The 115,343-nt window shown below is 35.7% G+C and carries 115 protein-coding genes, 2 pseudogenes and 4 riboswitches (2 of these 121 running past the window's edge); of the genes and pseudogenes, 37 read left to right on the top strand and 80 right to left on the bottom strand.

Translation table 11 applies throughout. The features are described from left to right. The 17 genes from FGL89_RS01060 to FGL89_RS00980 form a co-directional block, all read left to right on the top strand. On the top strand, nucleotides 1–981 hold the 3' portion of the coding sequence (locus FGL89_RS01060; RefSeq protein ID WP_014974260.1) for an isochorismate synthase. 207 nt of this gene lie to the left of the window's left edge; the window shows 981 of its 1,188 coding nt (coding positions 208–1,188); its start codon lies beyond the left edge, outside the window; the stop codon is at nucleotides 979–981. Further along, on the top strand, nucleotides 978–2,603 hold the full coding sequence (gene menD, locus FGL89_RS01055; RefSeq protein WP_147000266.1) for a 2-succinyl-5-enolpyruvyl-6-hydroxy-3-cyclohexene-1-carboxylic-acid synthase: 1,626 nt from the start codon (nucleotides 978–980) through the stop codon (nucleotides 2,601–2,603). Before FGL89_RS01060 ends, menD begins: the two co-directional genes overlap by 4 nt. After that, nucleotides 2,596–3,411, top strand: a complete 816-nt coding sequence (menH, locus tag FGL89_RS01050) for a 2-succinyl-6-hydroxy-2,4-cyclohexadiene-1-carboxylate synthase (RefSeq protein WP_014974262.1) — start codon at nucleotides 2,596–2,598, stop codon at nucleotides 3,409–3,411. The genes menD and menH overlap by 8 nt, the downstream gene beginning before the upstream one ends. Then, nucleotides 3,398–4,489 (top strand): o-succinylbenzoate synthase, encoded by a 1,092-nt coding sequence (gene menC / locus FGL89_RS01045; protein WP_014974263.1) that lies wholly within the window; start codon nucleotides 3,398–3,400, stop codon nucleotides 4,487–4,489. The genes menH and menC overlap by 14 nt, the downstream gene beginning before the upstream one ends. A 37-nt stretch (nucleotides 4,490–4,526) precedes the next feature. Further along, nucleotides 4,527–5,216 (top strand): tRNA (adenine(22)-N(1))-methyltransferase, encoded by a 690-nt coding sequence (locus FGL89_RS01040; RefSeq protein WP_014974264.1) that lies wholly within the window; start codon nucleotides 4,527–4,529, stop codon nucleotides 5,214–5,216. Then, nucleotides 5,213–6,001, top strand: a complete 789-nt coding sequence (locus FGL89_RS01035) for a Nif3-like dinuclear metal center hexameric protein (protein ID WP_014974265.1) — start codon at nucleotides 5,213–5,215, stop codon at nucleotides 5,999–6,001. The genes FGL89_RS01040 and FGL89_RS01035 overlap by 4 nt, the downstream gene beginning before the upstream one ends. A gap of 84 nt (nucleotides 6,002–6,085) precedes the next feature. Continuing rightward, nucleotides 6,086–7,330, top strand: a complete 1,245-nt coding sequence (gene pepT / locus FGL89_RS01030; RefSeq protein WP_014974266.1) for a peptidase T — start codon at nucleotides 6,086–6,088, stop codon at nucleotides 7,328–7,330. A gap of 120 nt (nucleotides 7,331–7,450) precedes the next feature. Continuing rightward, the gene (locus FGL89_RS01025) at nucleotides 7,451–8,362 is read left to right on the top strand and encodes a GDSL-type esterase/lipase family protein (RefSeq protein WP_014974267.1); all 912 of its coding nucleotides are present in this window, start codon (nucleotides 7,451–7,453) and stop codon (nucleotides 8,360–8,362) included. Next, nucleotides 8,344–8,955 carry a YpmS family protein gene (locus FGL89_RS01020; RefSeq protein WP_014974268.1) on the top strand — a complete coding sequence of 204 codons (612 nt, stop codon included), beginning with the start codon at nucleotides 8,344–8,346 and terminating at the stop codon, nucleotides 8,953–8,955. The genes FGL89_RS01025 and FGL89_RS01020 overlap by 19 nt, the downstream gene beginning before the upstream one ends. Next, on the top strand, nucleotides 8,942–9,169 hold the full coding sequence (locus FGL89_RS01015; protein ID WP_014974269.1) for a YozE family protein: 228 nt from the start codon (nucleotides 8,942–8,944) through the stop codon (nucleotides 9,167–9,169). The genes FGL89_RS01020 and FGL89_RS01015 overlap by 14 nt, the downstream gene beginning before the upstream one ends. Before the next feature lie 41 nt (nucleotides 9,170–9,210). Beyond that, nucleotides 9,211–10,065 carry a ribosome biogenesis GTPase YlqF gene (ylqF, locus tag FGL89_RS01010; protein WP_014974270.1) on the top strand — a complete coding sequence of 285 codons (855 nt, stop codon included), beginning with the start codon at nucleotides 9,211–9,213 and terminating at the stop codon, nucleotides 10,063–10,065. After that, a complete protein-coding gene (locus FGL89_RS01005; protein ID WP_014974271.1) occupies nucleotides 10,058–10,828 on the top strand; it encodes a ribonuclease HII in 771 nt (256 codons plus the stop codon). Before ylqF ends, FGL89_RS01005 begins: the two co-directional genes overlap by 8 nt. 254 nt (nucleotides 10,829–11,082) lie before the next feature. After that, nucleotides 11,083–13,776 (top strand): HAD-IC family P-type ATPase, encoded by a 2,694-nt coding sequence (locus FGL89_RS01000; RefSeq protein WP_147000265.1) that lies wholly within the window; start codon nucleotides 11,083–11,085, stop codon nucleotides 13,774–13,776. Nucleotides 13,777–13,951: 175 nt separating this feature from the next. Beyond that, complete coding sequence (gene dnaG, locus FGL89_RS00995; protein ID WP_014974277.1) at nucleotides 13,952–15,802, top strand: DNA primase; 1,851 nt, start codon at nucleotides 13,952–13,954, stop codon at nucleotides 15,800–15,802. Between the two features lie 62 nt (nucleotides 15,803–15,864). Beyond that, nucleotides 15,865–17,163 carry an RNA polymerase sigma factor RpoD gene (rpoD, locus tag FGL89_RS00990; protein ID WP_014974278.1) on the top strand — a complete coding sequence of 433 codons (1,299 nt, stop codon included), beginning with the start codon at nucleotides 15,865–15,867 and terminating at the stop codon, nucleotides 17,161–17,163. A 154-nt stretch (nucleotides 17,164–17,317) separates the two neighbouring features. Then, nucleotides 17,318–17,824 (top strand): QueT transporter family protein, encoded by a 507-nt coding sequence (locus FGL89_RS00985; RefSeq protein ID WP_221429594.1) that lies wholly within the window; start codon nucleotides 17,318–17,320, stop codon nucleotides 17,822–17,824. Next, nucleotides 17,824–18,561 carry a 3-oxoacyl-ACP reductase gene (locus FGL89_RS00980; protein ID WP_014974280.1) on the top strand — a complete coding sequence of 246 codons (738 nt, stop codon included), beginning with the start codon at nucleotides 17,824–17,826 and terminating at the stop codon, nucleotides 18,559–18,561. Before FGL89_RS00985 ends, FGL89_RS00980 begins: the two co-directional genes overlap by 1 nt. A gap of 109 nt (nucleotides 18,562–18,670) precedes the next feature. Here the strand turns inward: FGL89_RS00980 and FGL89_RS00975 are convergent, their stop codons facing one another. Continuing rightward, a complete protein-coding gene (locus FGL89_RS00975; protein ID WP_223824441.1) occupies nucleotides 18,671–19,345 on the bottom strand; it encodes an Rgg family transcriptional regulator in 675 nt (224 codons plus the stop codon). After that, complete coding sequence (locus FGL89_RS08705) at nucleotides 19,269–19,532, bottom strand: helix-turn-helix domain-containing protein (RefSeq protein WP_014974282.1); 264 nt, start codon at nucleotides 19,530–19,532, stop codon at nucleotides 19,269–19,271. The genes FGL89_RS00975 and FGL89_RS08705 overlap by 77 nt, the downstream gene beginning before the upstream one ends. A 144-nt stretch (nucleotides 19,533–19,676) precedes the next feature. Between FGL89_RS08705 and FGL89_RS00970 the strand changes: the two genes are divergently transcribed. From FGL89_RS00970 to FGL89_RS08805, 6 genes are all read left to right on the top strand, one after another. Next, on the top strand, nucleotides 19,677–24,485 hold the full coding sequence (locus FGL89_RS00970; RefSeq protein WP_014974283.1) for a glycoside hydrolase family 70 protein: 4,809 nt from the start codon (nucleotides 19,677–19,679) through the stop codon (nucleotides 24,483–24,485). Nucleotides 24,486–24,651: 166 nt separating this feature from the next. Further along, nucleotides 24,652–25,704 (top strand): 2,3-butanediol dehydrogenase, encoded by a 1,053-nt coding sequence (locus tag FGL89_RS00965; RefSeq protein WP_014974284.1) that lies wholly within the window; start codon nucleotides 24,652–24,654, stop codon nucleotides 25,702–25,704. Between the two features lie 203 nt (nucleotides 25,705–25,907). Beyond that, the gene (locus FGL89_RS00960) at nucleotides 25,908–26,390 is read left to right on the top strand and encodes a glutathione peroxidase (RefSeq protein ID WP_014974285.1); all 483 of its coding nucleotides are present in this window, start codon (nucleotides 25,908–25,910) and stop codon (nucleotides 26,388–26,390) included. A 154-nt stretch (nucleotides 26,391–26,544) separates the two neighbouring features. Continuing rightward, nucleotides 26,545–27,972, top strand: a complete 1,428-nt coding sequence (gene gndA, locus FGL89_RS00955) for an NADP-dependent phosphogluconate dehydrogenase (protein ID WP_014974286.1) — start codon at nucleotides 26,545–26,547, stop codon at nucleotides 27,970–27,972. Nucleotides 27,973–28,097: 125 nt separating this feature from the next. Next, entirely contained in the window at nucleotides 28,098–28,586 is a 489-nt protein-coding gene (locus tag FGL89_RS00950) for an MscL family protein (RefSeq protein WP_014974287.1), read from the top strand. 16 nt (nucleotides 28,587–28,602) lie between these two features. Further along, entirely contained in the window at nucleotides 28,603–28,764 is a 162-nt protein-coding gene (locus tag FGL89_RS08805) for a GNAT family N-acetyltransferase (protein ID WP_148273016.1), read from the top strand. 147 nt (nucleotides 28,765–28,911) lie between these two features. On the opposite strand, the gene FGL89_RS00940 is transcribed toward FGL89_RS08805, so the two are convergent. After that, nucleotides 28,912–29,298 (bottom strand): MmcQ/YjbR family DNA-binding protein, encoded by a 387-nt coding sequence (locus FGL89_RS00940; RefSeq protein ID WP_014974289.1) that lies wholly within the window; start codon nucleotides 29,296–29,298, stop codon nucleotides 28,912–28,914. A 379-nt stretch (nucleotides 29,299–29,677) separates the two neighbouring features. Between FGL89_RS00940 and FGL89_RS00935 the strand changes: the two genes are divergently transcribed. Both FGL89_RS00935 and FGL89_RS00930 read left to right on the top strand, forming a co-directional pair. Next, nucleotides 29,678–30,595: an IS30 family transposase gene (locus tag FGL89_RS00935; RefSeq protein WP_050895541.1), complete on the top strand. Its 918-nt coding sequence runs from the start codon at nucleotides 29,678–29,680 to the stop codon at nucleotides 30,593–30,595. Between the two features lie 76 nt (nucleotides 30,596–30,671). Next, entirely contained in the window at nucleotides 30,672–31,040 is a 369-nt protein-coding gene (locus FGL89_RS00930; RefSeq protein WP_014974290.1) for a GNAT family N-acetyltransferase, read from the top strand. Nucleotides 31,041–31,566: 526 nt separating this feature from the next. On the opposite strand, the gene FGL89_RS00925 is transcribed toward FGL89_RS00930, so the two are convergent. Further along, entirely contained in the window at nucleotides 31,567–32,367 is an 801-nt protein-coding gene (locus FGL89_RS00925) for a hypothetical protein (protein ID WP_243129506.1), read from the bottom strand. A gap of 319 nt (nucleotides 32,368–32,686) precedes the next feature. On the opposite strand from FGL89_RS00925, the gene FGL89_RS00920 reads away from it, so the two are divergent. After that, a protein-coding gene (locus tag FGL89_RS00920) for an IS3-like element IS1163 family transposase (protein ID WP_105451717.1) occupies nucleotides 32,687–33,756 on the top strand; the annotation gives its coding sequence in 2 pieces (ribosomal slippage) (nucleotides 32,687–32,915 and nucleotides 32,915–33,756; 1,071 coding nt in all). A 290-nt stretch (nucleotides 33,757–34,046) separates the two neighbouring features. Here the strand turns inward: FGL89_RS00920 and FGL89_RS00915 are convergent. Continuing rightward, nucleotides 34,047–35,168 carry an alpha/beta fold hydrolase gene (locus FGL89_RS00915; RefSeq protein ID WP_014974323.1) on the bottom strand — a complete coding sequence of 374 codons (1,122 nt, stop codon included), beginning with the start codon at nucleotides 35,166–35,168 and terminating at the stop codon, nucleotides 34,047–34,049. 115 nt (nucleotides 35,169–35,283) lie between these two features. Here FGL89_RS00915 and FGL89_RS00910 point away from each other — a divergent pair, with 115 nt between their 5' ends. From FGL89_RS00910 to FGL89_RS00900, 3 genes are all read left to right on the top strand, one after another. After that, a complete protein-coding gene (locus FGL89_RS00910) occupies nucleotides 35,284–35,847 on the top strand; it encodes a TetR/AcrR family transcriptional regulator (RefSeq protein WP_041773208.1) in 564 nt (187 codons plus the stop codon). A 325-nt stretch (nucleotides 35,848–36,172) separates the two neighbouring features. Continuing rightward, nucleotides 36,173–36,907: an AzlC family ABC transporter permease gene (locus FGL89_RS00905; protein WP_014974326.1), complete on the top strand. Its 735-nt coding sequence runs from the start codon at nucleotides 36,173–36,175 to the stop codon at nucleotides 36,905–36,907. Further along, complete coding sequence (locus FGL89_RS00900) at nucleotides 36,897–37,226, top strand: AzlD domain-containing protein (RefSeq protein ID WP_019040175.1); 330 nt, start codon at nucleotides 36,897–36,899, stop codon at nucleotides 37,224–37,226. Before FGL89_RS00905 ends, FGL89_RS00900 begins: the two co-directional genes overlap by 11 nt. Nucleotides 37,227–37,398: 172 nt before the next feature. Here FGL89_RS00900 and spxB read toward each other — a convergent pair whose 3' ends face one another. The 6 genes from spxB to FGL89_RS00870 form a co-directional block, all read right to left on the bottom strand. Then, on the bottom strand, nucleotides 37,399–39,219 hold the full coding sequence (gene spxB / locus FGL89_RS00895; protein ID WP_014974328.1) for a pyruvate oxidase: 1,821 nt from the start codon (nucleotides 39,217–39,219) through the stop codon (nucleotides 37,399–37,401). 130 nt (nucleotides 39,220–39,349) lie between these two features. Next, nucleotides 39,350–40,096, bottom strand: a complete 747-nt coding sequence (locus tag FGL89_RS00890) for an LrgB family protein (protein ID WP_014974329.1) — start codon at nucleotides 40,094–40,096, stop codon at nucleotides 39,350–39,352. A gap of 18 nt (nucleotides 40,097–40,114) precedes the next feature. Continuing rightward, the gene (locus tag FGL89_RS00885; protein WP_014974330.1) at nucleotides 40,115–40,522 is read right to left on the bottom strand and encodes a CidA/LrgA family protein; all 408 of its coding nucleotides are present in this window, start codon (nucleotides 40,520–40,522) and stop codon (nucleotides 40,115–40,117) included. Between the two features lie 380 nt (nucleotides 40,523–40,902). Continuing rightward, complete coding sequence (locus tag FGL89_RS00880; RefSeq protein ID WP_223824453.1) at nucleotides 40,903–41,325, bottom strand: DUF3278 domain-containing protein; 423 nt, start codon at nucleotides 41,323–41,325, stop codon at nucleotides 40,903–40,905. Further along, nucleotides 41,315–41,515 carry a helix-turn-helix transcriptional regulator gene (locus FGL89_RS00875; protein ID WP_014974332.1) on the bottom strand — a complete coding sequence of 67 codons (201 nt, stop codon included), beginning with the start codon at nucleotides 41,513–41,515 and terminating at the stop codon, nucleotides 41,315–41,317. Before FGL89_RS00875 ends, FGL89_RS00880 begins: the two co-directional genes overlap by 11 nt. A gap of 224 nt (nucleotides 41,516–41,739) precedes the next feature. After that, nucleotides 41,740–42,723: a LacI family DNA-binding transcriptional regulator gene (locus tag FGL89_RS00870; protein ID WP_014974333.1), complete on the bottom strand. Its 984-nt coding sequence runs from the start codon at nucleotides 42,721–42,723 to the stop codon at nucleotides 41,740–41,742. Nucleotides 42,724–42,933: 210 nt separating this feature from the next. Here FGL89_RS00870 and FGL89_RS00865 point away from each other — a divergent pair, with 210 nt between their 5' ends. Then, the gene (locus FGL89_RS00865) at nucleotides 42,934–44,604 is read left to right on the top strand and encodes a glycoside hydrolase family 13 protein (protein ID WP_014974334.1); all 1,671 of its coding nucleotides are present in this window, start codon (nucleotides 42,934–42,936) and stop codon (nucleotides 44,602–44,604) included. Nucleotides 44,605–44,659: 55 nt separating this feature from the next. Further along, nucleotides 44,660–45,856 carry an MFS transporter gene (locus tag FGL89_RS00860; protein ID WP_014974335.1) on the top strand — a complete coding sequence of 399 codons (1,197 nt, stop codon included), beginning with the start codon at nucleotides 44,660–44,662 and terminating at the stop codon, nucleotides 45,854–45,856. A gap of 159 nt (nucleotides 45,857–46,015) precedes the next feature. Here FGL89_RS00860 and FGL89_RS00855 read toward each other — a convergent pair whose 3' ends face one another. Further along, nucleotides 46,016–46,615, bottom strand: a complete 600-nt coding sequence (locus FGL89_RS00855) for a TetR/AcrR family transcriptional regulator (protein WP_014974336.1) — start codon at nucleotides 46,613–46,615, stop codon at nucleotides 46,016–46,018. A 109-nt stretch (nucleotides 46,616–46,724) separates the two neighbouring features. Here FGL89_RS00855 and FGL89_RS00850 point away from each other — a divergent pair, with 109 nt between their 5' ends. Further along, nucleotides 46,725–47,240 carry an ECF transporter S component gene (locus FGL89_RS00850; RefSeq protein WP_014974337.1) on the top strand — a complete coding sequence of 172 codons (516 nt, stop codon included), beginning with the start codon at nucleotides 46,725–46,727 and terminating at the stop codon, nucleotides 47,238–47,240. 119 nt (nucleotides 47,241–47,359) lie between these two features. Here the strand turns inward: FGL89_RS00850 and FGL89_RS00845 are convergent, their stop codons facing one another. Together FGL89_RS00845 and FGL89_RS00840 are read right to left on the bottom strand one after the other, a co-directional pair. Next, entirely contained in the window at nucleotides 47,360–47,983 is a 624-nt protein-coding gene (locus FGL89_RS00845) for a GNAT family N-acetyltransferase (protein WP_014974338.1), read from the bottom strand. A 141-nt stretch (nucleotides 47,984–48,124) separates the two neighbouring features. After that, on the bottom strand, nucleotides 48,125–49,474 hold the full coding sequence (locus tag FGL89_RS00840) for an FAD-dependent oxidoreductase (protein ID WP_014974339.1): 1,350 nt from the start codon (nucleotides 49,472–49,474) through the stop codon (nucleotides 48,125–48,127). A 95-nt stretch (nucleotides 49,475–49,569) separates the two neighbouring features. Here FGL89_RS00840 and FGL89_RS00835 point away from each other — a divergent pair, with 95 nt between their 5' ends. After that, a complete protein-coding gene (locus FGL89_RS00835; RefSeq protein ID WP_014974340.1) occupies nucleotides 49,570–50,214 on the top strand; it encodes a Crp/Fnr family transcriptional regulator in 645 nt (214 codons plus the stop codon). A 323-nt stretch (nucleotides 50,215–50,537) separates the two neighbouring features. Here FGL89_RS00835 and FGL89_RS00830 read toward each other — a convergent pair whose 3' ends face one another. The 6 genes from FGL89_RS00830 to FGL89_RS00810 all read right to left on the bottom strand — a co-directional run bounded on the left by FGL89_RS00830 (nucleotide 50,538) and on the right by FGL89_RS00810 (nucleotide 55,133). Next, complete coding sequence (locus FGL89_RS00830; protein WP_014974341.1) at nucleotides 50,538–51,152, bottom strand: Type 1 glutamine amidotransferase-like domain-containing protein; 615 nt, start codon at nucleotides 51,150–51,152, stop codon at nucleotides 50,538–50,540. A gap of 181 nt (nucleotides 51,153–51,333) precedes the next feature. After that, nucleotides 51,334–52,332, bottom strand: coding sequence for a phosphatase PAP2 family protein (locus FGL89_RS00825; protein WP_147000264.1), 999 nt, complete (start codon nucleotides 52,330–52,332; stop codon nucleotides 51,334–51,336). A 286-nt stretch (nucleotides 52,333–52,618) separates the two neighbouring features. Beyond that, nucleotides 52,619–52,993: an alpha/beta hydrolase gene (locus tag FGL89_RS08785; RefSeq protein ID WP_050995375.1), complete on the bottom strand. Its 375-nt coding sequence runs from the start codon at nucleotides 52,991–52,993 to the stop codon at nucleotides 52,619–52,621. Continuing rightward, nucleotides 52,981–53,445: an alpha/beta hydrolase gene (locus FGL89_RS08780; protein ID WP_014974344.1), complete on the bottom strand. Its 465-nt coding sequence runs from the start codon at nucleotides 53,443–53,445 to the stop codon at nucleotides 52,981–52,983. Before FGL89_RS08780 ends, FGL89_RS08785 begins: the two co-directional genes overlap by 13 nt. A 116-nt stretch (nucleotides 53,446–53,561) precedes the next feature. Further along, nucleotides 53,562–53,957: a YjdF family protein gene (locus FGL89_RS00815; RefSeq protein WP_014974345.1), complete on the bottom strand. Its 396-nt coding sequence runs from the start codon at nucleotides 53,955–53,957 to the stop codon at nucleotides 53,562–53,564. Nucleotides 53,958–54,371: 414 nt separating this feature from the next. Next, on the bottom strand, nucleotides 54,372–55,133 hold the full coding sequence (locus FGL89_RS00810; RefSeq protein WP_014974346.1) for an acetoin reductase: 762 nt from the start codon (nucleotides 55,131–55,133) through the stop codon (nucleotides 54,372–54,374). A gap of 335 nt (nucleotides 55,134–55,468) precedes the next feature. Between FGL89_RS00810 and FGL89_RS00805 the strand changes: the two genes are divergently transcribed. After that, on the top strand, nucleotides 55,469–56,266 hold the full coding sequence (locus FGL89_RS00805; RefSeq protein WP_014974347.1) for a CPBP family intramembrane glutamic endopeptidase: 798 nt from the start codon (nucleotides 55,469–55,471) through the stop codon (nucleotides 56,264–56,266). Between the two features lie 458 nt (nucleotides 56,267–56,724). On the opposite strand, the gene tenA is transcribed toward FGL89_RS00805, so the two are convergent. From tenA to FGL89_RS00780, 5 genes are all read right to left on the bottom strand, one after another. Next, nucleotides 56,725–57,390 carry a thiaminase II gene (gene tenA, locus FGL89_RS00800; RefSeq protein ID WP_147000263.1) on the bottom strand — a complete coding sequence of 222 codons (666 nt, stop codon included), beginning with the start codon at nucleotides 57,388–57,390 and terminating at the stop codon, nucleotides 56,725–56,727. Nucleotides 57,391–57,392: 2 nt separating this feature from the next. Beyond that, entirely contained in the window at nucleotides 57,393–58,658 is a 1,266-nt protein-coding gene (locus tag FGL89_RS00795; protein ID WP_014974349.1) for an acetylornithine deacetylase, read from the bottom strand. 87 nt (nucleotides 58,659–58,745) lie between these two features. After that, nucleotides 58,746–58,834: riboswitch (TPP riboswitch) on the bottom strand. A gap of 156 nt (nucleotides 58,835–58,990) precedes the next feature. After that, nucleotides 58,991–59,749, bottom strand: coding sequence for an NADP-dependent (R)-specific alcohol dehydrogenase (locus FGL89_RS00790; RefSeq protein ID WP_014974350.1), 759 nt, complete (start codon nucleotides 59,747–59,749; stop codon nucleotides 58,991–58,993). A 439-nt stretch (nucleotides 59,750–60,188) separates the two neighbouring features. Beyond that, nucleotides 60,189–61,016, bottom strand: a complete 828-nt coding sequence (gene msrA, locus FGL89_RS00785; protein WP_014974351.1) for a peptide-methionine (S)-S-oxide reductase MsrA — start codon at nucleotides 61,014–61,016, stop codon at nucleotides 60,189–60,191. 68 nt (nucleotides 61,017–61,084) lie between these two features. Then, complete coding sequence (locus FGL89_RS00780; protein WP_147000262.1) at nucleotides 61,085–61,642, bottom strand: TetR/AcrR family transcriptional regulator; 558 nt, start codon at nucleotides 61,640–61,642, stop codon at nucleotides 61,085–61,087. Nucleotides 61,643–61,783: 141 nt separating this feature from the next. Between FGL89_RS00780 and FGL89_RS00775 the strand changes: the two genes are divergently transcribed. Continuing rightward, nucleotides 61,784–62,917 (top strand): alpha/beta fold hydrolase, encoded by a 1,134-nt coding sequence (locus tag FGL89_RS00775; protein ID WP_014974353.1) that lies wholly within the window; start codon nucleotides 61,784–61,786, stop codon nucleotides 62,915–62,917. A gap of 20 nt (nucleotides 62,918–62,937) precedes the next feature. Here FGL89_RS00775 and FGL89_RS00770 read toward each other — a convergent pair whose 3' ends face one another. Further along, the gene (locus FGL89_RS00770; RefSeq protein WP_014974354.1) at nucleotides 62,938–63,939 is read right to left on the bottom strand and encodes a S66 family peptidase; all 1,002 of its coding nucleotides are present in this window, start codon (nucleotides 63,937–63,939) and stop codon (nucleotides 62,938–62,940) included. A gap of 178 nt (nucleotides 63,940–64,117) precedes the next feature. Between FGL89_RS00770 and FGL89_RS00765 the strand changes: the two genes are divergently transcribed. After that, a complete protein-coding gene (locus tag FGL89_RS00765) occupies nucleotides 64,118–64,618 on the top strand; it encodes a GNAT family N-acetyltransferase (RefSeq protein ID WP_147000261.1) in 501 nt (166 codons plus the stop codon). Nucleotides 64,619–64,732: 114 nt separating this feature from the next. Here FGL89_RS00765 and FGL89_RS00760 read toward each other — a convergent pair whose 3' ends face one another. The 42 genes and pseudogenes from FGL89_RS00760 to FGL89_RS00565 form a co-directional block, all read right to left on the bottom strand. Beyond that, nucleotides 64,733–65,368, bottom strand: a complete 636-nt coding sequence (locus FGL89_RS00760; RefSeq protein WP_014974356.1) for an NADPH-dependent F420 reductase — start codon at nucleotides 65,366–65,368, stop codon at nucleotides 64,733–64,735. A 230-nt stretch (nucleotides 65,369–65,598) separates the two neighbouring features. Continuing rightward, on the bottom strand, nucleotides 65,599–65,760 hold the full coding sequence (locus tag FGL89_RS08585; RefSeq protein WP_014974357.1) for a hypothetical protein: 162 nt from the start codon (nucleotides 65,758–65,760) through the stop codon (nucleotides 65,599–65,601). A 135-nt stretch (nucleotides 65,761–65,895) separates the two neighbouring features. Further along, nucleotides 65,896–66,258: a DUF1304 domain-containing protein gene (locus FGL89_RS00755; protein WP_014974358.1), complete on the bottom strand. Its 363-nt coding sequence runs from the start codon at nucleotides 66,256–66,258 to the stop codon at nucleotides 65,896–65,898. Then, the gene (locus FGL89_RS00750) at nucleotides 66,259–66,726 is read right to left on the bottom strand and encodes a MarR family transcriptional regulator (RefSeq protein ID WP_014974359.1); all 468 of its coding nucleotides are present in this window, start codon (nucleotides 66,724–66,726) and stop codon (nucleotides 66,259–66,261) included. It lies immediately after the preceding gene. Nucleotides 66,727–66,958: 232 nt separating this feature from the next. Next, nucleotides 66,959–67,390, bottom strand: coding sequence for an Rrf2 family transcriptional regulator (locus tag FGL89_RS00745; RefSeq protein WP_014974360.1), 432 nt, complete (start codon nucleotides 67,388–67,390; stop codon nucleotides 66,959–66,961). A 132-nt stretch (nucleotides 67,391–67,522) separates the two neighbouring features. After that, nucleotides 67,523–68,374, bottom strand: a complete 852-nt coding sequence (locus FGL89_RS00740; RefSeq protein WP_014974361.1) for an NAD(P)H-binding protein — start codon at nucleotides 68,372–68,374, stop codon at nucleotides 67,523–67,525. 194 nt (nucleotides 68,375–68,568) lie between these two features. Continuing rightward, a complete protein-coding gene (locus FGL89_RS00735; RefSeq protein WP_014974362.1) occupies nucleotides 68,569–69,024 on the bottom strand; it encodes a free L-methionine (R)-S-oxide reductase MsrC in 456 nt (151 codons plus the stop codon). Between the two features lie 212 nt (nucleotides 69,025–69,236). After that, nucleotides 69,237–70,691, bottom strand: a complete 1,455-nt coding sequence (locus FGL89_RS00730; protein WP_014974363.1) for an MFS transporter — start codon at nucleotides 70,689–70,691, stop codon at nucleotides 69,237–69,239. Between the two features lie 64 nt (nucleotides 70,692–70,755). Next, the gene (locus FGL89_RS00725) at nucleotides 70,756–71,040 is read right to left on the bottom strand and encodes an ArsR/SmtB family transcription factor (protein WP_041773210.1); all 285 of its coding nucleotides are present in this window, start codon (nucleotides 71,038–71,040) and stop codon (nucleotides 70,756–70,758) included. A gap of 137 nt (nucleotides 71,041–71,177) precedes the next feature. Then, on the bottom strand, nucleotides 71,178–71,660 hold the full coding sequence (locus tag FGL89_RS00720) for a MepB family protein (protein WP_014974365.1): 483 nt from the start codon (nucleotides 71,658–71,660) through the stop codon (nucleotides 71,178–71,180). A 561-nt stretch (nucleotides 71,661–72,221) separates the two neighbouring features. Then, complete coding sequence (locus FGL89_RS00715) at nucleotides 72,222–73,064, bottom strand: aldo/keto reductase (RefSeq protein WP_014974366.1); 843 nt, start codon at nucleotides 73,062–73,064, stop codon at nucleotides 72,222–72,224. Nucleotides 73,065–73,164: 100 nt separating this feature from the next. Continuing rightward, a complete protein-coding gene (locus FGL89_RS08775) occupies nucleotides 73,165–73,293 on the bottom strand; it encodes a hypothetical protein (RefSeq protein ID WP_019040312.1) in 129 nt (42 codons plus the stop codon). A gap of 540 nt (nucleotides 73,294–73,833) precedes the next feature. After that, nucleotides 73,834–76,473: a cation-translocating P-type ATPase gene (locus FGL89_RS00705; RefSeq protein WP_014974368.1), complete on the bottom strand. Its 2,640-nt coding sequence runs from the start codon at nucleotides 76,471–76,473 to the stop codon at nucleotides 73,834–73,836. Between the two features lie 62 nt (nucleotides 76,474–76,535). Then, nucleotides 76,536–77,177: a YcjF family protein gene (locus tag FGL89_RS00700; protein WP_014974369.1), complete on the bottom strand. Its 642-nt coding sequence runs from the start codon at nucleotides 77,175–77,177 to the stop codon at nucleotides 76,536–76,538. A gap of 190 nt (nucleotides 77,178–77,367) precedes the next feature. Then, entirely contained in the window at nucleotides 77,368–78,183 is an 816-nt protein-coding gene (thiM, locus tag FGL89_RS00695; protein WP_014974370.1) for a hydroxyethylthiazole kinase, read from the bottom strand. Next, complete coding sequence (thiW, locus tag FGL89_RS00690) at nucleotides 78,183–78,695, bottom strand: energy coupling factor transporter S component ThiW (protein ID WP_014974371.1); 513 nt, start codon at nucleotides 78,693–78,695, stop codon at nucleotides 78,183–78,185. The genes thiM and thiW overlap by 1 nt, the downstream gene beginning before the upstream one ends. A gap of 265 nt (nucleotides 78,696–78,960) precedes the next feature. Then, a riboswitch (TPP riboswitch) is annotated at nucleotides 78,961–79,054 on the bottom strand. A gap of 89 nt (nucleotides 79,055–79,143) precedes the next feature. Then, nucleotides 79,144–80,835, bottom strand: a complete 1,692-nt coding sequence (locus tag FGL89_RS00685) for a putative glycosyltransferase family protein (RefSeq protein ID WP_243129501.1) — start codon at nucleotides 80,833–80,835, stop codon at nucleotides 79,144–79,146. Nucleotides 80,836–81,167: 332 nt separating this feature from the next. Beyond that, nucleotides 81,168–81,935, bottom strand: a complete 768-nt coding sequence (locus FGL89_RS00680) for an SDR family oxidoreductase (RefSeq protein ID WP_014974373.1) — start codon at nucleotides 81,933–81,935, stop codon at nucleotides 81,168–81,170. A 9-nt stretch (nucleotides 81,936–81,944) separates the two neighbouring features. After that, complete coding sequence (locus tag FGL89_RS00675) at nucleotides 81,945–83,408, bottom strand: acyl-CoA reductase (protein ID WP_147000259.1); 1,464 nt, start codon at nucleotides 83,406–83,408, stop codon at nucleotides 81,945–81,947. A gap of 12 nt (nucleotides 83,409–83,420) precedes the next feature. After that, nucleotides 83,421–84,533: a LuxE/PaaK family acyltransferase gene (locus FGL89_RS00670; RefSeq protein ID WP_014974375.1), complete on the bottom strand. Its 1,113-nt coding sequence runs from the start codon at nucleotides 84,531–84,533 to the stop codon at nucleotides 83,421–83,423. Nucleotide 84,534: 1 nt separating this feature from the next. Then, nucleotides 84,535–85,830 (bottom strand): solute carrier family 23 protein, encoded by a 1,296-nt coding sequence (locus FGL89_RS00665; protein WP_186727196.1) that lies wholly within the window; start codon nucleotides 85,828–85,830, stop codon nucleotides 84,535–84,537. A 64-nt stretch (nucleotides 85,831–85,894) separates the two neighbouring features. Then, nucleotides 85,895–85,992, bottom strand: a riboswitch (TPP riboswitch). A gap of 85 nt (nucleotides 85,993–86,077) precedes the next feature. Beyond that, a riboswitch (TPP riboswitch) is annotated at nucleotides 86,078–86,169 on the bottom strand. A 20-nt stretch (nucleotides 86,170–86,189) separates the two neighbouring features. Further along, nucleotides 86,190–86,771, bottom strand: a complete 582-nt coding sequence (locus FGL89_RS00660; protein ID WP_014974377.1) for an RBBP9/YdeN family alpha/beta hydrolase — start codon at nucleotides 86,769–86,771, stop codon at nucleotides 86,190–86,192. Nucleotides 86,772–86,923: 152 nt separating this feature from the next. Next, a complete protein-coding gene (locus tag FGL89_RS00655; protein WP_014974378.1) occupies nucleotides 86,924–87,445 on the bottom strand; it encodes an Asp23/Gls24 family envelope stress response protein in 522 nt (173 codons plus the stop codon). A 21-nt stretch (nucleotides 87,446–87,466) separates the two neighbouring features. Then, nucleotides 87,467–87,676 carry a DUF2273 domain-containing protein gene (locus FGL89_RS00650; RefSeq protein WP_050995376.1) on the bottom strand — a complete coding sequence of 70 codons (210 nt, stop codon included), beginning with the start codon at nucleotides 87,674–87,676 and terminating at the stop codon, nucleotides 87,467–87,469. A gap of 15 nt (nucleotides 87,677–87,691) precedes the next feature. Beyond that, a complete protein-coding gene (gene amaP, locus FGL89_RS00645) occupies nucleotides 87,692–88,246 on the bottom strand; it encodes an alkaline shock response membrane anchor protein AmaP (RefSeq protein ID WP_014974380.1) in 555 nt (184 codons plus the stop codon). Nucleotides 88,247–88,270: 24 nt separating this feature from the next. Beyond that, complete coding sequence (locus tag FGL89_RS00640; protein WP_014974381.1) at nucleotides 88,271–88,516, bottom strand: GlsB/YeaQ/YmgE family stress response membrane protein; 246 nt, start codon at nucleotides 88,514–88,516, stop codon at nucleotides 88,271–88,273. A gap of 101 nt (nucleotides 88,517–88,617) precedes the next feature. After that, complete coding sequence (locus tag FGL89_RS00635; RefSeq protein ID WP_041773212.1) at nucleotides 88,618–89,487, bottom strand: fructosamine kinase family protein; 870 nt, start codon at nucleotides 89,485–89,487, stop codon at nucleotides 88,618–88,620. Between the two features lie 464 nt (nucleotides 89,488–89,951). Then, nucleotides 89,952–90,491: a serine O-acetyltransferase EpsC gene (gene epsC, locus FGL89_RS00630; protein WP_041773213.1), complete on the bottom strand. Its 540-nt coding sequence runs from the start codon at nucleotides 90,489–90,491 to the stop codon at nucleotides 89,952–89,954. Between the two features lie 11 nt (nucleotides 90,492–90,502). Beyond that, the gene (locus FGL89_RS00625) at nucleotides 90,503–91,645 is read right to left on the bottom strand and encodes a trans-sulfuration enzyme family protein (RefSeq protein WP_014974384.1); all 1,143 of its coding nucleotides are present in this window, start codon (nucleotides 91,643–91,645) and stop codon (nucleotides 90,503–90,505) included. A 10-nt stretch (nucleotides 91,646–91,655) separates the two neighbouring features. Further along, a complete protein-coding gene (locus FGL89_RS00620; RefSeq protein WP_014974385.1) occupies nucleotides 91,656–92,570 on the bottom strand; it encodes a PLP-dependent cysteine synthase family protein in 915 nt (304 codons plus the stop codon). A gap of 286 nt (nucleotides 92,571–92,856) precedes the next feature. Then, nucleotides 92,857–93,531, bottom strand: a complete 675-nt coding sequence (gene pgmB, locus FGL89_RS00615; protein ID WP_014974386.1) for a beta-phosphoglucomutase — start codon at nucleotides 93,529–93,531, stop codon at nucleotides 92,857–92,859. Next, nucleotides 93,524–95,896 carry a glycosyl hydrolase family 65 domain-containing protein gene (locus tag FGL89_RS00610; RefSeq protein ID WP_147000257.1) on the bottom strand — a complete coding sequence of 791 codons (2,373 nt, stop codon included), beginning with the start codon at nucleotides 95,894–95,896 and terminating at the stop codon, nucleotides 93,524–93,526. The genes pgmB and FGL89_RS00610 overlap by 8 nt, the downstream gene beginning before the upstream one ends. Nucleotides 95,897–95,924: 28 nt before the next feature. Beyond that, nucleotides 95,925–97,961: a PTS sugar transporter subunit IIABC gene (locus tag FGL89_RS00605; protein WP_147000256.1), complete on the bottom strand. Its 2,037-nt coding sequence runs from the start codon at nucleotides 97,959–97,961 to the stop codon at nucleotides 95,925–95,927. Between the two features lie 61 nt (nucleotides 97,962–98,022). Beyond that, nucleotides 98,023–98,166 (bottom strand): annotated as a pseudogene (locus FGL89_RS00600) (UTRA domain-containing protein); the annotation flags it as partial. 47 nt (nucleotides 98,167–98,213) lie between these two features. Further along, nucleotides 98,214–99,035, bottom strand: a pseudogene (locus FGL89_RS00595) (IS3 family transposase); the annotation flags it as partial. 5 nt (nucleotides 99,036–99,040) lie between these two features. Further along, a complete protein-coding gene (locus FGL89_RS00590; RefSeq protein WP_068226413.1) occupies nucleotides 99,041–99,316 on the bottom strand; it encodes a transposase in 276 nt (91 codons plus the stop codon). A gap of 25 nt (nucleotides 99,317–99,341) precedes the next feature. Further along, entirely contained in the window at nucleotides 99,342–99,959 is a 618-nt protein-coding gene (locus FGL89_RS00585; protein ID WP_147000255.1) for a UTRA domain-containing protein, read from the bottom strand. A 263-nt stretch (nucleotides 99,960–100,222) separates the two neighbouring features. Further along, nucleotides 100,223–101,629: an NAD-dependent succinate-semialdehyde dehydrogenase gene (locus FGL89_RS00580; RefSeq protein ID WP_014974390.1), complete on the bottom strand. Its 1,407-nt coding sequence runs from the start codon at nucleotides 101,627–101,629 to the stop codon at nucleotides 100,223–100,225. A gap of 196 nt (nucleotides 101,630–101,825) precedes the next feature. Further along, on the bottom strand, nucleotides 101,826–101,960 hold the full coding sequence (locus tag FGL89_RS08770; protein ID WP_014974391.1) for a hypothetical protein: 135 nt from the start codon (nucleotides 101,958–101,960) through the stop codon (nucleotides 101,826–101,828). Nucleotides 101,961–102,008: 48 nt separating this feature from the next. Beyond that, nucleotides 102,009–102,134, bottom strand: coding sequence for a hypothetical protein (locus FGL89_RS08765; RefSeq protein WP_014974392.1), 126 nt, complete (start codon nucleotides 102,132–102,134; stop codon nucleotides 102,009–102,011). An 84-nt stretch (nucleotides 102,135–102,218) separates the two neighbouring features. Continuing rightward, complete coding sequence (locus FGL89_RS00570) at nucleotides 102,219–103,901, bottom strand: glycerophosphodiester phosphodiesterase family protein (RefSeq protein ID WP_014974393.1); 1,683 nt, start codon at nucleotides 103,899–103,901, stop codon at nucleotides 102,219–102,221. A gap of 37 nt (nucleotides 103,902–103,938) precedes the next feature. Further along, nucleotides 103,939–104,412 (bottom strand): YagU family protein, encoded by a 474-nt coding sequence (locus FGL89_RS00565; RefSeq protein WP_014974394.1) that lies wholly within the window; start codon nucleotides 104,410–104,412, stop codon nucleotides 103,939–103,941. 123 nt (nucleotides 104,413–104,535) lie between these two features. Between FGL89_RS00565 and FGL89_RS00560 the strand changes: the two genes are divergently transcribed. Next, entirely contained in the window at nucleotides 104,536–105,078 is a 543-nt protein-coding gene (locus tag FGL89_RS00560; RefSeq protein ID WP_014974395.1) for a GNAT family N-acetyltransferase, read from the top strand. A 103-nt stretch (nucleotides 105,079–105,181) separates the two neighbouring features. Here the strand turns inward: FGL89_RS00560 and FGL89_RS00555 are convergent, their stop codons facing one another. The 12 genes from FGL89_RS00555 to FGL89_RS00500 all read right to left on the bottom strand — a co-directional run. Beyond that, nucleotides 105,182–106,378: an SAM-dependent methyltransferase gene (locus tag FGL89_RS00555; protein WP_014974396.1), complete on the bottom strand. Its 1,197-nt coding sequence runs from the start codon at nucleotides 106,376–106,378 to the stop codon at nucleotides 105,182–105,184. Nucleotides 106,379–106,503: 125 nt separating this feature from the next. Beyond that, nucleotides 106,504–107,055, bottom strand: a complete 552-nt coding sequence (locus FGL89_RS00550) for a histidine phosphatase family protein (RefSeq protein ID WP_014974397.1) — start codon at nucleotides 107,053–107,055, stop codon at nucleotides 106,504–106,506. A gap of 59 nt (nucleotides 107,056–107,114) precedes the next feature. Beyond that, on the bottom strand, nucleotides 107,115–107,789 hold the full coding sequence (locus FGL89_RS00545; protein WP_014974398.1) for an ABC transporter ATP-binding protein: 675 nt from the start codon (nucleotides 107,787–107,789) through the stop codon (nucleotides 107,115–107,117). A gap of 2 nt (nucleotides 107,790–107,791) precedes the next feature. Beyond that, nucleotides 107,792–108,832 (bottom strand): ABC transporter permease, encoded by a 1,041-nt coding sequence (locus FGL89_RS00540; RefSeq protein WP_014974399.1) that lies wholly within the window; start codon nucleotides 108,830–108,832, stop codon nucleotides 107,792–107,794. A 127-nt stretch (nucleotides 108,833–108,959) separates the two neighbouring features. Beyond that, nucleotides 108,960–109,253: a hypothetical protein gene (locus tag FGL89_RS00535; RefSeq protein WP_014974400.1), complete on the bottom strand. Its 294-nt coding sequence runs from the start codon at nucleotides 109,251–109,253 to the stop codon at nucleotides 108,960–108,962. Nucleotides 109,254–109,274: 21 nt separating this feature from the next. Then, nucleotides 109,275–110,117 (bottom strand): PTS system mannose/fructose/sorbose family transporter subunit IID, encoded by an 843-nt coding sequence (locus FGL89_RS00530; RefSeq protein ID WP_014974401.1) that lies wholly within the window; start codon nucleotides 110,115–110,117, stop codon nucleotides 109,275–109,277. A 1-nt stretch (nucleotide 110,118) separates the two neighbouring features. Continuing rightward, nucleotides 110,119–110,979 (bottom strand): PTS mannose/fructose/sorbose/N-acetylgalactosamine transporter subunit IIC, encoded by an 861-nt coding sequence (locus tag FGL89_RS00525; protein ID WP_014974402.1) that lies wholly within the window; start codon nucleotides 110,977–110,979, stop codon nucleotides 110,119–110,121. Between the two features lie 24 nt (nucleotides 110,980–111,003). After that, nucleotides 111,004–111,498 carry a PTS sugar transporter subunit IIB gene (locus FGL89_RS00520; RefSeq protein ID WP_014974403.1) on the bottom strand — a complete coding sequence of 165 codons (495 nt, stop codon included), beginning with the start codon at nucleotides 111,496–111,498 and terminating at the stop codon, nucleotides 111,004–111,006. Between the two features lie 14 nt (nucleotides 111,499–111,512). Next, a complete protein-coding gene (locus FGL89_RS00515) occupies nucleotides 111,513–111,944 on the bottom strand; it encodes a PTS sugar transporter subunit IIA (protein ID WP_014974404.1) in 432 nt (143 codons plus the stop codon). A gap of 226 nt (nucleotides 111,945–112,170) precedes the next feature. Further along, nucleotides 112,171–114,282, bottom strand: a complete 2,112-nt coding sequence (gene topA, locus FGL89_RS00510) for a type I DNA topoisomerase (protein ID WP_014974405.1) — start codon at nucleotides 114,280–114,282, stop codon at nucleotides 112,171–112,173. A gap of 44 nt (nucleotides 114,283–114,326) precedes the next feature. Then, complete coding sequence (gene dprA / locus FGL89_RS00505) at nucleotides 114,327–115,193, bottom strand: DNA-processing protein DprA (protein ID WP_014974406.1); 867 nt, start codon at nucleotides 115,191–115,193, stop codon at nucleotides 114,327–114,329. Between the two features lie 120 nt (nucleotides 115,194–115,313). Next, on the bottom strand, nucleotides 115,314–115,343 hold the 3' end of the coding sequence (locus tag FGL89_RS00500; RefSeq protein WP_014974407.1) for an ABC-F family ATP-binding cassette domain-containing protein. Its footprint extends 1,857 nt past the window's final position; 30 of the gene's 1,887 nt are visible here — the last part of the coding sequence; its start codon lies off the right edge, out of view — the gene reads right to left on this strand; its stop codon occupies nucleotides 115,314–115,316.

The following is a 115,343-nucleotide window of genomic DNA, read 5'->3' as shown; positions in this document are numbered from 1 at the left end:
ATCAAAAATTCTACTTTGATGAATGGTTTTTGGTTTGTACCACGTATTGCTGTTACAATGACGCAGACTACGATTACATTTTCATCAGATGAAAGTCTTGATTTTGATACATGGTTGGCACAGATTCCTAACATGAAAGCAGAGATGGTGCACGTAATCAGCGTTGATGATGAAACTGATTGGGCTGACCGAACAGAAAAACTGATTTCGACTTTGAAGTCTAAGCAAACGTTGAAAAAAGTAGTTTTTGGTCGTCAACAAATATTAAAATTATCCAATAAACTGTATTTATCACGATTGATCCGAGGACTATCGTCACAAAATAACACCTACCATTTTATATTAAAGCATCAAGATGAATTTTATATTTCAGCGACACCAGAACGTTTAATAAAAGTAGCAGATGGTCATTTGACAACAGGGGCGGTTGCTGGTACGATTCAGCGTGGCGATAATGAGCAAGATGATATGGCATTAGGTAAATTATTATTAGCCAGCCATAAAAATCGGCAGGAGCACCAGTACGTGGTAGAGAATATTCAACAGAAACTGCAAGCTATGACTGAAAAATTGACTGTTCCGGCTGACCCTATTTTATTAAAAACTCAGCAGGTTCAGCATTTGTATACGCCTATTATTGGGGAAATTGATTCGCAATATACCTTAGTTCATTTGATGAACCAGTTACACCCAACGCCAGCACTTGGGGGTGTACCACAAAAAGAAGCACTAGCATATATTCAGGATTATGAACGCACACCACGAGGACTTTTTGCTTCTCCTATGGGTTATTTAGATGCTGAACAAGGTGGTGAGCTGGTCGTTGGTATTCGTGCAATGCACGTGAATCAAAGGTCACATCAAGCAACATTATTTGCTGGTGCAGGTATAGTTTCTGATTCAACTGCTGCTCAGGAATTCAAGGAAACGGCACTCAAACTAAAAGCCATGCGTCAACTATTAAAGGATTATTCAATATGACGGTAAATGCACTGACAAAAAATACAAAACATTTATTAAAATCATTATATATGAGTGGTGTTCATCACTTTGTCGTATCACCAGGATCACGTAGTACCCCAGTGGCATTGCTCTTAGGTGAACTAGCACGTAATAACAAAGATGTTGAGCTATACGTGGATGTTGACGAGCGATCGGCAGGTTTTTTTGCCCTAGGTATTGCTAAAACACTGCGAGAGCCAGTCGTATTATTAGGAACATCTGGTACAGCAATTACTGAATATGCACCAGCTGCGGCAGAAGCCAGTATATCGCATGTACCTTTGATTATTTTGTCCACGGATCGACCGGCTGAATTGCAAAGCAATGGTGCACCGCAAACACTACCTCAGCAAAATATTTTTGGCTCACTAACAAAAAAATCAGTGACGTTTAGTTTACAAGATGAGCATCCAGATATGACAGAATATATCGATTTTATGATACAAAAGATGGTACGCGAGATTATGATAGTACCAAGGGGGACAATGCAGGTTAATTTACCATTACGAAAACCATTGATGCCGCAATTAGATAACCAGGTACCGATTAATGTAACACCATTAGTATTTGATAATTATAGTAGTGATTTTCCAGTGATGCGTTTAGATCAATCACGTGTATTGATCTTAGCTGGTCCAAATGAGGGCGAAGATTATCAAGATATATTGTCTCAGTTTGCTCGTATCAATCATATACCAGTTATTGCTGATGTACTGAGTCGGGCACGCTCTAAAACAACGATTTATGGTATAGATGCACTTCTTAATGCAGGATTGGTGACGGAAGCCTATCAGCCAGATTTGGTCATTCGTTTTGGTGCAACCCCAGTTTCGGAACGTGTACTTCAATGGTTGAAAATAAAAAATATTCCGGTCTGGCATGTTGATAGCCATGCGGGTACCGACCACTCACGCCATGTGTCGCGTGCAATCGCGGTAACGCCGGCTATTTTTCTGAAACAAGTAGTGGTGACCAACGACTTTGAATTTTATCAGTTATGGCAAAACTTAAATCGTGTACCACGTCGAATAACTGGTGAAATGTCAGTCCCATATGTATTAGATCAAGTTGTGGCATCCGATCAGCAGATTTTTGTTGCTAATAGTATGGCTATTCGAGATATGGATGATGTATTCACTGGACTCAAGACACAAAAAATTTATGCTAATCGTGGCGCTAATGGCATTGATGGTGTTATTTCTACGGCACTGGGGATGAGTGCAACAACAACTCAGCGTAGTGTTTTATTAGTCGGTGATTTGACGCTTTTTCACGATATGAACGGACTGATGATGGCCAAACAGTATAGTTTACCATTGGATATTATTGTCATTAATAATAATGGTGGCGGTATCTTTTCTTTTTTGCCACAGTCTCATGCTGATGAGTATTTCGAAACGTTATTTGGCACGCCGCTCACATTAGATATATCAAAAATTGCGGATTTATATGACATCCCTTATGTTCAATTAGAAGATCGAAACGATTTATTGACGGTATTATCAACTGAAGTAGTTGGTGCACGATTGATTGAATTTAAAGCAGATCGTGTTAAAAATGTAGTGGATCATCAACAATTTATGGGTGTAACACATGAATGAACAAGTTTTAAATATTAATGGTTACAACTACCACATTTTTTGTCATGTTAATAGTCAAGTGTCAGAGCACTGGGTGTTGCTTCATGGTTTTATGGGATCGCATCACGATTTTAATGCAATTGTTGAACACTTGCCGGGAACAGTTTTAACGCTTGATTTGTTAGGGTTTGGTTCGCGCGCACCATATGTTGAGGAACCGAAGCGCTTTGATATGTTTGCGCAAATAACAGATTTACAGTTGATTCTTAAAAAATTAAATTGGACACATATTAATTTGTTAGGATACTCAATGGGCGGTCGTTTAGCGCTGGGTTTTGCTGTCAAATATCCTAATTTAGTTAAAAATTTATATTTAGAAAGTTCAACAGCGGGCTTGCAATACGCTGTTGAACGGCAACAACGTATTGTGAATGATGAAAAAAAAGCACAAGAAATCGAATGCGATTTTCCAGAATTTGTTAAACAATGGGAACAAATGCCGTTGTTTAACACACAAAAATATCTGCCTGTGACACAACAACTAGCAATAAGACAACAGCGCTTATCGCAACATCCAAAAAATGTTGCCAATTCATTAAGATATATGGGAACTGGTAGTCAACCTAATTTTTGGCCGAATTTAGTTATGTTACAATGCCCTACATTATTACTTGTTGGCTCATTAGATACTAAATTTCGTCGTATTGCAAGTGACATGAATCAATTATTACCACATGCTAAAGTTGTTACAGTGGCTCAGGCAGGTCATAATGTTCATTTTGAAGCACCTAAACAAGTCATTGAGGTATTAAATCATGTATCATGTTGAGCAATTTAGCATGCAACCAGTCACTCTCAAATTAAAACATCCTTTTAAAACTGCCCATAGTACGACATTCGAACGTCCATTGACGCTTATTAAGTTAGAAGTATTTGATGAGAAAACCCATCAAGTTGCTAGTGGTTTTGGTGAAGTACAATCATTTGCTGATTTATCATATGCCCCTGAAAATCAGCAAATGAGTCGAACTGTCATCGAAACGATGATTTTACCGTACCTCAAATCCTATAGTTTTAACTCAGCACCAGATTTTGCCAGTTACTTACAGCAGCTCACACCATTTGCTTCATTTGCCAAAGCAGGTATTGAAATGGCGGTGTGGGATGCAGTTGGGAAGTTAACCAACCAATCATTGGCTCAGATGATTGGTGGTAGCATGACTAAAGTACCAGTGGGTATTGCTTTTGGATTAGATGTTTCAGCGAGTGATATCCGGTCAGCTATTTCGGAAGGGTATCAGCGCATTAAACTAAAAATTCAGGCGGATAATTTACATATTGAGCAACTGACCCGCTTGTTAGAGCAATTTCCACAGCAACATTTTTCTTTAGATGCTAATAGTAGTTTCACACCAACCAATATTGAACTACTCAAACAATTACCGGACAATGTATTATTTATTGAGCAACCTTTTGCGGCAACTGATTTTGTAGATCATGCTCATTTTCAATTACAGACAAAACAGTTATTAAGTTTGGATGAAAGTATTAATAATATTAATGATATTCGAACTTTAGTTGCTTTGAAGGCAGCTCGAGCTGTAACGATTAAGCAAGGTAAAATTGGTGGCATATCAGCTGCCATAGCAGCTATTGAATTGGCACAAATTTCTGGCATTCGACCATGGATCGGCGGTATGTTGAGTAGCAATCTCGGTCGTGGTGTTGATTTAGCGCTAGCTAGTCTAGAAGGCATAGCTTTTGCAGGCGATATAGCAGATAGTCAGCACTACTTTCAGACAGATATCACTGAGGAAGCATTGACAGTTCATAAAGGCTTTATGGATGTGCCACAACGTCCAGGTATTGGATTAACAGTTAATGACATGTTTAGCACATTTTTATAATGTTGACATGATATACTAATATTAAAGGATTTTGATTATGAATAGTATACATCTTTCGCCACGCTTGCAAGCTGTGGCTGACTTCGTACCGAGTGATGCACGATTAGCAGATATTGGTTCTGACCATGCGTATCTGCCAGCTTATCTATTAATGAAGCACCATATTACATATGCAGTGGCCGGCGAGGTTGCTCAAGGGCCATTTGATAACGCAACTCATGAGCTAAAACGTCGTGATTTATTAGGACAAGCAGAAGCACGCCTAGCTGATGGGCTCTCCGCTGTTTATGAGGATGATCATATTGACACAGTTACAATTGCTGGTATGGGCGGTATTTTAATCAGTGATATATTGACAGCGTCGTTTGATCGACACCAGGTATTTGAAACATTAATCTTACAAGCTAATACTGATGAAGTTGTTGTCCGAAATTGGTTAAATGAACATGGTTATCAAATTAAGGCTGAAAGTGTGACACAAGAAGACAATCATTTTTATGAGGTTATTTTGGCCACGTTGGGTTCACAACAATTATCACATATGGATTTGAATTTTGGTCCATATCTTCGTGTTGAACAGTCAGCAACATTCATCGCGAAATGGCAAAAAGAATCTGATCGTATTCAAGTTATTTTTGCACAGTTGGAAGCTGCCAATAAAATGGACACAAAAGCCTATCGCGATTGGCAGGTACGCTACAATGAAATTCAACAGGTATTATCATGATTAAAGCACAAGATTTAATAACAAAAATTGAACAATTCGCTCCCAAACAGCTTGCGGAAGCAGGAGATCCAACTGGTCTGCAAATTGGTGATCCAAACCAAGTGATTAAGCGGGTGATGACGGTGTTAGACGTGCGCCCGGAAGTTGTTCAAGAAGCGATTAATCACCAGGTCGATTTTATTTGGGCACATCATGAAGTGATGTTTTTTCCAGCCAAAAATCTTGACTTGACTAACCCACAAAATAAAATGTATGCAGATTTACTGCAACACCATATTGTTGTTTATGCATCACATACGAATTTGGATAGTGCAAAAGGTGGTATGAATGATTGGCTTGCTCAAGCAATTGGTTTGCAAAAGACTCAACCACTTGAACCTAATGCCGATGGTGAAACTGGATTGGGCCGTATTGGTGAGTTGCCCAAAACTGTTAGTGTGAAAGATTATGCAGCACGGTTGCGTGACTTATTTCATGTAAAAGCTGTTCGTGTGATCGCTAAAGATCTTAATCGACCAATAAAAAAAATTGCAGTGCTTGGTGGTGATGGTGGCAAATGGTGGGCAGTCGCCCAAGCTGCAGGTGCTGATGCCTATGTGACCGCTGATATTTATTATCATATTGGGCACGACATTTTAGCGGCAGATTTTGTTGTCATAGATCCAGATCATCATATGGAAGCCATAGCAAATGCGCAAATGGCTGTAAAGGTGCATGATTGGTTTGGGGATGCTTTATTAGTTTCTCCAACTAATACAAATACTGACCCCTATACTTATATTTAAGATTTGAAATGGCATTATGTTTGATCGATTAAATATTGAAAGGAATTGTGATTGGCCTAATTGAGCGCAATCATACACAATAACATGACAGAAAAATATCCGGAACTTGTCAAACGATTTTTGAAATATGTTGCCGTGGATACACAGTCTGATGAAAATTCAACTAGCGTACCATCATCTCCTAAAGAAATTGCTTTTTTAGCTAACTTAACAGAAGAATTAAAAAGTATTGGTTTAGAAAACGTACGTACTATGCCGGATGGTTATGTATTTGCCGAATTATCAAAAAATAGTGATGACGATAATGTACCAACCATTGGATTTATTTCACATGTGGACACAGCAGATTTTAATGGGGCAGGCATTAAGCCTCAAATGATTGACAATTATGATGGTCAATCAACCATTCAGTTAGGTCATAGTGGGTATACGTTAAATCCTGCTGAATTTCCAAGTTTAAAAAAATATCAGGGTCATACATTGATTACAACTGATGGTACAACATTGCTTGGCGCAGATGACAAAGCTGGTGTGGCTGAAATTATTACAGCTGCCCAATATTTGGTTCAACATCCAGAGGTTAAGCATGGTGATATCAGATTTGCTTTTGGTCCTGATGAAGAAATAGGTATTGGTGCTGATAACTTTGACACAAAAGCTTTTGGAGCTGATTTTGCATACACAATTGATGGTGGCCCAGCTGGAGAACTTGAATGGGAAACATTTTCAGCAGCTAGTGCTACGATTAATATTCAAGGTCGTAATGTTCATCCTGGTACTGCTAAGGACACAATGGTTAACGCAATTCAAGTTGCATTTGATTTCCATGCACAATTACCGGAAAATGACCGTCCAGAACATACTTCAGGTCGCGAAGGTTTTTGGCACTTGATGGATATCAAAGGGACACCTGAGGAAGCACAGCTGCGGTACATTGTACGAGATCATGATCGTGCTAAATTTGAGGTGCGCAAACAAAAACTACTTGATATTGCTGACAGTTTAAACCAGTATTTTGGGGAACAACGTGTTTTAGTAACATTGAAGGATCAGTATTACAATATGGGTGAAATTTTAAAGGATGATATGCGTTCTGTTGAATTAGCAGAACAGGCCATGTTAGAATTAAATATCAAGCCGATAATTGAGCCAGTGCGTGGCGGTACAGATGGTTCAAAAATTACATTTCTTGGGCTACCAACACCTAATATTTTTGCTGGTGGTGAAAATATGCACGGGCGTTTCGAATATGTATCAACACAAGTGATGTCGCAAGCAACTGACACAATTTTGAAAATTATCGAACTCGGGCAAAAGAAATCAATTTAGGAGCAGGTAATCCAATGTGGTTACCTTTTTCTTTTGAAACCGGAATTAAGGTTAGGGACATCCAGCGGTAGATGATATTTTTTGTTATAATAGAATAAGTCTATTTTTTGGAGTATTCGGATGAAAAAAGTTATCGTCAGTTTTATAGCAATGATAATCGCTCTTGGTGCGGTTGTTTTTGGCGTGCACACTTTACAAACGCAAACTCAAAATACGCGTAGCAATCACAAAACGAAACAACAAGTTAAACACATTAATTTGGTCGCATTAGGAGATTCACTGACTGAAGGTGTTGGCGATAATAATAATCTTCACGGTTATTCAGGCAGAATTTCAAAAAAAATCAATGAGCAGTACAAAATACCGGTAAGCATGTCTAACTTTGGGAAGGCAGGCGATCGTTCTGATCAAATTCAACAACGTTTAAAAAATCAGTCGGATTTTCAAGAAAAAATTAAGCAAGCCAATGTCATTGTACTAACATCAGGGGGCAATGATTTACAACAATTGTTATTGGAAAATGCCTTTGTTAAAACCCGTGGGCAATTGACACAAGCTGTCAAAGCTGGTCAGACTAAATATGAGAAACAATTGACTGCGTTATTTCAAAATATTCGACAGTATAATCGTAATGTGCCGATTTTTATTTTTGGCAACTATAATCCGCTTTTTGTTCATTTTCCTAACCGAACTGATTTGAATTCAGATGTTAAATTATTCAATGCTGTTAATTATAAATTGTCTCAAAAAGATAAGAATAGTTACTATGTCAGCACATTTGATTTGACATTTGGGCAGTATAAAACAAAATCAGCACAGACAAAGCTTAGTAATCAAGCACAAAAACAGACAAGTGCTAAAAGTCAGCAACAGGCGACAACTTCTGCATTGACAGGTGAAATGGTAACTAACAATCAGTGGATTAGTTCAACTGATAATTATCATCCTAATAATACGGGTTATAATTATATGACCAATGCGTTGTTCAAAGTCATGAGAAGGGAGCAAAATCAATGGCTGATGAAACAATAAAGAAACGCACAGCACCAAAAAAGCATGTATCTCCATGGTTTTGGGCCTTCTGGACATTAGTGATTGTGCTTGTAATAGGTACTGTATTACTATTTAAATCAGCTTCACAACCAGTCAATGAAACTGACACAGTATCCAAAATTGCTAAATCTGAAGCAACGTTTGACGTTTCATTAAATAAACGACAAATTAATGCGTTAGTAGCTTATTATTTGAGTGAATCTAATGATAATGGCTATTCTTTTCGAGTAGAAGATAATATTATGATGTATGGGACTACGAAGTTTCTTGGCGATAAATTTACTTTTGGTATGTCATTAACGCCTGAAGTTACCAAAAACGGGAATATTATTTTAACAGCGAAAAAATTAGCTATTGGTGATTTACCTTTACCAATTACAACAGTGATGCAATATGTTAAATCAAGTTATGATGCGCCAAAATTTGTTTCAATTAACCCAAAGAAAAAGCAAATTTATATTAATATGAGTGAGCTGCCAGTTACTCAAGGTATGCGCTTTCGGGCGCAGCAAATTGATATGGCAGCTGATAAATTCGTATTTCAAGGAGGATTGGCTAATGATAAAAAGTGACCGTTCATTTTATAATTGGTTAATGACCAATCGCAACACCGTTTCAGCTAATGAAATACAGCAATTTGCAAATAATGCGTTTTTGGATTCTGCTTTTCCAAAACAAAGTACTAATTTTGATGACATTTCCAATTATTTGGAAGAAAATACAACATATTTAATTTCCATGACAACATTTGATAAGGCTTGGGATATATACCAAGCTGATAGATAGGAGAATGCTAGCACTATTGCTAGTGTTAAAGGGTGATAACTATGGCACAAATTATTCAGTGGTTTCCAGGTCACATGGCAAAAGCTTTCCGTTTGATGCGAGAAAACCTCAGACTGGTTGACGTAGTCTTTGAGCTGGTGGATGCTCGTATACCATCCAGTTCTCGTAATCCAGAGGTTGATAAACTTATTGGATCAAAACCACGGCTGCTCATTATGACGAAAGCAGATTTAGCTGATCCAGATCAAACACGACTATGGAAAGCTTATTTTGAGTCAGAAGGTCATACAGTTTTAGTATTAGATACAAGAGATCCTAAAACACCGCAGTTGGTTACCAAGGCCGCGCGACGAGCAGTGTCATCAAAGAAAGAAGCACAATTAGCACGTGGCATCCATGACCAGCCAATTCGTGCCATGATTAGTGGTATACCAAACGTTGGAAAGTCCACTCTGCTTAATCATCTCGTGATGAAAAACGTGGCACCAACGGCGGACAGACCTGGTGTGACTAAGAAAGTGGCTTGGTTAAAGACACCAACAAAGTTAGAATTACTTGATTCTCCAGGTGTTTTATGGCCCAAGTTCGAGGATCAGAGCATTGGAATGAAACTGGCATTGACTGGTGCGGTGAAAGACGCCATTTTTGCGAAAGACGATGCCGCATTATTTTTAATTGCTTTTTTTCGTAATTATCGTCCAAAGGCCATTATTGATCGTTATCATTTAACAACTGAAATTTTTGATGAAGATAATGTGCAAATTTTGTTGGCTATCACTGAAAAACTTGGTTTTAAAGATGATTATGATAAAGCTAGTGAACGAATCCTCATTGATTTGAGAAAAGGAAAACTAGGTTCATTTACATTGGATATACTTGAGGATAAAGATGTCTGAGACAGTTGCTGATATTAAGTCAATGTTAAAAAAAATAACTGACGTGAATGACAGTCGGCTAATCGCGTGGCAAAATGACCCACGCGCTGGGGTGCAAGCTGCTTTAAAAATCTGGCATAATAATCGGTTGAAGCGTGATAAAGAACGTGCAGATTTTCAACATAGATTTGACATTGAACGAACCTATTGGGATCAAGGCTTTTCACATATTGCTGGTATTGATGAGGTTGGCCGTGGACCGTTAGCAGGGCCAGTAATCGCTGCTGCAGTTATTTTACCACATGATTTTCAAGCATATGAGGTGATTGATTCAAAGCAATTATCGGCGAAAAAACGTCATTCACTTTATGATATTATTATTTCACAGGCCATTTCAATTGGTATCGGTGTAGTTGATGCCAAAACAATTGATAAAATTAATATTTATGAGGCTGCTCGGCAGGCTATGACACTCGCTGTAGAAGAATTAGCACCAGAACCTGAATATCTATTGGTTGATGCGATGCAACTAAAGTTAGATCTACCACAAACCTCACTGATTAAAGGTGATGCTATTAGTAATTCAATTGGTGCTGCTAGTATTATTGCTAAAGTGACTCGAGATCGGTTGATGGCTGAATATGATGTACAATATCCAGGATATGGCTTTTCTAGAAATGCTGGTTATGGTACGCGGGAGCACTTGGATGGTCTTAAGAAGTTAGGTATTACACCGATTCATCGCCGAACTTTTGCGCCAATTAAAGATTTATATTTGTCATGAGCTAAATGTTTGTCAGTTTTATTATTGTTATCACATCAAGGTATGTCGTTCAAAATTGAATAGAAATTGAGAACATGATATAATTATAATTAGAAGTTTAAGACTAAGTCACATTTTATTCGACTAATTAATATCTTGCGGGAGTAGCGGCGCATCTGCGTGGGAAACTGACTAACTACATTGAATTAATGTAGCGGCCAACCTTAAATAGCAAGACGCAAAGAAATGATTTCTCTTAAGGAGTTTATTGATTAATGGATACAAAAGTAAATGAATCGGATGACGTACCGTTATCGACTGTACCACCTTTTCATAACCAAGATACAGAGCAAGTGATTGAGGATCTTCAGGTAAATTATCCTGAAGGACTTGATGAGGAGCAAGTAGCAAAGCGTGTACAAACATATGGGTATAACGAAGTTACGTTGAAATCAGTACCTAAATGGGTTGTCTTTTTACGTCAATTTAATAATATTATCGTTTACATTTTGTTGGCAGCAGCTTTATTAACACTTTTAATGCAACATTACTCTGATTCTATTGTTATTGGTTTGGTTGTCATAATTAACGCGTTGATTGGGTATTTTCAAGAAGTGAATGCCAGTAATGCTTTGGACAAAATTAAAAATATGTTGTCTGTCGATGCGACTGTGATTCGACAAGGGACACGATTTGATATACCTGCACGTGAGTTAGTTCCCGGGGACCTTGTTTATTTGGAAGCAGGTGACCACGTCCCTGCCGATTTACGTATTATTGATGCAGATAATCTTCGCATTCAAGAATCATCATTAACAGGAGAAGCAGATTCAGTTTTAAAAGATGATCTTGTATTAGAAGGTAGAATTCCATTAGCTGAACGTAGTAACATGGCATATTCTTCAACTGCAGTGACTAATGGTAGTGCAACAGGTATTGTTGTGATGACAGGTTTGCAAACACAAATTGGTCAAATTTCTCAAAGTGTGGCTGATGTTTCAGGGAATAAATCACCTTTGACTAAAGAGCTGGATGGCCTTGGTCGTGGCATTTCTTGGTTAATTGTTGTTGTTGCGGTAGTTATGTTTGGACTAGGTTGGTTTTTGCAAATATATGAGCTACCTACGTTAATTATGGCAATCATTGCCATGATTGTAGGTTCTATGCCGGAAGGGTTACCTGCTGCAACGTCAATCATTCTAGCAACTGGTGTTCAAAAATTAACACAGAAAAATGCCATTGTTAAAACTTTGCCTGCGGCTGAAACTTTGGGAGCTGTAGATATCATAGCTTCCGATAAGACAGGTACTCTGACTAAAAACGAGATGACGATTCAAGATATTGTCATCGATAATAATCACTATACTGTAACTGGAATAGGATATGAACCAGAAGGTAATATTTTACTGAATGGACAGGCTGTTTCACCAACTGAAGATGAAAAGTTGGAAATGTTTTTAACTATGGGGCATCAAGCCAATGACACTTTTTTGGTGCAAGAAGATGGTACTTGGGAAATCAATGGAGAACCAACTGATGCCGCTTTCTTATCAACTTACTACAAAGCATTTGGAATAAAAACGCCTGAATTAACCAATATTGATTTAATGCCATTTGATTCTGATTATCGTTATATTGCACGTCTTGTTGAAAACAAACAGCACAACAGATTTATTGCTATTAAGGGTGCTCCAGATAAAATATTTGAACTAGCTGAAGGTCACAATGATTTTGACCGTAGCTATTGGTCAGATTTGACAGCTCAGTTTGCTAAAACTGGTAAACGAGTGATTGCTGTTGGTTATATTGACGTTCCTTCAACAGAGGATACTGTAACACATGATATTTTAACCAAGTATCATGTAGAATTATTGGGACTAGCCGCAATTATTGATCCCCCTAGGCCAGAAGTTGTTGATGCGATTACAGATATGCGTCAAGCTGGTATTCGAGTTAAAATGATTACAGGTGATAGTGTTGACACTGCTAAAGCAATCGGGCAACAGTTGAATTTAGCTGATGAACTTCATGCTTTAACAGGTGCAGAAATTGAACAGATGTCAAATTCTGAATTAGCTGCAATTGTTACACAATATGATGTTTTTGCTCGAACAACTCCGCAAGATAAACTAAGAATTATTGAAGCGTATCAAGCTAACGGTTTAGTTACTGCAATGACAGGTGATGGCGTAAATGATGCACCTGCTTTAAAGCGTGCCGATATTGGTGTTGCCATGGGTATTAAAGGGACTGATGTAGCTAAAGATTCTGCAGATATGGTCTTAGCCAATGATGACTTTTCAACAATTCAGGTGGCCATTTCGCAAGGACGTCGTCTTTACGATAACATACGTAAAACAATCTTGTATTTATTACCAACTAGTTTTGCTGAAGGGTTAATTGTTGTCTTTAGTATCTTATTGCAACAGCCAATGCCATTAACCGCAACACAGTTATTATGGATTAATATGGTGTCGGCACTAACTCTCCAATTAGCTTTTATTTTCGAACCTGCAGAGGATGATATTATGTCTCGTCCACCTCGAAAAACCTCTGCAAAGCTAATGAGCCGTTATGATGTTTTTCAAATGGTTTATGTCAGTGCCATAATTGCAGCAGTTTCATTAGTTGTTTTTGAAACTGTTAACTCTGTTACGGGCTTTGCCGTTGCTAGTACGATGGCAGTTAATGTAATTATTTTTGGTAAGATATTTTATCTTTTCAATATAAGAACATCAAAATTAGCTATTAGTCGCGCTTTTTGGACAAATCCGATGGCTTTTGTGGCTATTGGTGCAATGATCATTCTGCAGCTCATTTTCACGTATGTGCCATTTATGCAAAGTGTGTTCACAACTGCTGGACTATCATTCAATCACTGGGCGATAGTTTTAATTAGTGGCTTGATAGTATTAATTGTGACAGAGTTGGATAAATATCGACGCTTACGGCAAACAAGAACCAGGTGATGATTTGTTCTTGGTTAACATAATCTCGAATACGAAAAATAGAAAAGCTGTTATAACAGTTTTTTATCCACTTTTGGGCTCTTGACAAAACCGTATGTTCGATATATACTGTGTATAGTTAAATAATATGTCGCAGACTGTAGTTTGCGACTTTTGTTGTCTTGAAAGGTGGTCTATGGCAAGTCGTATTCCTGAAAATTTCATTGCTGAAGTCCGTCAAAAAGTAAATATTGTTGATGTTATCGGTGAGTATACTAACCTTGTTAAACGCGGTCGACAGTGGACTGGATCCTGCCCATTTCATGATGATAAGCACCCGTCATTGTTTGTTGAAGAGAATAAACAAGTATTCAATTGCTTTTCTTGTGGCCGATCAGGTTCGGTCTTCTCCTTTATCATGGAAAAAGAGGGATTGACATACCCTGAAGCCATTCTGTCTTTAGCTGAAAGTATTGATTTACCAATTGACAGTAGTATTTCGGCAAGTGTGGTTCATCCAGTTGATAACACGACACAAGGTATTTATCAATTGTATACGGCAGCACAGAGGTTATATCAGCATATTTTACTCAACACAACGTCTGGCGAACAAGCACTAAGTTATTTGCATGACACCAGACAATTAGATGATGAAATAATCAAAAAATTTGGTATTGGTTTTGTACCAGAAGACAACGCACTATTAGGCTATGCTAAAGACCAAAATCTTGCCCATGAATTAATGCATGCATCTGAATTGTTTATTACTAACGATCAAGGTGAGATGCGCGATCGATTTGCTGGTAGAATTGTGTGGCCAATTAAATCAGATCGTGGACAAGTTGTTGGTTTTTCCGGTCGAGCATTGGATAATAATAACAAAATCAAATATATGAACAGCCCCGAAAGTCCATTTTTTACAAAAAGTAAGTTGTTATATAATTTTGATCTTGCAAAAAATGTGATTCGCCAAACAAACACAGTCATGATTTTTGAAGGATTTATGGATGTTATTTCGGCTAGCATGGCTGCAGAAGACAATGCTGTGGCAACAATGGGAACTGCTCTTACGAATGAACATGTGCAGCATTTAGTGCGCATAGCTAATCGTGTTTTATTGGTTTATGATGGCGATGAAGCTGGACAACGAGCGGCTCAACGTTCAATTACGCTGATTCAGGAGAATACTAAAGATATTGAGATTGGTGTTGTTCACTTACCTGATAAGTTAGATCCTGATGAAGTGAGATTGCAGCAAGGGCTGTCAACGTTGAAACAAGCGCTTCATCAAAACATTCAAACACCAGTTGAATTTTTAATTAGTGTTTCACGTGTTGGAAAAAATTTAAGTAATCAAGCACAATACTTAGCTTTTTTACAAGAAGTCATGCAGCTTTTAAAGCAGGCAACGCCTGTCGAGCAAGATATTCAACTTACGCGTATTGCTAATGAGTTTGGTACAGCGAAATCTGCTTTGCAGGCGCAATTAGAACAGACCAACAAATCTGAAGCTAATAATAGCCCGCAACACTTTCTTAAGTCACAACCTGTATATGATAACGTGTCAATTGATCAATCTAGTAATGGCATAGCGATACAAAATAATATTAATCGCAATATTACACAGGTAGAACAGGCTGAACGCGCGTTAATTATGGCAATGATCAAATCACCACAAGTAATGGCTCAGGTGATAGAGACCCAAGGGTTTGCGTTTGTGCATCCAGACTATCAATTATTAATGATGTTGACTAACATATATCAAAACCAATACTCTGGAGAGTTTAATTTAGCGCAGTATATGGATTTCATTCAAAAACCAGATTTAAATCAAAAAATTATGGCGATCGACCGTGTATATGGTGATCTGTCTATTGAAAAAGAAGCAATTAATGATTATTTACATATTATCATGCAAGAAGCACCAGTAGATGCTAAAATTCGTGAGCTAAAACAATTAATTAGTTTAGCTACGCAGCAGCAAGATAATCAAAAATTGTTACAACTCACAACAGAATTAATTAATATTAAGAAGCAACAATTATGAGCACGCGGTGTTTTCATTATTCGGTTTTTGAAACATACGCTTAACATGGGAGAAAACAATACATGGCAACTATTTCGATTTCAAGCAGAATTGCAGACATAAAAGATTATTTAGATGCAAACCATATTTCATACAATAGTCGTGCTAAGAAAGCTGAACTTTTGGCATTGGCTCAAGGTAAGACACCTGAAGAAGCAGCAGCGGCAGGAAAAGCTTCAAAGCCAAAAGTTGCTAAAAAATCAGGGATTATTAAAAATCCTGAGTATGATAAGGCTGTTAAAAGTCTTATTACTGAATACAAGCCAGCTAAATCAATTACGTATGCAGATTTATCTAAGCGCTTAGCAGAACCGTTTAACCTAGATGGTGAAAATATTGAGCGTTTGATGGAAAAAGTTGAAGATTCTGGTATTGCAATTGTTGATGAAAAGGGTGAGCCAGCGCCTGAAGTTTTGAAAGCTAAGCAAAACAAACCTTCAAAAGAAGAATTGGATCAAGCCGGGGAAACGCCAGCTGGGATTAAAATTAATGACCCAGTTCGTATGTACCTTAAAGAAATTGGTCGTGTTAACCTGTTAAAGGGTGATGAAGAAATTAATATTGCCAAACGTATTGAAGATGGTGATGCTGAAGCCAAACAAGAATTAGCAGAGGCTAACCTACGGTTAGTTGTCTCAATTGCTAAGCGCTATGTTGGCCGTGGCATGCAGTTTTTGGATTTAATTCAAGAAGGTAATATGGGGCTAATGAAGGCCGTAGATAAGTTTGACTACACCAAAGGATTTAAGTTCTCAACCTATGCTACATGGTGGATACGTCAAGCTATTACTCGTGCAATTGCTGATCAGGCGCGTACAATTCGAATTCCAGTTCATATGGTCGAAACAATTAATAAATTAATTCGTATCCAACGTCAATTGTTGCAAGATTTGGGTCGTGAACCATTGCCTGAAGAAATTGGGGCAGAAATGGATTTGACCCCTGATAAAGTGCGAGAAATTCTTAAAATTGCTCAAGAGCCTGTTTCTCTGGAAACGCCTATTGGAGAAGAGGATGACTCACATTTAGGTGATTTTATTGAAGACAATGAAGCTATTTCACCAGCGGATTCAGCAGCCTATGAAATGTTACGTGAGCAGTTGGAATCAGTATTAGAAACTTTGACTGATCGAGAAGAGAATGTTTTGCGTTTGCGCTTTGGTTTGGAAGATGGGCGTACACGTACACTTGAAGAAGTTGGTCGAGTATTTGGTGTGACACGTGAACGTATTCGTCAAATTGAGGCAAAAGCACTTCGTAAATTACGTCATCCAAGTCGTTCAAAGCAATTAAAGGATTTTATGGATGATGGGAACAATTAATGTAATGGCTAATATTTAATATATTTTCTACTGTTTCATTTTTTACTAACATATCTGGCGGTTCATCAACCATCCCGCTTAAAAAAACTAGGAGATTTTTACTGTGGAAGAAACTTTATCAACTAAAAATAGCACGAAAACGCGTAATATTACTATGGTAGCCGTGGTGGCTGCTATTTATGCAGTGATTACTTTTGCAATTCAACCTGTCGCTTTTGGTCCCGTACAATTACGTGTTTCAGAAGGACTAAATCATTTAGCTGCTTGGAATAAGCGTTACATATTAGCTGTTGGGCTCGGTGTCTTTATTGCTAATTTAGTGTCGCCACTAGGTTGGATTGATTGGGTATTTGGCACATTGGGTACGCTTATTATGACTGGAATAACTTACCTATTAACTCGTCGTGTTAATAGTGCTGTCTTGAAAATCATAATTAGTTCGGTGGTAGTCGCTACAATAGGGATGGCAATATTAGCAGCTGAATTTACTTTTGCGTTTAGCATTGGAGCTAGCGGTGCATTTCCGTCCGGATCCAAAGGTGGTATCCTTGCGCAATGGGTAGCGTACTATATTACCCTTGTACCGGGTGAGATTGTCTCATTAATTGTTGGTGGTGTGGTTATTTATGCTTTAAGTAAAGTGGTAGATTTGTCAAAATAATGATTGAACAAACTTATACAAATAAAAATATTTTGATAACCGGAGCTGCATCTGGTATTGGTCTTTGCCAGTTACATACTTATCTGGATGCTGGTGCAGTTATCTATGCTTTAGATAATCAGAAAATACCCTTTCAACATCCACATTTACATTCATATCGAATTGATTTAAGTCATCATGCTGATTTGACGAAACTTGTGCAAACGATAAGTGAAATGTGTGATGTAGATATTTTATTGAATACCGCGGGAATGTTGGATGGTTATAAAACTTCACTTGAGACAAAACTATCTGATTGGCAACAAGTATTAGATACTAATTTAACACCTATGTTTATATTAAGTAATATAATATTGCCAAAAATGCTTAAAAGGCGGCAGGGCCACATTATTAATATGGCTTCTATTGCTGGTTTCACTGCTGGTGGTGGCGGTGTTGCTTACACTGCTAGTAAGCATGCAATTATTGGATATACTAAGCAGTTAGCTTTTGACTATGCCAAATATGGGTTACATGTTAATGCAATTGCACCAGGTGCAATTGATACACCAATGAATGCTGCTGATTTTATGGGTGAAGGTCTAATGGCTAAAAAAGTGGCTGAACAAACACCGGCAAAACGTTGGGCCACTGCACAAGAAGTAGCTGATTTAACATTATTTTTAACAAGTCCACAAGCAGATTATATCAATGGTGTTGTGATTCCCATTGACGGTGGATGGACCTTAGGACATTAATAAGAGCAGCCAAGCAGACATAAAAATGCCGTTGTTAATAATTAATTATATAAAAAGTCACCCGGAGTAGTTTAAAACTACTCCGGGTGACTTTTTATATAGTAGTATATTAGTCTAAGTTACAATAAATCATTTTTTTAATATGATAATACTCTAATATATGATTGAAAATATTGAGTGTATGGGTGATATGAAGACACTTTGTAATATGGTAGGCATCATGAATTTTTTTCATGTTTTTTTCAGAGATACCTTGCCAAAATAATAAATATGTTTGAAACTCAAAGTCTTGGTCGTGAAATTTAACCAAATCAATCTTTTCTAACAATTTGTTAGTCATAGCAGATTTATTTTGCATAATAGCTGCTTCTAAAATAGCAATTATCACTGGTGCTACCATATGAGAAGTAGTGTCAGACATGTCCTGTTGCAGATATTGATTAATAATATCGTTAATATAAGGCTTCATATTCTCAACGTTTATCATATTAGCGACGAAAAAAAGTAAGCAAAGGTCATAATATTGCCAATGATCAATACAAAAAAAATAATCTATGAGTTCAGTCTGGACCGACACCGTGGCTAATTTGAAGTCCAAATGATAAAGTGTTGATTGTGCCATTAAAAAACAATGACGCAATGAAATATTATCTAAATGGTTAGCGGATGTGGCTTGAGTTGAATCAGAGATCTGTTGTAAAGTTGTTTTATCTTGCTTGTAGTATGCTTGTTCTAATTTTGATTTGATTATTGATAAGTTGTTTTTTTTTACCAAATACCGCATTAAAATAGTCATCGATGGGTATATTTAATATATTGCATATTTTTTGTAAATTATAATCTGTGGGAGATGTTTGGTTATTCTCTATCCGAGAAATCATAGATTGTGATCCAATTAAATCACCTAATTTTTTCTGCGATATTCCTCTAGCATTTCTAGTTATTCTAATTATAGAATTGTCCATTATCATTTTTATTTTTTCCTAAATCCAATATTCATTTTTGCATATTTTTAGAATATACATTTCATTAGTGTATATTGAAATTGTTAGTTCTGTCAACAAGAGGTGAGATACGCTTGCCAGAATGAATAACAATTTTTGGAGGAAAAAAGAATGAGAAATAAAGAAACGACTTGTCGTAAAAAATTATATAAGTCCGGCAAATTATGGGTTACTGCGGGATTGTTATCATCATTAGGACTTGGTTTATCCGTACCACAAGTTTACGCTGATACAACACAGAGTGGACAAATTGCTCAAGTAAAAGTGATACCTGACAATCCGAAAAGTGTTCAGAATAGCGATGATGATCATATTGTTACAACTGACGTACCGAAAGATAAAAAAGTAACGCACAATCATCATGCGGTTGTGGTGGATCAAGCGATTGCAAATCAAGGTCAACCAAAATTAAGTAGTGACGATAATTCTGCTAATAAACTTGATAAAAGTAGTCAAGTAGCTGATGCTAACAAAACTGAACAAAAAGATACAGTTAACAATGTAGTAGTAGACCCAAATAACGATGATGATTCTGTTAACAAAGCAGATAAAAATGGTCAAGTTGCTGCCAACGATATAAAGAAGGCAAACCAAGATAATAACCCGACGCCGTTACGAGATAAGAATAGTGCTGATGATAGAGTAGAGAAAGCTGATCAGGTAGATGTTGGTGTTAAACCAGATGAGAATCAAGCCCCTGCAACTAATCCAGTAATAGATTCAAACAGTGATCAAGACAATAAAAAAGAAACAAGTTCCAATAAATCTATCTCAACGCCACAAGATGAGAAACAAACGGCATCACTCACTGCACCAACTCAATATAATTCTAAAAATATTCAAACGATTGATGGTAAGACATATTATATTGACGATAATGGTCAAAAAAAGAAGAATTTTACAACAATAGTCGATGGACATGTATTGTATTTCGACAAAGATAATGGTTTTCTTGTACCAACCAATGATTATCAATTTAAAGAAGGATTGACAAGTCAAAATAATAATTTTACCAAACATAATGCTGTACATGGTGATACTGCAGATAATTTTACTGAAATTGATGGCTATTTAACAGCGGATAGTTGGTATCGACCTAAGGATATATTAGTTAATGGTAAAGATTGGACATCCTCGTCCAATAATGATTTTCGTCCACTTTTGATGACTTGGTGGCCTGATAAAGTGACTCAAATTAACTATCTTAATTATATGAAAAGCATCGGCTTAAGTAATAGTCAAGTTGAATATTCTAATCAAGATAGTCAAAGTGTCTTAAATCAAGCCGCACAGGATGTACAAATTAAAATAGAACAAAAGATTAGCCACGATGGGCAAACTGAGTGGCTAAAAAATAATGTTTCTGATTTTGTTAAACGTCAACCTAATTGGAATATTGCCAGTGAATATGCAACAACTGGAAATGATAAAGATCATCTACAAGGTGGTGCATTATTATATGTTAATAGTGATAAAACACCTGATGCAAATTCAGATTACCGACTTTTGAATCGTACACCAACAAATCAAAAAGGTTATTATTCTTATTCTACTGACCTAACTCAAGGTGGTTATGATTTCTTATTAGCTAATGATGTTGATAATTCAAACCCTGCTGTTCAAGCCGAACAATTAAATTGGATGTATTATCTATTAAATTTGGGGTCAATTACCAATCAAGATGCTGACGCAAATTTTGATAGTATACGTGTTGATGCTGTTGATAATGTCGATGCTGATTTATTACAAATTGCAGCAGATTATATGAAAGCAGCATATGGTGTTGATAAAAGTGACAGTGTTGCTAATCAGCATTTGTCAATTTTAGAAGATTGGAGTGATAACGATGCAGAATATGTCAAAGATAATCATGATAACCAATTATCAATGGATAACAAATTACGCTTGTCGCTAAAGTATTCTTTGACCATGCCCACGGCTGATCAAAACGGCAATAGTGTTCGTAGCGGTTTGGAACCACTAATTACTAATAGCTTAGTTGACCGTACAATAGACACAACTAACAATGTAGCACGTCCAAATTATTCATTTGTTCGTGCACATGATAGTGAAGTACAAACCGTAATTGCTGAAATTATCAAGCAACGAATTGATCCTAATTCAGATGGGTTAACGCCAACCTTGGATCAGTTAACACAGGCATTTAAAATCTACAATGCCGATCAATTAAAAACAAATAAAGAGTTTACACAATATAATATTCCTAGCACATATGCGCTGTTGCTAACCAATAAAGACACAGTACCGCGAGCATATTATGGCGATCTCTTTACCGATGATGGCCAATATATGGCAAACAAATCACCGTACTATGATGCAATTAACACATTGTTGCAGTCTCGTTTAAAGTATGTTGCTGGTGGTCAACAAATGGCGATGCATTATATGGCTGGTGATAGCAATATGCCTGCAAATGGGAACCGTGGCGTACTGACTTCTGTACGTTATGGTAAAGGCGCTATGACAGCAGACGAGCAGGGGACTAATGACACAAGAACACAGGGGATAGCTGTTATCGAGGCTAATAATCCTGACCTGAAGTTAAATCAACACGATCAAGTAGTTGTAAAAATGGGAGCTGCCCATAAAAATCAAGCTTATCGACCAGTATTACTCACTACAAACAATGGCATTGCCACATATATATCTGATTCGGATGTTAGTGATGCATTAATAAAATATACGAATAATAATGGTGAACTAACTTTTGATGCTTCTGAAATAAAAGGGTTTGCGAATTCGCAAGTTTCTGGCTATTTAGCTGTTTGGGTACCAGTTGGGGCTGATAATAAACAAACAGCAGTTACAGAAAGTTATTCTGTAGATGAAGTTAAAAATGGACAAACATTTCATTCAAATGCTGCACTAGATTCTCAGGTAATTTACGAAGGATTCTCAAATTTTCAATCTTTTCCAACTAATGAAGATGAATATGCTAATGTGATTATCGCCAAAAATTCAGATTTATATAAGAGCTGGGGGATTACTAGTTTTGAGTTTCCACCACAATATCGATCAAGTACTGAAGGAGGATTCTTGGATTCTATTATCCAAAATGGTTATGCTTTTACAGATCGCTATGATCTAGGATTCGATACACCAACAAAATATGGGACAATTGACCAACTACGTGATGCAATTAAATCACTGCACCAAGCAGGAATTCAAGCGATGGCTGATTGGGTACCTGATCAAATATATAATTTGACTGGACAACAAATTGTAACTGCGCAACGTGTTAATAATTCGGGCATTTATAATGAAAACTCTGTGATTAATAAAACGCTTTATGCAGCCCAAACTGTAGGTGGCGGAGAATATCAAAAATTATATGGTGGCGAATTCTTAGACACAATTAAAAAATTATATCCATCATTATTTACAACTAAGCAAATTTCTACTGGGGTACCCATGGATCCAAGTGAAAAGATTAAAGAATGGTCAGCAAAGTATTTTAATGGTAGTAATATACAGGGACGTGGTGCTTATTATGTCTTAAAAGATTGGGCTACCAATGATTATTTCAAGGTGAGTTCACCAAATCAAAATCAAGCATTTTTACCTAAACAGTTACTTAATCAAACAGCTAGTACAGGTTTTGTTAATGATAATAAAGGCATGACCTATTTTTCAACTAGTGGATACCAAGCAAAAGATACGTTTATCCAAGATGAACAATCAAATTGGTACTACTTTAATAAAAATGGGTATATGACTTATGGATTTCAAAAAATTAATGGTTTTGGTTACTATTTTTTGCCAAATGGTATTGAATTGCAAGATGCTTATATGGAAAATAGTAACGGAAATGTCTATTATTTCAATAAGCAAGGTAAGCAATTGACTAATGTCTATTTTATGGATGATAATAAGCAATGGCACTATTTTGATAAGAATGGTACTATGGCAAACAAAGGCATGACAACAATACACATTAATGGTGAAGAAATAGTACAGTATTTTAACCAAGATGGTGTACAAGCAAAAGATCAGTTTATAACTACTAGTGATGGTAAGATGTATTATTTCTCTGATGATTCTGGGGATATGATTAGTAATCAATTTAAAAAATTAGCTGACGGTTCATGGGCTTACTTTGGTTCAGATGGTAGTGCAATTAAAGGTTCTCAGCAAATTAAAGGACAAGCACTTTATTTTGATGATGATTATCGTCAAATTAAAGGACGCGAAAAAGTTGATACACAAGGCTTAATACGTTATTATAATGCTGATTCCGGCGAAATTATAGTTAATCGATTTGAAAAACTGTCTGACGGTTCATGGGCCTACTTCGGGGTCGATGGTGTGGCTGTCAAGGGTAACCGAATCATTGAAGGGCAAAATCTTTTCTTTGAAGATAATTATAGTCAAGTCAAGGGAAAAACGGTGACTGATACGCAAGGCAGAATTCGTTACTATGATGCCGATTCAGGTGAAATGATAGTAAACCGTTTCGAAAAACTGTCTAACGGTTCATGGGCTTATTTTGGTGCAGATGGTGTAGCGGTTAAAGGGTATCAAACGATTGATGGTCAGCAGCTTTACTTTGATGATAATTATGCTCAAATAAAAGGTCAAGAAGTTGTTGATGTACAAGGTCGCTTACGATTCTTTGATGCTGATTCCGGTGAGATGGTTGTTAATCAATTTAGACAACTGTCAGATGGTTCATGGGCTTATTTTGGTGCAGATGGTGTAGCGGTTAAAGGGCATCAAACGATTAATGGTAAAAAGATGTATTTTGATAATAATTGTCATCAAGTAAAAGGTCAAGAAGTTATTGATAGCCAAGGATCAGTACATTATTATGATGCTGATTCCGGTGAGATGGTTGTTAATCAGTCAAGGCAATTATCGGACGGCACATGGCGTTATTTTGATAATGATGGTAAAGCATGACAGATTAGTTAAATGTGAACAATTATTCATTTTATGTTAAGAATGACCTTTTATTCATGGCATTCGTTAATCATTTTGGTGAATTTACACAAAAAACCCAAACTTAGTTGTATAATAAAGTCTGGGTTTTCTAACCTAAAATTTATTATTCTAGAGGAGAGATTTAATGAAAGCAGCTGTATGGCATGGTGTTAAAGATGTTCGTGTGGAAGATGTTGAATTAAAACCATCAAAGTCAAATGAAGTTGTGGTGCGTGTAGCATATGCAGGCATCTGCGGTAGTGACTTACATGAATATCTTGAAGGACCAGTTTTTATTCCTGTTGATCAGCCTGATGAACTAACCGGTGGAGAAGCACCACTCACAATGGGACACGAGTTTTCAGGTATTATTGAAAAAATCGGTACAGATGTTACCAATTTTAAAGTTGGCGATCATGTAGCTATTAACCCAACGGTGACTAAGGGAAATTTGGCCAGTGATCTTGATGTGTATGATGGTTATAGCTTCATTGGTTTGAGTACCGATGGTGGGTTTACATCATATGTTAATGTTCCCGAAGAAAATTTGTACCATTTACCAACAGAATTTTCTCTGGAGCTAGCTGCAACTATTGAACCAACAGCTGTTGCCGTTCAAGCGGTTAAAGAAGGTGGTTTACGTTTTGGTGAAAAGGTGGTTATTTTTGGTGCTGGTCCAATTGGTGTATTAGTTGCCGCTGCTGCCAAAGCAGCTGGTGCTACTAAGATTGTAGCAGTTGATCTGTCTGACGTACGCTTAAAGAAAGCACTTGAAATGGGCGCAACTGATGTTGTGAACCCTGCGGAAGTGTCGGATACTATTGCTGCAATTAGTGATATTATTCCTGGTGGTGCAGATGTATCATTTGAAGTAGCTGGCGTACAACCAACTTTTGAGCAAGCCATAGATGCCACAAGACCTCGTGGTACTGTTGTCATTGTGTCAATATTTGCACGTCCGATTACTTTTGATCCAATGAAACTGATGAATGCTGGTGTTAAATTAACAACGACTATCGCCTATTCGAAGGAAACTTTCCAACAAACAGTTGATCTTGTAAGTAGCGAACAGATTAATGTCAAGCCAGTTATTACTGACATGATTGCTCTTGAAAACATTGTTTCAAATGGATTTGAAGCACTAACACAGGATAAATCACAAGCAAAAATCTTAATAGATTTAAGTAAAGAACAATAATATTCATGCTAGGTAGTAATTTTCTAATAGAAAGTTGCTACTTTTTATATTCAGAATTTCTGAAATTAATGTTAGTAGAAACCATAACATGTAAATCAAATAAATACTTGTTTCTCATAGTTAGCGCTATAATGAAACTAGGTGTTATTAACTGTGTATGGTATTTAAGCATACATTTAGGATAATGATTAGAAAGGGAATTTATGGCAACCAGTGTATATGAATTTGAAGTTTTAAAAGAGGATGGTACAGCATATTCACTTGAAAGTTTTCGTGGGCAGCCTCTTATTATTGTCAATACAGCGACAAAGTGTGGCTATGCACCGCAATTTGAAGAACTAGAAGCTATTTATCAGGAATATAAGGACCAAGGGCTTGTCGTTTTAGGTTTCCCATCAAATCAATTTAAACAAGAGTTAGGTTCCAGTCATGAAGCCGCTGAATCTTGCCGATTAACCTATGGTGTCACATTTCCAATGCACCATTTAATTTCGGTAAATGGTAAGAATACTGATCCACTTTTTAAATACTTGAAAGATATGAGTAAGGGAAGCCTAGGCAGTACAATCAAATGGAATTTTACAAAATTTTTAGTTGATAAAGACGGCCAAGTTGTAGAACGTTTTGCACCAATGACGAGTCCAAAGGAAATGATTCCAGCAATCAAAAAAATAATGAATAAATAGGGTGAATGTAACACACCTTTGTGATTTGTAGAACATTTTTTTGACAACAAGGTATTGACGAGATATAATGTAAGCGATTACATTATATCTCGTTTAATTTCGTTGATGAGGTAATTTTTAGTACAACACAATTGAAAGGAAAGTAGGTATTAAAATGAATCAAGCAGATTTTGGTGTTATCGGATTGGCAGTAATGGGCAGAAATTTAGCCTTAAATATTGAATCACGTGGTTTTCATGTTGCGGTCTACAATCGTTCACGTGAGCGGACAGATGACTTAGTTAATAAGCATGCTGATAAGAATTTTGTTCCAAATTACACAATCCAATCATTTGTGCAGTCGATTAAAGCACCTCGCCGTATTTTAATGATGGTCAAGGCTGGTCGTGGTACGGATGCTGTTATCGATGAATTGCTACCTCATCTGGAAAAAGGTGATATGCTCATTGATGGTGGTAATACATTTTTTGAGGATACGATTCGTCGCTCAGAAAAGTTAGCAAAATCAGGTATTAACTTTATTGGTATGGGTGTATCTGGTGGTGAATTAGGCGCTTTACAGGGGCCATCGCTTATGCCGGGAGGCCAGCGTGCGGCTTATGATTTAGTAGAACCAGTATTGAAGCAAATTGCCGCAAAAGCGCCAGAAGATGGTAAACCAACAGTGACTTATGTTGGTCCAAATGGCGCTGGACACTACGTTAAAATGGTTCATAATGGGATTGAGTATGGTGATATGCAATTAATCTCGGAATCATATGATATTTTGAAGCGTGTGCTGAAGTTAAGTTCGAATGATTTGGCAGATACACTGGCCGATTGGAATAAAGGTGAACTCAACTCTTACTTAATTGAAATTACTGCTAATATTTTAACCAGAAAAGATGATTTGGGTTCAGACAAACCAATTGTTGACGTTATCTTAGATCGCGCTGGAAATAAAGGTACTGGAAAATGGTCTTCACAGTCTGCTCTAGAAGTGGGCGCACCACAATCGCTCATTACTGAATCAGTGTATGCTCGCTATATATCTGCAATGAAAGAAGATCGTGTTGCAGCATCGAAAGTATTAGCAGGTCCAGATTTTACTTTTGCGGGTGATACTGATACAACAAAAGAAGATTTGCGAAAGGCACTCTATTTTGGTAAAATTATGTCTTATGCGCAAGGCTTTGATCAATTACGTATGGCATCTAACGTTTATAAATGGGATTTGCCATTTGGTGAACTAGCACAACTATGGCGAGCAGGTGCTATTATTCGCGCGCAATTCTTGCAACGAATAACTGATGCCTTTACTAAAAATGCTAGTTTGCATAATTTATTGCTGGATCCTTACTTTAAATCTATCGCTGAAAACTATCAGAATGCCACTCGACGTGTGATAGCATTAGCTGTTAGTGCTGGTGTACCAACACCTTCACTGTCTGCAGCAATTGCATATTATGATTCATATCGTTCAGCGGTATTACCAGCAAACTTAGTGCAAGCACAGCGAGATTATTTTGGTGCTCACACGTATGAACGTACAGACAAGCCAGTCGGCGAGATGTATCACTACTCGTGGTATGATGAAGCTTAATTTAATTATTTTATCTCAAAGTCATCATTTATATTTGATGGCTTTTTTAATGCAGTTGGAGTTGAAAAAGAGCCATAATCATGGAATAATAATAGTTATTATAATGATGAATAATTGGGAGCAAAATGAAAAGATATATATTTAATAAATATAAATTTACTTTAGATACTGATTTAGCTTCAACGCAAGCTAACCAATTTAGAAAATTTGTGACTTCACCTGCAATTATTCAATTATCAATTGGTGTGATTGTGGGTGGCAGTCTGACGAAACTGATTCAAAGTGTCATTGAATTGGCTACGGGAATCTTTTACTTTTTATCGTTAATTATATTTTCGCAGAATCATAGTCCTGAATGGCTACATATTCTGACACCTCTTGTAGAAGTTTTTAAAAATGTATTGACACTAGGTGCTATTGCTGCCTGTGTTTTCTTTTTTGTTAAGTTTATTAATAAGTTTTTTGTGAAAGAAAAATCCGAAACACTGGGCTATAATGCTCAGTTAGAAGAAACCAAAAAATTATTACAATCACAAAATGAGACTAATATGTTATTGAAAGAATCTGTTATGTTACAGAAAAAACTATTAGGTGAAGTGCCATCTGAAAAGTGATGTAAAAAATGGTGTGATGTTTGACAATCAGCTAATTGCTACTATTTCGAGTTATAAAGATACAGAATTAACTGCTAGACTAGTTTCATTTGCTGTCAGTCAGAATTTCCAAAAAAGAGGTTTAGATTCATATTTATTACAGAAGCTGCTCGTTGCACAGCTCATGATTTTTATCTAAAAAATCAATTTCAAGATGTGTCAGGACCAATAAAAAACGTTTTTTTAGGTATTGATGATTATGAAATGAAGCTCGTTCTATGATTTAATTGTAGACAGGAACGGCAGTATCAGTTCAAAATGAGGATTTTTTTTGAACAACGTAATTCTAATCCGATTCAGTGAGTGATTTATGAACAGAAAGTAGTATGTTTTTATAAACTAACTTATAGGAATTTTCAATCATTTTTTCAATTTCTTGATCCGAAAGCGCCATGGTTATAAGTTTAATAGAGTTCCAATGCGTTTTGTTTGCGTAATAGCCTTCAGTAACATCAGAATACATCTCACGTAGCTCAATATTGGATTCCAGATCAACTTTTAATGTAATAATTGATTTGTCAGAAACAGTCGGTGTCATCAACCCAAACATCTTTCCGAATAGGTCAAAATAGATTGTTTGCCAATCATCACGAAAATAGACTTTAGCATGAGGCAAACTATTGCCAAAGTCTTGAAAGTGCTTTATCCGTGAACTTACTATTTGATCAATCATAAGTGTGGGCATCCTTTGACCTGTATTTTAAGTCTATTATAACAAATTTGCACAAGGAGAAGACAAGTTAGAATAGCGTATCAAAGGCAAGTAGACGAGAGATGAATAATCATTTTGATAATCAGTACACGTGTTATTAGTGGTTAATTTTTTTATGGTGATGCTTGAATGGATTTTCAGAATAATTAATGCGTAAACCACTAAAAGAGGTATATATCACTAATTTGAAACGTTTTTTATTTTATAATTAAGAACAATTTGGAGGCATATGAAATGTTACTATACGGTAGATTGTAAAATTAAACCGAACACTTGAATAAAAAAGCCGCAGCGCTTTTAATGGTAATTGTCCAAAACAACCATAAAGGAACTGCGACTCATGACTAGTTTATCATCTCAAGAACGTACTGTCATTCAAACTTTGCTGGAATTGAATTATTCGATTCGTGCCATCGCGCGTTTTATTAACCGATCACCTGCGACGGTCTCTGTTGAAATTCATCAAGTCACGCCCTATAAAGCTGATATTGCTCATGCATTGGCATTGAAAAAACGTCATCTACGTGGCCGTCATCACACACTAACACCAGCTATCGCTGTCTTTTTGAATGAGCACATTGGCATTTTAAAGTGGTCACCAGAAACTGCTGCTCATGTTTTAGGGTTACCTTTCAAAACGATTTATAATTGGCTCAATGCTGGCCGACTCAAACTGTCATTAGCTGATTTACCTGACAAAGGTATTCGTCAAAAACGTCAGTCTGATGGCAGACGTCAAGTATTTGTTCACGGCCGTTCAATTGAATCAAGACCCAAAAGTGTTCAAGCACGGCAGGATTTTGGTCACTTTGAAGTTGATACGATGCAATCGGGTAAGAAACGTGGTGAAGTGCTTGTCACAATCACAGAAAGATTAAGCCGGCAACATATTGTGAGGCAAGTTAGTGGTCGCAATAGTCAGGCAGTGACACCGGTATTAATTCATTTTTTTCAAGGGATCGAGAATGCTAAGTCAATCACTGTTGATCGAGGACGAGAGTTTGCAAAATATGATGAAATCGAGCAAAAACTAGGCATTCCAGTTTACTTTGCACACCCATACTCACCAGAAGAACGTGGGAGTAATGAGATATTAAACCGATACGTTCGGCGATTCATACCAAAGGAGCGAAAAATTGAGACGGTTAGCGCCAAAGAATTAGATCAAATTAATCATTGGATTAATGCAAGACCAATGAAAACACTCAATTGGCAATCACCACGAAAGGTTTTTCAGCAGTTTGCAGTGTTCGGTTAATTCTTGCAATCTACCATACTATAAAACAATTATTTAGCAGCACATAAACTAAAAATTTATTATAGGAGTTAGACTAATGATTAGTTACAAAGAAACGAAGGAAATATCTGGTACTGATTTAAAAAAACTATACTCAAGTGTTCAATGGTTTGCATATACAAACGATATGAAAGTGCTTAGAAAAGCAATTAATAATTCATTGGCAATGGTAACTACTTGGGATGATAATAAGTTAATCGGATTAGTTCGAGTTGTCGGCGATGGATACACAATCATATATTTTCAAGACATATTGGTTCACCCTGAATATCAAAACCAAAAGATTGGTATCACCTTGATATCGATAATTTTAAATAAATATAAGCATGTTAGGCAAAAAGTTTTGTTGACAGAATCTGCCTTAATGCATTTACTTTTGATAATATATATTATGTTAACTAAATAGTGTTGGGCGAATTGCAAGTCATTTACCAGATGTTTAATCAATCGGTAAAATTCCGGAAATGTTTTTGTAATTTCACTGGTTGTTTTTTTATTTGTCAGACACTTCTTATTCTATTGTACCAATGTCATACAGCCATGTTAAATTACTGTCCACGGTTTCTAAAGCTTATTTTAAGGTGTTTTAACATCATGAATCCTCAACTAAGTTTCCAAAAAAATACAGATACTCAGCAAATAATAATGAGTATCTGTATTTTTATCTAGTTATTATGATTATTCTTGATTCAAGCGCTTACTTACTAGTACGAATCGTTAATCCGGTAGCTTGATGAATCTTTTTTGCTAACGCTGGTATTTGCATTCGTAGCGTTCGGTTAATTCTTGTAATCTGCCTTAAATAAAGATTTGTTTATAGAATACACTGCCCCCAGAGAAGGAGCTTGCCTTTTTTCTCCCCTCATTCATTATCAGGTTAGAAATTTATTCAAAGATTCCTTAATTTATTAACTTTGCAAAACATTAACTTGCTAGAAATCTGTATCTATATTGAATTCTAAAATATCCCATTTAGTGTATATTACCTTTATCATAGCTACAATTGACATTAATACAAAGATCGCTAGTGAAAGTAAAAGAGATGGGAGCCAGATATTAATCCAAACCATGGTTTTATTAAACAGTTGGGTTATTCTAACAAACATTAAACTCAATACAAAATTACACGTCAAAGATATTATTAATGTTGTAAATGAATAAATCAAAATTTCCAATTCTTTTTTTAAAAAAATATCTAAAGGTCTTAAACCTAAAATAAATAATTGTTTCATTTCAAATGTTTCTTTTTCTTGTAGTAACAGCATCATACATATAGTATTTGCTACTGTAATAAGTATTGGAGCACTTAAAAAAACAACCATATTTGATGTTCTAGTCCCTGAATCCCCACCATCAGGTAAATCAATAAGTAGTGACGAAAATCCCGAAATAAATATGTTTATAATTGCTACTGGAATATAGATCCTTTTGAAAATATCATCATTATCATTAATATTATAAGTTGCCAAGTTTAACAAAGATAATTTGAATCTATTTGATATAATATTAAAAATTTTAGAAAATATCAATAAGATTGTTTTTCCACATACAATTATTAATAATGATATTGCAATAATTTCTAAGAAAATTAATAAAATGCTTAGGATACCAAAAGCATTAATTCCTAATCTTTCTGGCAAGAGAGACAGAAAATATGCAATTATAGATATATTTAAAATCAACATCACTACCACTTTTATGTAATAAAATCTATCATTACTTTTTACGTTCATGTTTTCAATATTTTTTTGAATTTTATAGAATGTACGTCTTGAACGAACATATCCACTGTAAAAAGTTATTATTGTAATTAGTAGTAGTGTGATAATGAAAGATTGAAATGAGAACTTGATAGTCATAGGAGGAAATTGATGAGATCCTTGAGTACTGACAAAAAAATCATAATACATTTGAGCAAAGGGAGTTGATATAATAGAACCCAATATTGTACCCACGGTACTTGCAATAGATAATTGCTCCTATCCTAGTATTTGGTACATAAATTTCTGAACAGTTGTGCCATAATTAATAAAACAAGATAGGAGCATTCCAATGAAACGATATCAAGATGATTTTAAAGCCAGCATTGTGAAGATGCATCGTGAAGAGAAAAGATCTATTCGCTCGCTTTCCGAGGAATACGGTGTTTCTCCAGCCGCAATTCATAACTGGGTTAAAGACGCTAAATCAGTTGAGCTAGAAGACGGTACTGAAGTAACGTCCAAAGAATTCAAACAACTTCAAAAGGAAAATCAGCGATTAAAGGAGGAACTTGAAATTTTAAAAGCTGCGGCGGTGTTACTGGGAAAGCATTAGGACGAATTAATTGCCTTGTCTTCATAGAAGATCAGTTATTACGACACCGCTTATCAATTATTCTTTCGGCACTGAAATTACCGCGCAGCACCTATTACCATTGGAAAAGATATCAACCTAGTCAACACGAACGTGTTGATAATCAGCTCAAAGAAAAAATTAAATTGATTTGGGAAAATAATTATCGTGCCTATGGTTATCCACGAATAACGATGGTGCTTCGCAAGTCAGGCATCTGTGTTGGGTCAAAACGAATTTTACGATTAATGAGGGAAATGGAGATTCACTCTTTAATGAATCGGCGATTTAAAAAACCTGGCACTCATGTGGATCATTCGCAACGCCCCAATTTAATCAAGCACCAGCCCAATGCAAGGATATGGCGTGCTGACATTACTTATTTGGAATTACGTCCAGGAACCTGGGTTTATCTCAGTTCTATTTACGAACCAAAGGTTCATCAAGTTCTTGCTTTCAAGATTGGTCGTCAGATGGAGGCGACGTTAGTTGTAGAAACGATTAATCAGGCGCTTGAATGTCATCAAAAGCCACAATATTTTCACTCTGACATGGGTTCACAGTACACCAGCAACGAAGTTGAAACTTTACTTGAACGGCATCAGATTAGCCACTCATACTCAAAACAAGGTTATCCTTATGATAATGGGCCAATTGAAGCTTTTCACTCATTGTTGAAGAGAGAGTTTGCCTTTCAAACAACTTTTTCCAATTTTGAGGACTTGGTAATCCGAACCTCAAATTACATCAGTTGGTTTAATTCCGACAGAATTAGAACGAGTGTTTAGAAAAAGATGTGCCATTTATTGACATAGGAGCATAACGCTACACCAACGTTTTTAAGGACAAAAAATAAGCTACAGATCCTCTATGGTTAATTTTAGACAATTACCATTAAAGTATCTGCAGCTTTTTTGTGCAAGGTGTTCGGTTCAATTCATGCATTAAAAGGGTTTGTGTATTTGTGCTCACCTGCATTATCATTGTCAAAAGCAGAACCACGAAAACCTCACCATTTTTATTTTCCTCTTTAATTATATAAACAAATTGAGAATGTTATTTATTTTTTGGATTGAAATTAACTTAGAAAGTCACTGATTTTATCGAAAGCAATTTGCTTATTACCAACTTGACAGTGCCTTTCGCCACCACTTGACTGGTCAAATAAATAAGTTGTGACAGATTTAGCATTTATCAATGAATTTGCTACTAAGTCGATCGTTTTAGTTGGCACATACATATCATGATCACCTGCTAGCAACAAGACTTCTTGGGTAATCTTGTCCTCGATGCCAGACATGGTAAATTTTGAAATGGATTTGATTAAGTTCGAGGGTTTGTCCGTTTTCATGACTTCATTTCCTTTACGAATTTTGAATGCCATATCAACGTTAGTTTTAGTTGTAGCTAAAATTTTACGATTAACAAGTGCTGCAATGACTGGATTATTGATTTTGTGAACCGTTGCCGCAGCCTTCGCTGGTAACTTCATGGTCAATGAATCCATCATGCTGTAATACACATCAAACGCGATAACCTTTTCAATTCTAGGTTCAAATGCTGCTGCTCGCATTGACAAGTAACCACCCAGCGACATCCCAATTAAATCAGCCTTCTCGATGTTATAATAATCAAGTATAGCTTTTACGGGGAGCTCCCACTGGTAGGTCATTGGCAAGCCGGATTTCAGTGACATACCTTGTCCAGGTCCCTCAAACAATACAAAATTATAATCTTTCAAGACACCCACACAGTGTGTTAACACCAAACGAATTAATTCTTCCAAGTAAGAATCAAAACCACCATGAAAAACCAAAGTTTTTTTGGCACCGTCTTGTCGGATAATTGCCACCGGAATTTTACCATTTTCGTAATGAATTTGGTCAAATTCAATGCCAGAATCGTCAATTGATTTGTAATAATTTGACTTGAATAGTTGGTAAGTTTCTTCCTTCATTGGATGATCTTCACCAATGAAGAAATCTGCTAATTGATAGTAGGCGGATGAGAGCGCGTAATGATGAGCAAGAACAGCCTTTTTTCCTAAATCAATCCAAACCGAAATCCAACTTTCAACATCGTTAATACGCCTCGAAGCAGCATAAACTTCTGCTTGAACTTCTTCATCTTGATAGAAAGGTTCAATAAACCGGTTGATTTGGAAGTTGAATTGTTCATCTATATGATATTTTTGATACATGTTGTATTCTCCTTTTCCTACATATTACGATAACGTATTATTTAGGTGGAAGCGAGTTACAATCACGGCCAAAATGTTACATTATAATCAAATATTGCAAGGAAAATTATTTGTTATGACAGATAAATTTGAGATTACTAATCAAGAAATTCAACAAGCATTTTTAATGTTAATAGGATCTACTAAATTCTCTAAGCTAACTATCAATCAAATTTGTAGCGCAGCTAATATTAGTCGCATCACATTTTATCGACATTACGCGGACAAATTTGATTTGCTGGAGACCATCAATAATGCCAAAATTGTGATTCTGAAAAACTACATTCAATGTCGGTTAGATGAACAAGATATCTCAAATACATTATTACGAATGACAAAATTTCTTAAACAAGATGCAGCTAACATAGAGTCATTGTTTAAAATTACAAAAATTGGAAATCAAAACAGTTTAGAACATAAGATCAAGGAGCTACTCTATGATGAATTCTCTAACTTTATGTTTAAAGAACTTCAGGCCAATGTAATTAAAGGTATTCCAGTTAGTTATTTTGCAGAATTATATGCCGCTAATGCAACCATTTTTATCAAATATAGTCTTGAAAGTGGAACAAACCCACAACTTATCACATCCTTGAACAAAATTCAGAAATTTGTATTTGATTTTTTAAAGTCAAAATAAAAATCTTATTCAGCAATATACTCAATGATGTCGCTAAGTTAGAAATCTGAAAATCTTTTATAAGGTATCAAAGCGAATCTCTTAGCTTTGCCCTTCTTTAAAATAGATAAGTTAACTGGTATAATATTTATTTCTGCTGTTAATACTTTAGAAGACTTACTTTTCTGAAGTATTATTAACTCCAAGTGTTTTTTAATCATAGCCGCCTGCTTAAAATATTACACAAAACTATCAGAGTTTTTTTGTAACTATTAATTCAAGTCATTAAACATTGCCTTATATGATACAATTAGAATTTGTGAAATTTAAAAAAAGGTTGTTTTTTATGAATAAAAATACACGTAATATTAATCAATTTCAAGATGGTGTCAAAGATGCATTACCCACAGTATTCGGATTTTTGAGTATTGGTGCAGCATTTGGCATTATTTCGGCATCAGAAGGATTTACAATCTGGCAAATTTTTCTTTTATCTGCTGTATTGTATGCAGGTTCAGCACAATTCATTATTATCGGCATGTTGCTCGCTGACAGTTCTATTACCAGTATCGTATCAATGGTTTTTTTAGTGAATTTCAGAATGTTTTTACAATCTCTTGCAGTTGCCAATTTTTTTGATAAGCAATCATTAGTTTCCAAAATTTTGATGGGTAGTTTGGTGACAGACGAATCATTTGGTATTTTTTCATTAAATTCTGTTACAAAAAAAAGTATCAGTATTAACTGGATGCATGGATTAAATATTGCTTCATGGATAACGTGGTGGCTGTCTTCTATTATTTTCGCCTTATTTGGTAAATCGATAGCTAACCCTCAAAATTTTGGATTGGATTTTGCATTAATTGCAATGTTTGCTGGATTATGGATTTTAACAACAATTTCCTTTATAAAAGATCCGCATGAAAATAATCGTAACACTATACTGGCGATATTTATGACTGTTATTGTGTTATTAGTTTCTATGATGGTATTCAGTAAAGTAATCTCTGTTTTATTTGCTTCCATACTAGGAAGTCTGTTCATCTCTTTGTTAAAAAAGGAATCTTATAATGATAACTAGTCAACCATTTTATACTGTATTGATATTTGCTACTGGTGTAACTTTGCTTATTCGTATTTTGCCTTTTTTTCTGGTCAACATTATAAAATTTCCAAAATGGTTAGAGCTGTTTCTGCATTACTTACCTTTGACAATGATGACTGCATTGTTTTTTGATAATTTATTTGATAAAACAAGCGCTAGTATATTCCCTATATTAAATTTTGAGAATTTTTTTGCAATTGTACCAGCATTAATTATTGGATACTTAAAAAAATCGTTGATACTAGTTGTTTTAGTTGGTATTGTTTGTATGGCTGGTATTAGATTTTTTTGGTAAAAATCACGTTATTGAAGCTATGGAAATATGGGGAACTCACTACACGCAAATGATGAAGTGATCTTTTTAATCAGAACAATTAATGTGAAAATAGAAAATTTTAAATTATAAAACGCACAGCTGTTGAAGCTATGCGTTTTTTTACATTTTATATAATATATTGCGTTTTATTTTAAAAGCTATACTTATTATCACTATTTTCTTTAATATATGTTGATGTTAAGCCCTCAGCTTCAAGAAATTCACGGAATGGCACTAATTCTTGTGCCTCGTATCTTTCTTTATAAGCATTAACAACGTCTTCACTGTACAAGCTTGGATCCAGCTTCAATGTTTCTACGGGTATTGGACGATCTTTAGTAATTTTTGCATCAATAACAACAACACGTCCTTGGTTGTAGTAATCGACTGCTTCCTTCATCACACGATCAATATCTTCAATACGGCTGACTGTCAAGCCAACAGCACCTTGTGCTTCGGCAATTTTAGCATAATCCACATCAGTAAAGTCAACGCCAAAGTTATACGTGTTTGTGTCTTCGTACTTATTCTTGATGAAACCATATTCAGTATTTGTGAAGACAACGTTGATCACAGGCAAGTCATACCGAACATTTGTGACAACATCTGGATACGTCATGGAAAAGGCGCCATCACCCATTAAATTCCAAACTTGACGATCTGGGTAAGTATTCTTAGCGCCAATACCTCCTGGCAACCCAATACCCATTGTTGCAAACAATGGTGATGTGCGCCACATATTCTTGGGTGTCATGTGCAAATGACGAATTGACATTTGTGTCACGTTACCAACATCAGTTGAGAAGATAGCATCTTCCGCTGCGTACTTATTAATAGCATTGTAAACTTGATAAGCTTGCAGATCCCCTTCGGTCTTTTGTTCGAGCTTGTTCATGTAATCACGCCAGTTTTGTACGTTTTTAACGTTAGCGTTCCACCATGCTGATTCCGTAGTTGGAGAAACTTTAGCAAGTATCTCAGTTATTGCTTCACCAGCATCACCCAGAATAGCAACATCATTTTGGTGACGCTTACCTAACATTGCTGGATTATTGTCAATTTGAATGAACTTATCAATGTTACGGAATGTACCTTCAACCTCTGAGAATGGGAAATTTGTTCCGACGAACAATACAGTGTCTGCTTCGAGAACAGCTTCATTGGCCGGTTTCCAACCGACTCGGAATGTCGATCCGGTGAATGCTTCGAAATCCCATTCAAAAGTTTCAAAATTCTTACCAGTTGTGATGATTGGTGCTTTAATCTTGTGTGCCAGCTCTTGGACTACTGGACCGTGACCCATCGTGCCGACACCGGCATAAATGACTGGGCGCTTTGCTTGGTTCAACAACGCAACAGCTTCATCGATGTCTGTTGCGTCAACAGGCGCTGACTTATATTCTTTATACTTCAAACCTGACGAGTATAATGGTGATGAATAAATTGAATCGGCATCAATTTCTGAAAATCCAAAATCAGCAGGTACTTCAAGAACAGCAACACCACGCTTTGCAATCGCTGTACGGATGGCATCGTCAACCAAGTGAGGTAATTGTTCTGCGGTAGCCACACGACGATTATAAACAGCAATACTTTCATACATTGGATTCTGGTTCAATTCTTGGAACGAATCCATATTCAACTCTCGAACTGGCTTTGATCCTAAAATAGCCAATACCGGTGTGTTATCCATTGCTGCATCATACAGACCATTAATCAAATGCGTGGCACCAGGTCCACCAGATCCAACGGCAACACCCAATTTACCGCCAAACTTCCATTGCATGACAGCAGCCATAGCAGCGACTTCTTCATGTTTCACTTGTAAGAACTTGATGTTATTTTCAGGATGTCCCATCGCATTCATCAAACCACTCAATGTTCCGGAAGGAATACCATATATTGTGTGGACACCCCATCCTTCCATGACTTTCAAAGCCGCTAAACCAGCTGATATTTTTTTATCTGACATCTGATATCTCCTCCTAAATGAGAAAGCGTTGTTATTGAAAGCGCTTTCATAACGGTAAGTAAAATTATATCTCAACCAATACAGAAAATCAAGTAACCCAACTCATTATTTTCATTTAATATGATTGAAGTTACATAAGACCCATTAATTTAGCAAATGTTGGCACAATGAGATCAACAATTAACCCAATAACCACCATTGAGATAGACGCCATAGCACCCTCTACTTCACCAATTTTTATCGCTTTTGCTGAACCAATAGCATGTCCAGCGGTACCGAATGCCAATCCTAATCCCATCGGATCTTTATCTAATCTAAACCATTTTACCAGTTGATTTCCTAAAGCATAGATTACAACGGCATTGATAATGACTGCCATCGCTGTAATTGATGAAGCAGTCGCACCTAATTGACCGCCTCCAGCAATAACAGAAGAAATTGGTAAAGCTATTGCTGTTGTTGCTGCCTGAGGTAGCATAGCAATTGTTGCGATTTTTGATAACCCAAACAAGTGAGAAATGGTAAAAATAATGAATAACGCCACGCTTAATCCAACAAATAAAGAAGTAAAGATTCGTAACCAATAACGTTTTACCAAATCACGACGTTTGTATAGTGGCACTGCAAAAGCCATAGTTGCTGGACTTAAAAACCAAAAAATCAAATCGCCACCAATTTTATACTGTTTATATACTGACACGATAGGTTGATGCAATAGACTTGATAAACCAATCAAGACTAAAATACCTAGTACCATACCAATGAGCAAAGGTTGAAATATAAAAATCGGAAATTTCTTGAACAGTTGTTGACCAATCCAATAAACGAAAATCGTTAAAAAGATGCCCCAAAACGGTGTGCTTAAAAAAGATAACATATTCTTACTCCTCTCCACCTATGATTTATGGTGTAATTTATCGCTAATTTTAGCCACTAGTTGTGATGTGTAAGCAATTGACAACAAAAGGACAACAGTTGAGATAATAACAACCACAATGATTTTTATGCCCTCTTGTTTAAATAAATCTAGCGAACTAGCAAGTGAAATACCAGAAGGTACAAATAACAACCCAATTAAACCAATTAAATTGGTTGATAGGCTTTCTACTTGTTCTAATTTAACAAGTCCACTGACAAGCGCCATGAACAACAATATCAAACCAATTAATGGCGTAGGCACTGGAAATTCAGACCATATTAATGAAATTCCGGTTGATAAGATATTAGCTACTAATAAAATAGTGCTAAAAATCAGGAATTGCGTTAATATTGGCGCAGCTTTTTTTTCATGATTATTTTCCATAGCAAGAAACCCCTTTTTCATAATTGTAAGCGTTTACATTACACCTTAATTTTACACCATCACTCATACATTGCAAACTAGTTTTTTTCATTAAAATAAATCTACTCCTGAAATTATCGCATAGATAAACTAAATCATTTATCGTTAACTATGCCAAAAAGCCCAATAGCTTGGACAGATTTTTACTCTGTCCAAGCTATTGGGCTCTCTTCAGGATGGTCGTATGTTATTTCTTATAACGATAAAGTAATTTAATAAGTTTATCCTATTATAATTAACTACTTTACCGTCTTTAAATTCATTCTTTGAAAAAAGTACATGATTATACCAAAAAGAATACCTTCAATAACGTACACTATCATTATGTGCCATGATGTCAATTAACTAAAACCTGGCGACGTGATGCCATTAAAAATAAAGGTCAATGTGCCAAAACATACACCTTGTCTAATGGATATATCCACTAAACGTTTCTTTTGGCTTTGAATATCTTTTGCTGCCACTTCATTTTCAATTAGATGTCTTCGCTTGGTTGTAATAATAATATATCCACTGATGCCGAACACGACAAATAATAGATTGGCCATAATATACCAGATAATTACGTCCTCTGAATGTTTATAGTTATCGAGACCAAGAATTAATAAAACAATACAATTACTCAATAACATATAGCAAAACATTGCCATAAACCCAGTATTACCAATCTTATAAAGTTCTTGGCGCCTATATTCGTCTAATACCCCTTGAACGCCATAAAAGCGTTTTATAATTTTTGTTGCAAATGTTTCCTTAGTTTTCATTATTTTCCTCCCAGAAAAGTGCATTCAAATCAGTATCAAGCACGTGAGCTAATTTTAAGCAAAGCGATAATGATGGATTATACTTATCGTTTTCAATCAAGTTAATAGTCTGTCTAGCCACCCCAACTACTTGTGACAATTCGTACTGTGACATCTTTTTTGCTTTGCGATACTCTTTAATATGATTCATACTGAACTCCAATGTCATTTATATATGACTAACACTAGTATAAAATAAACGTCCTTTTATGTCAATTATATATGACATATTGATTTTTTTGATCTGTGATCCTGTTTTCAACTTGTATGCTACGAATTATCGCCATAATTCGTTCCCTCTTGAACAAATTGAATGATCTAATCATCATTTGAATTCTAAAAAAAAGCCCAATGTAATAATTTTTATGACTTTTATCAAGTACTTTCTCGTTCATCTATTTTAAATGGAATATACATATAATTAGAGACCGCATTTTCGTCAGCAAACAGCATGTTCAATGCTGTCTCTCCCATTGTGAAAAATGATTGTGTGACACTTGTCACACGTGGGCTCACGATATCAACTAAATAGGTTCCGTCAATACTAACAACCGCCAATTGATTGGGAACATTAATATTTAATTGCTTTGCTGCATTAATAATGCCTATGGCTACCAAATCACTTGCCCCAATCACTGCTGTAATATCGGTATTTTCTTTGTAATGTTGCATGGCAGAAAAGCCACTTTCATACGAATAATCCCCTTCAACAATCCAATCATTACTATGTTGCAGATGATAATCATTTAAAGCTGCCAAATAACCAGATACACGTTGCCGGCCAATAAAACTGTTCTTTTCTAAACTCGATAACCCTATTTTTTTATGCCCTTTTTCAATCAAAAATTTAGTCGCCTCGTATCCAATTTTAAAATCATCTGATGAAACAAACTGAGATTCTTTGTCGATTGCTGTTGAAACAAATACATGTGGAATATCACTGTTCTTCAACAGATTTACAGCATCACCAAATAATTCTACTGAAATAAGCAGGATACCATTCACTGGCCTTTCAATCACATTATTCAGCGCCTTGATCTGCATTTTTTCATCATTATCGCCAACAAATAGAATAATGACATTTAAGTTTTTCATGTCAGCACCCTTTTGAATGCTGTCAATAATTTTCATGGCAAAATTGGTCTTGGGTGTGGGTACCAAAACTGCAATAACATTACTATGCATCGTCACTAATTCTACGGCAGCGGTGTTTTTTTTATAACCTAATTCTCGAATAGCTTTTTTTACTTTTCTTTCAGTTGATGAAGAATAGGCTTCTTTTTTTCCTGCTAACACGCGAGAAACGGTTGCTATTGATACATTTGCATTTTTAGCAACATCTTTAATTGTTACCGACATAAGTAACCCCTTTTTTATTTAGTAACTCATTTAATTATATATCAACGCTCTTTATTCACAAAAATTAAATAAATTCTTAGATTTTTGTTACAATCACCGCCATTTTAAGTTTCTGTTTACGTAAACGTTTACTTTCTTTACTTGTAGGCATTGTAAACGTTTACGCAAAGTGTTATTCTGTACTCATAAATATAAAAGGAGAATTTGCTAATGACAAAGCAGTGGTTTAAGGACTCAGTAGTTTATCAAATATATCCTATGAGTTTTCAGGATAGTAATAATGATGGTATCGGTGATTTGAATGGTATTAAACAACGTTTACAATATATTCATCATTTAGGCGCAGATGTAATTTGGTTAAATCCAATTTATGTTTCACCAAATAAAGATAATGGTTATGACATTGCGGATTACAAAAACATTAATCCAAACTATGGCACGATGCAAGATTTTGAAGAATTATTGCAACAAGCTCACCAACTTAATCTTAAAATTATGATGGATTTAGTTGTCAATCATACATCTGATCAGCATGCATGGTTTAAAGAAAGCCGTACCAGTCAAGATAATCAATATGCAGATTACTATATTTGGAGAGATCCTGTTGACGGTCATGAACCAAACAATTGGCTAGCAGCATTCGGTGGCTCAGCCTGGACTTATGTTCCTGAACGAAAACAGTACTATTTGCACATTTTTGCCGAAAGCCAACCAGATCTTAATTGGGAAAATCCAGAAGTACGCGAAGCCGTGTTTGATATTGAACGTTTCTGGTTAAACAAAGGTGTTGACGGCTTCCGTATGGATGTTATCAACTTAATCTCAAAGCCTGAAGGCTTACCAGATGTTCCTGCACCCGTAACATCTGGCACAACAATGGATTTTGTGGCCGATGGTCATCGCTTAAATGAATTCTTACGACAGATGAATGATGAAGTCTTATCTAAGTATGACACCATTACCGTTGGTGAGATGCCTGGTGCTACACCCGATGATGCGATTAAATATACTGGGTTGAATAGCCATGAATTAAATATGGTCTTCCAATTTGAACATGTCGCATTAAGTCCTAATCCGGATGTTCGCATGGGTAAATGGAATGATGAACCTGTTAAATTAGTTGAATTGAAACAATCGTTAAATCGCTGGCAAACAAGTCTTGATGGTAAAGGTTGGAACAGTCTCTATTGGAATAATCATGACCAACCTCGTGCAGTATCCCGCTTTGGAAACGATTCAAATGAATTTAGAGATGTGTCAGCAAAAATGTTAGCTACTACCTTGCACATGATGCAAGGTACGCCTTATATTTATGAAGGTGAAGAATTAGGCATGACCAATGGCCATTTTACTAAATTGGAGCAATATGAAGATATTGAATCAATTAATTTCTATGATGAGCTAGTCAATCAAAAACACATCGTCGATTCAGAGCTCATGCTAAAATATTTAACCATTATGTCGCGTGATAACGCTAGAACACCCATGCAATGGAATGAAGAAATCAACGCTGGTTTCTCAACAGCAACACCTTGGTACGCGCCAAATAATAATTACACCGAAATCAATGCTGAAAAATCTCTATCTGATAAAACTTCTGTATTTTATCACTATCAAAAGCTAATTCAGCTTCGTCATGATTCAGAAATAATTAGATACGGTACGTTTGAACCAATTGACTTTGATGATGACCAAGTTTATGCTTATCGCCGTCACTATGAAGGTCAAACAATACTTGTTTTAAGTAACTTTACCGATAAAACCATTACACGTGATTATCAACAATTAGACGCAGACGAATTATTGATTAGTAATTATACCGATGACCAAGGAAACACTTTACGTCCATATGAAAGTAAAGTATATCTTTTTAAAAAATAAACAGTAAAATCAATCATATTTGACAAAAATAAATAAAAAAAAGAAGGTGTTATCATTGAGTGAAAAAAATCCCCACTCAAAAGTTTTTATCTTAGCTATCCTGTCAGTTTCTATTATGATAACAACAGGTACTGCAGTATCTTCCGCATTACCTGAAATGGCTAAAAGTTTCCCCAATATTTCTGTTGAACAAATTGATATGATTGCAACTATACAGCAATTCTCAGTTATGGTAACTTTGCTGCTATCAGGTATTATTTCTAAAAAAATAGGCATCAAAAAGACTATTACTATTGGTTTAATATTAACTGGTGTTGCAGGTGTATTCCCATTCTTTTCTCACAGTTTTGTTTTAATATTAATTTCCAGATTAATTGTCGGTTGCGGTATTGGTTTGTTCAATTCATTGGCAATCACAATTATTGATTTATTTTATGAGGATCCTACCCGTTCTCAAATGCTTGGATTCCGTTCCGCAACAGAACAAATTGGTGTTTCAATTCTTAACATAATCGTTGGTGCACTAGTTCTAATTAATTGGCATGCTTCATTTCTAATTTATCTTTTGGCCTTTCCACTATTGGCCTTTTTCTTAAAAGTCGTACCAGAACCATCAATTCCTGCAGGCAGGAGTGATAAAAAGCAAAAAATTAATTTTCCAGTTATTATCATGGCCATTTTGATGACACTAATGGTCGCATGCTCGACCTCGGTTATTATTCAAATTCCAAACATCATAGTGACCGACCTATCTAAATCAAGCGCTGTTGCCAGTTTAATCATTTCTGTCAATACATTGATGGGTATGGTTACTGGAATATTCTTCGGACGAATATATGGCTTTGCTAAAAAATTTGTCTTACCTTTAGGCATAATATTTATGGCGTTTGGCGCATTAGTTATTGTATCTTATCATAATGTCTTAGGTGTCACACTAGGTGCAATTATTTGTGGTATTTCTTATCCACTGATTGGTTCATATATTTTCTCGTTAGTCAGTGTGATTGCCCCAGAGGGTTCAGAAACCTTAGCTAACTCAACAATATTAATTGGTGCAAATTTAGGCTCCTTCGCCACACCTTTTTTCCTCAGTGGACTAGGTAAACTCAATTCATTATCAACAAAATCTGGACCATTTTTAAGTATGTTTTGGCTACTAATTGTTTTGACAATAATTGTATTCGTTTATCAAATATTTTTCCAAAGAAAAACAAGTAAAAAATGGTCAGCTAAGCATGATTACCAGCAGTAATATAACTAAATAGTTGAAAAATTGACATGTCATCAACTATTTATCTATAGTATCTTTACTGGCTATTAACCAAATAACAAAAAAATACAGATACTTCAAATTGACAGTTTGAGTATCTGCATTTTTTTTGACTTAAATTTAGAATATGTCGTACTGTTTCTAAAATAACTTTTTGATAAACATTTCAAATTGATCATCTATTTGTTTTTCTTTTAATTCACCTGTTAATGCCAAAATACTCATACCCTCAATAATAAACATAAAGTTATCAGCAATTATTTTTATATCATGAGAATCAATTTTACCCTGTTTAACACCAAGATCCAAAATTGATCTCACTGTTGCTTTAGTCGCATTCACCTGTTTCTGTTTCAAACTTCTGTCACGATCTGAATGATGTGTAAATGAATATTCGTACATTGCTCGCAGTAATGAACAACCGTTAGCCATATGATTTAGGAGACGATTTTTGTGTTCCACAAGATAATCATTTAATATTTGTTCAAAGCTTGGTTGTTTTATCACAGCTTCACGAATTTTATCAAATTGATGAACTGAACGTTGTGTCATTGTTTCAAAAAAAATGTCATCAACAGAAGTAAAGTATAAATAAATACCACCGCGACTAATACCACACGCTTCAATAATATCTTGCATCGTAACGGCTGAAAACCCTTTTTTCGAAAAAACTTTTCGAGCATTGTTCAAAATTGCTAATTTTTTGATTTCACTTTTCTTAGTTAACGTTTTGTCACTCATAAAAGCCTCCTCCTCATGAAATTATAATATGACATTAATGTCATATTATAGTATAATTCACTTTATGAAATGACACAAGTGTCATTATTGGGAAAGGAATTTAAAATTCATGAAATTAGATATACATAAGGTTACAGGCATTGCGGTTTTGATTGCAATTAACAATATTTTAGGTAAAGTCAGTATTGGTCCATCATTTGCTAGTGTCAACTTTGGGTTCATCGCATTAGCTATAGCAGGTTATCTATATGGCCCTAAATTAACGATGTTGGCAGCAATATTATCTAATATATTAGCATTTACGATAATGGGAAATGGTGCATTTTCATTTTGGTTTTTGATACCTTCTCTTTTAGCTGGGGCAACATATGGCTTATTAACTAGACCAACTTTATTTCGTATAATTATGGTCAATATTATTGTGGTTATTGGCATTAGCTTTTTATTTAATACAAGTCTAATTGCCTTTGTTTATAATCTGAACTATGAGTCATTATTGGCAACTAGAGTATTGAAAATGATCGCTAGCTTAACTGTTCAAATTATAATAACGCATATCCTTCTAACACACACAGCTATTAAGAATTTGAAGTACAAAATAATACCCATAAAACGCGGGGTTTAATAATATAAATTTTGTTTGGTTACTTCAATGACTTTTGATAGTGATTTTACCTTTAAGGCTATTTAGAGCAACACCATTCTGGCACGAACTTAATTATTAAATCTCAGAATCAGAGCTATTTATATGATTGTATCTTGGTATAAAAATGACCATGTTGTAATTTTATTTTCTTTCATAGTAAAAGTTTCTTTTTTTGTGATTGAAAATCCATTTTTTATATAAAATTTGGCATTAACATTTGAATTCGTAATCAATCTCAAATTAGACTGCTTTGATTTATTCTGAATCATCTTTTTAATTTGTGTGATTATTTGTGATCCAAAACCGCTTCCTTGTTTTTGTGGACTAATGACCAGCGTATCTAAATACCAGTACTTTGGCTTATATTCGTTTAAAATGCTATCTGCCTTAATAATATTTTTAAGTATTTTACTAGTGGTCAACATATTAATTTTAAATAACGACACAAAGGCACCAGCTTTCAAGTAATCAAAAATGGTCACAGAACTATTTTGTAGATTTATCAAATTAAATGTTCCAATTAAATCACCATCTTCGAAGCACACATAACAACTTTTTTCATTAATATAGGCTATCGTATTCAATTTAAATATTTCTTGCAGCGCGCTTATTTTTGATGAATGATTACTTGGTATATTGAAAAGTTCATAATTTTTAAATGCCTTATAAACCAATTCAGAGATTTTATCACTGTCTCCCAACTCTGCTTTTCTAATGTCCATTCTTTGTCTCCTCTCGTTTGTGTTCACTGCTAGTTTACAAGCAAACATCCATGTCCGAAAATACTACTAATCCATAAAAAGTAGTTAACCAATCATATCATTTAAAATAAATAAAAAACACTTCTTATACAGAAATGTTTTTTACTGACCGTTGGCTTTATCTAGTGCTGCTTGGGCTAGAATATTCAAATAGTTTAATGGTCGATCAAACCATGGTTGGAACAACATATCGACAAAAGCTAAATCGGTAATCGTCATGCGATTTTGAATAGCAATGGAAGCTGCATTTGCCGACTGTGCGATATCATACTTACTCTGCAGTTGCACGCCAAGAATACGTTGTGTTTTGCGATCCCATGTAATACTCATCAAAACTGGTTCAGTCGATGACATGAATTCGGGTCTAAAATTATCAGTCATTGTCAAGGAATCAACATCCATCCCAAGCTCACGCGCATGCGCAGCTGTCAAGCCAGAAGATGCCATAGTTAAGTCATATAATTTTAATCCAGACGTTGATTGCGTCCCCATATACTTGATTTTTGGTGCCATTAAATTATAACCAATGAGTGTTCCCTGCCGTACAGCATTTGTTGCTAAAGGTATATAAGCATTTTCACCGGTTGGATTATAATGCACAGCTACTGAATCTCCTGCTGCAAAGATATCAGGATCACTAGTTTGCATATAGTCATTAACTATCAATGCGCCATTAGGCGTAGTCTTTAGTTTGCCACTGAAAAGACTCGTGCTTGGTCGGAAACCAACTGACATCACAACTAAATCTGCTGCAAAACTGCCATCATTTGTTTGTACAACAACTGCATCATCTTGACTTTCGAAGCGTTGAACCGTTTTGTCAGTTTCAACAGTAACCCCATGTGATAGAAAGAGTTCATGGACATTTTTCGTAAACGCTTCATCAAAATAACGATTCAGAACAGTAGGCTGATTATCAATTAAAGTAACCTCTTTACCCTTAACATTGAAAGCTTCGACTAATTCTGTCCCAATATATCCGCCACCCACAATGATTACACGATTTATACGATCATCATTAGCATAATTAATTAATTCTTGAGCGTGAGTATAATTTTTAGACAATACAATTCGGTTATCTTCAATACCTGGAATACCTGGAATAATAGGCCAAGATCCTGTGGCTGCTACGAGTTTATCATAGTGTTGCACAGACGTCTTACCTGTCGCTAGGTTAGTAACTGTAACTGTTTTTTTAACATTGTCAACAGCGGTTACCTCGTGATTCATGTGAATGTTAGCACCTAAATCTTTTAATATTTCAGGCGATGAATAGAACAAGTCTTTTATTTCTTTAACCTCACCTTGAACAGTCAAAGCAATACCACATGAAAGAAAAGACACGTTGTCATTTCTTTCATATACATCCACTTCAACTTCGCTGTGTTGTTTCAAAATAGACTTTATCGTAGCTGTTCCCGCATGCGTTGAACCAATAATAATTACCTTCATGATTAACCTCCAATATTTCATAGACTAAGTTTATATTTCTATTGTATAATTTAATCAGTAATTAAAAATTGACTTACGTCAAGAAAGAGTGAAATATGTCACATTCTGAATTTGCATGTGTGAAATCTGCTCCTATTTTTTCTGATTTAGCTGATGAAATAATTACCCAATTAGTCACTATTTCAACTCACCAAAAAGAATATATGGCTGGCAGTTATATCTATCATCCGGATGATGATTTAGCGGGACTTTTTTTAGTTGACTCTGGTCAGGTTGATATTTTGAGTGTTAATGACAACGGTCAGGAAATATTACTATATTCTTTACATAGTCATCAAATGAATGTGGAAGCCTCTTTATTTACCGATGAAAAACATCATCATTTTGCGCGCGCAAAGACAGACGCCAAAATTTGCATGATTCGGAGAAAAAACTTTCAAGATCTATTACATCAACATCCAGAATTAGCTATCAAGATTTTAAATGCCTATGGTAAACGAATTACTGAATTAGAAAATTTGCAAATTAGTCTGTCGTTACAAAGTGCAGATGAACGTTTAATGCTATATTTAAACAAAATGTCCAATATCAACATGCAAAAAACATTTCGTCTGAATGGTACAAAAAAGGAATTAGCTGCATCACTGAATATCGCACCCGAAACACTCAGTCGCCTATTTAACAAACTGAGTCATGATGGGAAAATAAAACTAAATAAGCGAGATATTACAGTGTTATAATCCACCACATTCAGAAGCCATACGATAATAAAGGCATAGAAAGAGCCGTAGCGCTAACTACAGCTCTTTCTATGCTATCGAATTATAATCATGAAAAACTAAGTCCAGCCCTGACAACAATTTTACAGCAACAGGCTGAATATTCCCTGAATTCGAAAAGACCTTGGTTGTCATGTCCTTATATTCTCAACATTTGTTACATTATAATTATTAATCATCATTTAAAACCATTATACATAATAAACGTACCATCAGACAAAATTGGTTGACTTGCATATGAACAATTTGAAAATATGACTACAATAGCCCCATGCTGTTTAAGATTAATATATTTTTATATCATCATTTAGAATAGTAATTACTTGTTTATTATCAATTGGAACCAAGTTTATCTGACACTTGTATACTTCAAATATTTCTTTAACAGGTTCAATGAATGGCTTTTCGATGTAATGTGGCAATGGAAAAAAATCTATGACATTAAGAGATGCATCATCTTCTAGATCAGGAGCCAAAGATTTATCATCCATCGCCTCACAGTATCGAATATTTTTTGAAAGAATAATGCCACCTGCTGATTCCCCAATATATAAGCAATCTTTCAAAATTTTATGACGTAGTAATGTTAATAAGTTTTTTTGTTTAATTGCTTGAAGTAAGTAGAATGTGTTTCCACCCGCTACACAAATTATTTTTGCTGCTTCTATTTTTTGATAACATGTCAATTCATTTTCTGCGGCAATATCTAGAAAATCTAACTTGTATCCTAGATTTTGCAACATTTTTATGCCATCAGCCATATATTTCGTATAGGATTCAACATTTGCAGCAGTTGTTATAAATAAAATTTGGTCTTGAACATTATCAGTCTTCGACATGAATTCTAATAGTTTTTGTTGCGTACCAGCCAAATAAGATGTAATAAAAATTTTTGCCATTTCATCCCTCTTAAATATTCTCAAAATTAAAGTGATAATTGATTATATCATAAGGCCATAGCGCTTCATAACTTGAGGAAAATTTGTCTTTGCAGGTAATTAAATGAAACAAAAGGTAGTTTGTTAGTTATTTAACTAGCAAGCTACCTCTTTTAAAAATTATTGTATTTTAATTTAATTGCTATTGTTTTAACACATCTGTTGTTGGTTCAACAAAATGGGCTGCCAACAGTCGACTTGCCATAAAAATAATCAGCCCAACAATGATGCTGGATACCGTGACGTCACTCAACCAATGGGCACCAATTCGGACACGGCTCATTGCTGTTAATATGCCCATAGCGATGCCAAATATTGTCATCTTTTTTTGCAAGCTAACATGACCACGTGGCACAAAAAATGTTAAATATAAGAATAACCAACCGGACATTGTGTGCCCAGATGGAAATGAGTTATGCCCGTTGATACCATTCAAGTGATACCAAGGCGTGAATTCACTCATAACTTGACCTGAAACAGTTGTCATTTCATAAGGGCGAAATCGTCTCCATAAGGATTTCATATCTCCAATTGTTGTTTGTGCTACAAAAACTACTACAATGCCGACTAATGCAGCCGTTACTAGATAGCTCACATTGGCTTCGCTCTTGCTCTGTATCCAATTGTAAAATATGGTAGACAACAGAATTGTTAAGACAACTGCTAGCCCCCAACGTAATATTTCAGGATAATTCTTTTCAGCGGTTGTGTTATTTGCTACACCCATTGGTATCCCTTTGGACAAGTTATTGAACATTGAATAGGTATAACTCAGCATATCTTGTAAAATAGCTAGCATTTGATTCAATGCAAAGGCTAATGCGCCAGCTGTCACTACGTAACGTAACACGTTTTCTTGAACACGACGCCAAATAGTCCATGCAATAATTTCAAAGGCAACAAAAGATACAATGCCTGCCCCTTGATCCGCATAATTTTGAAAAACATTACCAAAAATCGAATTTTGATCCATCACAGTGGTTGTTACATTTTTGTCAAAAAACGTTGCCACAGCGAGGCTCAATACACCAATACCTAGTAAAATTATCAATACATTTCTTTCACCAATCGTCGTTTGAAAGCCTTTTTTAGGCGTTTCATGCGTTATCATATTCACACCGTCGTTACCTGTCAGTTGCATAGATCCATCTCCTAATAGTTGATACCTTTAGTATAAAATACCTATGTATTAGCTCTGTAAGTTTTTTGTAAAATTTTGCTCTGAAGGTGTTTAGTCATCGATAATGGCTAATAAAAATACCCTGATAATAATCTACTGAATAATAGTTCAGATACTTAGTATCAACGTATTTTTAGAATATATTGGCATAAATGATTCCTCATATTGTTAACTCACCATATTAATTCAGGGTTACTGCCACAAGAATTTTCCCACTAGACGATTAACATTGTTATTTTCATGTAATTTACTGACCCATGGCCCCATGAATTTCGATTTCGCGGTAACTATGGTATCTATCTTGTAAAATATATTTTAATGATCTAGAAGAAACATTTGAAACACGACCATCTGAATTCGTACCATCATCAAGATTACCGTAAATATTTAAGATATCTACTTGTTTTTTAGGATAATTATTGCGGTGTTGGTATAAATCACGAAAACTATCGTTTTGATAACGTGGCGCACCAGTCTTTAAAAAATAATTACGATTAACCTTATCATCAAGTCCAATTATACCGTCAAAATGTCCAGCAAGATTTACTTGTTTCTCAAGTTTTGGTAATTTATCATTACTGCCATGATTCATTTGATAATACATTGTTATTAAATTTCCCATCGAATGTGAAACAGTATTAAATTTCCCATCGAATGTGAAACAGTATTAAATTTCTTAACATGATAGGTACTTTGTAATTTGGTTAAAATATTTTTAAACCACTTTTGAGTTACATTATAATTACCATTTTTATTATCTTGTAGGACAATTTGAATGATTGGTCGATTGATTTTTTTAGTCCATTTACCCTGGAATTTGACATCACCTTTTTTTGATACGATTACTGTTAATACTTGATCAGCATTATAATTTTTCTCGGCATAATCAATCATACTGTTAGTAGAACGAGCGCCAGCACCCCATCCGTGAATATAAAGTGTTGGAATATATTGAGATTGATCAACATTGACCGCTTGGTCACTTTTACCAACACTATGCCTATACCATAAAATAGTTACAATAATCGCGATTACTACAACTATCACAATTTTGAAATGTCGTTTTTTTAACATTAATAGCTTTCCTTTTTAATTATTCAAAGCTGAAGTTTTTGTCGCTTAAATCGTTTGGATGTGTCCTATTTAAAAAGCACCGCGACCTTTTATATTGTATTGATTGACAACATAGATTAATGGCCTCGATGTTTTGCTTTCTTCTTCTCTTGTTTTATCTCGAATTTTCGCTGCTTTAAAATTTCATTATGAGCAGTGTTCGAAGACTTCCTTTTCATTTTTCGTTCGTTTAATTGCTCTTTTAAAGCGACTTGAGTACCTGTACCAACTCCTTGATTAATTTGCTTTTTTGCTACACGTTGTAATCGTTTTGGATTAATCTTGTTTTTCTCTATTTTATTTTCTAATTCTTTGGTAAAAAAAATGAATTTTTGAATTAAAGGCAGTTTAGGTTCGGATGTACCTAAATTTATTTCTGCTACTGCATATGATTTAGCCTTACTAACTTCAAAGATTCCTTTATAATAGGGCGGATCAAAAATAATTGTTAAAGAACTTGTTACCGTGCACATGTTGACACCTCCATAAAAGTAAAATAGTTCAGAAGATGGACAACCATGGAGGCCGGTTACTGATAGATATAATCTACATCCGGACTACCTACCGGAGTGTGTTTTTTCTTCTGTGAATAGAATAACATTAATATTTTTTTCAAGAATATTCATTTGATGCTATTAAATTGAGCTCACCGATTAGTATGGCAATATATTCATCTGCTAAGTTGCTTTTGAATCAATCAGCGCTACCGTTATATATCAAATTTTTGAAAACATTCTAAATAGTTTATTGTTGTAATCCCATTAATGGTTATTGAAATGATTATTTTTATAGCAATAAAAAAATCCCTTTTCTTAATCACATTTTTAGTGACTAATGCCAGAGAATATCTTTGTTACATCACAATCATTACTCGTCATAATAAAATTTTATACGTAATTAATACCACCATCAACCAAAATTGATTGACCAGTAATATAATTTGATTTTTCATCAGCCAAGAATGACACTAAGTTTGCAACATCGGCTGGTTCTTCACCACGCCCTAAAGCGATGCTATCAATGTATTCTTGCTTTGTTTCACCCAATGGTCGATCATAGATCTTCGCCATCGCTGCATCAATTTGATCCCACATTGGTGTCAATACGATACCAGGGCAATACGCATTAACTGTAATTTTGTCTTTTGCTAATTCCTTTGCAGCTGCTTGGGTAATACCACGCACTGCAAACTTTGTAGCTGAATAAATTCCTAGCAACTCAACTGCTTGATGTCCAGCAATAGAACAAGCATTTATAATTTTGCCACCCTTACCTTGCTTTTTAAACTGTTGAGCAGCAGCTTGTACACCATATATCGTGCCGTTGACGTTAATATTAAAAATCTTGGTAATTTCTTCAGGATTTGCATCTACGATGGCAGCAATTTGTGCAATTCCTGCATTATTAACAAAAACATCTAGTTTCCCAAAATCTTTGACAACATCATCAACTAGTTTGAACATGTCATCATGATTTGAAATATCAACATAATATCCTTTTGAACCGTTACCAACAGATTCAGCAACCTTAGTTGCATTATCTTTATTCAAATCCGCAACAGCAACACTAAAACCATCTGAAGCGAGTTGTTTGACAATACCCTCGCCAATACCTTGTCCGCCACCAGTAACAACAGCAACTTTAACCATGTGAATTTCCTCCTTTTTAATAACAACTATATTATAGTCTTGTAACCCCTTACATTCAAGTGTTGAATATTATTTGTGATTAAAATTTCTTTCATAATGTATGACATTAGTACTATCAATCGATATAGAAATCTATTCACCCGTATTCTTGCTGTGCAGGTTTCAATTAAAAACACTATTGTCACGATATCTAATAATTTAATCTATGATGTCTACTGTTTATTCAAATAATGTTGGACATTTTTGTTTAAAGTGTCCATTTTAAAATACCTTTTCCTATTATTTCCATGTTAAAATGATAAACGTCAATGATACATATCTAGGAGAACTAATTTATGAAAAAAAAATTACTAATCGTTATGGGCATAATTCCTCTAATTTTCCCGTCACTTACAACGCGTATTTCGATAGGTATCTTAAATGATAGCAGAGAATTTTTAGGTAGCATAAGATTCCCAATTTATGAGTTGCCATTTATTATAGTATACATTTTACTTATAAAGCTGGTTTGGCAATTTAATTTTGGATTCACAATCAAAAAATGGGCAATTCCTATTGTTGCAACTACCTCAATGTTAACAACAGTTGTTGGTAACATTGTTGCTTCAAAATCTTTAGATACTATTTTTCATCAACTACCTATTGGTCAAATATTTGTAGCTTTAATTGTTTCATTAGTGTCATCGCTTATTATCGGATTATTTGAAGAAACTATATTTCGTGGTGTAATATTCAACTATTTTTCTCACGTATTTAGAAAAAGTAATTATCAATTCTTATACTCTGCATTATTATCTAGTTTAATTTTTGGACTTATTCATTTAGATAACACGTTATATGGTGGACAAAACTTAGCATATACTTTGTATCAAGTCATATACGCTGCTGCAATGGGATTTCTTTTTGCAGCTGTGTACGTCAAAACAAAATCGATCATTGTTCCAATAATACTACATGCGCTTATTGATTGGTCAGATCTTTTCTTTAATTTATCTGGGGAACCCGATATGTCAGGGGCTAATTGGCTCCCAATTTCTGTCACTCTGACACTAACAGTTTTGTATATTGCATCCGATATTATAATTTACCGAAGCGTTAAAAATGAAAAACTAGGCTCAATTGGATTTAAATAAACATTCTGTCATTAGATAAATAAGCCTATATTTTAATCAATAGCTTCGCTCAATTAAAATGAAAAGACAGTAATAAACATGAACTGAACCCGATAACTTGGACAAAATAAAATGTCCAGAAAGTTATCGGGTTTTAATATGGCTCAATATATAAATGAATTCAAATTAAAAGTTCTCAAAACATGTTTATCAGAGATTGCCAGTCAAAAATTACTAGATCAACAAATCATACCTTATTAAGAACGTAACATGTTAAAATTCAAACAAAAAAAGTGCGTGTTTGAACAGCGCACCAATGGCAAGTTATTTAGTTTAGTGACACGTGAATTCAAATGGTGGATCGAGTTTGAATCAACCCTAATATTTAAGAAAAATTCCACAAATCATGTGTCACTAGTCAGCAATGTAAGAATTTGACGTAAATTAAAAAAATACAGACTCATTAATCTAAAAAATGATCAAACATCCCACTTTTTTTCTTGATAAGCCATTTCCCAAAAGAGTACCTCATAGCGTAATGCATTTTTAAAAATAGTCGTTAAGTGCACGCGTTGGGTTGATGTCTGTTGCGCTGTTATGGTATCAAATTTTTGCATTAACCACTCAGTTAGACTACCAAAATCAGATGAGCTATACATTGCAATCCACTCACCATACAATGCATGTTTGGCACCCGGTGAATGGACTAAACTTTTCCCAATCGCCTCATATCCCCACATGCAAGGTAATAATGCAGCTAAAAGTTCTGCCTGCCCACCACTTTGGGCAACTGATAGCAAATAATTTGTGTATGCTAAAGTTGTTGGTGCCGGTTCTGCCGATGACAACGCCTCTTCACTAATGTTGAATCGCGCAGCATACTGACGATGCAATGCCATTTCTTCAGTTAAAGTTGCATGCAGGATTTTTGAAAACTGCGTTATGGTTGCCAAATCAGTACTTTTGAGAGCACCTAGGGCAAACATTTTAGCATAATCTTTAAGATACACATAATCTTGTATCATATAATATTTGAATTTTTTGACCGGCAAAGTACCAGCACCAATTTCTTGCACGAATGGATGGTTCAAATTAGCTTGCCAAATGTTGTCAATTTCTGTGATGATTTCATGACTAAATCCCATATCTACTCCTTTTTAGTATGTGTCCACGCGACAATAAACTGTGCCAAGGATTTACTATATTGCACCAAACGCGCAACTGAAATGCTTTCATCAACTGCGTGCGCATTGCGTAAATCGCCAGGTCCGTAAATAGCGGCAGGAATATGTGCATCACTAAACCAACCACCATCCGTTACACTTGTGGAAACAGAAAGTTTGGTTTTCTCACCAAAAGCACCTAGGTGGGCGTCTAACAATGTTTGAACTGCAGCATGCTTTTCATCTACTTCTAGGGATGGAAAAATTTCACCTCGATCTTCAATCATTGAACTGCCACCCCACTCAAAAGTAGGTAAATGGTCTCGTAACCATGGATCTGCTTGTGCTAAGCGCGTCACAAATGATTCGACTTCCGATGTGACAGATTGATAAGTTTCATTTGGATAAAAATGAACCGTTATCCATAAACGTGCTTCATCTGCAATAAATGCTGCATTTCTACCCCCCTCGACCACTGCTGGATTAATCGTGTTCGTCCCAGCAGGAAAACCCGGATAGGTTTTGTTAATCGCCCAATCACGTTCTAATTCTTGCAAACCAATGATTAACTTTGCCATTTTTTCAATAGCACTTGCCGCTCTTAAACCACCGCCAGCATGAATCATTTCACGACGTAAGCCATCATGGTAGGTTTTGTCACTTTTAATCGTCACCCACCCTGTAATAACACCACCTTGCCCTCGAATTTCTAAATCACTTGAATCTGTTACAAGCGCAAAGTCTGCTGTATAGCCATGATCAATTGTTGATTTCGTACCGGCTTCGCCAACTTCTTCACCAATCACTGATTCAAAAAGAATTTTACCCGGTAAAGCAATGTTTTGATCATGCAAAATTTTTAATGCAAATAACGCAGCCGCCAGGCTGCCTTTCATATCTGATACACCGCGCCCAATGACTCGGCCATCATGAACCACAGCCTCAAACGGTGAAAATGTCCATTTTTCATCAGGATTTAACGCTGCAACGTCCATATGTCCGTTAATAATCAGACTCTGACATGTCGGATCTCCAGCTTTGGTACCAACCACGATATCATCATTTTCATACAATGCCCATTGATCAATATCAAATCCTAAAGGCCGTAAAAAATCAGCAACAAAATTCTGAGCCTCTCGCGTATTTCGTGCTGGTGGTGCTGGTGTTTCAAATGCAACTAGACGCGCCACTAAATCTAATAACTCACCTTGTCGTGTCTCAATTTGTCGATTAACCTCTGTTAAATCCATGCTTTACCTCCACGAAAAAAGCACCTATGCCAGCGGACAAAAGTGCTCTAAAAATTGAGTTAAATATGCATTGCTAACAAGTTAATGTTGCATCACAAATCACTTTCCTCCGCTGGTATTATCCATCTCAGGTTCAAAGGGTACTTCTCAGCCAATTGGCGCCCCTAGTTTTAATGAGTATAGCCTATTTTAATGGCTTTGTCAAAGCAAACCGCCTTTTTCTGATTACTATTATGATGATAGTAATCATCTGTGTCCACATCGTCAACATCGAGTCACTAAAAAAAGCAATCCCTACATTGATTGCTTTTTCTATATCTATAGCATTTTACTTATTGTGCCAAATAGCCACCATCAACAACGAATTCAGCACCTGTTGCAAACTTTGATTCTTCACTAGCTAAATAGACTGCCATATATGCAATATCATTAGGTTCACCAATATGTCCCATAGGTGTTTGAGTTCTTTGTGATTGGGCTTCTTCTGCACCATCAATACCATCAACCAATGGTGTTTTGATGTATCCTGGGTGAATCGTGTTGACACGTAAGTTATAGTCATTCAATGCTGCATGTAGTGCAGCTGACTTACTCAAAATGCGGACACCACCTTTTGAGTGATTATAAGCAGCTAAGTTAGGATCACCAACAAATCCTTCAATAGATGACATATTAATAATTGAGGCACCACCAGCTTGGTTTTTCATATATTGCATACCGTACTTAGTCCCTAAGAAAACGCCATCAGAGTTGATTGATTGCAAAAATTTCCAGTCTTCATATGTTGTCTCTTCAATATTTTTAGCAATTGCAACACCGGCATTATTGACAACCGTATCGACATGACCAAACCATTTAATCGTATTTTCAAATAAATCAATCCAGCCTTTTTCATCAGATGCATCATGTTGAACAAATCGTGCTACTGATTCATCACCAATTGTCTTTAGCGCTTCTACACCAACATTAGCACGGCGCCCAGTAATGACAACTTTAGCGCCTTCTTCTACAAACTTTTGAGCCATTGCTAAGCCAATACCAAGTGTACCACCAGTGATAATAGCAACTTTATTCTTTAACCGATCTGTCATAATTAAAACTCCTTTTCTCTTTACATGTTCATTATATCACATAAAAAGGTGATGAATCAAACATAAATAAGTAAAATGATTGATAATCGTTTATATATTAATGTTTTTTATTGTGATAAATGTTTTTTATTTTGTTATATAATTCATTATTAAAAAAAGTTATGATAATGATCCGTATAATCATAATTTTTAAAGTTACTCACTAATATAAAAAAGACCCCATACTGGGCTCTTTTTTAATTACTCCTGTTGTTTACTGCGTTTCGTCAAGAACTTTAGGCAATACTTGTTCTTGCACATTATGAGTCAATATATAGTAATTTCAACCTTTTTGAATCGATTTGGTATTTGTTTCTTGATAAACTGTGGGAGAAAAACCAACCATTTATTTAGCGTCTCTCATGAACAAACAAATATAGAGATACCCTACTAAATCATACTAATTTTCTTTCTTAAATAGACGGCGAACAGTATTTTTTGATCGTAATAAAAATAAATATAATCGTCTTGATCGCTTAATTTTTCGATAACGTTGCGTATTCTTTTTATAAAAATTCTGATGAAAATTCTCCGCAGGCCAAAACACCGTTGCAGATTTAATTTCGACCACAATTGGTCGTGAAAAAAGTTCAGCATCAATAAGCGCTTGTTTTGATTGCTCAGCAATTTGACGTTGTTGGTCATTATTTACAAAAATAATTGGTCGATAATTCTCGCCCCTATCATCGATTTGGCCTAAATTATCTGTTGGGTCAATTAATTGCCAATAAACATCTACTAGCTGTTGATACGTTATGATACGACTATCAAATAGGATTTCTACAGCCTCCACATGGCCAGTATTTTGACTGAACACCTGATCATAAGTTGGTTGTTGTAATGCACCACCTGTATAACCTGAAATAACTGCTTTAATGCCAGGTCGTGTATCAAACGGCTCTACCATACACCAGAAACAGCCACCTGCAAAAATAGCACGTTCCTGATATGGTGGGTCCTTTTCATCATGTAACTTGACTTGATCATATGAATCTGGTTGTGACTGCCCAGTTATTTTGAGATAAAAATCCATGACATCAGGCGTTAAATTATTTCGAATAGCTAATGGTTGCAAATCAGATTTTAATGTATCGATTTGCGAATTAAAAGTAACACTAGCACGCTTATCTTTGGCCTGCACCATTATCTCTCGTTCCCATTCCCTTGTTGCTGGATTCAAAATTAAATTATAAATATCTTGTTGAATTTCATCAGGATTTAAAGCCATACTGTCATTCTCCTAAGTTTTCTTAAAGTGCCTATGTGACACTTATCAGTACCTAATATGCCTTACGCTCACTTTAAAGAACTTGACATATCGAGCAACTTTTTTCTAATATTTTCAACAAAACTTAGCGTGTCATTATCAATGCCGTGTTCAAAAGTCCAATTTAGCGTGTCAAAAACTATACTAGCCCCAAATTTAGCTATTAATTCATTATGTCTACTGTTTGATTTGTTAATCAAATATTTTAACCAGTATTGATAAAGTATATTTTCAAATTTATTTTTTAAATTGTATCCAGGTTCATCAATTGAAAACAATGTTTGAATGATTAATTGCCTATCGGTCAGCTCATTATAAAACTGTACAATTGTCTCTTCAAAGTGTCCTGAAATTAATCCATCAAGTCGTTTTTTGACAATTTGTTCGAACACTAGAATTTGTGTATCAACTACTTGAGCTAATAAATCGTATTTATCTAAATAATGTAAATAAAATGTAGAACGGCTCGTTAACGCTTTTTTACAAATGTTTTCAACAGTAATTGCATGCAATTCTTTTTCATTTAGTAAGTTAATAAATGCGTTTTCAATATTTTGCTTTGTTTTAGTTGGTCTGATATCTGTCATACAGAACTATCCTTTTCTGTCCATAAATAGACATTTCAAAATATAATGTCCATTTATGGACATTATCAATAGCTTTGCTAATTGTTGCCCCTCACTCTTTTCATTATAATAAAATTATTAAATAAAGAAAGAGGTCTGAACATGTTTTACGAATATGTCAAAAATAATCAACAATGGAATTTACAAATCAATCGACAACTTGAAGAAATCAAGGAAAACCAGCAAGTTAAAGATGATTTACAAATAGCTATTCCAAAATTAACAAATGCGGATTCTTGGTACCAAACTTGGTTTACATTAGGAGAAACCAGAGAACAAAATGGTGATTTTACACTTGCTTGCGCCTATTTTGGACTGGCACAATTCTATTTAAGTCAGTATGATACTAATAAAAAAGAAGTTGTCCATCGTTATTTAGATAATTTCTATCGTTCTCATACAGAAATTAATTATGAAAATTATGAAGTGCCTTATGAAGGTAAGTATCTACCAGCAATAAAAGTCAATATTAAAGCTAACGCTAGCAAAACATTAATTATCATCAATGGTTTTGACAGTTTTATGGAAGAACTTTTAATTGCGATTAATTTCTTTCAAGGTTTAGACTATAATATTATTTTCTTTGATGGTCCTGGCCAAGGACGTGCATTAATTGATAATGATATTAAATTTATATCTAACTTTGAGAAGCCCGTAAGTGCCATAATTGATTACTTTGCTTTAGATCAAGTCGATGTTATGGGTGTTTCATGGGGTGGCTATTTCGCTGTTCGAGCTGCAGCCTATGAAAAACGAATCAAAAATGTTATTTGTTTTGATTTTTTCTACGATGGATTAAACACTTTCCTAAAAGATTTTTCTCAAAATGATCAGACAACTATTCGCCAATTATTAAAAGAAAATAACAACGTCAAATTAAACCAATTAATTACGCCTTTAGTTGAAGTTAATTCTAACCTTAACTTCCTGTTTACAAAAGGATATGAAAATACCGGCACAAACACGCCCTACGCGCTATTACAAGAAATTGAAAAGCACACCATCAAAGGTATTGGACATTTAGTTAATCAAAACGTGTTATTACTTGCTGGAAAAGATGATCAATATGTACCATTTAAAGATTTAAAGTGCGAGCAGCAAGAATTAATAAATGCAAAATCACTCGAAACTAAAATCTTTACCAAAGAAACTGGTGGCGAACAACATTGTCAAGCTGGGCGATATGATTTAGCATTAAAAGCTATTCAAAAGTTTTTATTGGCTCACACTGATTAAAGACTTAACCGCCATCTGAATCATCCTTTTAAAACAGTGATTGACACATCATTCTTTTTTTCGACATCGAGTGATACTTCACCACCTAATGGGAAGGTAAATATAGGTTGAGTATGTCCAAAATCAATATCATAAACAACAGGAATACTTTTCAGTATTGGAAACTTGTCTAATATAAACTTAATATCAGATGCAGACATTTTATTTTCAGTTGGAAATCTACCAATGATTAACCCCTTTATATCCGCATGTATTTGTAAAATCTGGGCAAGTTTTCTAGAAAATTCAAGTGCTTCGCCACCCTCAGATTGCTCTACGAAAATGATTGGATTTTTAATTTCAGGGAAGAATACTGTACCTGATTGCAGACAATATGTTTGTATATTCCCTCCAGTTGTCACGCCCCTTGTGTGTCCATGATTGTATATTTTCCACTTATTTGGCATAAGATGCCGTGGTAAATTGGGGTTAAACCACTTATCACTAGTCCATAAATGACTTGCACGTAATTCATAGTTTGATTCAGTCATTGCTCTTAACCATTCTTTGGTTTGAAAATCCTGTAACTCATCCATCTTAAATGATGAGTAGCTTGGACCATAGTAGGTAACTAGTCCTGTTTTAGCTCTAATAGCATTATGCAAACTAGTAGTATCAGAATAACCAACAAAAACTTTAGGATTATGTCGTATAATGTCCCAATCAATATATGGTAACAGCTCATTAGCATTTAAGCCACAGATTGTTGTCATTACTATGGCTACATTTTTATCACAAAACGCTTCATGTAAATCAGCAACTCGCGATTGGATGGAACTTGAATGAAATTGATCAGTTTCTAAAATATGCTTACCAAATGTCACTTTAAATCCCTGATTTTCCAACCGCTTTTTAGCCAATAAGTTCTCATCAAAACCACCAACCCGATCAATTGAAGAACTGGGTGAAATGATACGTATTTCATCACCACGTTTGATTTTTTTAGGAAAAATATAAGTCATCTTTTTACCTTTCACAGTCATTTTGTCAAAATTTTAACACAATTCATCAACTTAGTAAACATGATATTTTTATAATAAATCATTATATAGCCATTATTTAATCTGGATTCATTTATAATAACTTTATTACTTTTAATAATTGTTGTTTTTCTAATGTGGTATGATGATTATAAATTTCTACATTACTTTAGGGGATAAAATGACATTTAGAGAATTACAATTAGCAGATGAAACGATTTTCAATAACTGGATTAAAGATTGGAAACGAGAAACGAAAAAGGTTTCAATAGCAACATCGTTGGATTCCACTTTTTCGCAATACTTAATCAATCTAGAAAAAATGAAAACACACAATGTCAATCACCTTGTGAAAGCTACTAATTACTTTTTTATTGAAGATAATATCATCAAAGGTGGCGTGTCGGCTCGATGGGATTTAAATGATCATTTACTGAAATTTGGCGGACATATAGGGTATGGTGTTTCACCAGCTTGGCGTAAACAAGGTGTTGCAAAACAAATGCTGAAACTCACACTTGCTTTTTATAAGGCACGTCATATTTCTCCAATTTTGATTACAGCTGAAATATGGAATACAGCCAGCCGTAAAACAATTGAATCCAATGGTGGTATTTTGGAAAATATTGTTAATGAGCCTGATACAGATAAATATTGGTGTCGCTACTGGATTGATTTATAGTGATAAATTTCGAATTATAACGTAAAGAATGCTTTAAAGTAACTTATCCGAACAAAAAAGCAACACACATCATAGGTGTGTTGCTTTTTAATAATTACAGGAACTCAAACTATTCTATTTAACGCTGTCGAGCGTAGGTACAGCCCCATTTAAGCCACCCATTTGATGTAATGCACCACCCACTTCAATATCAAGTGCTGATTCATCAACCGTGCCGACTAACTTTGGCGCAAAGCCAGCGTTAGTGATAAGTTCGCTGACCTTGTCAATAGCTTTTGACGTATCGGCAGCGAAGTACAAAATAACTTGGCTATCTTGATAATCACCACCAGCTATAAGTGTCTTAGCATCTAAAGAACCAAATGCTTTTGCATATAAAGTATCTGCTAATAAAAGTTTTTTAATTTCAGAACCTGCCGAAACCCCATCGGGTAACGTACGACTCATTGTGCCAGTTGCATCAAACGAAATCGGATTTGATGGGTCGATCACTAACTTACTTGCAAGTTGTTGCTGGTATTTTTCAATCAATTGTTTTTCGTCAGCGAAGAAAATCGCCAATATGATGGTATCTGCTTGATCAATAGCTTCTTCGACCGTCACGACAGTAGCATTGTCGCCAATTTCATCAGCTAAATGCTTGGCTTTACTTACCGTACGATTTGCGAGTAAAAACTGCTGCCCATGTTTTGATAAATTGGTTGCAATCGCGCGACCAATATTTCCTGCACCAATAATTGCAATTGTCATTTTATTCTCCTTTTACAATAGTCTCTTTTCTAAACTTCTAATTATTACGACATCAAAACTATGTTTCCATTTACATCTTAAACGTAACACCAATAATATAAGCTGGCAAATAATTTGCTTTCAGCAATAATTAACATTAAACTTGGTATCTAACTATTGTCACCTATCATTAGTATCCTTGATATCATACATTAACTGGCATAAGTCTAGATTGATAGCCTGTTAGTACCTTATGACTCATTTTTCTGAGTAGCTTGCCGATAATATGTTTTGGAGGTTTGTAAATAAATGAAGTAATAAATAATAATTACTGCAATAACTGTTAAAACAGTTGTTGTGTAAACCACAGTCCCAATGGTTACTCCAAATAATTGCAAAATTTTATGAATCATTAGGCATTGCAATTACATTGATGATAACTTACCATAAACACACTAAAAAAGAGTATTTTATCTAAAATACTCTTTTGATTTATTATTACACCATAACAAAACATCTAGTCATATTCTAGTGCCTATTGACAGTCATTAGTTCGTCATAAACAAGGTAATTAAAGCAATTAAAGCTGGTAGCCCTTGAACAAAAATAATTTTTCTGGCAGCTGTCAAACTGCCATACACCGCTGCAATTAGAATGAACAACATTTCCATCTGCAACATTAAAATTTGTTGTGGACCAGTCAACATTAACATTGTACTAATAATTAACACACCTAATAAACCGTTGTAAATGCCTTGGTTAGCTAATAACGTCTTCACTTCTGGCATTTCCACAAATGACTTATCTAATTCAAAAGATTTTGCTTGCATTGCCGATGAACCAAACATCTCAATGAACATGATTCCAATAGCCTCAACGGCTACCACAGTTGTAATAATATACGCAATCATTTATTTTCCCTCTTTTACTGTTTCTTGTTCTTGTAACATTTTTTTCAACACTAAATTTAGTGCTTTGTTTATTTCAAGTACATCTGCAATTGATCGACCGCTTTGACGTATTAATTCATCACGCATAATAGTCACTTCAGACAATATTTTTTCAAATAAAACTGTCTTGTTTTCAGCTATCTCAAGTACTTTGCTGCGCCGATCTGTAGTATTTTGTGTCTTGACAACCCATAACTTGTTAACAAGCTTATCAATCACCGGCGTTAAGGTGTTACTAGACAACTCCAGTTCAACACCAATGTCCATCAATTTGACTGACTGACGCTTATGAATAATAAGTAAACACATATATTGTAAATATGATAAGTCATATTTGTCTAAAACGTACTCATATAAATGGTGAAAATACCGATTGGTATTATATACTGATAAGCATAACTCATCATATAGATGTTCATCTTGAACCATATATGATTACCTCCTAAAATATTATATCGTGTACGACATATAATGTAAACCATATCACTATGACATAGCAAAGATGAATATGTTGAATCGTATCAATTATTTTTAAATCATACCCCCACAGCCATGACTCTTTCTTATGACACAAAGTGATTACTCAGATTACTCATCACCCAATTACAAGCCACTTCTCTACTTGATATCTTTAAAAAATTTCCGATATTGGTCAACTAGTTCATATATTAGCGTTATGCTGAGCTAATATATCGTCAACAATGGATTTTATAGTTATTTTTTTCATTTCATCATGCGCTGTTGTTTCAATATCACTATAAATAACATCTAATGTACTTTGAATATTCGCGCCGACAATACAGTCTGGATTTGTTTTGGAATCAATATGTAGTAAATTGTGATCCATCGTAATCGCCATATAAACATCATAAACGCTAATATCAGCAATATCTTGCGCTAATTGTGGTGAAGCAGTCCCTTGCCGGGTTATTATTAATGATGCTGTTCGTAAATCACTCATTAAATTACGTACAACACTAGCATTTGAACCAATACTATCAGCTATTCTTTGACTAGAAAGATCATCATTTTCATAGATGCTTAGGAACGCCAATATATGTATTGCATCACTCAACTTATAAGAAAACCGCATGTCTACCTCTTTTCTTGATTTGTTCACTTTATAATACTTGACAGTATATTATAACTTTTAGTTATACAAAAAGACATAACTTATAGCTATGTCCTTTACTTGCTTTCAAATAATCACATTAAATGATACATTTTATTTTTCTAAAATCTCTTGAATGGCATTAGGTAAACGCTTGAGATTATGTCCCAATACATCAACTAAATCTGTACTACTTGTTTCCAGTGAGCCATCATCAATAGGTTTTTGAAACGAAGTAAACAAGACGGCAGTATCATGATCTAATCCTGTTTTCTCTAACTGCGCGGTATAGTCGCTAGCTGGCATTTTAACAATTTTAACATTCTGATTAGTAGCCACTTTCAATGCCTCACCTAAATCATTAAAGTTTTTCGCCGGACCCGAAAATTCATATACTTCTTTATTTTCTATCTGCGTAAGCACTTTAATAGCACCTTCCGCATATTCACGTTCAAGCGCCCAACCAGCATGGTTGTCCGCCCAATACGCTGCAATGTGATTAGCAACACCACTACTCAAGAAGCCAATTTCATTTTCAATATACCAATTATTTCTTAAAAATGCATGAGGGATGCCTGCTGCCTTGATAGCATTTTCTGTTGCTTTATGATCGCTAGCTAAAAAGCTAGAAGATGTCTCAGCTTTTGGAAAACTTGTGTAGGCAACAAACTTCACATTGCTAGCAGACAAAGCTTTAACCATATTGAGATGTTGGTCAACGCGTTCAACTCTTCCGCCAGGTTGAGAGGAAATAAATAACACACGGTCAATCCCTTCCAAAGCAGTGATCATTTGATCCACATTATCATATGATGCTTCGCGTACTTCAACATTACCAAAAATTTTTTTTGCTTTATCTAAATCACGAGCAATTAGGACAATCTCCTCATGAGGTACTGTCTTAAGTAGATGAGTAACAGCAGCTTGACCAAATTTACCAGTGGCAGCAGTGATAGCATATTTCATAATTTAAAAATCCCTTTCTATAACTAACTTGTTGTTTTTAAATATACATGTATTATAACATATCCTCCTAGAAACATGTTAAACAGTTAGATTTAGTACAAGTCTTACAAGCTATGACGTTATTTCAAGCACAAAAATAGCAACTGATATATTAGACCACTTAATATATCAGTTGCTGTTTCTATTATAAATTCTTAAATATGTTGTGCTAGTACTTGCGCTAACTCTTCAACTTCATTTTTATCAATTTCAGTAAAGCGATCTAACTCTGGTGAATCAATATCAATAACGCCATAAACTCGTTCATTCTTATATATTGGAATAACTAATTCAGCATTACTGTCTGCATCACAGGCAATGTGTCCCGTAAACTCATGAACATTTGGAACCATCATACTTTTTTTATGAGCAAAAGCCGCCCCAACAACACCGGTTCCAGGTTGAATATGCATGCATGCTACTTTACCTTGGAAAGGACCCAAATCCAAGACTTGCGTTTCGGTATTATAAATATAAAACCCTGCCCAATTGATATTTTCATAATTTTGAAATATCAAGGCAGCTGCGTTAGATAGATTTGATACCGTGTTGTTTTCATTTTCCAGCAATGCTTCCAACTGTTGACTAACCAAACTTTGAATATCACTCATAACTCTATGTCTCACTTTCCAAAATGACAGTATACTTATTATTTATAAGTATACTAACATACATCGTATGTTAAGTAAATTAATCGTTAATTACCCGTTTTCAAAAGTTGGTATTCTTTATCTTGCTATTCCAGGTAAATGACTGTGATTAGTTCTAATTAGCTATACCTCACTCAATTGACCTGTTTCTCTGAGGTCGTGTTTTATTCTCACTATTTAATTGGTTCTGCATTTTTATCCATAATATTGAGTATCAAAACAACACCCAAAATAATCAGCACGATTAAAAAAACATTGTGCAAACCTGATAAAATGACACCATTCAACAAGCTAATATGTTCTGACTTATGACTACTGCTGATATAATTATTTACCATTGAAATATTAATTACTTTTACATTGCTTAATTGATGATTAATCGTCAAATTGAAGGTCAGGCCAAAAATACCGGTAGCTAAGGTTTGCCCTAGCGTCCTTCCTAAAGTCAGCATAGCAGAAGCCGTTCCCAAATGTGACTGATCTACGACGCGTTGTGAAATCAAAGTATTCATGGTAATAATAATACCCAGTGATGCACCTGTGATACCAGAAATCACGTAGAAAATTGATTGTGTCACTGTTGATTCTATAAATGTTAACGGTAGATAAAATAGAACCATTATTAAAATGAGAGCGATTGAAATATATTTAGGTGCCCATTTCTTCATTAAAACACCAACAAAAAAAGATGATATCAGCCAAAGAACCGGACTAGGCGTAACAGTTAATCCTGCAATGGCAGCACTAGCTTTATAAATAGCTTGTAGCCACATTGGAAAATAGGTCTGAAAGCCTATCTGAATAGCACTTAGTAATAACGCAGTCAAAATTTGTATCGTAAAAATATTATTTTTGAATAATGCTAAAGGAATGATTGGATCATTGGCGTGTTTCTCTATTCTGACAAATAGTACAGCAAATTCGATGAGTAAAAATACCATTATCCATATAACCGACTTATTTAGATTAGTTTCGCCTAAACCTTGAAACAACAATAATGTCGTTATTAGTAATCCTGATAATGCTATAATCCCCTTGTAATCAATAGATTTTTTAACACAAAATTGCTTATCTTCTTTGTAATTAAATAAAATAATGACAAAAACTAATATACCCAAAGGTATATTTATAAAAAATACCCAATGCCAACTCAATTGATCAACAATGTAACCACCAATTAATGGCCCTAATAAAGCAGAAATTCCCCACGCCGTATTATTTAATGCTAACATGGTAGTCCTTTTTTCGTAAGGAAACAAGTCAGCAATAATAGTAAAAGTGATGGGTATGATCGCTCCAGCACCAATACCTTGCAGCCCTCTAAAAAATATCAACATAATCATCTGATTAGATAACCCGGAAAAAAATGAACCCACGACAAATATGATGATACCAATTAGAAAAATACTTTTTCTACCTATACGATCTGCTAATTTTCCATAAATAGGTGTTGACAATGCAGTGGTTAATAGATAAGTTGCAAAAACCCAACTTTGCATTGATAGGCCATCTAGCTGACTTACAATTCTTGGTAAAGCGGTTGTAATAATAGTCGTTTCGACAGATGTCATAAATGTAGCAATTAAGACCGCCACCATAATAAACATTATATTATTTTTTTCTTTCAAAATATCCCCCAATTATCATTCGGTTGTTTCACAACAATCGAACTAAAACCTAAAAATAAAAGACTCATAAAGAGTCTAAAAACCCAGGTAAATATTTATTAAAATTTTGATAATTAAGAGATAGGTATTTACTCTGAGCCGCCCTCCTTGTATGAGTCAACCCAACAGCACGCAACATTTTAAAATGATATGACACTGTTGATTTACTGATATCTAATTGCTGCCCTATCTCCCCACAGGTCATTTCACGATTAGCAATATACAAAGTTCTAATAATACTTAATCGATTAACATCTGAAAGCGTCTTAAAAATTTCTGCTCTTTTTAAATCTTCTTGTTCTATCATCATAGAACTAGCATAACTCTCAAAGTCATATTTTGTCAATAATTCATATTGTGTTAATTGTTCCTGAATAAACAAAATATTAGTTTTTTGACTAAATTCAACCAATAATATATTTTAAAATGCTATCAATTGTCACCACTTTATTTTAGAGAATATAGTACATTTATTTTTTCGGTTAGATCATCATCTTTAACATCAACAAAATATTGACATTGCCATGCTTGTGTTTTCTGAGCACTTGAATTCAAATCTTTGATCCACGATGGATAGACTCGCATAGCCATTTTACCTACCTTATTGGTATCTGTCAAAACATGCCGTTTGCGTAACTCATCCTTTGGTATGATAAATTGCCCTTTTTGTTGATCGTCATCAATGACTATAATTAATTTATCAGGGCTATTATTAAGTTGAAAAGCGATATTTTGATTATTAGCGTCTTTTTCCCAGAAAGCAACAAAATATCCTTTCTTTTTTGGAGTCAATTTTGCTAATCGACTTCTAAACGTTGTCTCACCAATCTGAAAAGTACACCCTTCATAATCTGCGTTTTGAAGTTCATAGTTAAGATTTTTGAGGGACTTTGTTCCCACTAATTGTGTTATCTGATCTAGCGACTTCATGTTATTTTAGTTCCTCTTTTCTTAAATTTAATAGCTTGCATGGTAAGAAATTTCATTAGTGAATATTGCTTATTTTTAATTATCAGTAAGCATCACATTAATAAAATTCTTTTCAATCTACATCCAAACACGCTCGTAATCTATCTTCCGAAACATTTTACCATATCATACCTGTATCTTGTACTTTATTTTTTGGAGCTTGACCGATACTTAAAATCTTTGTGCTTTTGACTACCAAAAATAAAGACTCTAATCCGAATTTTAACTACCCCCTATCCACCCCTTTTTCATCAACTATTGATATCTTTTTTTCGATAAATTACTGTACCATTAATAATTAAATTATTACTGTTAAAAACATTTTCTAATTAGATAGATACATTAATTAGCAAAATACAATCCAACACTGAAAAAGCTACAAATACCCCAATACAGATTGTCAAAAACAATCATTAAGGATTTGCAGCTTTTATTTTAGTATCAAGTTAGTACTAATAGTACTATTTAATGACATCCATACAAATATATATGAAGGCTAATAAGTCCATATTGACTAAGCAATCAGCCAAATTCCTCGTACTCTTTTGGATCTTGATCGTCAATACGACCGTCTACACTTTCTAAGTTAGTTATTTGACTTACTTCATCCTCAGTCAATGTGAAATCGAAAATATCTAAATTGTTACGTTGGTGCTGAGGTGAAATTGTTCTAACTACAGGTAAAATATGTCGTTGTAAGTGCCATTTTAAAATAATTTGACCAGTATCTTTACCATATTTTTCTGCTAAATTTACAATTACTGGTTCTGACAACTCACTACTACCTCTACCCAACGGACTCCATGCCTCTGTCACAATACCATATTCTTGGTTCGTAGCAACCAAGGATTCTTGCGGCCAATAAGGATGGATCTCATTTTGGTTAACAGCGGGCGTAACACCTGTTATTGCAATTATTTTATCAAGATGTTCCTTCTCAAAATTAGATACACCAATAGAACGCACCAAGCCTCGTTTCTTAGCCTCAATTAATGCTTGCCAAGCTTCTACATAAGTATCACGTTTGGGTAACGGCCAGTGAATCAAATATAGATCCAGGTAGTCCAATCCTAACCGTAATAGTGATTCTTCAATGATTTGTAAAGCGTCATCGAAATGGTGATATTGTCCAGGAAGTTTTGTTGTGACATAGAATTCAGATCTTGGCACACCTGAACGACGAATAGCCTCCCCTACGGCCCCTTCACTATCATAATTTGTAGATGTATCGAGCAGACGGTAACCACTTTGAATTGCACTCAAAATTTGGTCAACACCTTGATAACCACGAATTTGGTAGGTTCCCAAACCAACTTTAGGTAACAGGTGCCCATCATTTAACTCATACAATCTATCGAGATTCATTAAAAATTCCTCCTCATCCACTTTAAAACTTTTGATAAAAAGGTTTAATTTGCCACTGGACAAACTAAACCTTTAATAAAGCATATACACTAGTTAAACATCAATCGGCTTTTTTATAATCAGCATTCTTTTCATTGTGGTCAAAGACATCTTCCTTATCAGTTGACTTGGGATCGTCTTTTTTATTTTGCTTTCTAACATCAATCTTTTCATTTTCTTTGTCTGTCATTGTATATTTCTCCTACGACTTCTATATAAATGTTTGTCAGTGGTGGTCATTTAGTAACTAGAAATGTACTCGGCTCGTGGCTCGCTGCCTAATCCAACCTAGTGGTTCAGCACGACTTGTAACTGCACCAACGGCGGTACCCAGAATGGCACCTACAACTAATGTCCAAATCATAACATTACCTCGCTTCCTTTTTTTACAAATTACTTCATCTAATTTGTTAACCACACTATAACACTAAACGAAAGCGGTTACTCAAATAATGCTCACTTATAAATTATGCACTTTCACTCCTCGTGATCATTTTTAAAACAAAATCACTTAAAAACACTACATTAACTGGATCTAACGAATCCACATTAGCTCGTAATGGTACGGCATGGAAAAAATGGTTGCTTATAATATTTCCAATTTAGTTGTGTTAGATGATAATAGTGTAGTTGGCATTACTATTCACGATGTGCTGAAATAAATAGACTAACTACAGTGGCTTATCATAAGCACAAAAAATACCTTACCAAATGGTAAGGTATTTTTGTATTAAACCCTAAACAAACTAGGTCGTATATATTTCAAAAATTCAATAACAATCGTGGGCATTAAGGACAAAATAGCAATTATTGCCCAATGACCTAATGAAATCATAGTTAAGCCAAATAATGGCTGCGTCACTGGTAATAGTGTAATGACCAGCGTTATAATGGCTGCTAAAAATGCCATATTAACTAACGATGGATTAGCACTATATTTAATACTGAATAATGTTTTTTCTGATCGAATATTGAGAACGTGAATGATAGAAGTTAATGACAAAACAGTAAATGCCATTGTTTGACCAATTTGTTCGTTAGGATTGAGCCCACCAATAACAGCATTTTGACCGACCCAAATTGCGACTAACGTTACAATCGCAAACAATCCAGCGTTCAAACCAATTTGACGTCCCAATCCCTGAGCAAATAACTTAACATGTTTTGCCATTGGCGGTTGATTCATGACGTTAGTCAACATAGGTTCACGGCTTAGCGCAAAACCTGGTAATCCATCTGATACCAAATTAATAAATAACAAATGCACCGCCAATAATGGCGATCCCCATCCCAAAAGCATAGCAATAAATATAACCAATATTTCTGAGATATTAGCGCTTAATAAGAAATTAATGGTCTTTCTGACCTTAATATAAACACCACGTCCTTCAGAAATAGCGTTAATAATTGTTGCGAAGTTGTCATCTGTCAAAATAATATCTGAGGCTTCACGCGCAACATCAGTTCCGGTCTCACCCATTGAAATACCGACATCTGCTGCTTTTAAGGCTGGTGCATCATTGACACCATCACCGGTCATCGCAATTGTTGCATCTTGACGTTGCCATGATTTAATGATTCTGATTTTATCAGTAGGAGTCACACGTGCATATACAGTATAATCTTTGATATGTTTATCAAGCTCCTGATCCGATAATTTAGCTAATTCAGATCCGGTAATTGTTAGGTCTCCAGAACGTAAAATACCAATTTCACGTGCAATAGCACTAGCTGTTTCGACGTGATCACCCGTGATCATGATTGTCTTAACCCCTGCTAAGCGTGCTTTTTCAACGGCTGGAGCCGACTCTGGACGTGGTGGATCAATGATACCAACTAGCCCAACCAAAGTCAGATCTTGTTCATAAAATTCCTGTGTAGGTGATTCCGGCATGACATCAAATATTCGTTTAGCAATAGCTAGAACACGAAGTGCGCGTCTACCAAAAGACGTATTAACTTCTTCAGCGCGCTCAGAATTACCATGCTTGATCATTGGTAACAAAACATCAAATGCACCTTTAGTAATCGCAATATAACCGCCATCAGGCAGTTCGTGGACAGTTGTCATACGTTTTTTTGTTGAATTAAAAGGAATTTGTTCGACTAATGGATATTGTCTAAGTAATTCTTCGCGTGAAGTAATTGTCTCAATGGCGCGTACTAACGCTACCTCAGTTGGTAGACCTGCATAAGTCTTTTTTTCATCACTAATATTGACTTCTACATTAGTTGAAATAGCCGCCAAAGATAAAACATCTACAGCAGGTTCATCTAAATTTTCATCAACATCACTAAGATGGTTCTGCTCATCATGCCATACTTGTCTGACTGTCATCACATTTTGAGTCAATGTACCCGTTTTATCGGAAGCAATAACATTGGTGGTTCCTAATGTTTCTACAGCAGGCAATCTACGAATAATAGCATGCTTTTTCGCTATTGTCTGTACGCTAAGTGCCAATGTCATAGTTACTATGACAGCCAATGTTTCTGGCACAACAGCAACAGCTAACGAAATAGCTATTAGGAAAATATGCTTCAAATCCATTCCCTGTATAACACCCAGCCCCATAACAAATATGGCTGAGATAATGGCTACCCAAGAAATATTTTTCCCTAATTGGACTAAACGTCTTTGTAAGGGTGTTAGGCTATTCTGTGCTTCACTGTTAAGCAAGCCAGCTATCGTACCCATTTCTGTTTGCATACCAATAGCGGTAACAATTGCTCGAGCATGCCCATTTACAATGGTTGTGCCCCGATACACCATTGTAATACGTTCTCCTAAGCTAACGTCATCATCAGATTCAAAAGTTGCTTTCTCATTTTTTTCAACTGGTAAGCTTTCACCTGTCAAAGCAGATTCTTCAGCTTGTAATTCGACCGCTTTAATCAACCGCCCATCGGCAGGGATTGCAGCCCCATTTTCAATGACGAGTAAATCACCAACAACCACATCATCAGCATCGATGAGTACTTTTTCCCCATCACGTAGTACTTTAGCTTGCATACGATTCAGATTTTGTAAACTGGCTAATGAATCTTCTGCTCGACCTTCTTGAACAATTGATAGTATTGAGTTAATAATCACAATCCCAATAATGAGCAAACTTTCAAAATAGTGTCCAGTACCTTCTATGTACGTCGATACAAATGAAATCACTGCTGCAATTAATAATATGATTGTAGCAACATCCTGCAAACTAATCAGAATCTTGCGCCACAATGGTACCCTCTTGTCTGCCACAAAAACATTGCTACCAAATTCTTCACGGCTTTTAATCACCTGTTCCGAACTTAAGCCGGTTTCTATATTAACTTGATGCGCTTCTATTGTTTCTTCAATACCTTCTCGGTATACTGCCATGCAATTTCCTCCTTAGTTTTGTAAACGGTGCATCATTTTTTAAAATACGAGTTAACTAGCCCTCACTTGGGTGACTTGAAACGATGGATTGAATTAAACAATAAATTGAACTGCCCTTTAAAAGACATTGCTTGTTCAAATATATCTTCTCCATCGTTTAACATCTTTACAGTGACCCAACCCAGAGATTCAGTAATAGACACGGCCACAGAAGCATTAATAGCTGCGCCAGAAACTGTTCCAACAACAGGCACAAATTTAATAATGTTTCCCACTGCGCTGCGTCCAAGACTCACTACAACTAACTCTTTTGACAAGTTCTTACCTAAATTTTCTGACCATGACTGACCAAATAATTTATGTAAACGTGACATCATTGTCAGTTGAACAGGGACCAATAAAAAAGCATCCGAAAATGGAATTGGTGAGCACCCAATAACTGCAGCACTTAACGCGGCAACATGAATAATACGATGACACTTCTTACGTGTTTCATCGTCAACACCTATCAAAAAAGTATCAGCCACCTGGTCGAATTTGCCCTGACTTTTAAGGCGGACTTTATCAGCTTGCCGTCTGGTTGTTTGATATGTACTTTTGATAATTTTAGCTGTTTTAACCGGTAATTTACTCAGTACTTCAGCAAAAAAAGAGACAAATTCTTCATCCGACGTCGCATAATTTTCTTGGTGTTTTTTTCTCATAGCCACTCCCCCTTATCATTTTCATTTTAATCGTATCAGTAAATGATGCAAACATTATAATGTTCACTGGATCTAACACAAAAAGGACCTGCATTATACAAGTATTTATGTGATAAATCTAAACAATAACATTATATTTCAAGAATAACATATTTATCGTTGTTTCATCATAATAATGACTCGAACAGAACTAATTGAAAGTAGAACTATGAATATTTTTTGACCAACCTGACTGTTTTTGCAATAAACTAATTTGATTTAGCATTTCTTGTCTGAAATTTTCCAATCCATGTGTCTGATTATCAGCTATTTCACCCGCAATGTTAAGATAACTAATTGCTATAGAGCTCGCCTCCCAAGCCGCTGCACCAGCACCTATCAAGGTTGCCATAATAGCACCAAGCATATCTCCTGTTCCTACAAACCGATCTAACGCTGCTACACCATTGCATAACAATGCGGAGCGTTCACCCTGTACGACAATATCACGCCTTCCCGTAGCTACAAACACTGTTTTAGGGCAGCGTTTACACAGTTCTTTGAGTGCATGATTAAGTTCTTGTAAGGCAAAATCACTTTGATCTGAGACGTCACCATCAATGCCTTTAGCAATTGTTGGCAAGCCCACCAATCTTCTCATTTCGGAAATATTGCCTTTAACGATTGTAGGTTGATGATTGATAAGTTCGTCACCTAATTTTCGACGTTGCTCTGTCATACCATAGCCAACTAAATCAACGACAACTGGCTTATGACTAATAACCGCAAAATGGCTAGCCTCTCTTAAGCTAGCCTCATGATTGACAGTCAATCGTCCCATATTGAGCAATAAAGCATCAGTTGTTTTAAACAGATCAGCAAATTCACGAACATCACTACTCATAATCGGCTTGCCACCTAAATACAAAATTGTATTAGCTAATGTTTCTAAGGTAATATCATTAGTAATACAATGAATTAACGGCACATTGTTCAAAGGTATTATTTCTGCCAATTTTTTTGTCATTAGACGCTCGATTTCATAAATATTTGCTGCACATCTTGATAAATTTTGATTTTTGTTAGGTTAAGCAAAATAAAGTAGGCAATTACCGCACCAATTAACGTAGCACCAATAAAGCGTGGTGTATAAATCATCCAATACAACCCTTGATGCGTTCCAGTAAACCAAACCATGACTGGATATGATATTAAAGACCCAATAAGACCTGTCCCTACAAATTCACCAAACATCGCCCAATACATTGTACGTCCATACTTATAAAATAGACTTGACAACAAGGCCCCGAATACTGCACCAGTTAGCGCTAATGGTGGAATTCCCATGATGACTATTCTAATAATGCCAGTAATTAGCGCCATAACAACTGTGTAAAATGGACCAAGAGTCACCCCGGCAATAATGTTCATAACACTAGACATTGGTGCCATGCCTTCAATTCTAAAAATTGGTGACAACACAACGTCCAATGCAATCATAACCGTGACAATAGTAATTTTTTTGATTTTTATATTCATAGTATTCTCCATATCTTTTAGTAAGGATTCATCAAAAGTGTGCTCTTGTACAAATAAAAAGGCACTTTTATCATTAACACTTACTGTGTGATAACGCTATTGTTGGTTTTCAGTAACGCAATCAGCTTAAACCAGTCTTCAATATCGTCATAGTCGGTTACAACGTCTCTAATGATGCTTATTCATTTTTAAATTAATCCTTTCATACATTATTTGTTCAAACAAAAAGCGCTTTTCTCTAATTTGAGAAAAGCGCCATCTAAAAACAATCAGTATGGCACTTTCCTACGCTGGTGTTAACCAGATCAGGTTCAAAGGGTGCTTCTCAGCCACGCATAGTGGCGCCCCTAGTACAAAAATATTATAGCATAAAAGTATCAAAAAGTCGTGAGAAATATTTGTAACAAGACATTCAGAAAATTGACAATATGTTAATTTAAAAAATTCATTAGTTACTGTGCCAAGTTTTCTGATATACAATAAATACAACAGACCAGCTCATAAACGTAAACAGTAGTATTGGGTAAAGAAACCAATCATGTTGGTAATAAACCACAAGTTGATTTGGCCCCTTCTTTTGTGTAATGATAGGCGTATTGATCGCACTAAATTGGGTCATATGTTTAGATATTGGTGTGTGATTTAAAATCATCACAGTATTTTTATATTTAATAATTGGTAACTGAACCTTTTTCTGGTAATCACCATACCAGTTAAGGAATAATTTATGATCTTTAACTGATTTACGAAAGTTTTGTTGATTGTTTAAAATTAATGATTGGTATAGTTCATACTTACTTTTTTTGTTATTACTATCAATGGGCAAATAATCTGGTGTTGATTTTAAAATGTACTGCAATGCCTTACTCTTATCTTTTTTAAAAAAAGATTGTTTTACGTGAGAATTATCGTCAGAATTGATACGGGTATGAACTTGTCCATTCAAATACTTTGTAGAACGGTGCCATACATTCAAAGTATTATTCGATGACATCATTGTTTGACATAACGACGCTACCATCACAATAATAATCACACTATAAAACGACCAAGAAATGTGTGCATTATTTTGTAACATTAAGCCAACCGCTAAAAGCAATAGTACCGTAAAAGGAATAAAAAATCTAAATGGAAATTGAATGAAGCTAAACACACTGTTACTAAATAAACGCCATGGAAAAATATTCGTCGATAATGTGAAACATATAAAAGCAGTTATCTCGGTTACTCGTAACAAAAGCGCTGATTTATGCCACATTTTAGTCATTTGCCAAACGAAAAATACAATAGCTAATATTAATACTGGCGGATAAACTAACCAATAACTACTACCAGTAAAAACTGTCATCCGCCACATGTATTTATTAGTAAATGGCTGAGCAATATCGTTATAACCGTCAACAGCAATAAAACAATAAATGAGATTAGCAACTAAGGCAGTACAAACTAAAACTGACATACCGACTTGCATGATTAGTTTTAATTTAATCATGCGACTTTGATTAAAAAAAATAGAAGAAAAAAAACAAATATATACAAAAACCAACAAAAAAGCTGATAGCATATGTACCTGAGCCATTGCTGCGACTGCCACTGCCGTTTTAATTGTGCTTAGTTTCTTATTCTCAACTAGATCTATCAGTGGTATAAGGCATACTGGCATTAATGCAGCACCCCAACTAGAGAAACCTTGCCGTATTGTCCAATATTGAATTGAATAACACGTCATATAAAAAATACTTAATGGCAAGCTATATTGATCACCGATTCTAGCTTTTTTTAATAGTAAATATAATGACAAACCTGCGCAAAAATATAATATGGCATTTGATAGCATCTGATATACAAACCAAGATGGACTCAAAAGAACCAGCAATCCTTGAGCATATGCCATTAAAGGGCCATACAAAGCGTTAACAATTCTACCAGACGATTGAAAACCATAAATTGAAATAAAATATTGAAAATCACAATGTTTTATTTGCATGGCGGTGTCATAAAAACGATTAAAATGGAAAATCGCATCTGAGCCAATAATCATGGCGTGATTAAATAAAAATGGTGTTATTAGTAATGTTGAGGCTAATAGCAAAATAAGTATACTAAAACTTTTTTTAATGTCATGTCCCATTATTAACATTTTATCCCTTGCGGTAACAAAAAACAATTCACTAGCATAGTTAATTTTCTAGTTACAAAAAGCTTCAGATATCTTAGATAGATGTCTGAAGCCTAACACTGACGTGACTTTTGTAGTTCAACAGGTAGTACTTAACTCACTGCAAAGTAAAATATTAAATTAGGAGTACCCGGGAAGATAATTGACTACCACCAGTTGAACAAGTTAATTATATCACATTGTAAAGCGTTTAACAAATACTAAACTAACTAAAGAAAAAATATTCGAATTTTATATAATAAGCATGTCACACTATAATTTTTATATTGTAGGTTCTAATTTTGATAATATCATCAAGTCATTGTTAACCCACCATCAACAAATAAACATTGTCCGGTGACATTACTGGAAAGTGCGGTTGCTAGATATACTGCTGTCCCCGCAACGTCTTCCGGTGTAGTTAACCGACCTGTTGGTGTTTGGTCAATAAGTTTTTCTCGCACGTCACGATGTGTCAATTGACTTGAGTCTGTTGGTACAGTTAGACCTGGCGCAATCGCATTCACACGAATACCAAACGCTCCTAATTCACTTGCCATGGTACGTGTTAATCCAAGAACAGCTGACTTACCGACAATATAGTCATGATACGGGATTGCTGGTGACTGAATTAAATTACTCGTGATATTAATAATGCTACTCTCATTATTTTGCTTTAGTTTTGGTAAAACAAAATCAACTACATTCAAAACAGCCTTTAAACTACCATCTATTTGTGCTTGATAGTCAAACCATTGTAAATCACCTAATAATTTTCTATTTTTAGGGTCAAACTGATACTGACTCAGTGCATTATTAACAACAATATGAATTGTACCAAAATTATCCAAGATATTTTGCAGCATATTATGGACTTCCTGCTGATCTCGTATATCGCATTGCATCGCAACAGCTTGTCCACCTTGTGAAATGATACTTTGAACAATGGTCTGAGCATGTTGAGTATTATGCAAGTAATTAACAATAACTATTGCACCTTCTTTAGCATACATTTTTGCAATAGCTGCACCGATACCTCGACTAGCTCCAGTGACCAGTGCGACCTTATTTTTTAAAAGCATATTTTCTCCTCATTCAACATCAGCATCAAAATACTCACTTTCAACTTCTAGACTATTCTCAATATCTGTCACACGAACTAAATCCAGCAAATTGAAGTGGCCATCATGATGCCACGCACTAGATACGTGATTCATTTGACCCACTGCACTCATTCGACTAACTCCCAACTTACCCAAAACATTTGCGAGAGCAAATAACCGCTTTGGTGCGATTGCAACGCCAGCTGTCTGTAAGTATGACTGATATGGTTTCAAGATTGGTTGTAGTTGCAGAAAATCATCTATAGAAAAGACATGAACAGATCGATTCAAAGGTGAGGCACTAAACCCCAAGTGATCATGAAAAGCAACTGTCCAGGATGTACTATCCTCACTAGCAAATAGTAATGTTCTGCTATTTTCAATAGATTCTATATCTGTTGCTTGCCGCATTTTTTCAATTGCCAATTTTTCAGATTCTTGTAAGATAGCGCGAGAATATTTAATTTGGTAATTATTTAATTCAGTGGCTAGTAATGCAGAAAATTCATCTGTAGTGATTGCACCACCACGCTCTACAAAAATTGATTGTGGGGCTAGACAACTTTGTTGATCATAAATACTAATATCCTCAGCTATCTTTTTAATTGTTTGGGGATAATATTCCGGTGTCAATGCCTCTCTACCAACAATAACAAATCCTATTTTATAGCCGTAACTCAATACTTTTTTATCCAAAGGCACTTGCGCTTTAACTTTTTTAACTGCTATTTCACCACCACACACAACCACGGTATCAGCAACTTCGATACCAGCTTTTTCCAGTTCTTGACCACTATGCCAAGGCAATATAGCAATTGAGTCAGCTAATCTTGAATCTATTTCAGCTAATGTTTGCACAAATAATGCTGGCATAATTGGTTCGGAAAAAGATAATTTCCCTAATGTTGGCGATTTGACGAGTAGCCCCATTATAAGGGTCCACAACTGTATCCCTGGTACATTACCAGAAAATATTTGAAAAATCAGATCAGGCCCAAAAAACTTTGAGAAACCACCGGCTAGATTCGGTTGAAAATCATCCAACATAGCGCCCGCATGGCCTATTTCAGAATTCACAAATCGCTTTAACTCCTTCTTTCGGAACAAGCGAATAAAACGCTTAAGCTCCATTTTTACTTGGTCAGCATTATAACCAGTTGTAATAGGTATTGCTGTCTCAGCTACTTGGCGTAAATAGTAGGTTGGGTCCGTCCATTTTTCAGCAACTTGTGAAATAACATCAATAATTTGCGATGTAGTCAGTTGTTCTAAGTAATCATGTTGATTTGTTTGAAGTACATTGGCGATATGATTTATGTCCGTAACAGATATCTCAGGATAACGTAAAACCACAGCATGTGACTCATCCCCTATAATTGTTTCAGTTAGCGTATTCAACGTAATATTTGTTGGTACATGAAAAATATCAATTGTTGTTTGTTTACTAGTCATATGCTGTTCCTCTTAACGCACTTTTAAAAGCTCATCAACAGCAATGGAACAGCCTTTAGCTTCTGATCCCTTCGCTCGTCCAATAATCGTAAAACCATGTTCATTTTGAATGGCAATATCTTCGGTTAAAATAGCCAAACATGTATCCCAATTGGCCAAATCATAATAAGCCAAAAGACCCCGTTTCCCCTGTTCAATGGGTTGTAATGTTTCCACATCTAAAATTTGAATTTTTACCCAAGCAGGTGGCATTTTATCAAAGTAAATTGACTGATTTTGTGATAAATCTGCTAGATTACGATCATAACATTGCGAACTAATTTCTGTCATACCGTACATATTAATAATCTGTTCACGGGATACATTAAATACTTGACCTAAATTTTTGTACAAAGTAGACATACTGACTTCTTGAGACTGACCTTTAAAACCACCCGTATCAAAAATAATACTGCCTTCTGCTAAATCAAATGTTTGTGGATGCTGATCGAAATAAGCTAATAAATGCACATATGAAAAAGAAGCACCTAAAACTAATACCTGCTCATGATTAGCTTGTGCTTGTTTCAGAGCTGATATCAAATTAACATAATCTAACTGATTATGTTTAAAAAACACCTGACTATTTTCTGTCCCAAATACCTGCATAGCTGTTGTAATATAGCGAGATAGTGACGAATTAGGATGACTGGACATATCTGGAAATAGAGAAAATATCGTTATTTTTTCTTTGTTAGGGATAACATATTGCTTAAATCCCGCTATCATTGATTGCTCCCAAACCCTTAAGTCGGAAATGTAATGTCGACTTTTTTGTTGTGCATTCGTTGTCCCACTTGAATAAAAAACATCTTCAGCTTGCGTAGTGTCTCGAGTAGATAATGTTAATTGTTTATAGGCTTCAATTGGTATCAAAGGCAAATCCTGCCAATTTTTGACAGTTAATGGATTTTTATGCTTTAATTGCGCAAATTTTTTGTAAGGTAAGTTATTTTGGAATTGATAATCAAATACGCTCATGGCTAATTGATTAAAATCAACTTCATATTCACTTGATTGCCCCTCTTTGTACTGTTGTATAAACTTTACAAGACGTGCTTGAATAACGTCAGATTCATCAGACATGTTATCTCCTTAATTTATTTATCATTTGTGGTAAATTCACAAGAACAAACTGCAATGTGATAGCAGATATTGCGCCTATTAAGATTGTATTAGACAAAAGTTGACCCACTGCACCATGCCATCCAGTAGCATAATTTGGTAGAGCAATAGCCAACACAATCGATAACCCAATAATCATATTATTTGCATTTGTTGATGGTGTCTTTTTCAGAATATTTAATCCTGTCATAATTAAAGTCGTTGCTGCTGGCAGAAAGATACCACCAATCACTGGGCTTGGGGTAATTGCTAAAAATGCCCCAATTTTTGGCACAAATCCCAATATCACAAACAAAACACCTGCAATAACTACAGGAATTCTTGAGACATCACCAGTTAATTTTAAAATACCAACATTTTGTGCAAAAGCAGTTGTTGGAAAACCACCAAATAGCGATGATAATATTGAACCAGCCGATTCACCGATCAAACCATTTTGAATACGGCGTGGTGAAATATCTTCTTTCATCACGTCACTAGCAGCTTCATACACGCCTACTGCTTCTACCACAGCAACAAGATAGGCAACAAAAAAAGTCAGAAACATCGTCCAATTAAAATTTAACGCACCATATGGTAATAAGTGAGGTAAGCCAAACCACGATTTAGCCGCTAGTACACTGTAATCAACACGCCCCATTGCAACTGATAAAACATCGCCTACAACTAATGCAATCAAAAAGGAAAAACGTTTCCAAAAACCTTTACCAAATATTGAAAGTAAAATAACAATGGCTGATGTTGAAATTGATAATACAAGTGTCGTCGGTGAAGAGAAATGTTTATCTCCAGGATAACCACCTAAAAATTCAGATAATGTAAAACTGGATAAAGAAACGCCGACCAGAAAGATAAGTGTTCCAGTAATAGCCGGTGTTAGCAGGCGAACTAATTTATTAATTAATCCTGTTACAGATAGCAAAAAAATAATCAGTGCACTGGCTAAAATGGAGCCACTTGCTGAGGCCAACTGGCCAGCTCTACCAGCATTAATCATCAAGGCATCAAAGGCAGCGGATGGCCCTTGAATAATTGGTAGTCGTGCTAAACGTGTCACTTGAGTCAGTGTGACCAACCCTGAAACAATAAAAATAGTATTTACCAAATTAGTTGATAAATTTAACGATAACCCTGCTGCTGCTGCAACATAGATTGGATCTAGCCATACATTAGAAACAAAAACATGTTGTAAACCAGCTAAACCATGGTCTACTATGCGGTTATTATGTGTCGCCATAGTCAAAACAATTCCTTCCATCTCAAAAAGGGTCCTTATGTGACATACAAAAGGACCCTAGTTCGCGGTAACATCACAGGATGTTACACAATTTTGGTCACTTTCCTACGCTAGTATAAACTAGATCAGGTTCCAAGGGACCGATATATCATCTCAGTCATTACGACGCCCCTAGTGAGCTTTATTCATTTTTATATTGTTCCTTTCGTACCATATTCTGTGCAAATAAAAAATGCCCTTCTCTAACATGAGAAAAGCACCATCTAAAATAATCAGTATGACACTTTCCTACGCTGGTATAATCCAGTTCAGGTTCAAAGGGTTCTTCTCAGCCACATAGTAGCGCCCCTAGCACAATGATTATTGTATCACATAATAGTTCAACTATTAAAATGATTTTCACGATATTCATTCATCAAACTAATCTGTTGGAAAACAACTGGTACCTCGTAAATATGATCTCGGTCAATAAAATGTTTACCATTTGGCATTAAAATAAATTGACATTTTAAATGACGTGCTAATGTTTCCGAATAATGATAAGGCACAATATCATCATCTAATGCAGAAATAACAACTGCCTGATCAATTTTAGGTATGATTGTTTGATAATTTAATGAGGTATCTGTAAATGAATGTAGTTGTGGTAATGTGTTAAGCACTTCATCAAAACCAGATACTAGTATCATTTTGATATTTTTAATTTTATGCTGTGACACAAAACGAAGTGCCTGTATGCAACCTAAACTGTGTCCAACGATTGTTAGTTCATGATTCGTGTCAATGAGACGATCACATAATTCATCCCATTCCTGTAGTTTCGGATTATCGGCATTTGGCATTTCTAAAATGGTAGTCGGTATATTCAATTGCTCTTCTACCTGTCTTTTTAACCATGGAAACCAATTGTCTGTTGGTGTAGCAGTGTACCCGTGTATCACATAAACATGTTTATCAGTCATAAATACGCCCTTATTTTTTCTAGAATAGATAGGCTCATTCAGACATAATAAAACCTGATAACCTTCTGCATAATTATTTTACCAAAGTTATCAGGTTTTTTCTAACAGCTAATGCTATGATTTTATCAAAAATTTATAAAATCACAGTTACATTATTTCACACGCTCGTCACTATCACTGGTTGCCTGTGAAACTGTATTTTTAACTGTATTCACACCATCAGACGTCTTATCCTTAATGGTATCTCCGGCATCAGACATGCGATCTTGTAAGGTCACTTGCGCATCATTAAACTCTCTTTGTGTTTGAATATCAATAACTTCAACATTCAATTCCACTAACTTTAAGCTCGTTGTCTCATCAATTTTTTTGGCAATAACTGTTGTGAGTGCTTTATAAATATCATGTGCATTATGACCAAATTCCATAATAATATTAAGATCAACAGCTACTTGTTCTTTCCCGACTTCAACTTCAATGCCTTCGACAGGATTGTCACTGTTGACGATCTTATTTTTAATGTTGGCAATGAACCCACCATCAACACCTAACAAACCTGAGACGTTTTCAATGGCATAACCAACAACTTTCTGAATCACTTTATCGTTGAACGTCAGTTCACCTTTTGGTGCTGTTTGTTCGGTAGTATTTACACTTGTGTTTTCTCTAACCATGATCATATTCTCCATATTCTTTTATCGTTGATTTTTTCGCGTAACAAGCTCAGAAATACGTGAAAAGTCAATTTCATACTTCTCAACTAAGTAACCTAAACCCGCAGCAATGAGTGTCACGATAGCTATAAAAATAGTATTCAGCAAACCAACTGTCACTATCAAGATGGCTAACACAAAACCCACACCACCGCCAATAAGCATATTCTTTGTCTTCTGTCTTTGCATCATTCATACTCCTGACTGTTAAATCACACGCGTGGTTTTTCGATTGCCCTTAGTTGCCTGATTAATTTGCATATCGACCTTAATCGGTGCTCGGTCAACACCAGCCAATAAATCTGTCAGTTTCATTGTTAAAGTATTGGTTATACGTGGCAACTCCTCTATTGTATAACTACGATAAACAGAATCAGCAACAATATAGAATTTCTTATGACGACGCGTATTTTTAACTGTCACTTTAATATTGGATAAACCTTCACCAGATAATTGTGTTCTTATAAAGTGACTGATTCCGGCATTACTTAATGCCAAGCGACCTTGTTTTGTTCGACTAATTGGAATATTGGTTCGCTGTCCTGGGGTGAATAGTATGACAAACAAGATAACAACAGTTAAGATTAACAAACCAATGCCATAATTACGTATAATAGTTTGGCTATCTGTCATGACATCAAGATTAAAACGTTCTAATATTGAAATCAGCAGGTCAACAATACGGGGCCAGAGTATCAGCAATAGACCGATCAAGTAACTAATTGTTACTAAACTTAACACAGCTTTCTGCCATTTTTTCATATTATACCCTTCTTATTTCTTACATCAGTTTCTTGCCCGAATACCGAGTACTGCCGAAACAACCAAAACAAGAACAACTGCACCAATGATGGAAGGTATGATAGCCATGCCTGCTAAAGTTGGTCCCCAGTGACCCAGTACGGCCTGCCCAATAGCTGATCCAATAAGACCCGCTAAAATATTACTAATCCAACCCATTGACTCGCCGCGATTGGTAATCGCACCGGCAACGGCACCAATGATAGCACCTACTATTAATGACCAAATCATAATTTCTTCCTCCATTTCTTTCATTCATATTACCTAGTACCTACAGTCTAACATTTCTAGTAAACGCTTACAAATATAACGCTTCATATCACAGCCGATGCTTAACGATTAATCTTTGACAAAGTATTAGTTACAGCTTGCTGATAACCAATACCAAATTGCGATAAATGAAACATCAAATAATATAGTTCATAAAATAATACACGCTGTTCAAAACCAGCTACAACGGGATATGTTTCTTGATAGCCACGATAAAATTCAGCATTAAACCCACCGAAAACCTGTGTAATACCTAAATCAAACTCACGATCACCATAAAAAACAGCCGGATCAATCATTATTGGACGACCATCCAAATCAAACATAAAATTACCTGACCACAAATCCCCATGTAGTAAGACCGGTTGGGGTTGATAATCACCCATGAGCATTTTAAAACGTATAATAGCTTTCTGATAAGCACGCTCTAGAGGCAATGACCAGACACCTTGCTGATGACAAAATTCCTTAAGTGGTTCTAATCGCTGCTGAATAAAAAATTGACTCCAACTTGATTGCCAAGTATTATCCGCTGTAAAAGTCCCCATAGTAAAGGCTTCACCAAAACCGTAATGATGATTTGGGCTTGCCTTTTGATGTATATGCGCTAATGCCTGTCCTAATGCAAAATCATCCCCATGAGATTGATGTGCTAAATAAGACAATACGAGGTAGGCATCATTTTGCCAATAACCAACAGATAACACTTTTGGCACTTTTACAAACTGTTCGAGCAGCTTCAAACCATTAATTTCATGAGTGAAGAATGCTTTAGTATGATTGGGCTGAATCAATAAAAAAACGCGTCCCTGTGTTGTTTCTAATTGATAAGCCTGATTAATGTCACCTCCACTAACAGATTGAACCTGTCTAATGGGACCTAATTTCAAATGTGATATAAATTCTTGATTGAGCACGTATCGCCTTTCCATTGAGTATTGATTATAACCATTCAAAACAGCATCACTTTTCAAATACAATGCACTGACTCTTTTTCTTAACCATTTCAATTTCTCCTTTTGATTACTTTATGAAACTCACGCTCTCGTATTGCGTCAATTCTATACGTCGTCTCACTGTGTTGCAACGAATTCGCTTGTGCACAGATTCATTTAGCAATAAATGTTGATCAATCTCCGCATAACAATCATTGAAAAAGACCGAAATAACCATCGCGTTAAGATTGACACGCTCACAATAAAAAGCACACAGTAAATGACGACTGTGTGCTTTTTTAAGTACCTCTTTTAGCAATGACATACTTAAGACTATATGCCTTAAATACAGTCCGCATATTACAATTACAAATGATAATATTGACGCCGTGAAATGAAATGATTAACAATTTCTGTTAGGATTTGGACGATCATATTAGGAACCATATTAACTCAATTATTCAAATATCATCATTGGTATGAGTTTTTTTTTCAAATGAAGCATGTTGGATCAACCGAGCTGGATTACCCACAGCAGTCGTATAAATTGGTACATTTTTGATGACAACTGCATTTGCGCCAATTTTACTATGGCGGCCAATCGTAATAGCACCTAGCAATTGCGCATGTGCCCCAATGAAACTATGAGGCTCAACATGGGGATGACGCAGACCATTTGTTTGCCCACGTGCGCCAAGGGTAACCCCGTGCAAAATGGTAACATCATCTTCAATGACAGCAGTTTCACCGATGACAACACCAACACCATGGTCAATAAAGACCCGACGGCCAATTTGCGCTCCAGGCGCAATGGTAATACCCGTTCTTTTTGTCGACCAGCGAGCAACAATTGCTGCAAACAAAGGATGATGTTGCAAATGCAACCAATGCGATAAACGATGGTAGCCTAACGCATGCAAACCAGGATAAGTTAAAATAACCATCATTAAACTTTTTGCTGCAGGATCTCTTTTGAGTATAGATTTAGCGGTATCAAACACATGAATCACCATTATGATTTAAGTTGTTTAAAACTTTGATCCAAGTCCGAAATCAAATCATCTATATCTTCTACACCAACGGATAGTCGGATTAACTCATCTTGAATACCATTAGCTAAACGCGTATCACGGGGTATTGCCCCATGTGTCATTTTTGATGGGATTTCAATTAAACTTTCCAATGCACCTAAGCTTTCAGCCAAGGTAATCACATTCAAACGCGAAACAAATTTTTCTGGATTTAATCCGGCAACCAATTCAAATGAAATCATCGCACCAAAACCTGCCATTTGCTTACTAGCCAATGTGAAATCAGTATTTTGGGGATCTCCAGGGAAATAGATGCGTGCCACATCTGCCTGCGTACTAAGATAATCAAACACGACCTGTGCGTTATATAGATGTCGCTGCATTCTGAGTGATAATGTTTTCATACCACGCTGTAATAACCAGCTATCTTGTGGCGATAAAATGGCACCAATAGCATTTTGTAAATAACCAACTTTTTCACTCAACTCAGCATTTTTTGTTACCACTAAACCAGCAATCAAATCACTATGTCCACCTAAATATTTAGATGCACTGTGAATAACAATATCACTACCTAAGTCGATAGGTTTTTGAATATAGGGTGTTGCAAACGTATTATCTACAATACTCAATATATGATGCTGTTGGGCGATTTGCGCGATTCCTTTAATATCAGTAATTCGTAATAAAGGATTTGTTGGTGTTTCCAAATAAATGGCTGTCGTATTATCTCGGACTGCTGCCTCAACAGCATCCAAATCACGTGTATCAACAATGGTAAAGGTCATCCCCATACGTTTTAAAACACTATCAATTAATCTAAATGTGCCACCATATATATCATTACCAACAATAATATGATCACCGCTTGAAAATAGTGCAAATACCGTACTAATTGCTGCTGACCCTGATGCAAAAGCGAAACCACTATGACCATTCTCTAAATCTGCTATTAATTTTTCAACCGCTTCACGGGTAGGATTGCCTGATCGCGAATATTCATATTGCGATTCTCCAATTGTCTTTTGCTTAAAAGTTGAAGCCATGTGAATTGGTATCGACATTGCACCACTTGTTTCATCAATGCTAACGCCACCATGGATAAGTTTTGTATTAAATTTCATTTTGTATCCCTCATTTCGAATAAATTTGATCACTCATATAACGTTCACTACTATCAGGGAAAATAGTCACAATATTACTATTTTCAGGTAATGATTCTGCTAATTTTAAACTAGCTGCTAATGCCGCACCACTGGAACTACCAATAAACAGTCCCAAATTTTTAGCTGCCTGACGCACTTGATAAAATGCATCATCATCACTAATTGTCATAATTTGATCTATTGATATTGTGTCAAAAAATGGTGGTATAAATTCAACACCAATACCTTCAGTACGATGTGAATGCGCGGGTCCACCAGCCAAGATAGAACCTTCTGGTTCAACCACAATATTTTTAATACCAGCATCCTGCTCGTTTAAATATTTTGCCACACCTGCAAATGTACCGCCACTACCAGCCCCGGCGACAAAAGCTGTAATTTTTTGCTCACTTAAGTCTTGTATGATTTCCGGTGCAAGTGATTGATAATATGTTGCTGGATTAGCGGCGTTTGCAAATTGCATTGGTATGTAACTGTTATCAATTTCCTGAGCAATGGATTTTGCTTTTTCAATCGCACCTGTGATGCCCTCACTAGCAGGTGTGTTAATAATTGTTGCACCTAGCGCCTGCATTAATTGTTGTTTTTCATAACTGAATTTTTCTGGCACAACAAGTATCGTACGTAAGTGATGTTGTTGCGCAGCCAATGCGAGACCAATACCTGTGTTACCCGCAGTTGGTTCAATAATAGTTGTATTCTGATTAATAACTTGCCGCTTTATACCATCAGCAATCAGAAATTGTCCTAGACGGTCTTTGATACTGCCACCAGGATTAAACATTTCTAGTTTTGCGAAAATGTGGCTGTGGTTGGGAATATTAACTTGCAAATCAATCAAGGGTGTCCGACCGATTAACTGCGATACATTAGTAATATACATGAGACATTCCTTTTCTTTATCTAACTCAAACAAAAAGCGCGTAAATTCTTATGAATTTACACGCCTTCAATAGTTAAACTACTCGCAGAACCATGGAGTGATCTGATTATAGTTCAGACCAAAAGTTCACACTTAACAAGCAGTACAACATCGAAAACGTGTCGTACTGCAGCAGTTAAATTGCATTGCTAAGTCTTTTGGTGCCATACTGAACTCCTAAAATTGAATTGATATCAGTTTACTATATATGAGTTAGTCTGTCAATTAGTTATCTATATTCTCATTATCACACAGATAACTGTTTTTTAATATTGTTCAATGTTAAGTTCTCAGTTTTGTCAAACCACAGTTCTGGGTTTGCTGTTTTTGCTGCCGAACCAATGCCTAAAGCAGTTTGACCAGCACCCTTAATTGCCTCAACACCAGCGCTGGCATCTTCTAATCCAATAATTTGACTAGGCTGCAAATTTAACAATTCCCCAGCTTTCACAAAAATTTCTGGGTTTGGTTTGCCATGCGTTAACGTGGCTGGATCTACAATACCAACAAAATAAGATGTTAATTCCAATTTTTCAAGAATACTTGGCGCGTTTTTTGATGCACTTGCCACACTAGCAGTGTAACCTTTATCCAGCATATCATCCAAAAATGATTTAATGCCTGGTAAAATATCATCAGGGGTCACTGTGGCAATGAGAGTGCGATAATGGGCATTTTTTTTATCAGCTAATTGTTGCTTTTCTTCTTGGCTGTACTGTTTACCTTGAGGATCTGTAGCTAAAATCATATCCAAGGACGCCATACGGCTAATCCCTTTTAAATGATTACCTATTTCAGCTGACCATTCAATACCCAAATCATCCGCTAAATCATGCCATGCGGCTTCATGAAACTTCGCTGTATCGGTAATCACGCCATCTAAATCAAATGTAAATCCCTTAATATCTGAAAATTCAACCATTGTACGCCACCTTTTTTTCCTGATTAGCTAGTAGGTTCACTTGTTCCCCACAAATTAACAACGTCATATCTTGATCACTTACTACGGTAATTGTATTTGCAGTTATTTCAATTGTTAATCTAGTCCCATGATATTGTTGCATGAATTTCAATTTAGTCCATTGTTGAGGCAACCGTGGATTAATCTGGAACTGACCATGTAATATGTCCACACCTGCGTAGTCATTTTGAATGACTGATAATGTTTGACCCATGACACCCATGTGAACACCCTCAGCAGTCGTGCCACCCTGAATATCATAATAATCAGAGCCGATGGCATCTGTCAAATAGTCATAGGCTTTTGATTCAAAATCAGCATTTCCCTGACGTGCTAGTTCGACGTAAATACCAGCAAATACTGGACGAGAAGTAGTCGAACCATGAGTCGTTCGTTCCAAATAATAAGACGTATTTTGGCTCAGCCAATCGTCAGCTAATTCATACCCCAGTTGTACAATCAAATCATGAGTTTGTTGTGCACCTAAGTTGTATATGAGCATGAGGAAATCTGCTTGTTTAATCACTTGATACTCATCAGGTGTTTTACCTTCTGCTTTTAAAATACGGTCAATACGATGAATATCACCATACTTATCTTCATATGCTTGGAAGTCTAGTGGTTTTAATTGACTAAATCCTTGGTACTGTTCAACAATACCTGACGCACTAATTGATAACTTTAAATGATAACGTAATGCTTGTGCTTTTTGTTGCTCTTCATGTGTATAGCCTATTGATTCAGCTACACGATCAAAATCTAGTGGCTGTATTTGTTTTAAATGATGAATATAGTTCAATAACCAAACAACCATGACATTGGTATACGCATTGTTAGGTAACCCGCCCGTCACTGAACCTGGTACTTCTTCGTGGAATTCGTTTGGACCCATAACACCTTTAATACTGTAGCGATCACCGTCTTTTTGTGCCTTATTAATCCAAAAACGGGCAATTTGAATTAACATTTTAAGGCCGTCGTCGGCTAACACGTCCGTTTTCCCAGTCATTTGCTGGTAAACCCACATATCATAAGCTATGGCTAGAGATACATGTCTTTGTAAGCGGGAATTATCCGGAATCCACGTATTGTCTACCGTATTTAAGTGGATAAGCTGACTCTGCTCATCACCATACATGCCTGACTGCCAAGGATACATTGCCCCCACTTCATCTTCACTTATTGCATTTTTTTCAGCAGCCGATAAGCGATGAATACGATATTGTAGCAGCGCTTTTGCTGATGTTGGTTCATTTGCAGAATAATATGGTAATGCAAAGAGTTCATCCCAGAATATGTGACCACGATAACCCTCGCCAGTCAACCCACGAGAGCCAACCGATGCATCTAAATAAGGATTCGCATGCAGATTGGCCATCTGATTTAAGTGAAAAACATTCATACGTACCAATTTTTGCATCGCGTCATCACCAACAATTTCAATGTCTTTTGTACGCCATAATTCTTGCCAGTATTGGTAAGAATTTTTCTGAATCTTTTCAAAATTTGTTTGGGTCATCTCATTATGGACAAACTTATGAATGTCTCCAGATGTCTCCAAACTACTTGCGATAGCCATGACACGCTGAATAGTGACAGGTTGCCCAGCTTGACCATTAATTTCATAATGATCCTGGAGGCTTGTATCTGTTATCATGGTCTGTTTGGATACTGTGTTTTGCCCAGTTGAGTGAGTCGCAATCGCAACTACCACATCGCTACTCAATGTTTTAATGGTCATTCCTGAGTCAGTAATTGAAGCAATTTTAAATTCCTTTGATTCAAACTCTCGATAGCGTGCTACGTTATTATTTTCAATGCAACCATCGATGATAGCATCAACAGTCAGCGGTACATCATAGCTTGGGGTTATTTTACATTCAAGTGCTAAACAATGCCACTGAATTGGATCAATTACTTTTATTGACTCAATATCAACAAAATGAGTCGTATCATCATCGATTTGTACACGATATGCATCCTTTAATTCACCCGTTTTAAAATTGAGTGTACGATGCAATGATTTTATCGTGTTTGGATTAACCACTAAAGGTTGTTCATTAACCGTCACTTTCATTAGCTGAACGTTAGGTAAGTTAACCAAATCTTCATTAATTACTTGCCGATCTGCCACGGCTGTTGATGTTTGATTAAACACACCTGCTGAGTAAAGCCCTGGATAAAAATCATCATCATAGCGATTAGTAACTAATGCGCCACGCCAACCTAGAAAGCCATTGCCTAAGCTAAGTAAACTCTCACGACCATAATTTTTAACACCACCGACAACATCATCATAGGTCAATAACCAATTTTTTTCCGTCATGTTAACTCCTTTTTTATAGCATAGTTTGTTACTTATTCACAGCGTCTTTAAAAGCATTTTTCTTTTCAACTGTTTTTACTTGTTCTGTGTCACTATCCTTAAATCCAAATAAGTAAACCATGACAAATGCAACAGCAATTGTTGCAATGGAAGCAATCCAGAAAATAAGCATATTGTTTGGGTCACCTGCTTGACCTTTTGGTACAGCAAACGATGGGAACCCAATTAATGAACCAGTAAATCCATACATGTTCAAGTTGAACAAACCGGCAATCAAACCACCAACAGCACCACCAATATTTGCCATCCAGAATACACGACCATATTTCAAGTTGATACCATACATTGCTGGTTCAGTAATACCAGCCATTGCTGACAAGAATCCAGCACCAGCAAGCCCTTTAAGTGAAGGAATCTTTGTTTTAGCCCAAACAGCAAGTGCACCGGCACCTTGAGCAATCATGGTAAAGTTAACAATCGCATTTAATGTTGAATGACCAGTTTGTGCAATTTCATTGGCAATCAGCGGCACAACCATCCAATGCAAACCGAAAATAACCAAAACTTGATATAGACCACCAATTATCAAACCAGATAATGGATAGTTCAATTGCAACAACCAGTTAACAATGTTAGAAATACCTTGTGAAGCTAAGGTAATTGTTGGTCCGACAATAATTAACACGGCAGAACCAACGATTAACAGTGTGAGTAACGGTTGAAAAATGGAACGTAATACTAAAGGTAGATGTTTTTTTAGCCAATTGCCTACCGGGCGTGCTAACCATGCTGCAAAAATAATGGGAAAAATTGAGTAAGCATAGCTAGGAATATTAATTGGTAACCCGAAGAAGCTAGCATTCAAACTAACACCAAATAATGAGCCGAGTGCTTTAGTGGGTTGAATAATATTATTATCCATCACATGAGGATTGGTAATATTAATAAACTCGGGCTTGACTAAGAACGCCCCAATTGCTGCAACAACAAACGGATCACTCTTCAATTGTTGTGCGGCAGAGAACCCAACTAATATTGGTAAGAAATAAAATGGCGCCATTGCCATGGATTGTAATATCGTAAATGTATTTGATGCTGGATCAATAAAATAAATGGTTGAAAACGACGCCTTATTTGATACTAAACTTAAGAATCCATTTAACATACCACCTGCAGCTAGTAAACCAATTATTGGCATCATCGAACCAGTTATGGTTCCAATCACTGTTTGGAATGCATAAATTAGTGGGTTTTTAGAAGCATTATTCTTAGCTTGGTGTGCCTCATCTGGTATATCTGCCATAACGCTTGAGCCAAGTTGTTCAACAACTTCATCATAAACATCGGCAACCGCAGGACCAATTACAACTTGGTATTGACCTAGAGAATCCGAATAGTTAACACCAGCCACACCATCTAACTGCTCAACCGCTTGGTCGTTAGCAACATTGTGGTCTTTTAAATAGAATCGTAAACGTGTAATACAGTGAATAACGCTATCCACATTTTGTTGACCGCCAACACCTGCAATAATTTCTGAAGCTAACTGTGAATACTTACGGCCTGAATGATCAACAGCTTTTTGTTGAGGTACAGCAGATGATATATTTTTAACGGTAGCACTAGCAACTACTTCACCAATAGTAGCCTTTTTGTAAGTTTGCATAGTTAAAGCTTCTAACAAATCATCACTATTGGTTATGACAACCATTGTTGTTGTTGACAGGTTAGCTGAAGATATGGCTGCCAAATCAACACTTCCCACATCATCTCCAGCTTTAACAACATCACCTGTTTTAATGCGCCATGAAAATGGTTTGCCATTTAAACCATTGGTATCAATACCAATATGTATTAAAATTTCAAGCCCATCTGAACGACGCAAGCCAAAAGCGTGTCCTTGCATGGCAATAACTTCACCAGACACTGGTGCCACAATCCTATTTCCAGTAGGTTCTAAAGCGAAACCATCTCCCATGACCTTATCAGCAAAGATTGGATCATCTACATCCGCTAGTGGTATTAACTGACCGGCAAGCGGCGCTAATATATCTGTATTAACCATTATTTTTCTCCTCTATAACTGTTTTCCACTTTTTTAAAATCAAAGAAATCTTATTATTCAATTACTGTCGTCGTGCAAATTCAACACTTTTAAAACGGTCTCCTCGATGCCTAGATTCTGTAAAAGAGATAATACGGCCATCATTTAAAAAAGTTTCAGATCTAATCACTACGATAGCCATCGGTTCAGTGAGTGACATCAATTGCTCATAAGTCAATAATTCGGAATGTTTTTTATCTAGGGCTGAACTGATTAGGCAACTTTTATTTTTTGATTGGCAAGACTGATTCTTTCGTTGTTGAACCAATGAATATACTTGGACACATCTAAAATTAGATGTGCAATCGATGGAAACCGGAATTGATAAATCATTTCACGCTTTAATAGGGAGTGAAAACTTTCAATTTTGGCATTATCATATGGATGTCCTAGTTTTGAATACGAATGATCAATTTTATGTCGCTTTAACAAATTTTCAAAGCCAAAACTAGTGAACTGACTGCCCATATCAGTATGTAAATAATTTGGTTTTTTATCAGTTGACAGCGATCTTTGTAGTGTTGTAACTACCAATTTGGTATCCATCGTGGCACTGATTTGATGGGCTAATATCTTACGCGTTTGTAACTCTAAAACTGACGCTAAATAGACCCACTGACCATTACTCAACTTTAAATAAGTGATGTCCATGCTCCAAGCGTTGGCTTCGGGTGAATGCCTGATTAAGTTGGGACGTTGACGATAATCAACAGTTGTCGTTGGTTTGTTAAATCGACGACTCATGACAGAGTATATGCCAGCTTCTCGCATTAAACGACGAACTCGGTTGGTGCCATGATGCAAATTCAGATCAGCTAATGCTAATCGCAGACGTGGCGCGCCATAAGCTTTATAGTTATTTTGCCAAATTTCACGCAACAAAGCTTTTAAGATCGTGTCTTCTCGTTGTCGTTGGCTCTCAGTATAGTGAACCCAATCAAAGTAGGTACTTTTGGGTATTTTGAGTAGGCGAAGCACCATCATGAGTTTAAAATGCTGTTTTAGCAATGATTGGACAATAGGAAAATGGGTCTTACGTGTTACTTGCGATGTTCGCCCAGCAAAACTGCCGCAATTTTTAAAATTTCGTTTTCTTCTTTGAGTCTTGCGACTTCTTTCTGCATTGCATTAAATTGGGCGCGAGTCACTGGATTACCGGTAACGTCCGTCCCAATGATTTGGGCTTTCTTCACCCAACCCGTGACGGTTTGTACAGCCAAATGGTATTCATTGGCTAGAGAATTAGCAGAACGTCCCTCGTTATACAAGGTGACAATTGATGACTTAAATTCTGTTGAGTATCGCTTAGCTTTCATAATATAAAAAAACTCCTATACTTGATTATCTCGGATTATGCCCTAGAAATAAAGCGGTCCGGATTTTCAGTATACGAGCAAATTGTCTATCAACGGCATTGGCATTTTCAATCGTGATTGTTTTCTTAGCATAACTTATAGTCATCCCTTGTTCTTTTTCAAATAAATCAAATAACGACAAGGATGGTGTTAATGCCGTCAGTTCTGGAATAATTGATTTTAAAACATAATCACGATCAATGATAACTGGCTCATTATCTAAATACCTGAGACGTACAACTTTCGATGAATGCACATCAATATCAGATCGATAATCAAAAACTAACGGTACATCCTCATCACTAATGGAAATGAGCTTTGTGCGCTCATCCAGTTTGAGACGCGCAGCTAATTCTCGGTAACTTTCAACATGTGAGATAGGAAAAGAGAAGCGATTTTGATTGATAACGTAAGTTCCTCTACCTCTGATACGAATCACATATCCTTCATCTACTAACATGGAAACAGCTTTTCGCGACGTCTCGCGAGCAACTTTATAGCGATTCATCAATGCAAAATCACTAGGTATCGCTGTGTTATCTGGATATTTGCCATCGGTAATCTCTTTCAATAATTCATCATGAATGTATTGATATTTACTCATTGCCACTTCCCCTTTCCTTGACCTCAGATTAAATATACCATTAAATGTAAGCGTTTACAATATTGGCAACACTAGTTTTTTAACTCTTGTATAGACAAGTTAGCTAATTAGCAACATGCACCAGACTTTTAAATCTAGACAAGATTTTTTGAGTCAGTACTAATAGATTGTACTAAAAAAACTAACAAACATTAGCTTGAAATGTTAGATTTTCTCTATGAGAGATATCTACTTCCAATACTTAATTTGTTAGTTTTATTATTTTAGACGAAACCACCGAATGCATCATTTAAGTCAATGGGTTCATGTTTTGTCACAATTGTTTGTTTGTTGACAAATGCATTAATGCCTAAGTCACCTAATTCACGACCATAACCTGAATTCTTAACACCACCGAAAGGCAATTCTGGCAATGTACCGCCAAAACTATTAACAAAAACAACACCAGTTTCAATTTTGCTAGCAACTTCAGATGCATGTTCAGCCGAACCACCAAAGAGCACACCACTCAAACCGTAATTTGAATCATTTGCTAACGCAATAGCTTCCGCTTCATCTCTCACCTTATAAACTTGTCCAACTGGACCAAAGAATTCTTGATAATATGCAGGATTATCTTTGGTAATATTAGTCAAGATAACCGGTTCAAATAAAGCAGCTGGTTGGTTTTGCTCAACACTACCAAAGGTTAATGTCGCTCCAGCTTCAACAGCATCTCGAACTTGTTTCGTCAAGTTTTTCTTAGCTTTTGAAGTACTTAATGGGGCTAGTGTCGTTTCAGGATCCATTGGGTCACCTAACTTGGCACTAGCAAAAGCCGTTTTCAACATTTCAACGATTTTATCATAATTCTTTTCGGTAACGATAAAACGTTTAGATGACGTGCAGACTTGACCAGCATTATAAAGTCGCGCACCGCCAATAATTTTCTGAATTTCTGATAAATCAGCATCATCTAGAACAACAAATGGATCACTACCACCTAATTCTAATGAACTTTGCTTCATATTCTTACCAGCTTCAGCAGCAACCAGTTGACCGGCACGCTCAGATCCGGTTAGTGCCACCCCCTGAACACGCTTATCAGCTATAATATGATTCACTTGATCATAATTAATGAATAAATTAGTAAATACGCCATCTGGCAACCCAGCTTCTTGGACGATCTTTTCAAAAGCATCAGCTGCCATAGGTGTATTACTGGCATGCTTCAATAGCATGGGATTTCCAGCCATATAATTTGGTGCAAACACACGCATAATCTGATAATATGGGAAATTCCAAGGCTCAACCATCAGTAGCACACCAGTTGGACGAGAAATAATCTGAGCAGGGCCAATTGAAGATTGGATATCACGTGGCTTCAAAAAGTCCGCCCCATTTTTTGCATAATAACGGGCAATTGATACACTCAAAGCAACTTCACCTTGTGCCTCAACGAATCGCTTCCCCATTTCTTTAGTTAGAATTTTGGCAAGTTCATCTGCTTTAGATGACATGACATCAGCGAGTTTGTTGAGTGCATCAGCACGGCTGGCTATAGGATCGTTACGCCATTGCTTATACAATGCGTCCCCTTTTGCAATTGCTTCCTCAACATAGGCATCATCATGGTTGTCGTATGTCTTAATCACTTCATCCGTAAACGGATTAACTGTTTGATAGCTCATTCTTATTCGACCTTTCTTTAAAAACAGAATCACTATAATTAACAACAGCTTAATTATAGCACCAACATCTGAATGACGAAAAACAATCAACTTGTGATTTATTAAGCAATGATCCCCGTTTTTTACATATAAAAAGGCACCAAACAGCCATAGATGTTCAGTACCTCATATTACCTTAACTAGCTAAAAATCATAATTAGCCATGAATTTTATCTTCTAATTTATCACCTAAATTATCAACACCCTTAGCGGCAAAAATAGTACCGCCAACAATAACACCACTCACAATAAGTGTTGATGCCAACATGAATTTTAATACTGATTTTAACATAAAAACCTCCTAGTTTATCTCTTGTTAAATAATTACGTGAAAAGTAACTTATTTTTCTTGATGTCGCGAACGTGAATCCTTAATTTCATGATAGATACTAAAAAGTAATTGCACAGCAGCTAATAAAAGTGATAATTTACTCCAAAAACCAGTGCCAGACTTTATCTTCTTCATGTTAAATGCCTCTTTCTGTTCGTTCTCTATTGTTGCCTTCAGTATAGCTTTTCAACACAACCATTGCAAGAAATATGTTTATGACTACACACCTGACTTTTGAAACAGAATGACACCTTCTAGTGCTTCTGAATAGGTCGGTTGCCCCTTGATTTGTTGCAATTGACTACGGACTCGTTTTGGATAATCCGTAATAAAACCGCGTACCCCTAAGACATAACCACTAGCAACATCCTCGGGTCGATTAACTGTCCAAATGTATAGATCTTTATTTTGCTTATCAATTTCACGAACCATAGTGGTATTGACATTTGAATACTCAATACTGTAAAAGTCGTTATTTTTAGCACTATCAATTGTATTTTTAACGGGTGACAATAAACCAGTTCGGATCTTAAGATATTTGCTAACGCGCTTTAAAGCATTTTGATTAAGTGACTGTATTTCAGCATGATTTTCTTTAAGTCGTGTCTTATATTTTGTTGTAAATGCTTTTAACTGCTGATTTGTAATGGTATCACTGATTTTTAGTTCCACCAATAATTTTTGATGATAGTGATTGGCTAGCTTTAAATACTCATCAAAAGTGCTCAAATTAAAGTCTTTTTTACCATCAACTAACGTTAATTGTTTAAGAACTGACCATTTCGTTTCTTTAATTGTAAAGCGCTTTCCCTCTTTGTCAGTAACTTTACTGTCATGACTTAAGACATAAACGCCATCAATTGTTCTTTGAATATCAATCTCGATATAATCAGGTTGCGCTTGACTGACTTTTTTCAAATTGTCAATCACATTCGGTGTCGCGTGTAAGTGACTAACTCCCTTATGAGCAATGACTAAATATTTTTGATTAGGTAAGCCCATCAGTTTGCCAGAGAATGTCACACTTGAAATACTAACAACCACTAGCACCACTAAACTGACTACATTAATTAATAATGGCTGATTAGCAGAGCCATTATTTAACGATTCTGGTGTCGCTGCTTGACAAAAAACCGCAATTAAGTATGCTGTTAGCCAATAGAAAATACCCGTCATAACAACAACTAATATATTAGCAGTCAATCGCCTGATTGTTACTGGTGCTATGACATCGCAAACCTTTTGCATATAAATAATGACCAGTAAGCTCATAATAAGTATCCCAATTACCTCTAACAGAGCTAAGAAAAGACGTGTTTTCAAATGGCCTCGCTGCCAACTGTTTTTAAAACTTGCCACAATACTGTCTCGTGATATGACGACTTGATAGATAAAATAGCGGGACTTTATCAGTAGTAAAATAATTAATAAATAAATAGCCCAACCTACCCATGGTAACCAGACACCAGCAAGTACCATATCCAAAAAAGTTTTAGGAATAGTCAAGTAGTAGGATAGTGGAAATTTAAAACCAAATTGGTTAAGCGGTAGTGTCATTAGTAAAATAACAACGCTGTAGAGGTGTACCCTCCCCGTTTTTAAACCGTTTAACAGGTTAGTCCAAGAAAACTTATTCCAAAACCACAATAAACTACTCAGCAAAAGTACAACATAAAGACCCCATAAAAATAAATAACCAACACCAGTAATCGCATAATTTCCCCAATATGTCAGAAGATAGGTCATTAAACGATTAAAATTATTTGTTGGAATCAGGTAAGTTGGTGGTTGATGGCTTTGCAAAAAATTGATACTATAGTCAGAAAAAATATTAAATAAAAATATGACCAAAATCACCATAACAACGCTTGAAAAACTTCTACGATTATTTATCTTAATCATAAATTATGCTTTCTTTATTCAAAATGAGTGTCAACAATTACTTTCCCAGTAACGCAATGATAACAAAATAGATAGACCATGACCATACAATATGTCCGAAAAATTCAGAAAAGTGTTCGGCAAATGGCTGTTTTACTGGTGAAGGCACAGTTTTTAGTAGTGGTAGAATCACAATATGGAAAGCAAACCAAATTACAATGCCGTATAAACTCCCCTCCCAAAGCGCAATAATAGGTAATATCTTATAAGTTAAGGCAAGTAACACTGCAAATGTAACAGAAAAACCAAAGTGCATTATCAGCGCCGTGTAATAAATTTTTTGATCCTTAGAATAATATACGTATGCATGTGTTACCCGACGTGGTACACCAAGTTGCTGTAATAGTTGCTGCGGTGGATTTGTCTCATCTCGTGCTTGACTCCTTGGTGGTAAAATTGTTTCCCAGCCAATTTTAACCATACCAGAAATTAATCCAGCCATAATACCAACTACAATACTATTAATAAACATTAAGTTATCCTCTCAAATCTTTTCTTGCTAAATTATATCATAGCTGTTTTATTCAATACTCACAAGTCTTTAAACTAGATATATTATTTATTTTTAGTATAATATCAGTTAGAGGTCATTAATTTGTTTACATTCGATACATTTTTCATCAATCATTTAAACATTGCACTTGTTTTCCCAGAAACATCTCACGCGAAACCATTATTCGATGCTATTAATCAAGACCGAGATGACCTATCGCGCTGGATGCCTTGGGCAAAAACAACACAGTCAATCGATGATGAAATCAAATTTATTAATTATGCACGTATTCAAAATGCTAAAAGTACTTTATTTGAACTAGTTATTGTTGCCAATAATCAAGCTGTTGGCATGATAGATTTGCATCATATCAGTCCCACTAATAAAACAGCTGAACTAGGTTATTGGTTGGCTAGTCAGTATCAAGGAAAAGGTATCATCTCAGAATCAGTGAATCGTTTAGTAGCATTTGCCTTTAATCAATTAAACCTACATAAAATAATTTTACAAGCCGACAGTGAGAATGATAAGAGTATCGCTGTTGCACAGCGACTGGGCTTCAAACATGAGGGCTCACTAAAAGATCAAATAACATATCAAAATCAGTTTAAAACACTCGAGGTTTTTGCCAAATTTTCTCATTAATTTTAAAATATAAAACAAGCTCATAATAATCTAGTGCTACTCATATCATGATAAGAAAAAACTAGTAATCTCAATTTAATAGATTACTAGTTTTTTAAATTAATTATTTAACACCATGCTTTGTATCTGCTTGATACATATAAGCGCGTGTCATTGGTAGATCAGTTCCAGAAGGTCCCTTGGTCATCAAGTATTGTACCACATCAATATTTCCTGATTCAAATGATGCAGCACAAGACTGCAAGTAAAGATCCCACATCCGATAGAAACGTTCGCCATAACGTGAAATAACTTCCTCACTCACATTATGGAAATTCTCAGTCCAGATTTCCAATGTCTTTTGATAGTGGCGACGTAGTGGCTCAATATCATCAATTTGTAGTGATGCATGCATGATATGCTCGACATTCTCAGCAATATTTGGAACATATCCGCCTGGGAAAATATACTTGTTAATCCATGCATCAACGCCCGCACCATTGTGTTGCCCAGTAATACCATGAATCAAAGCTGTACCATTTTCAACTAACAGATGGTTAATTTGTTCAAAATAAGCTTCGAGATTTTCTTTACCAACGTGTTCAAACATACCAACAGAAGTCACGTGGTCATATTTATCCTTCAGTTCACGATAATCTTCCAAATAAATATGAACGCGGTCTTGTAATCCTTCTGCTTCAATTTTTTTGGTAACAAAATCATATTGTTGCTGACTTAGTGTGACACCAGTCGCCTCAAGATTATATTCCTTAGCTGCAGTGAAAATTAATGTTCCCCAACCACAACCAATGTCTAATAATTTCTCACCAGGTTTGGCATTTAATTTATTTAGGATATGACGCACTTTGTTCCACTGTGCATCTTCTAGTGAATCGTCTTCACTTGCAAAGTAAGCACATGAATAGGTCATTGTTGGATCAAGCCATTTCTCGTAAAAATCATTACCAATATCATAATGGCTTTGCACATCCGCTTTACTCTTTTTTTCAGTATGTGAATGTTTTGGAACCAGTTTAGCAAACTTCGAGCTGTTTAGGAAACTGTCCTTAGAATTATAAACTGTGGTAACTAACTTTTGTATATCACCTTGGATTTCGATCTTTCCATCCATATATGCCTCGCCAAACGTTAATGAGGCATGAGACATAATATCTTTAACGGGTATGACTTCATGCATGATAATCTTGGCAATGGGTTCACCATCACCGTAACTAACCTTTTCACCATCCCAAAATTCAACGTCGATTGGGGCGTTAAAACTAGCATTTAAAATCTGCTTATAAATCGTTTTATCTAACAATGTCTTTCCCCTTTTTTCTTATAACTGGTATTGTAAAAAAAAAAGGAAGAAATGTCAAATTTAATTTTATTTGAGTCATTAAGTGCCATAATAGCATATTCATCATTACGACTCGAAAGCTATCATTACCGAGCTATTTTTTCTAAACCAACGAGGACGTTTTCATCCGAAAAATGTCCTATATAAACATCTGGCATGTTCATATTTTGCCAATCAGAAAAAGTAAATTGACCATGTGTTAAGTGATGAAATAGTACACTCAAAGCCGTCCCATGCCCCGTAATAATAATATCCCCTTCTGTGTCATCATAGATTTGTTGGAAAGCTGGTACAATTCGTCGTTCGACATCAGCAAACGATTCCTCACCATCTGCTTTAAGCTCAAAATCCTGCCAAAGATTGGCAAGATGTTCTTGCCAATCAAGTCGCCAAATTGCTTGTCTTTCCCGCAAATCAGCATGTGTGTCTATTATTAAATCTAATTTTTCTGCCGTCGGTAAAACTGTTTGAAACGCACGTGCGTAAGGTGATGAGTAAATGGCCGTAATAGATTTGTTGATAAACAGACGTGTTAATTCCTTAGCCAGTACATTTCCTGCTTTCGTTAAAGGTGCCGAAGCATCATCTTGAACGGATAAGTCCTGAATGCTATGCCTGACAAAATAAATATTCCTCATGAATCTCACCCTTTCGCCATCTAATGATAATGGCATTGCTCGTTGATCAGTAATATTTTTTAACCCTCATACACTGACATTTTACCATCAATAATTTGATAGACTTTATCAGCTAATTCTTTTAAGCGCATGTCATGTGTTACAACTATAATCATTTTATCATGTTTATGTGCTAAATCTTTTAATAATGACATAACTGCCATAGAACGTTCGGTATCCAAAGCTGCTGTTGGTTCATCTGCAAGAATATATTCAGGGTCAGTAAACAAAGCGCGTGCTATTGCCACACGTTGCTTTTGCCCACCTGATAGTTCATTTGGATACTTATTGACTAGAGAACGAATATCAAGATCATCAAGTAATTGATGCAATGATTGATCGGAAAGATTATTTTTCTTGACTTTAGTTACTAGCTCAAATTGTTCTTTCACAGTTAAAAATGGTACTAAATTGTATGATTGCAAAACAAAACCAATCTTATCCAAACGCAACTTTGTTTGTTCTTTCTTGGCGAGACTTGTCATATTATTACCACTGATCGTCACGTTACCAGAAGTTGGTGATTGCAAGCCTCCGGCAATTGTTAAAAAGGTCGTTTTCCCAGAACCAGATGGTCCAATAACGACAACAAGTTGCCCATTTTCTGCCTCAAAATTAACTTGATCAAGCGCAACATATTTGCTGGTATCATGACCAAATATTTTAGTAACAGATGAAAACCTAAGATTTGACATAGTTAGCCCCCTATAATTTTGTAAGGATCGACTTGAGCGATTTGACGAATTGGAATAAGACTGCCTAACAAGGACATTATTATAATACCGACACTAGTTAACACGATATTCATAGTACTAATAACAATTGGCACTTCACTAGGTAAAAACCACGATGTGAGTAAGCCAAATACAATGGCCAAAAATACCCCAATAACCGACATAATAAATGACTGTGCTAAAGTATTCATCACAAGATATGTTGTTGGCACGCCTTGTGCCTTAAGTACACCAAAGTTAGGTAGTTTTTGTGTTGTAAGAATGTATAAAAAGATTGAAATCACTATGAAAATAATGATGTACAGAAAACCAATCATAAAATTAAAAGTTAATTTTTGTGCACTATAGCCAGGTAATTTATTAATAAATTGATTAATGCTTAAAACTAGCCCATTACTTGGTGCATCCTGAAACTGATGTTTTTCTGAAGTAACAACGGCATTAACTACCCCATTATTCAACGGTTTAATTGTTTCAAAAGATGTATAAATAACTGGTGCTACACTTAACGTCGCGCGTGGTGTAAAACCAACTATACGTAATTCAACATTGGAATTTGCTATTTTGATTTTACTACCAATCTTAAATCCGTCTTTTTTAAATTTATCAGCGACTAATACCGTATTCTTAGAGGTGAATTTTTTTCCTATCGTAGCTTTTAAATTCCGATAAATAAATGACTGCTTGGATAGTGCAATAATCTGAGCATTTTCTTTTAAATCACCGGTTGATGTTACTAATGAGTTATATTGCGATATTTTTGACCCTTTTGTTGTTTGCAATGTCTGAGCCGATAAATAAGATTGTGCCAACCTACCCTGCGAATCTTTATCTAAAATAATTGTTTTAGCACCCCATTCATTGATAGCTGCTTTATTTAAATTAGCTAATCCAGTTGATAATCCTGTTAAAATAATTAACAAGTAACTCACCAACAGAATCAAGGCAACAATCAAGCCATAGCGCAATTTTTCATGCTTCATTTCCTTAATTGCTAAAAACATTCTCTCTCCTTATGCAAATTTTTTATAAGTTAATTTTAAACTTGTTAATGAATAAAAGCTAATGACATGACGTCATTAGCTTTTATTAATCAGTTTATTATTGGTATACCAATTTATAATTCACGAGTTATATTTGAGGGCGCTCTTCCTTATAGTGTTGGATCACTTTATTAAGATTTTGTTTACCACGACGGATGCCATAACCTATGAGAAAGATTAAGATAATATTAGCAACCAAAAGTACAATGCCAGCCACCAACAACCAAACACTATACCGACTAAAGAAATAAATAATTAAAATACTAAAACCTACCATCATCGAAAAGAAAGATTGCCAGTGGACAAGATTTTTAAGCATTTTTTCTTGAAATAGTATTTCATTTTGATACCCTTTTTCAACACTTTTGGTTGTTTGTACCATTTTACCCCACCTCGCTTTTGATTAATAGCTCAAACCTGGATTGAAGAATCCAACTAATACACCAACCAGTGCTACAACAACAAGAAGCAACATGACCTTAATAGGCGAAATATTCTTCTTAGCCATTAACCACCAACATGCAACAATAAAGGCAGCAGTCAATAGACCCGGATAAACAGAATCTAAATTATCTTGTAGTACTAAGTATGGTTTCCCAGAGGCATTAGTTAGCTGAAATGAGGTTTTAACAGTAACCCATGTTGCAGCAACACCACCGACAACCATGCCACCGACAGTGGCAATCGCTTTACGGATGGCTTTACCTTGTTGTCCAATTAAGATACCAACCGCTTTATCACCCAATTCATAGCCCTTAAAGAAAGCAAATCGCATGCCAAAGTAACCCAGTAAGTTCCAAACAATAATATAGAAAATTGCGCCCAATGGCGACCCACCATCAGACATACCTAAAGCAATTCCTAATATAACTGGAATTAATGTCCCAACAACTAGGGAATCACCAATACCAGCGATAGGTCCCATTAGTCCTGCACGTAATCCATTAATAGTTGCATCATCAACACCACCATGATTAGCACGTGCCTCTTCCAGACTGGCTGTGACACCAACAATGACAGACCCAAGTTGTGGTTCCGTATTGAAAAACGCAGTATACGTCTTCATGGCTTTTTCTTGGTCTTCTTTATTATCATATAATTCTTCAACAATTGGCAACATCGATGTTAAATAACCAAAAGTCTGCATATGTTCTTGAGAAAATACTGTCAAATGACCATAGAACCAATGATGAAATGACTTATTTAATGTTTTGCGAGAAATCTTTTTTATCTCTGTATTGTCCATTTTAAATGTCCTCCTCATCTTCGTCATCATCAGTTATATTACTTGGTGAACCAGAGGCTACTTGCTTATTTGTACTAATTGCCATATCCAATTTATATGATATCATTGCAAATATCAGTGAAATAACTGTGACTGAGACTAAGTTCAACTTTAATGAGGCAGCAAATGTGAATCCTACGAAGAATGGAATAAAGTCAATCGGACTATCAACAATCTGCTTAAGTAAAATAGCGATACCTACACAGGGTAGCAAAGCACCAACAGTAAACAGTGTCTTCATTGGGATGCCATCCATAGGTAATGCTGTCCTAAGTGCCGTAACAGCACTAGAACCAAAGTGAGTCATTAATAAAGTTGGTACAAAGGAGAAAAAGAAGTGAGAAATCCAAGGCAATCCCCAGTCAACAACATATAGCTTCTTGAAATCACCTTTTTCAACAGCACGCCAACCAATATGCTGCCAGGCTAAGTTCATAGTGGCTGTTCCATAAAATAACACTGTACCGACAGTTCCAACCAATGTTCCCATCGACTTAGCTAAGTCAGCTGCATTACCGCCAGTTGATGCTAATCCTTGAGAATGAATAGCAACCATGGCAAGTGGGATACCAATATAAGATACCGCTCTTAAATCAGCAGAAACCGTGCCACCAGGCGTTACCAATGCAATATACACTAACTGCATTGCGACACCAGCTGCAATACCCGTTTTTAAATCACCTAATATAATACCACACACCAAGCCACCAACTAGAGGTCGACCTAATGTATAATTACCAATTGTTGATCCAGCCATTCCTGGCATAGAAGATAGACTGGCAAAAATACCCAAAATAGCTGCTTGAACCCAACTAATTGTCATTGTCTAATCCTTTCTTATATCCAATTATAAATTGAACTTTCCTTTAAAGTCATTCCAATAGCCTATCGAAACATCTGGTAATAATTGAAACTTCACTTGATATCCTTGAGCTTGAATAGCCTCAAAAGCCTGTGCTTCGTCTGGTGTAATTGATTGATTATTCCCCAATTTTACGGCTCCAGGTCGGTCATTTGCTGGTCCAACAACAATCGTTTTAATATCGCCTGGCACAAAACTATAATCAGCTAAGATTGTTTTCATATCTTGGGGCGTTTTTGTGATTAAAAAGTATTGACGTTCCGAAGTTAGTACTTGTTGCGCTTTTTCCTTAAAATGTTCTAATGTCCAGACAAAAGTCTTTTTCCCAGAGGCGCTTTTGAAAGCATCTTTTAAGATAGGATTATTTGCTGCAGCATCATTAACAGCGATTAATCCGTCACAGGGATACTCCTTGGCCCAACGAGTAACTGTTTGGCCATGAATAATTCGGTCATCGATACGTACAAATGAAATGCTCATAATAGTTTTTCCTTTCAAATTTCCTCATCTTCATCATCTTCGTGATGAACTGTGAATTGCTTAACAGCAGAACTGGCCTCCAATAACGTAGCGCTAATTAAATCTTGCGAACTCGAAGTATCTTTTAAGATAGCCGCATTCAACGCCATTGGAAAGTTCATACCACCAAGCACAACTGTTGTTGATAATCGGCCTGCCTGTTCTAAAATATTGCAAACAGTTGTCAGTGGACTGCCTCCAATAATATCTCCTAACACGACTAGGTCAGCATCTGATCCTATATCTGACAACAATGATTTGAACCGGTTCCCAAAACTTATCGTATCTTCCCCGGATTGCAACCCTATCGCCTTAACTGTATGAATTGAATCGCCAACAAACATACTTAGCGCATCTTTCAATCCCTCTGAAAAGCGACCATGACTCACCAAAATTAGATAACTCATCCTCTCACCTCTAGTTTTCATGGTAATGATATAACTTTTACACGCTCATATGTAAACGCTTTCATTCCTTGAATTTATTCTACTCGCTATTTTCATTGATTACAATACCTAATATCAAAATATGATATATTAATTTAATTTATACGTTAAGTCATTATTTAGTTAGCGGATTGGACACTAAAAAAACAGCCTAGCAGATGCTAAACTGTTTTGGAAGATAATTATTTCATTTGGTTGCTTCACTGGTAGTTTCTTTATTTTTTTGATCACTACCTGGTGTCGTGCCATCAGCCAATGTTTTGTCAGTTGGCTTCTCCCAACTGACAAAGTCACAGTCTGGATAGCGAGAACAACCATAGAATGTCCGTTGACGCTTAGTTTTACGTTCAACAATTTGACCTTTTTTACACTTTGGGCACAATAATCCAATTTCTTTAACAATTGTTTGCGTATTACGACAATCTGGAAAACGTGAACAAGCATAAAACTTACCATAACGTCCCATCTTAATAACCATGGGCGCACCACAAATCTCACAATCCATACCAGCTAGCTCATCATGCATGATCACTTTTTCAAGTGTCGTTTCTGCCTTTTCGACCTCTTTTGAGAATGGTTTAAAGAAAGAATCCACTACTGGTACCCAGCGCTTGTCACCCACTTCCACTTCATCTAATTCACGTTCAACACTCGCAGTGAATTTCATATTAGTAATGTCAGGGAAACTTTCTTCAACAATTGTCTGGACAATTTCCCCAAGTTCAGTGGGTACAAATTTACGTGCATCAATACGAACATAATTGCGTCGTTGAATAGTGTCTAGGGTTGGTGCATAAGTTGATGGTCGACCGACACCGTTTTCTTCCAACGCCTTAATTAAAGCAGCTTCTGAATAACGTGCTGGTGGCAAAGTGAAATGTTGTTCTGGATTAGTATTAGCCAGTTTAACAACATCCCCTTCTGTTAAATCAGGTAAGGCATTATCTTTCTCTTTTGCTGAAGGATAAGCTTTTGTAAAACCTTGAAATTTTGTTTTTGAACCATTCGCACGGAACAACACCTCATTTTGCTCAATTGTTACCGCCATTGTGTCTAAAATCTCTGGCGTCATTTGACTGGCCACAAAACGTGACCAAATGAGTGAGTAAAGTTTAAATTGGTCTGGTGACAATTTATCTTTGATGCTTTCAGGGGTAATTGTGATATCTGTTGGTCGAATCGCCTCGTGAGCATCTTGAGCGCCTTCAGGCATTTTACCTTGAATCGGCTTATGCTGTGAGTATGCCTCACCCCAAGTTTCATGAATATAGTGTGCAGCGGCATTTCGTGCCAAAGATGAGATTCGTGTTGAATCAGTTCGCATATAAGTTATCAAACCAATTTGGCCAACACCACGTCCAAGATTAATACCCTCATATAATTGTTGGGCTGCCATCATTGTTTTACGTGTTCGAAAGTTTAACTGCGTATTGGCAGTTTGCTGCATTGTTGATGTCGTAAAAGGCTGTTGTGGATTACGTTTACGTTCCTTAGCATCCACCTTCACGATATTAAAATCACCATTTTTGTCAATGCGTTTCAAAACAGACTGTACACTGTCGTTATCAGGCAAAGGTTGCTTTTTGCCATCAAAACCATAAAATGATGATTTGAATTTTTTACGTGCTTTTTTAAATTCTGAATCCAGCGTCCAATATTCTTCTGGTTCAAAAGCCTGTATTTGACGTTCGCGAGCAATAATTAAACCAAGTGCAACTGATTGTACACGGCCGGCTGATAAGCCACGCTTAACAGTCTTCCACAAAATTGGTGAAATAGAATAACCTACTAATCGGTCTAAAATACGCCGTGCCTGCTGTGCATCAACCAAATCTTGATTAATAATTCTTGGTGTTTTAAATGCATTTTTAATCGTATCTTTGGTTATTTCATTAAAAACAACACGATTAGGTTGTTCCGGATCTAAATCTAGAATATGCTGTAAATGCCAGGCAATTGCTTCACCTTCGCGATCCGGATCGCTAGCCAGATAAACTTTTTTGGCTGCTTTGGCCTCTTTGCGTAGGCCTTTGATAACATCCCCTTTTCCACGAATATTAATGTACTTCGGTTCATAATCATTTGCCACATCAACACCTAATGTTGATTTTGGTAAATCGCGAATATGACCTAAACTAGCAACAACTTTATATGTGCTACCGAGATATTTTTCAATTGTTTTCGCCTTCGAAGGACTTTCAACAATAACAAGATTTTTTTTAACCTTCTTAGACTTTCGTCTTGTTGATTTCTTGGCTACTGATTTTTTTTCTGTAGTTTTCTTTTTAACTTCTACCATAGTTAATAATATGCCTTACAATTTACTTATTAGTATCTAGCATATCAGATTGTGTCAAGTAATTGGATACTTTCTACAATATCTTGTGCTTTTGTCACTGTTTTTGCGCCTAAACTTAATAATTCATTCGTCCCTTGTGAATTTTCAGAAAAAATTGAACCTGGAATAGCAAGCACTTCACGATTATTTTGTAATGCCATATTAGCAGTAATGAGGCTACCCGACTTTATCTTAGCTTCAACAACTAACGTGGCAGAAGATAAGCCAGCAATGATGCGATTGCGTGCCGGAAAATGCGAACGATGCGGCTGAGTGCCTTCTGGATACTCACTCAATACTAATCCTTGTTGCGTGATTTGCTTTTGTAAACTTTCATTTCTAGTTGGATACGCCACATCAATTCCAGTACCAATAATTGCAATTGGTATACCTGATTTTGAAAAAGTAATTTGATGTGCCATGACGTCAATACCCTGTGCCAAACCGGATACAATAGCTACGTGTAGTCTAATGACTGGTGGTAATAACTGTCGCAAGGTTGATAAACCATAAGAAGTTGCAGTTCGTGTGCCCACAACCGATAGACTTGGTAACTTTAGTGCTTCTAAATGCCCCTTATAAAATAAAATTAATGGCGGTTCAAATATTTCTCGCAACCGTTGGGGATAAGCATCATCAAAATAAGTGATGTATTCAGCCAAAAAGAGACTAGCACGCTCCACTGCAGTACTGTAAGTTGCCCGTATTTTTGCATGATAGGCTGTATTAGTTACTTTTAAAATGAAGTCCAACGACCACGGAAAAACTGTGGGTGCTTGATCTCGATTAATCATGTTAATTAATTGTGTTTCTGTTTTTACACCAATTCCAGTGGTTAAATGAATAGCTAACAGTTGTTGATTTAAGTTCATAATCGTTTCCCCTCAGGAAAATAATACGATATGATTAACCACTTATCACAAAATAGAACATCAAATAAATATTAAAACTTCTAGAATTGGCACAGCTTACTGATGTGAACTATGCCAATATTACTCACTTTCAACAACTTCGCTGAGATA

This window comes from Leuconostoc carnosum (assembly GCF_007954525.1).
Lineage (GTDB): Bacteria > Bacillota > Bacilli > Lactobacillales > Lactobacillaceae > Leuconostoc > Leuconostoc carnosum.
Note: the sequence above shows the minus strand (reverse complement) of the source record. Positions and strands in the feature narration are given on the sequence as shown.

What these genes read in the sequence shown, in the direction of transcription:
- menD (WP_147000266.1), top strand. Translation starts at nt 978, where the DNA reads ATGACGGTAAATGCACTGACAAAAAATACAAAACATTTATTAAAATCA.
- menH (WP_014974262.1), top strand. Translation starts at nt 2,596, where the DNA reads ATGAATGAACAAGTTTTAAATATTAATGGTTACAACTACCACATTTTT.
- menC (WP_014974263.1), top strand. Translation starts at nt 3,398, where the DNA reads ATGTATCATGTTGAGCAATTTAGCATGCAACCAGTCACTCTCAAATTA.
- FGL89_RS01040 (WP_014974264.1), top strand. Translation starts at nt 4,527, where the DNA reads ATGAATAGTATACATCTTTCGCCACGCTTGCAAGCTGTGGCTGACTTC.
- FGL89_RS01035 (WP_014974265.1), top strand. Translation starts at nt 5,213, where the DNA reads ATGATTAAAGCACAAGATTTAATAACAAAAATTGAACAATTCGCTCCC.
- pepT (WP_014974266.1), top strand. Translation starts at nt 6,086, where the DNA reads ATGACAGAAAAATATCCGGAACTTGTCAAACGATTTTTGAAATATGTT.
- FGL89_RS01025 (WP_014974267.1), top strand. Translation starts at nt 7,451, where the DNA reads ATGAAAAAAGTTATCGTCAGTTTTATAGCAATGATAATCGCTCTTGGT.
- FGL89_RS01020 (WP_014974268.1), top strand. Translation starts at nt 8,344, where the DNA reads ATGGCTGATGAAACAATAAAGAAACGCACAGCACCAAAAAAGCATGTA.
- FGL89_RS01015 (WP_014974269.1), top strand. Translation starts at nt 8,942, where the DNA reads ATGATAAAAAGTGACCGTTCATTTTATAATTGGTTAATGACCAATCGC.
- ylqF (WP_014974270.1), top strand. Translation starts at nt 9,211, where the DNA reads ATGGCACAAATTATTCAGTGGTTTCCAGGTCACATGGCAAAAGCTTTC.
- FGL89_RS01005 (WP_014974271.1), top strand. Translation starts at nt 10,058, where the DNA reads ATGTCTGAGACAGTTGCTGATATTAAGTCAATGTTAAAAAAAATAACT.
- FGL89_RS01000 (WP_147000265.1), top strand. Translation starts at nt 11,083, where the DNA reads ATGGATACAAAAGTAAATGAATCGGATGACGTACCGTTATCGACTGTA.
- dnaG (WP_014974277.1), top strand. Translation starts at nt 13,952, where the DNA reads ATGGCAAGTCGTATTCCTGAAAATTTCATTGCTGAAGTCCGTCAAAAA.
- rpoD (WP_014974278.1), top strand. Translation starts at nt 15,865, where the DNA reads ATGGCAACTATTTCGATTTCAAGCAGAATTGCAGACATAAAAGATTAT.
- FGL89_RS00985 (WP_221429594.1), top strand. Translation starts at nt 17,318, where the DNA reads ATGGTAGCCGTGGTGGCTGCTATTTATGCAGTGATTACTTTTGCAATT.
- FGL89_RS00980 (WP_014974280.1), top strand. Translation starts at nt 17,824, where the DNA reads ATGATTGAACAAACTTATACAAATAAAAATATTTTGATAACCGGAGCT.
- FGL89_RS00975 (WP_223824441.1), bottom strand. Translation starts at nt 19,345, where the DNA reads ATGCGGTATTTGGTAAAAAAAAACAACTTATCAATAATCAAATCAAAA.
- FGL89_RS08705 (WP_014974282.1), bottom strand. Translation starts at nt 19,532, where the DNA reads ATGATAATGGACAATTCTATAATTAGAATAACTAGAAATGCTAGAGGA.
- FGL89_RS00970 (WP_014974283.1), top strand. Translation starts at nt 19,677, where the DNA reads ATGAGAAATAAAGAAACGACTTGTCGTAAAAAATTATATAAGTCCGGC.
- FGL89_RS00965 (WP_014974284.1), top strand. Translation starts at nt 24,652, where the DNA reads ATGAAAGCAGCTGTATGGCATGGTGTTAAAGATGTTCGTGTGGAAGAT.
- FGL89_RS00960 (WP_014974285.1), top strand. Translation starts at nt 25,908, where the DNA reads ATGGCAACCAGTGTATATGAATTTGAAGTTTTAAAAGAGGATGGTACA.
- gndA (WP_014974286.1), top strand. Translation starts at nt 26,545, where the DNA reads ATGAATCAAGCAGATTTTGGTGTTATCGGATTGGCAGTAATGGGCAGA.
- FGL89_RS00950 (WP_014974287.1), top strand. Translation starts at nt 28,098, where the DNA reads ATGAAAAGATATATATTTAATAAATATAAATTTACTTTAGATACTGAT.
- FGL89_RS08805 (WP_148273016.1), top strand. Translation starts at nt 28,603, where the DNA reads ATGTTTGACAATCAGCTAATTGCTACTATTTCGAGTTATAAAGATACA.
- FGL89_RS00940 (WP_014974289.1), bottom strand. Translation starts at nt 29,298, where the DNA reads ATGATTGATCAAATAGTAAGTTCACGGATAAAGCACTTTCAAGACTTT.
- FGL89_RS00935 (WP_050895541.1), top strand. Translation starts at nt 29,678, where the DNA reads ATGACTAGTTTATCATCTCAAGAACGTACTGTCATTCAAACTTTGCTG.
- FGL89_RS00930 (WP_014974290.1), top strand. Translation starts at nt 30,672, where the DNA reads ATGATTAGTTACAAAGAAACGAAGGAAATATCTGGTACTGATTTAAAA.
- FGL89_RS00925 (WP_243129506.1), bottom strand. Translation starts at nt 32,367, where the DNA reads ATGAACGTAAAAAGTAATGATAGATTTTATTACATAAAAGTGGTAGTG.
- FGL89_RS00915 (WP_014974323.1), bottom strand. Translation starts at nt 35,168, where the DNA reads ATGTATCAAAAATATCATATAGATGAACAATTCAACTTCCAAATCAAC.
- FGL89_RS00910 (WP_041773208.1), top strand. Translation starts at nt 35,284, where the DNA reads ATGACAGATAAATTTGAGATTACTAATCAAGAAATTCAACAAGCATTT.
- FGL89_RS00905 (WP_014974326.1), top strand. Translation starts at nt 36,173, where the DNA reads ATGAATAAAAATACACGTAATATTAATCAATTTCAAGATGGTGTCAAA.
- FGL89_RS00900 (WP_019040175.1), top strand. Translation starts at nt 36,897, where the DNA reads ATGATAACTAGTCAACCATTTTATACTGTATTGATATTTGCTACTGGT.
- spxB (WP_014974328.1), bottom strand. Translation starts at nt 39,219, where the DNA reads ATGTCAGATAAAAAAATATCAGCTGGTTTAGCGGCTTTGAAAGTCATG.
- FGL89_RS00890 (WP_014974329.1), bottom strand. Translation starts at nt 40,096, where the DNA reads ATGTTATCTTTTTTAAGCACACCGTTTTGGGGCATCTTTTTAACGATT.
- FGL89_RS00885 (WP_014974330.1), bottom strand. Translation starts at nt 40,522, where the DNA reads ATGGAAAATAATCATGAAAAAAAAGCTGCGCCAATATTAACGCAATTC.
- FGL89_RS00880 (WP_223824453.1), bottom strand. Translation starts at nt 41,325, where the DNA reads ATGAAAACTAAGGAAACATTTGCAACAAAAATTATAAAACGCTTTTAT.
- FGL89_RS00875 (WP_014974332.1), bottom strand. Translation starts at nt 41,515, where the DNA reads ATGAATCATATTAAAGAGTATCGCAAAGCAAAAAAGATGTCACAGTAC.
- FGL89_RS00870 (WP_014974333.1), bottom strand. Translation starts at nt 42,723, where the DNA reads ATGTCGGTAACAATTAAAGATGTTGCTAAAAATGCAAATGTATCAATA.
- FGL89_RS00865 (WP_014974334.1), top strand. Translation starts at nt 42,934, where the DNA reads ATGACAAAGCAGTGGTTTAAGGACTCAGTAGTTTATCAAATATATCCT.
- FGL89_RS00855 (WP_014974336.1), bottom strand. Translation starts at nt 46,615, where the DNA reads ATGAGTGACAAAACGTTAACTAAGAAAAGTGAAATCAAAAAATTAGCA.
- FGL89_RS00850 (WP_014974337.1), top strand. Translation starts at nt 46,725, where the DNA reads ATGAAATTAGATATACATAAGGTTACAGGCATTGCGGTTTTGATTGCA.
- FGL89_RS00845 (WP_014974338.1), bottom strand. Translation starts at nt 47,983, where the DNA reads ATGGACATTAGAAAAGCAGAGTTGGGAGACAGTGATAAAATCTCTGAA.
- FGL89_RS00840 (WP_014974339.1), bottom strand. Translation starts at nt 49,474, where the DNA reads ATGAAGGTAATTATTATTGGTTCAACGCATGCGGGAACAGCTACGATA.
- FGL89_RS00835 (WP_014974340.1), top strand. Translation starts at nt 49,570, where the DNA reads ATGTCACATTCTGAATTTGCATGTGTGAAATCTGCTCCTATTTTTTCT.
- FGL89_RS00830 (WP_014974341.1), bottom strand. Translation starts at nt 51,152, where the DNA reads ATGGCAAAAATTTTTATTACATCTTATTTGGCTGGTACGCAACAAAAA.
- FGL89_RS00825 (WP_147000264.1), bottom strand. Translation starts at nt 52,332, where the DNA reads ATGCAACTGACAGGTAACGACGGTGTGAATATGATAACGCATGAAACG.
- FGL89_RS08785 (WP_050995375.1), bottom strand. Translation starts at nt 52,993, where the DNA reads ATGGGAAATTTAATAACAATGTATTATCAAATGAATCATGGCAGTAAT.
- FGL89_RS08780 (WP_014974344.1), bottom strand. Translation starts at nt 53,445, where the DNA reads ATGTTAAAAAAACGACATTTCAAAATTGTGATAGTTGTAGTAATCGCG.
- FGL89_RS00815 (WP_014974345.1), bottom strand. Translation starts at nt 53,957, where the DNA reads ATGTGCACGGTAACAAGTTCTTTAACAATTATTTTTGATCCGCCCTAT.
- FGL89_RS00810 (WP_014974346.1), bottom strand. Translation starts at nt 55,133, where the DNA reads ATGGTTAAAGTTGCTGTTGTTACTGGTGGCGGACAAGGTATTGGCGAG.
- FGL89_RS00805 (WP_014974347.1), top strand. Translation starts at nt 55,469, where the DNA reads ATGAAAAAAAAATTACTAATCGTTATGGGCATAATTCCTCTAATTTTC.
- tenA (WP_147000263.1), bottom strand. Translation starts at nt 57,390, where the DNA reads ATGGGATTTAGTCATGAAATCATCACAGAAATTGACAACATTTGGCAA.
- FGL89_RS00795 (WP_014974349.1), bottom strand. Translation starts at nt 58,658, where the DNA reads ATGGATTTAACAGAGGTTAATCGACAAATTGAGACACGACAAGGTGAG.
- FGL89_RS00790 (WP_014974350.1), bottom strand. Translation starts at nt 59,749, where the DNA reads ATGACAGATCGGTTAAAGAATAAAGTTGCTATTATCACTGGTGGTACA.
- msrA (WP_014974351.1), bottom strand. Translation starts at nt 61,016, where the DNA reads ATGGCTTTAAATCCTGATGAAATTCAACAAGATATTTATAATTTAATT.
- FGL89_RS00780 (WP_147000262.1), bottom strand. Translation starts at nt 61,642, where the DNA reads ATGACAGATATCAGACCAACTAAAACAAAGCAAAATATTGAAAACGCA.
- FGL89_RS00775 (WP_014974353.1), top strand. Translation starts at nt 61,784, where the DNA reads ATGTTTTACGAATATGTCAAAAATAATCAACAATGGAATTTACAAATC.
- FGL89_RS00770 (WP_014974354.1), bottom strand. Translation starts at nt 63,939, where the DNA reads ATGACTGTGAAAGGTAAAAAGATGACTTATATTTTTCCTAAAAAAATC.
- FGL89_RS00765 (WP_147000261.1), top strand. Translation starts at nt 64,118, where the DNA reads ATGACATTTAGAGAATTACAATTAGCAGATGAAACGATTTTCAATAAC.
- FGL89_RS00760 (WP_014974356.1), bottom strand. Translation starts at nt 65,368, where the DNA reads ATGACAATTGCAATTATTGGTGCAGGAAATATTGGTCGCGCGATTGCA.
- FGL89_RS08585 (WP_014974357.1), bottom strand. Translation starts at nt 65,760, where the DNA reads ATGATTCATAAAATTTTGCAATTATTTGGAGTAACCATTGGGACTGTG.
- FGL89_RS00755 (WP_014974358.1), bottom strand. Translation starts at nt 66,258, where the DNA reads ATGATTGCGTATATTATTACAACTGTGGTAGCCGTTGAGGCTATTGGA.
- FGL89_RS00750 (WP_014974359.1), bottom strand. Translation starts at nt 66,726, where the DNA reads ATGGTTCAAGATGAACATCTATATGATGAGTTATGCTTATCAGTATAT.
- FGL89_RS00745 (WP_014974360.1), bottom strand. Translation starts at nt 67,390, where the DNA reads ATGCGGTTTTCTTATAAGTTGAGTGATGCAATACATATATTGGCGTTC.
- FGL89_RS00740 (WP_014974361.1), bottom strand. Translation starts at nt 68,374, where the DNA reads ATGAAATATGCTATCACTGCTGCCACTGGTAAATTTGGTCAAGCTGCT.
- FGL89_RS00735 (WP_014974362.1), bottom strand. Translation starts at nt 69,024, where the DNA reads ATGAGTGATATTCAAAGTTTGGTTAGTCAACAGTTGGAAGCATTGCTG.
- FGL89_RS00725 (WP_041773210.1), bottom strand. Translation starts at nt 71,040, where the DNA reads ATGATGATAGAACAAGAAGATTTAAAAAGAGCAGAAATTTTTAAGACG.
- FGL89_RS00720 (WP_014974365.1), bottom strand. Translation starts at nt 71,660, where the DNA reads ATGAAGTCGCTAGATCAGATAACACAATTAGTGGGAACAAAGTCCCTC.
- FGL89_RS00715 (WP_014974366.1), bottom strand. Translation starts at nt 73,064, where the DNA reads ATGAATCTCGATAGATTGTATGAGTTAAATGATGGGCACCTGTTACCT.
- FGL89_RS08775 (WP_019040312.1), bottom strand. Translation starts at nt 73,293, where the DNA reads ATGACAGACAAAGAAAATGAAAAGATTGATGTTAGAAAGCAAAATAAA.
- FGL89_RS00705 (WP_014974368.1), bottom strand. Translation starts at nt 76,473, where the DNA reads ATGGCAGTATACCGAGAAGGTATTGAAGAAACAATAGAAGCGCATCAA.
- FGL89_RS00700 (WP_014974369.1), bottom strand. Translation starts at nt 77,177, where the DNA reads ATGAGAAAAAAACACCAAGAAAATTATGCGACGTCGGATGAAGAATTT.
- thiM (WP_014974370.1), bottom strand. Translation starts at nt 78,183, where the DNA reads ATGACAAAAAAATTGGCAGAAATAATACCTTTGAACAATGTGCCGTTA.
- thiW (WP_014974371.1), bottom strand. Translation starts at nt 78,695, where the DNA reads ATGAATATAAAAATCAAAAAAATTACTATTGTCACGGTTATGATTGCA.
- FGL89_RS00685 (WP_243129501.1), bottom strand. Translation starts at nt 80,835, where the DNA reads ATGTTAATAATGGGACATGACATTAAAAAAAGTTTTAGTATACTTATT.
- FGL89_RS00680 (WP_014974373.1), bottom strand. Translation starts at nt 81,935, where the DNA reads ATGCTTTTAAAAAATAAGGTCGCACTGGTCACTGGAGCTAGTCGAGGT.
- FGL89_RS00675 (WP_147000259.1), bottom strand. Translation starts at nt 83,408, where the DNA reads ATGACTAGTAAACAAACAACAATTGATATTTTTCATGTACCAACAAAT.
- FGL89_RS00670 (WP_014974375.1), bottom strand. Translation starts at nt 84,533, where the DNA reads ATGTCTGATGAATCTGACGTTATTCAAGCACGTCTTGTAAAGTTTATA.
- FGL89_RS00665 (WP_186727196.1), bottom strand. Translation starts at nt 85,830, where the DNA reads ATGGAAGGAATTGTTTTGACTATGGCGACACATAATAACCGCATAGTA.
- FGL89_RS00660 (WP_014974377.1), bottom strand. Translation starts at nt 86,771, where the DNA reads ATGACTGATAAACATGTTTATGTGATACACGGGTACACTGCTACACCA.
- FGL89_RS00655 (WP_014974378.1), bottom strand. Translation starts at nt 87,445, where the DNA reads ATGGTTAGAGAAAACACAAGTGTAAATACTACCGAACAAACAGCACCA.
- FGL89_RS00650 (WP_050995376.1), bottom strand. Translation starts at nt 87,676, where the DNA reads ATGATGCAAAGACAGAAGACAAAGAATATGCTTATTGGCGGTGGTGTG.
- amaP (WP_014974380.1), bottom strand. Translation starts at nt 88,246, where the DNA reads ATGAAAAAATGGCAGAAAGCTGTGTTAAGTTTAGTAACAATTAGTTAC.
- FGL89_RS00640 (WP_014974381.1), bottom strand. Translation starts at nt 88,516, where the DNA reads ATGATTTGGTCATTAATAGTAGGTGCTATCATTGGTGCCGTTGCCGGT.
- FGL89_RS00635 (WP_041773212.1), bottom strand. Translation starts at nt 89,487, where the DNA reads ATGGAAAGGCGATACGTGCTCAATCAAGAATTTATATCACATTTGAAA.
- FGL89_RS00625 (WP_014974384.1), bottom strand. Translation starts at nt 91,645, where the DNA reads ATGAAATTTAATACAAAACTTATCCATGGTGGCGTTAGCATTGATGAA.
- FGL89_RS00620 (WP_014974385.1), bottom strand. Translation starts at nt 92,570, where the DNA reads ATGTATATTACTAATGTATCGCAGTTAATCGGTCGGACACCCTTGATT.
- pgmB (WP_014974386.1), bottom strand. Translation starts at nt 93,531, where the DNA reads ATGGTTGAATTTTCAGATATTAAGGGATTTACATTTGATTTAGATGGC.
- FGL89_RS00610 (WP_147000257.1), bottom strand. Translation starts at nt 95,896, where the DNA reads ATGACGGAAAAAAATTGGTTATTGACCTATGATGATGTTGTCGGTGGT.
- FGL89_RS00605 (WP_147000256.1), bottom strand. Translation starts at nt 97,961, where the DNA reads ATGGTTAATACAGATATATTAGCGCCGCTTGCCGGTCAGTTAATACCA.
- FGL89_RS00590 (WP_068226413.1), bottom strand. Translation starts at nt 99,316, where the DNA reads ATGAAAGCTAAGCGATACTCAACAGAATTTAAGTCATCAATTGTCACC.
- FGL89_RS00585 (WP_147000255.1), bottom strand. Translation starts at nt 99,959, where the DNA reads ATGAGTAAATATCAATACATTCATGATGAATTATTGAAAGAGATTACC.
- FGL89_RS00580 (WP_014974390.1), bottom strand. Translation starts at nt 101,629, where the DNA reads ATGAGCTATCAAACAGTTAATCCGTTTACGGATGAAGTGATTAAGACA.
- FGL89_RS08770 (WP_014974391.1), bottom strand. Translation starts at nt 101,960, where the DNA reads ATGTTAAAATCAGTATTAAAATTCATGTTGGCATCAACACTTATTGTG.
- FGL89_RS08765 (WP_014974392.1), bottom strand. Translation starts at nt 102,134, where the DNA reads ATGAAGAAGATAAAGTCTGGCACTGGTTTTTGGAGTAAATTATCACTT.
- FGL89_RS00570 (WP_014974393.1), bottom strand. Translation starts at nt 103,901, where the DNA reads ATGATTAAGATAAATAATCGTAGAAGTTTTTCAAGCGTTGTTATGGTG.
- FGL89_RS00565 (WP_014974394.1), bottom strand. Translation starts at nt 104,412, where the DNA reads ATGTTTATTAATAGTATTGTAGTTGGTATTATGGCTGGATTAATTTCT.
- FGL89_RS00550 (WP_014974397.1), bottom strand. Translation starts at nt 107,055, where the DNA reads ATGAGGAATATTTATTTTGTCAGGCATAGCATTCAGGACTTATCCGTT.
- FGL89_RS00545 (WP_014974398.1), bottom strand. Translation starts at nt 107,789, where the DNA reads ATGTCAAATCTTAGGTTTTCATCTGTTACTAAAATATTTGGTCATGAT.
- FGL89_RS00540 (WP_014974399.1), bottom strand. Translation starts at nt 108,832, where the DNA reads ATGTTTTTAGCAATTAAGGAAATGAAGCATGAAAAATTGCGCTATGGC.
- FGL89_RS00535 (WP_014974400.1), bottom strand. Translation starts at nt 109,253, where the DNA reads ATGGTACAAACAACCAAAAGTGTTGAAAAAGGGTATCAAAATGAAATA.
- FGL89_RS00530 (WP_014974401.1), bottom strand. Translation starts at nt 110,117, where the DNA reads ATGGACAATACAGAGATAAAAAAGATTTCTCGCAAAACATTAAATAAG.
- FGL89_RS00525 (WP_014974402.1), bottom strand. Translation starts at nt 110,979, where the DNA reads ATGACAATTAGTTGGGTTCAAGCAGCTATTTTGGGTATTTTTGCCAGT.
- FGL89_RS00520 (WP_014974403.1), bottom strand. Translation starts at nt 111,498, where the DNA reads ATGAGCATTTCATTTGTACGTATCGATGACCGAATTATTCATGGCCAA.
- FGL89_RS00515 (WP_014974404.1), bottom strand. Translation starts at nt 111,944, where the DNA reads ATGAGTTATCTAATTTTGGTGAGTCATGGTCGCTTTTCAGAGGGATTG.
- topA (WP_014974405.1), bottom strand. Translation starts at nt 114,282, where the DNA reads ATGGTAGAAGTTAAAAAGAAAACTACAGAAAAAAAATCAGTAGCCAAG.
- dprA (WP_014974406.1), bottom strand. Translation starts at nt 115,193, where the DNA reads ATGAACTTAAATCAACAACTGTTAGCTATTCATTTAACCACTGGAATT.